This window comes from Bacillus sp. Medicinal_06, from assembly GCF_056711665.1.
The window spans coordinates 230686-346028 of record NZ_JBWYHD010000002.1 but is presented as its reverse complement, the minus strand read 5'-3'; the positions used below and the strand labels follow the sequence as shown (position 1 = coordinate 346028).

Genomic DNA, 115343 nt, shown 5'->3' with positions numbered 1-115343 from the left:
ACTTTATATGTTTATCACTTAATCCAATGAGCTCATGAATCCCATCTTTTTGCTCTGTACGTTTTTCTATTTTTTCATATTGTGGAATAAATCCATCATAATTTTCTATTGTTTGTATTTCTCCATGCGGTCCAATGTGAAACACATAGTCTTTCGGTACATATACAAGATGATATGTATCATCACTGTTTGCAAATGTTTCTTTATCAGCCTTTGAGATCATTAATTCAAACTCCAAGTTTTCCATATACTTCGCTTTCGCATCTTCTTTTGAAATTGGATTTTCCGGATAATAAATTTGATATTCATCTACCTGACAAAGAAGCTGATACATACGACCATCTTTTGTCATATCAATCGTTATACCAGAATTCGGTAAAAACAACCCAAGTTTCTCATCTTTCTTTTCATAAACAATGTGATACATCATATCAAATTCAATTATATATGCAAAAAGAACGGACTGTATGAGATGCGGGGTAAACATATTTATAAAAGATTGTACTTTTTCATATATTTCAACATGGGATAATTGGTTATCTTCTACTTCCTCTAACTCTATATACGATTGAAAATAATCTATTTCTCTATTTTCATTCAATCCATAACACGCTATTATCTGCTCTGTATTTTTCTCACCAATCTCAAATATATTCTCTTCATTTTCTAAAGCAACTGTGCATAATTCTACATGTTCGTTCACTTTTAAATATGGCTTTAATTGTTCAGCTATTTTCTTCATAAATCCCCTCCGTCAAACTAAATATTTATTCCTAATTATAGACAATACACGATGAAAAGATATTTCTTTTTCTTCTATATAAAAATAATTCGTTTTTAAATATACTGCTAGATTCCTGTTACAAACATATCCCTTTTAAAGAATCAGCTGCTCTCTCAATCTTGTGCATAACAAAATATCGTAGTCAAAAACAAATAAAAAAAGCAGCCAAACGGCTGCTTTTTTTATATTACTTACGTAACTCCGCACCAAATTTCTCTTCCACCGCTGTTAATACACGGTTATGTGCTTCTGTTACTTCTTCGTCTGTTAATGTACGTTCTGGATCGAAGTAATTCATAGAGAATGCAAGTGATTTCTTGCCTTCTTCCATTTTTTCACCTTCGTATAAATCGAATAGTGTTACTTCTTTTAGAAGTTCTCCACCAGCTTCCGCAATTACTTGCTTCATTTCGCCAGCTTTTACTTCTTTAGCCACTACAACCGCCATATCACGTGTCATAGATGGGAAACGTGGAATTGCTGAGTAGTAAGTTTCCTCTACGTCTGCACCGAATACTTTTACAAGAGATAGTTCAAATACAAATGTATCTTTCACATCTAATTGTTTTTGTGCTTCTGGATGCAACTGACCGATGAAACCAATTACTTCTCCGTCTAATAAGATATCAGCTGTACGTCCTGGATGCATACCTTCACGTTTTGCTGGAGCATACGTGATGCTATTCGCAACGCCAAGTACATCAAATAATCCTTCTAACACACCTTTAACAACGAAGAAGTCTACAACTTTCTTCTCACCTTGCCATGCATGGTGAAGTGCAAGACCTGTCATAACACCAGCAAGATGTTGTTCTTCTTTCGGAAGTTCTCCTTCTGCTGTTGGTAAGAAGATAGAACCTACTTCGTATAATGCAACACTGTCGTTTTTACGAGCGTTGTTATATGAAACTGCTTCTAGTAATTGTGGTACTAAGCTTAAACGAAGTTGGCTGCGCTCTTCACTCATTGGAAGTGCAAGGTTAACAGGCGCTTTTTGGTTTGGCTCAACCATATATTGTTTCGCTTTGTCCGCGCTTGTTAATGAATACGTAATCGCTTCATATAAACCAGCACCTTCTAATACGCGACGTACTTTACGACGTTTTGTTTGTGCCGCTGTTAATTTACCACGCGTCATTGTACCAGTTGGTAATGTAACCGGAATATGATCGTATCCGTATAGACGACCTACTTCTTCTACTAAGTCTTCTGCAATTGTAATATCAGGGCGACGTGCTGGGACATTCACATTGAATGTTCCTTCTACTTCTGTGAATGGGAACTTCAAGTTTGTGAAGATTGTACCCATTTCACTAGCAGAGATTTCTGTACCTAATACACGGTTTACTTTTTCAGCTGTAACGGATACCGTACGCTCTTGTACTTGTAAGTTATCAACTTCTACTACACCTTCAAGTGCTTCGCCACCAGCGTATTTCGCCATTAAAGCAGCTGCATGTTGAATCGCTTCGAATGTACGTGTTGGATCAATTCCTTTTTCGAAACGTGCACTTGATTCACTGCGAAGACCTAAGTCTTTTGATGTGCGGCGCACTGTTTGACCTTCAAAGTATGCAGATTCGATTAGAACGTTTACTGTATCGTTATCAACTTCTGATTCAGCTCCGCCCATTACACCAGCAACAGCTAATGCTTTTGTTCCGTTTGTAATAGCTAGGTGATGCGCTTGTAATGTACGCTCTTGATCATCTAATGTTTGAATCTTCTCGCCTTCTTTTGCAAGACGAACAACGATTTCTTTTGAACCTAATTTATCATAGTCAAACGCGTGTAATGGTTGACCATATTCAATTAAAATGTAGTTTGTAATATCAACTACGTTGCTAATTGGGCGAATGCCAGCTGCCATAAGGCGCGTTTGCATCCACATTGGTGATGGGCCGACTTTTACGTTTTTCACCATTTTCGCAATGTATAATGGGTTTTGCCCAGTTGCTTCTACACTTACAGAAATATAATCAGAAGTTTTTTCTGCTGATTCTTGTAAATCTACAGCTGGAAGCTTCACTTCACGGCCATAAATAGCAGCTACTTCATATGCAACACCTAACATGTTTAAGCAATCCGCACGGTTTGGAGTTAAACCAAGTTCTAGTACTTCATCATGTAAGTTTAAGATTTCAAGCGCATCTGCACCAACTTCAGCGTCACTTGGGAAGATAAAGATACCGTCTGCATATTCTTTCGCAACTAGTTTTCCGTCAATGCCAAGCTCTTGCAGGGCACAAACCATACCGTGAGAAGCTTCCCCGCGTAATTTTGCTTTTTTAATTTTGAAGTTACCAGGAAGAACAGCGCCAACTTTTGCAACTGGTACTTTTAATCCTTTTGCAATGTTAGGAGCACCGCAAATAATTTGTACTGGTTCTTCTTCACCGATGTCGATCAGACATTTACTTAATTTATCAGCTTCTGGGTGTTTTTCACATTCCAATACGTGACCAACAACAACACCTTTTACACCTTTGTTTAATACTTCAACGCCTTCTACTTCAATACCACTTTTCGTGATTTTATCTGCTAGTTCTTGTGCCGTTACATCTTTAATATCTACATACTCTTGTAACCAACGATATGATACGAACATATTTATCCTCTCCTTCCCTTACGCTCGTTTGAATTGTTGTAAGAAACGTACATCATTTGTATAGAAATGACGAATGTCATCAACGCCGTATTTCAACATTGCAATACGCTCTGCACCCATACCGAATGCGAAACCTTGATATTCTTTTGAATCATAGCCAGCCATTTCAAGTACGTTCGGATGAACCATACCCGCTCCTAAAATTTCAATCCAGCCAGTTCCTTTACATGTGCCGCAACCTTTTCCGTGACACATCATACAAGAAATATCCATCTCAACAGATGGCTCTGTGAATGGGAAGAAACTTGGACGAAGACGAATTTCACGATCTTCACCGAACATCTTTTTCACGAATACTTGCAGTGTACCTTTTAAGTCACTCATGCGAATGTTTTTGTCGATGACAAGACCTTCAATTTGCATGAACTGGTGTGAATGCGTTGCATCGTCATCATCACGGCGATACACTTTACCTGGGCAAATAATTTTAATTGGACCTTTTTCTTTATTATTTTCCATTGTTCTTGCTTGCACAGAAGATGTATGTGTGCGTAGTAATGTTTCTTCTGTAATGTAGAAAGTATCTTGCATATCACGCGCTGGGTGATCTTTTGGTAAGTTTAATGCTTCAAAGTTGTAATAGTCTTTCTCTACTTCTGTTCCTTCAGCTACTTCATACCCCATCCCGATAAATACATCTTCAATTTGTTCAACAACAGCTGTTAACGGATGGTGGCAACCTGTTTCTACAGGACGACCTGGTAATGTAACATCAATTGTTTCAGAAGCTAATTTTGCTTCGATTACTGCTTTTTCGATATTGTTAATTTTTTCTTCTAAACGCGTTTGAATTGCTTCACGCACTTCATTTACTAAAGCTCCCATACGTGGACGCTCTTCTGGAGATAATTTTCCCATGCCGCGTAATACTTCTGTAATCGGACCTTTTTTTCCTAAATACGCTACGCGTACATCGTTTAAGCCCTTTAGCTCTTTCGCTTCTTCAATCAGCTCTAACGCTTTTTGCTTTAGCTCTTTTAAACGTGCTTCCATTTGGAACCCTCCTAATTTTAAAAATAAAAAAACCTCGCTCCCTAAAAAGGGACGAGGTAAATTCGCGGTACCACCCTAAATTGACAGAACAAGTCTGCCCACTCAATTCATTATAACGGTCAGCTTTGACCGGAACGCCTTTACATATCAATGGTCCTGGCGTCAACTCCAGAGGTGAATTCACTTCCGTCTACCATAAGAATGCTTTCAGTCTACGGCACTCTCTCCCTATATGGCGATTTTGCAAGCTACTCTTCTCTATCAACGTTTTTCATTATTTTACTTTTATTATCTGTTCATTATGAACATGTACTTCAACTTATTATAAGAAGTTTTTTACCTGTTCGCAACTGGGCTTTGTAAATAATACGTTAAAATCCCTGCAGCAACCGCAACATTTAACGATTCTGCCCCGCCGTAAATCGGAATATACAAGTTTTGATCACATTTTGTAAGAATTTCTTGGCGCACACCATTTCCTTCGTTTCCTACAATTAATGCAAAACTTCCTTTCGGCGTTACTTCACCATATGGAACTCCGTTTTCAAGAGCTGTTCCGTATACAGGAACATTCTTTTCTTGTAACTTATCTACCCATTCTTCTAAGTTCCCTTTTACAATCGGTAAATGGAAGATAGAACCTTGTGTAGAACGAAGTACTTTACTATTATAAGCATCGACGCACCCTTCTCCAAGCACAACGGCATGAATACCAGCTGCATCAGCTGTACGAATAATTGTCCCTAAATTACCTGGGTCTTGTAGGCCATCTAATAATAAAAATTTCCCATCTGTAAGAGCGATTTCTTTCTCATGCTTCTCACAAACAGCAAATACACCTTGCGTCGTTTCTGTTTCACGAAGTACTTTTACAATTGCTTCCGGCACAATATACATTTCAACATCCGTAACCGCCCAATCTTTTGGAAGATCTGTCTGATCTGAGACAATAAGTTCTGTGACAACCCCTGCCTTTAAAGCTTCCTCGACTAAGTGGAATCCTTCTACAAAGAATAGGCCTTTTTTATCGCGCTCTTTTTTCGTCTGCAGCTTTTTCCACTGCTTTACGCGCGGATTTTGTACTGAATCAATGTTTTTCATAATATGTATTCCCTCTCTTCTTGTCTTCTCATTATAGCCTATTTTTCATACATATTTACATAAAAAAAAACAAAAACTAATGTCAGTTTCAATTCAGAAGAAGAGGTGAAAGTAATGAACTTTAATCTACGCGGCGCCGTATTAGCAAACGTTGCAGGAAATACACAAGGCGAATTACAAGAGACAATTGTAGAAGCAATTCAAAGCGGTGAAGAAAAAATGCTTCCAGGGCTTGGTGTTTTATTTGAAGTCATTTGGCAAAATGCCGACGAAAATGGAAAACATGAAATGTTAGAAACACTTGAGCAAGGGCTAAAAAAGTAAAGAATTAAAAATCACCTTGGCATGAGCTAGGGTGATTTTTATGTGCATAAAAAATTCTCTCCTCCTAAACATTTCTACTTTACTAACACAGCGTGATGGAGTACAATGTTCAAAATACATTTAAACCTATCGATTTTCTTTATATATATCAATAGATAAAAGGAGTGAATGTTTTATGCACCGTATTACGCTTGAACAAATTTTTCAACATCATATCACACAAAAATATGTCAACCGTTCTGGAATGGTCCATGCGATCGCCGTCGCTTACCATGCGTTTCACTTAGCTAAAAAACATCACGCCTCAGTTGATGCGGCAACAAAGGCTGGTTTTCTTCATGACATAGGACATCATACATGGTACACAGGCGGTGAATGGGACTATGATTTGTATAAAAAGAATGATATACATGCAATTAAAGGGGCAGAACGAGCTCACAAATTGCTTATTAGATTAGGTGAACATCCTAAGCTTGCAAAAGAAATTTCTATCGCCATTCTTCTTCATACGGATTCTTTCTTAGTAAAACAAGAAATTGAAAGAACACCTCTACAAAATATTATTAAATGGGCGGACGAAGCAGACGAAGAACCGAGCGGAGCACATCACTACCGAACAATTTCTTATGAAAAAGCATTGAAAGCCATTCAGCAATTAGATCGAATGGTAGAGCGTGAATTACAAGTGCAGCAAGCAAAATCTAACAAAAAAGCAGAACAAGTCTACCAATGAAAAAGAGGCATCGCTACAAAGTGATACCTCTTTTATTATTTTACAATGACTTCAAAAGCTTGCTCTTTTAGCACTTTCCGATAATCTGTTTTCTTTTCTCCTTCTTTACCTGATGTGACTGTCGGAGTAAACATAATTGTTGTAACACTATCGTCTAATTTTTTCAATATGATTCCAAATTGCTAGTAATATATCATCCATACATTCTTCATGTACGCTTTCTAAAGAAGATAAATGTTTTCGAATAACACTTTGCTTTTCATTTGTCGCTATACCTTTTGTTTTCTGGGAAATGGGGATTGATGGTGAGAAGGTCTTACCCATTCCAACTGTCCTGTATTGGGTTCTTTTCGCGTTAGCTGGTTTGTTCGCAGGTATAAGTGGAATACGTAACAAAACGATTAGTATTCGCAATATGGGAATGATTATTTTTACTGTAGGGATACTGGGAGCCATTTTCTATCAATTAATGTCTATACCTGATTCATTCTCCATTCCAGGATAATGTAATTTTCTCATTTTAATATCAAAACAAAAAAGCAGAGAAATTAATTCTCTGCTTTTCGATTTGGCTTATTACCTGATTGTAAGAAAAATGATAACACCCAAGCAATACCTGCTAATATTGTTGCAACTAAGAACGCATCATTAATACCGTTGATTGCAGATAGCTTCGAAATTTGTCCAAATAATAGCTGTGAGCTCATCGCATCTCCAGCTTGTGCTGATCCAGCCACGGATGCTAAACTTTGTCCCATTCCATGTACTTGATCAACTAAAATTGGGTTTGTTTTTGTTATCATATTTCCATAATCTGCAACGTGATTCGTTGTTTGTTGCGTCATAATTGTAATTAAGATCGCTGTACCAATTGAACCCGCTACTTGTCTTGATGTATTTTGCGTTGCTGTACCGTGAGAAATTAATTTCATCGGCAGCGCGTTCATACCAGCTGTCATAATTGGCATCATAATAAATGACATCCCAAATGAACGGATAATATAGTCCGTCATAATGACGCTATATGGTGTATCCATCGATAACTGCGTAAATTCATATGTTGCATATGTTGTAATCGCTAATCCAACGATTGCTAACGGGCGAATACCGTATTTATCAAATAACTTTCCTGCAATCGGTCCCATAATTCCCATAATTAATGATCCAGGAAGAAGTAGAAGACCTGATTCAATCGGCGTAAACCCGCGAATATTTTGAAGATATACAGGAAGTAATAACATACCACCGAATAATGCCATTGTTACAATCGCGTTAATTAATAAGGTAAAAGTAAACGTTGGGTATTTAAATACATGTAAATCTAGCATTTTGTTATCTGTCGTCATTTCTCTCCAAATAAATAACGCTATGCCAATTACACCAATGATAAGCGAAATCACAACTTCAGCACTGCTCCAGCTGTTATTTCCAGCTTCACTGAATCCATACAGTAAGCTACCAAGTCCAATACTCGAACTAATAACCCCAAACATATCTAGCTTTGTTTTTGAAACTGGCTGAGCCAGTGTAAAGAATTTTAAAGATAATAATGTAATAACTAAACCGATGGCAAACATCGCATAGAACATTAAGTTCCAGCTGTAATTTTCAATAACCCAACCTGTTACAGTTGGTCCGATTGCTGGCGCTAAAATCATCGCCACTCCAAGTAATCCCATCGCAGCTCCGCGCTTATGCGGCGGGAACAAAGTCATGAAAATATTCATACCAACTGGCATTAAAATCCCTGCGCCAACTGCTTGAATGACGCGTCCTATCATCATCATTGTGAAGTTTCCAGATATAGCACAAATAATAGAACCTACTGTGAAGAACAGCATCGCTGCTACAAATAACTTACGGTACGTAAACCTGGAAACTAAGAACGCACTAATTGGCACTAAAATCCCGTTCACAAGCATAAAGCCTGTAATTAACCATTGCGCTGTTGAAGTTGATACATTGAACTCGTTCATTAATGGAGGCAAGGCAACATTAATAATTGTTTGGTTTAAAATCGACACGAACATACCGAGAATTAATACCGCTACAACGGCTTTTACATTGACATTCTCTACCGGCATTTGCCGTTTCGATCTTTCTTGCTTTTTCGTTTCTTGTTTTGATGCTTCTAATTCAACTACATTTGAAGTTTCTTGCTCTGGTGGCTTTATTTCTATCTTACTTACGGCTGGGACTTGTTCTTCTCCCGCGTTCGTTTTTTTCTTTCTTAAAAGACGATTTACAAGGAAGAAGACGATGATACAAAATAATGCATATCCTGCAATTAAACCTGAGGACATTTTATCTTCCCCCCTTACTTATGAATACGAACTGTCACATTCATTCCAGGAACAATATTTACTGATTTACTATGATCTAGTGAAACTTTAACTGGTACAACTTGTGTTACTTTCGTATAGTTCGCTGTTGCGTTACTTGATGGCAGCATAGAGAATGTATTTGCCGTTGTTAATCCAACTTGTTCTACTTTTCCTGTTAAAGTTGTATCAGGATATGCATCTACATACACATCAACTTCTTGACCTTTTTGCACATCATCAACATCTGTTTCTTCAATATTTGCTGTTACCCATAAATCACTCATATCGTATGCATACGCAATTGGACTACCTGCCGCCACGAAAGCATTTGTTGTAGCATTTGATTGAACAACTGTTGCACTATGTGGAATTGTTACATCCATCGTTTGCTCACCATTTTGACTTGGTACAGAAACAGAACCTAATTTATCATTTTCATTGTAACTCTTACCTATTTCTGCATTCCATTCTGTTAATTTCCCTGCTACAGGTGATGCGATTGGGATTACTTTCCCATCGATTTTCGCATTATCTGTTTTCAAGTAATTTTCAGCTTGGTTATAGTAGTAATAACCGCCGATACCACCGCCAACTAATACAATTAATGTGATAATATTGATAATCACCATTCTTCGAAACTGATTCATTGCATTCCTCTCCTTATATCGCATATAATTTTTTTCTAAACTATTTCTACCCCTTTTATTTATACTGTTTAATTGTTAATTATATTAACAATTAAACTAAAAAAGCACACCTTGCGCATAGCAAACCAATCCTTTGCTTGTATGCTACCGGTGCTGTTTTCTAAAGGAATATCGTATATAATTATAAATAATTATTTTGAATCTACAACCGACAATTTGAGCTTATATGTTGGTTATCCAACACTACACTATAAATTTGTTGTTTAAGTAATCAAAATTCAGCAAGGAGAAGCAAAATGTCTATTAAAAATACAAACGATCCGCGTGTAAAACGAACGAGACAATTGATACAGGATGCTTTTGTCGCTTTAGTAGGCGAAAAAGGGTTTGAAAATGTAACAGTACAGCATATCGCTGAACGTGCTCCTGTCAATCGCGCTACCTTTTATAGCCATTATCATGATAAATACGATTTATTAGATAAGTGTATCGAGGAAATGCTAGCATCTTTATCAGAAGTGATTAAGCCCAAAAAGCAAACAAAAGAAGATTTGCAACTTACCTTTAATTCACCACATCCAATTTTTCTAGCCCTATTTGAACACATCGCTGATAATGCTACCTTTTACAACGTAATGCTCGGTGATAAAGCAGCTGGAAACTATTCTTATAAAATGATGAAGACCATTCAAACACATTTAACATTAAGCTTATCTATTTCTCAGCCAGATGATGAAGAACTTATGGTTCCTCGTGACATTCTCATTAGCTACGTAACAGGTGCACATATCGGGATGATTATGTCATGGTTAAAAAGAGGGATGATTTATACGCCACACTTTATGGCGATGCAGCTCACCCGCTTAATTATTTTAGGGGCTCATACTGCCGCTGGGTTAGAGAGACCTTTTTAAAAAGCCTTATTTATAATGGATCAACAACCTTTCATATATTCTTTGATAACATTTACAAAATCAACGGGGGGAGAGTATTGCTTTATGAAAAGAGGAATAAGTTTTCAACTACCTAATACTAATAACTATGACTCTTGTCTTGGAGATGTATTAAAACCAATAGACCTTTCCACTTTCGATTGGAGAGTTAGCCCCGTAGAGTCTTATTTAGTGGTTAATGATGAGTTAGATCTAGATCAAGATCTTTTGAAACAGATAATGAAATAATGGAAGGTACGGATCTTAAAAATCTATTAGAAAATAATGTCTATCGGATTATTTTTGCTGATTTACAAGCATATCCGAAAGGCAAAGTTTCAGAAATTGACACTTATGAAGAATTCGTTAAAAGTGAATGTGAACTTGTTCTTTTCGTAGTAGATAGCTACTATACCGTCATTTATTGCAAAGATAAAGAAAAACTCGAATTGCTTTATAAGAACGCAAAAGACTTCGGATTTGAAAATATACAATTTATTACTGATGAAAATGATACAAGAACAATAATAAGAGCGTAATAAAAATAGAAAAAGCGAAGGAACTCCCTTCGCTTTTTCTTATTAATTAAATGTGATATTATGTACAGCCTCTTTATCAAGACGTTTGATCACTTCTACAATTAACTTCACTGCATTTTCATAGTCATCACGGTGTAACATTGCCGCATGAGAGTGAATGTAACGAGTTGCAATCGTAATCGCCATAGACGGAATACCATTTACAGAAATATGAATTGCACCTGCGTCAGTGCCGCCACCAGCTACAGAATCATATTGATAAGGGATGTTTAATTCATCTGCCACATCAACTACGAAATTGCGAAGTCCAGTATGCCCAATGACAGATGCATCATATAAAATGATTTGTGGTCCATCACCCATTTTACTTTGCGCTTCTTTTTCGGTTACTCCTGGTGTATCACCAGCAATACCAACATCTACTGCAAACGCGATATCAGGTTTAATATAATGTGCAGATGTTTTCGCACCGCGCAGACCTACTTCTTCTTGCACAGTTCCAACGCCGTATACAACGTTTGGATGCTTTTCATCTTTTAATTGTTTTAACACATCAATTGCAATTGCACAGCCAATGCGATTATCCCACGCTTTTGCAAGTAACATCTTTTCATTTTTCATCACTTGGAATTCAAAGTATGGTACAACTTGATCTCCTGGTCGTACGCCCCATTCCATTGCTTCTTCTTTGCTAGAAGCACCGATATCAATGAACATATCCTTAATTTCAACCGGTTTTTTACGAGCTTCTGCTGGTAAAATATGAGGTGGTTTTGAACCAATTACACCAGTTACATCCCCCTTACGCGTTACGATTGTTACGCGCTGCGCAAGCATAACTTGTGACCACCAGCCACCAACTGTTTGGAAACGAAGGAAACCTTTGTCATCAATTTGCGTAATCATAAAACCAACTTCATCTAAGTGACCAGCTACCATAATTTTCGGACCGTTTTCTTCCCCTACTTTTTTCGCAACTAAACTCCCTAAATTATCTGTAGAAAGTTCATCTGCAAACGGCTCGATATACTTTTTCATTACTTCACGTGGTTCGCGCTCATTACCTGCAATACCACGTGCATCTGTTAATTCTTTTAGCATTGTCAATGTCGCATCTAATTTTGTCATTGTCAATACCTCCTTTTTCTTCAGTCACTTCATTATACAAAATCGCGTCAAAATATTCAAAAAACAACTCAATATCCTTGTGTTTGGCGCTGATGGTTCACTTCATTTTTATCTAAATATGCTTTTTCAATTTCTTCTTGTCCAAAATCAAGGGCTTGCCCAAGGCGAAGGTAGCTTGTAAATAGTTCAATATAATTTGTAATAGATGGCTGATCAGTAAAACGAATCACTTTCGCATACGTGTCTAAGAAAATTTCAACTTGTGTTTTGTTCGTTTGAGCACATTTATAAAACAAGAAGTTTTTATCAATTCCTAAGTCAATTCCAATCGATAAAATAAAGTGCAAACCATCTACATATTCTTCAAGAATAACTTCACGCTCAGCTGCTGGTTTTTTGCTCCAATATTTAAAACAACGTGTTTCATTTGCAAGTTCCCCAATTTCAACAAGCAGTGCTAACATTTTTTCTTTTAATAACTTCTTTGGTTGTAAGTCATGTTCCTTTACAATCCGATCATCTAATTCTTTTTGTAATTTAAATAGTTGTAGTAAGTCCATTCTATTCCTCCTCCAACATTGCCTAAATACAATGTTGTTTCATCTCATATTTATTGTAAGCTTAAAAACCCTACCCTTTATGATTCGCTTTTTATCCCCTTATAAGATAGCTTGTCCCTAAATCATCAGTACGTTTCAAACATTATCTACATATGATGAAACTTCCATATCATCTTTCCATTATAGCAGTGTCGTTTCTACTAGGAAAGATGCCTTTAAATGACAGTAAAAAAAGCCAAAGGAAGCTCCTCCGACTTTTTCACTGTATATTCTTCTATATTGTTATAGCCTTTATGCTTATTTTGTCATATCAAGTACAACACGTCCCTTAATCTTTCCTTCTTCCATTTCACTAAATATCTCATTAATTTCATCAAGCTGACGTGTTTCTATAATCGCTTTCACTTTTCCTTCTGCAGCAAATTGGAGTGCTTCCTGTAAATCTTTACGCGTTCCAACAATAGAGCCAACTATTTTCACTGCATTTAATACTGTATCAAAGATTGGTACTTCCATCATTTCTGGCGATAATCCTACTGCTACACATGCACCACCGCGTCTTCCATGTAAATGTTTCTAAGAATAAATAATATTATAAGTTGATTTAACGACACCATTTACATAGTGTTTCGCATCAACTAATTTTAATTTTAAACGCGGTTTCACGTTACCAAATAAAGGTGTTCCTTCACCAATTATGACTGGATTTATTTTCAATACTACTTGGTCAATTAGTTTTTGCTGAACTAACGAGCCAGCCAGTTCTCCGCCCCCGCAGAGCCACAGATTACCAGCTTCTTTCATTTTTAAGTTTGTGATAAACTCGACTGCATCTTCCCTAACAAGTTCTACTTTATCACTCGATTCAAATTGCATAGTATTTGAAAAGATATAATGCTTTAATTCTTTAAAATAACCTGGCTCTCCTGGCTTCGCACCAAATTGAAATCCAAACTCATATGTTTTTCTCCCCATTAATACCGCATTATATTCCTCGACATCGGCAATAAAATCTGATACATGTTCACCTTCATATAAAAAAGTCGAATCAGTAGCATCACCATCTAAGTCAGCAATAAAGCTATCCGCCGTAACTGCAATATGATAAATTAGCTTTGCCATGTAGTCCCCCCTCGTATCTTTTTCCATGCTCATTTCTATTTCTAATCCTTTTCTTTGTTTCCTGCTAGAGTTGTATCATTCAAATAAATAAAAAAAACCTTAGAAGAAAATCTTCTAAGGTTTTTAGACAATTATTTTAAGTTGCTTTTTGCAACTGTTGCTAATTCAGCGAAAGCTTTTTCGTCATGAACAGCTAAGTCAGCAAGCATCTTGCGGTTAACTTCGATACCAGCAAGTTTTAAACCGTGCATTAAACGGCTGTAAGAAAGACCATTCATGCGAGCAGCTGCGTTAATACGAGTGATCCATAATTTACGGAAGTCACGTTTCTTTTGACGACGGTCACGGAACGCATATAATAAAGACTTCATTACTTGTTGGTTAGCAACTTTGAATAAAGTATTTTTAGAACCGTAGTAACCTTTCGCTAGTTTAATCATTTTTTTACGACGTTTACGAGTAACTGTACCACCTTTTACTCTTGGCATAATATTACCTCCTAGATTGTTCTATATATAACCCGAACTTATTTTAAGTTGTCAAGCATTTGACGAATACGTTTGAAGTCACCAGCGCTTACTACACCAGCTTTACGTAGTTTACGTTTAGCTTTTGTAGATTTGTTAGCGAATAAGTGGCTTGTGTAAGCGTGAGAACGCTTAAGTTTACCAGATCCAGTCTTTTTGAAACGCTTTGCAGCGCCGCGATGAGTTTTTTGTTTAGGCATAGGTATTTCCTCCTCTATCTATTACTTATCGTTTTTCGGTGCTAAAACTAAGAACATACTGCGTCCTTCCATTTTAGGCTTAGATTCGATTGTACTAACTTCAGCACAAGCTTCAGCGAAACGATCTAAGACACGTTGACCGATTTCTTTATGAGTAATGGCACGTCCTTTAAAGCGAATTGATGCTTTAACCTTGTCGCCTTTCTCTAAAAACTTGATAGCATTACGAAGTTTTGTGTTAAAGTCGTGTTCATCAATTGTTGGACTTAAACGAACTTCTTTCATGCTAATTACTTTTTGATTTTTACGCTGTTCTTTTTCTTTCTTTTGTTGCTCAAAGCGGAATTTACCGTAGTCCATAATGCGGCATACTGGCGGTTTCGCATTTGGAGCAACCAATACTAAATCAAGATTAAGATTTGCAGCTAAGTCTAAAGCGTCATTACGAGACTTGATGCCAAGTTGATCACCATTCGCACCAACTAAACGTACTTCACGTGCACGAATTTGCTCGTTAATCATCATATCCTTGCTAATAGTAAGCCACCTCCAAGGTTTTCTTAGAATACGTTTGTAGTCGTAGAACCCAAACAAAAAAGTGTGGGCATACGAACACCCACACTTGTACAATCTAAAGTAAGAAAGACATTTACCTGCTAACTGCATATGCGTCAATCAGGTGAGAAGCGGGTGCTTCTACTTGTTCTACAAAACCATATTCTATTATCCTTGATGAGTTTACCACAGGATATAACGTCTGTCAAGAAGACGCGCTTTACTAACAACAAGAAATATTGTAACAAACAACACGAATACATGCAATACTTTTTTATGATAAGTATTGTTTGGTTATTATTTCTAATTCCTATTACTTGTATTATGCAAAAAAGTCGCGGCATGCCGCGACTTTTCATTAGCGTTTTCCTTCAACTTTAATCATATCGACAAACGCATCTAATGCGATTGTTTCTGATTTTTGCTCACCGTATTTACGTACGTTTACGCCGTTTTCAGCAACTTCATTGTCACCTACTACAAGCATGTACGGAATTTTTTGCATTTGTGCTTCACGAATTTTGTAACCAATTTTCTCTTCGCGAGTATCCACTTCAACACGGATACCAGCACGTTGCAAGTCTTCCTGTACTTTCTTCGCGTAGTCTAAATGTACTTGCGGAGAAACTGGAATTACTTGTACTTGAACTGGAGCTAACCAAGTTGGGAATGCACCTTTGTATTCTTCGATTAAGAAAGCAACGAAACGTTCCATAGTTGATACAACACCGCGGTGAATTACAACTGGACGATGTTGTTTACCATCTTCACCAACGTAAGTTAATTCAAAGCGTTCTGGAAGTAAGAAGTCTAATTGTACAGTTGAAAGTGTTTCGTCTTTTCCAAGTGCAGTACGAACTTGAACATCAAGTTTTGGACCATAGAATGCAGCTTCACCTTCAGCCTCATAGTACTCAAGACCCATTTCATCCATAGCTTCTTTTAGCATACCTTGTGCTTTTTCCCACATCTCATCGTCAGCATAATACTTTTTAGTATCTTCTGGATCACGATAAGATAGACGGAATGAATAATTCTCTAAACCAAAATCTTTGTATACTTCTAAAGTTAAGTTTACAACGCGTTTCAATTCTTCTTTAATTTGATCTGGACGAACGAAAATATGCGCATCATTTAAAGTCATTCCGCGTACACGTTGCAATCCAGATAGTGCACCAGACATTTCATAGCGGTGCATTGTTCCAAGCTCCGCAATACGGATTGGTAATTCACGATAGCTGTGAATATCGTTTTTATAAACCATCATATGGTGAGGACAGTTCATTGGACGAAGTACTAATTCTTCGTTATCCATTTCCATTGATGGGAACATGCCATCACGGTAGTGATTCCAGTGACCGGAAGTTTCATAAAGCTCTCTGCTTCCTAGTACTGGAGTGTATACATGGTCATATCCTAGGCTTGCTTCTTTATCGACGATATAACGCTCAATAATACGACGGATTGTTGCACCTTTTGGTAACCAAAGGGGTAAACCTTGTCCTACTTTTTGGCTATTTGTAAATAGTTTTAACTCTTTACCTAATTTACGGTGGTCACGCTCTTTCGCTTCTTCAAGCATACGCAAGTGCTCATCTAATTCTGCTTTTTTCACGAATGCAGTACCGTAAATACGTTGTAGCATTTTATTGTTGCTATCGCCGCGCCAGTAAGCACCTGCCACGCTTAATAATTTAAATACTTTAATCTTTCCTGTAGATGGAAGGTGAACACCACGACAAAGGTCGAAGAATTCGCCTTGTTCGTAAATTGAAATAACTGCATCTTCTGGAAGATCGTTAATTAAATCTAATTTTAACTCATCGCCAATTTCTTCATAACGACGAAGTGCTTCTGCACGTGGTACTTCGTGACGAACGATTTCTAAGTTCTCGTTCACAATTTTTTGCATTTCTTTTTCGATTTTTTTGAAGTCTTCAACTGTAATTGCTTCTTCCATATCGATATCGTAGTAGAAGCCATTTTCAATTACTGGACCGATACCAAGTTTCACATCTTTATATAAACGTTTTAACGCTTGTGCTAAAAGATGGGCTGTTGAGTGGCGTAAAATATATAAGCCCTCTTCAGAATCTAATGTAATGATAGAAACTGCACCATCTTCTTCGATTGGTGTAGAAAGATCGATCATCTCATCATTTAATTTTCCAGCCACAGCTTTTTTCTTTAAGCCTGGGCTAATAGAAGCTGCGATTTCTTCAGTTGTTGTTCCTTTAGGAAACTCCTTCACAGCTCCATCAGGGAAAGTAATTTTAACTACATCTGCCATCACTGGTCACTCCTTTTTTCTCAAAATAAAAAACACTCGTCCCATAAAAAGGGACGAGTGTTGAATTCGTGGTTCCACCCTTGTTCCAATTAACAAAACTGTTAATTGCTCAAGTACAACATAACGGTGTTGGCCGTTAGCAATTACTAGAAAAACGTTCACTGCTAAAGTTTAGAGGTGGTAAGTAATAAACCCGTACTAGGAAGCTCACACCCTAAGGCTTCCCTCTCTGAAAATCGTAGTAAATTACTCATGTCCTCATCGTGACATTTCAATATATTTCATTTATGTAGGTAATTATATGCTCAAAAACTTAGAAAATCAAGGGCGTTCCCTTTATTTTTTAAATTTTTAACGTTGTGTTCAAATTCATGCAGGGCACATAATTGAACTCGTTCTTGAAATACATTTTGAAGGGTAACAATCATATTGTGATCTTGTTCTTTCGTATACAAATAAATCATTTTCGGCGAAATAGAAAGAAGCGGTGCAATTACCTTCGTATCAATGTACACACCTTGCTTAGTTAGTAACTCCTCGTCTATATATTGAACCAATTTTTCTTGTTTTAAACGTATTCCTTTTTCATCATAAAAAATAAAACTTTCATCAAATACAAGATGTAAGCAGGATAACCGTGATTTTCGGCTACTCACTTGTTGCCGTAGCATTTCTACAAACATTTGATATTCTTGCTCCATTTTATATTCATCAATCGCTACTTCCGCAAGCCTGTGCACCATTTCCCTATATGTACGCAGGCGAAAACGAATATAAGACGAAAACGAAAATGAAAGCGGGTCACAGAGCCACCCTTTTAAAGAAGCCATAACATGAGTCTCGATTTGATTACGTGTTAAATCCCGGGTAATTCCTTTTCTTTTTCCATTTAAAATAGCTTGTGCCATATGTAAAATTTGATGGCATTCTTCTTCCTCTTCATAAAAAAACTTTTCTTTTAAAATAGCACGAAGCCATTCATTTTGTTTTATAGTAACAATAAAATAAAGGAGTACCGGTATCAAAACTTTCTCCATATAATTCGATTCGCATATTGGAATATGAATTGTTACCTTTTGTTCATATAAATAAACACTCGTTTCTTTATATATCTTTTCCGTTCTCTTTATCAGTTGTTGATATACGTGCACAGCATCATTTTTTTCTTCGAAGCAGATTTCAATCACTCTTGTCCCCCCTTTTATCCCGCTCTAAAGGACCGTTAACCTCTCAGCTCAAAACGAAGTGAGGCAAACATCCATAAGAGTCCGATCTGTGAAGCCTCACTCTAAGTAGAAATAAATCCCTTATCGCTGAAAGTCTTCACTCGATATTTCTTGCTAATTTTATATATATTAACGGTGGGAGAAAAAAATGATACAAGCTCGCATGAATTTTTAGATTATCAATATATTCCCATTGCTTAACCAAGCATAAAAAAAGAGTCTGTTTTCATACAAAACAGACTCTTTTTTAAGTACACATTAAAAATAACTTTCTCCTATTTCTTTCCTGCTTTAAGCATGACGACGATTCTTCCCGCCAATCGCAACCGGTTTTGCTAAATATTTAATACGCTCCATAATACGGGCTGCTTTCATTTCTTCTGCTTCTCCGCGCTGCGTATACGTTAAATGATGTTCTAACTGTTTAAAATCAAAATTAGACGTAAAGAACGTCGGTAAATTTTCTAGCATACGGAACTGCAGTATAGCTCCTAAGACATCATCACGCACGAAACTGGACATCGCTTCTGCCCCGATATCATCGAGCATTAAGACTGGTACATACTTTACTGCATCAATTTTCTCGCCAATCGTATTATTTTGTAGTGAACTTTTAATTTCACGCAAAAATTCCGGTAAGTACACAATCATTGAACTCACTTTCCGCTGCGCTAATTCATTTGCAATTGCTCCTAAAACGAATGTTTTTCCAACGCCAAACGGTCCATGGAAGTACAATGCTTGTACTTTTTTCCCCGGCTCATACTCACTTAAAAATTCATTCGCAGCACGGATTGCTTCGAAACGATTTCCATCAGACAGATCAAGAGAAGACATAGACGCCTGCAATATATCCTTAGGCATGTATACACTTTGAATAAGCTTCTCTTGTTTTTTTCTTTCATCATAAGCCACTTTTCTTACGCAACGATCATATTGAATATCAATCATCTTACCTTGAATAATCAATTTCGGCTCATATCCTTGAATCATATTTTTACATGATTCTAAGTTCGGACAATCTGCGCATCCAACACTTTGCCCAATGTATTCATATAGCTTCACAAGACTTCGTTCTATCATAGAAGTCGTTACTTCACCTTTATGTTCTTCGATAAACTCTTTCACACGCGGATGTGCCATCACTTCCGCTTTTAACACTTCATATCTATTTTTAAAATTCTCATTTTGCATCAACTTTGCAAATGAATTTTGAATATGCTCCATTTTCTCACCTCAAAGAGCGTTCATTCTCCTCTATTAATCACGCTTATATTTTTTCAACTCTTCTTCCAATCTCTTTCGTTCTTCTTCTAGCTTGCTCGGATTTTCTTTTGAACTTGCACCTTTTGGTAATTGTTCTTTCGGTTTTTCTTTCGTTTCTTCCTTAAGCCAATCTGGCACCATCTCTGTCCGTACTGCTTTCTTCGTTGTACGACCTTTCTTTTTCGTCTCAGCCCACTCTTGATATTGACGATTCTCTTCTTTTGCTAAAGTCATTGCTTCTGATACGGTACCAACCTTTTTTCGCGCCCAATGCCCCGCAATTTTCTCGACATATGATTTAGCCAGTTTCATATCAGAACGGAGCATAACATAATAAATGAGTACGTTGACAACACCAGGCGCTAGTTTTTGACTCAACATCACTTCTTCTACAATTTGCAAATCTGCTTTTGTCGGTTCTGCCCCGCCTGATATTTCTTTTAATAATTGTTTCGGTGAAATTTCCTCAAGCTGTTTGATAAGCATCTCTTCTTGCGTAGTTGGCTCTTTCTCTTTCATCGTACGCGCAGAATGAGGTTGCACCCGTTCACTTAACACCGGAAGTGCTTGGCCGTTTTCAAATTGATACCAATCACGCGCTCCTTTACGAAGCCTTTCCATATCAATTGTTTGCACTTCTGTCATTGCACCAAGAACTATATTTTGCATCGATAATACATCAACGTCATACACGTAGGCTAGCGTAATGACACATTCCCGTATTTGATCCGTAATTGCTTTTCTTGGGACAAGCGTTGATAACCCTTCTACAAATAAAGAAAAATCAAAGAAATCATTCCAAACCTTAGGGGCAGCCCCTTGTTCATTTCCAGGCATGACCGTTGTCTTTGGAATACGAACTTCCTCTTGCGCATGCTCAAATTGACCTGGATTAAATGAACCAAATACTTCATTAAAAGAACGTGTAACATTTTCATATGAAGTAAAATCGAACTCTTCTTCTAAGAAGTATTGCTTAACTTGATTATATTTCGCCCGACTTAATCTGTTGTACAAGAAAATGCTCAAAACAATATCATCAAAAAATTGTTTTGGAGTTAGCGGTGGCTGCAATTCGTATATAAACATTCGAATATCTTTCTCTTTTTTAATGTATACGTTTAAAAGCCCAATTGCTTCTAATTTTATCCGTTCTTCATATACTTCAGGAAGCTGCATTTGCATTGTCACCATAAGAGAGTGATGTGTATTCTCTTTTCCAAATACACGATCCTGCTCTAGTTCTCCCCACAGCGTCATGTATAGGCTAAAAGCCTTGCTACCCACTAATGGTTGATATAACATCGTTAATACCTTCCGATCGTAATTATGCAATAGCCCTTTTGCACTTACTTTATAACGATCGATTGGCAATAGCTCCATCCATGACTGTTTTTCCATTCTGGCAATTCCTTTCTTTTGTCCATTTTACGTATTTTATTAGTAAAAAAGAGCTAACAGCTTACGCTTATAGCTCTTTTTCACGTAATTTGCGGGTTCAATTCTTCCATCATCCCCAAAAGAAATGAAACGAAGAGACAGCCACCGCGAATCAGAGTTTTACCTTATTCTCTTTCTTTTTGCAGTATATCTTTTAATTCCTCGATGAATACATTTAAATCTTTAAATTGACGGTATACAGACGCAAATCGTACATAAGCAACATCGTCAATATCTCGAAGTGCTTCCATTACGATTTCACCGATCATATCGCTTTTCACTTCTGATATTCCTAAATTACGAAGTTCACGCTCTACATTTTGCGTTACTTCTTCTAATTGTTTTAACGATACAGGTCTTTTTTCACACGCTTTAATTAGTCCACGCAAAATCTTTTCTTTATTAAACTCTTCTCGTGTTCCCTCTTTTTTTACAACAATAAGAGGTGGTTCTTCTACTCGCTCAAATGTCGTAAATCGATTTAAACAACTTTCACACTCTCTTCTTCTTCGAATGGAGCGCCCCTCATCTACTGGACGTGAATCCAATACTCTTGTACCATTATGAAAACAGGTTGGACAACGCAACTCATTCACTCCCTTGCAATTTAATCTTCATTCTTCTCATTTCATCTACATGTGAAAATATATATACAATATTATATAACCTATTTGTCTACGCTTACTACTTCCATTTATATAAACTAAAAAAGAGGTGCATTATACACCTCTTTACATTTTAAATCAATTATGTTCTTTTTTAAAGAGCTTTTGTTTCTCTATGCTTAATTTCGAAGCTACCTGTGCCTCGAGGAAGCTCGATGCTCTCTCGCGTTTTCGCATTTAAACCTTCTGCAATGTATTCTGCAGCAACATTTGGATCAATACGATCCCCGCAAGTATAAACATCAATACTTGCATAGCCGTGTTCTGGAAAGCTATGAATTGTTAAATGTGATTCCGAAATGATTACAACTCCACTTACACCCTGCGGCGCAAATTTATGAAAAGCAACCTCACGTACTTCAGCACCAGCTCTTAGTGCTGCATCCACAAATAATTGTTCAATAAACGGCATATCATTAAGCTTGTCGAAATCGCAATCCCAAAGTTCAGCGATTACGTGACGACCCATCGTGTCCATAGTATCCATTCTACAGTTCCCCCTCATAAAAATTTAATCTAACTGTTCGAATTGAAAACTAATTTGCAATTTGGCTTGCTCCACTACCACGGGGGAAAGTTAGTCCAGAGAGGTCCTAACCCTTTAAGTAGTGACTACGTACCTCAGCTCTTAAGTTTACGAGTGTTAGTATACTTTGTTTATTTTCATTTTGCAACAACAGTTTTTTCGATTTTTTGTCATATTCTCTTCTTTACTTTTCACAAAATAAATTAATTGATTCACAAATGCAGTAATCACAATGGTTTTTCCTATGTACCATTCGCAAAAATATGCTTGTATAATTTTTTTCTTTTCAGAAGAAAACATAAAAAAGAAGACAAGCAATCGCTTGCCTTCCTTGTATCATTAAATGTGTTGTACACTTTCTTGTTTCGCTAATTCAGTAACAACTAGCTTCACAAGATCTACAACACGGCGAGAGTAACCCCACTCGTTATCATACCAAGCTAGTACTTTCACTTTGCGTTCACCCATTACCATTGTAGATAAACCATCAATGATAGCTGAATGTGTATTTGTATTAAAGTCAATTGAAACTAAAGGTTCCTCACTGAACTCAATAATCCCTTTCAATGCACCGTTCGCAACAGTTTTAAACGCTTCATTAATTTCCTCAACTGTTACATCACGTTTCACATCTACTACTAAGTCAACAAGAGACACGTTTGGTGTCGGAACGCGAAGTGCCATCCCATGAAGCTTTCCATTTAAATGCGGAAGAACTTTCGCTAAGGCTTTCGCAGCACCTGTTGTTGTAGGAATAATAGACTGTCCACAAGCACGTGCTCTTCGTAAATCTTTATGTGGGTTATCAATATTTTTTTGGTCATTTGTATAAGCATGAACAGTTGTCATTAAACCGTTTTCAATTCCGAACTGCTCATCTAACACCTTAACAACAGGCGCTAAACAGTTTGTTGTACAAGATGCATTTGAAATCACAGTATGTTTTGTAATATCTAATTGTTCTTCGTTTACACCAACTACAACTGTTACATCTTCATTTTTACCAGGTGCTGTTAAAATAACTTTTTTCGCCCCAGCTTCCACATGAAGAATTGCTTTTTCTTTCGCATTAAATTTACCAGTTGCTTCGATTACAACTTCAACCCCTAGTTCTTTCCAAGGCAATTCTTTTGGATCGCGGTTATTTAGAAGGCGAATCATTTTCCCATCCACTAATAAATGATCTTCAAATGCTTCCACTGTTCCGTCAAACTTGCCATGAACTGTATCATACTTGATTAAATGTGCTAATGTTTCTGATGGATAGCTTGCGTTGATTGCTACAATTTCGAATGCGCTTTCTTTTATTGCTTGACGAAATACCATTCTTCCAATACGTCCAAATCCATTAATTGCCACACGAATCATAATATGTTATCCCCCTTGAATGCGTTATACTATTTATCTCCAATCCCAATAATAGTATAACACAAAAAGAAGATATGTCACTAAGCATTTTCACTAATTTCATATTTTTTTAATTAATGATGTTCCACTCTTTTAAAATGAGTTGTAATTGTGCTTTTGTCTCAGTAATTGTGCCATCATTATAAATAACTTTATTAGCTAATGTTACTTTCTCTGCTAAAGACATTTGCGAACCAATGCGCGCTTTTGCTTCCTCTTCTGTAAAGCCATTCCGCTTCATTAAGCGTTCTAACTGTGTACTAGGCGATACAGCTACAACTAAAATTTGATCCACAATTTCTGTTAACTTACTTTCAAATAACAGCGGAATGTCTAGCACAACCGCTTGCACACCTTCCTTTATGTACATATTCTTCTGAGCATTCATTTCTTTGCGGACAGCTGGATGAACGATTTTGTTTAAATGCAATCGTTTTTCTTCATTATGAAATACAATACTCCCAAGCTTCAGACGATCAAGTTCACCATCTGCTTGTAATATTTCTTCACCAAATACCTCTACAATTTCTTTATACGCTTCTTTACCTTGTTCTACAACTTCTCTTGCAATAATATCCGCATCAATAACAGGTATACTCAGCTCACGAAACATTTGTGAAACCGTACTTTTTCCGCTTGCAATACCTCCCGTTAAACCAATAACGATTGTCATTATGCTCCCTCCTTATGAATAAGAGCGTGAAACTTATGTTTCACGCTCCCACTTACATCTTCCAAATACCAATAATAATGAGTAAAATCCCAGGTAGGAACGTAAATTTTTGTAACCATCGCATATTTGATAAAACAGTTCCTAGCCTCATTCCGATAAATAAAAACAAAGAACTCATAACGGCAACTAACACTGCCATCATGGCTGGTGTATATCCCAGTAAGGATGCACCAATCCCTGCTCCAAACGAGTCTACAGAAAGAGCGATACCTAGCAGCAATGCTTCTCCACTAGAAATTGTGCCTGATTTATCAAAATCGGCAACAGTCGGTTTCCGCAAAATTTGAATGACTAATCCAAGTGAAGCAATTTCTAATTTCCAAACTTTCTCTTCGTGCTGCGGCTCATCTTTTTTCTCACTCCGAAAAAATTGATATACAACCCACGCTCCAATAGCTATTAGAACGATTCCGCCAATACGCGTTGCAATCACTGGGGAAAACACTTTGGCAATCATATGTCCAATTCCCATCGACACAAGCATAACAGCCGCTGAACACATTCCAATGATGAGTATCGATTTTAACGGAATCCGTACGCTCCGCAGACCATAAGTAAGCCCTACACTACAGCTATCCAAACTTAATGTAAAAGCTAATAAAATAAGAGAGAAATATTGATACATCGGTAAGCTCCTTCCCTATACATAGCTTTGCTGTATGTATATGACAAATGCCTATCCGATGTTATTAGAAAAAATATCTTTCTTAGCTTTTTGGCTGGCATATAGGACAATAGTGTGTCCCTCGTCCACCAACAACTGTCTTTTCAATCACGTTCCCACAAGTTACGCACGGTTCACCTTTTCTTCCGTACACATTTAAAAGCTCCTGAAACGAGCCGATTTGTCCTTGTGAATTGATATACGTTCTAATTGTACTTCCACCACGCTTAACCGCTTCTCCTAACGTCTCAACGGTTGCCGCATGAATCTTTTCTATTTCAGCTTTCGTTAAAGACGAAGCTTCTCGTTCCGGATGAATCCCGGAACGGAATAAAACTTCATCTACATAGATATTACCAAGCCCAACTAAAAGACGTTGGTCTAGCAATACAACTTTTATTTTGCGGTTTGTTTTTTGCAGTCTTTCTTGTAAATACACTGGTGACAATTTTGCATCAAACGGCTCAGGCCCTAAATCTGCAAGTGGCATTTGGTCGAATTCTTCTCCTTTTCTAAAGAGATGCATCGTACCAAACTTTCTTACATCTTTATAGTGCAATTCCGTCCCATCTGTAAACTGAAAACGCACATGCGTATGTTTATCAATTGGTTCATCGCCTTCATGAAGCAAATACTTGCCTTCCATACGCAAATGTGAAACAATCACATATTTTGTTACATATAGAAGTAAAAACTTACCTCTTCGCTCAATTCGTTCAATCTTTTCACCGCGTAACATTTCTTTAAAAAGCTCAGCGTCATCAGGTCGCTTTACTAATTTCGGATATGTTACAATTACATCTTTAATTATCTTTCCCGTTACAAGGTTTTCAAGAGTCCTTCTAACGTTTTCAACCTCTGGTAGTTCAGGCATTCAATCACTTCCTTATTTTGCGTCATACCAAGTTGGACCAGAAGAATAATCCACTTTTAGCGGAACAGCAAGTTCAATCGCATGTTCCATTACTTCAGGTACAATCTTCTCTAGTTTTTCTACCTCTTCTTTCGGCACTTCAAAGATTAATTCATCGTGCACTTGCAGGAGAAGACGAGCTTGTAATCCTTCTTCGTTTAAGCGATCCGCCATAATAATCATTGCTTTTTTAATAATATCTGCCGCACTACCTTGAATTGGCGTATTCATTGCAGTACGCTCCGCAAAGCTGCGCAAATTAAAATTACGACTCGTAATTTCTGGGATATAACGACGACGATTTAATAATGTAGACACATACCCTTTTTGCTTCGCTTCTTGTACAATCTCATCCATATATTCTTTTACACCAGGGAAGCTTGCGAAATACTTTTCAATAAATTCCCCTGCTGCTTTTCGTGTAATTCCTAAGTTTTGCGAAAGGCCATAATCACTAATACCATACACAATTCCGAAGTTAACCGCTTTTGCCTGACGTCTCATATTCGATGTTACGTCATCTTTTCCAACGCCAAACACGTCCATTGCTGTTTTCGTATGAATGTCCATATCATGTTGGAACGCTTCTACTAGCCCTTTGTCTTTTGCAATGTGTGCTAGTACGCGCAACTCAATTTGTGAATAATCGGCAGCATACATAACCCACCCTTCTTTTGAAGGAATAAACGCTTGACGAATCTTCCTTCCTTCCTCTAAACGAATCGGGATATTTTGTAAGTTTGGATCTGTAGAACTTAATCGACCTGTTTGTGTTAACACTTGATTAAAGCGCGTATGAATTTTAGCAGAATCTTCATGAACAACTTTTAATAATCCTTCAATATATGTTGAATTTAATTTCCCTAATTGACGATAGTGTAAAATTTTCGGGATAATTTCATGATGATCCATTAACTTATCCAGTACATCAGCTGATGTAGAATATCCTGTTTTCGTCTTTTTAATAACTGGTAAGTTTAAGTTTTCAAATAGAACAACACCAAGCTGCTTTGGTGAGTTAATGTTAAACTCTGTCCCAGCAAGCTCATAAATCTCTCGTTCCATTTCTTTCAGTCTACCAGCAAGCTCATCTCCCATATTACGTAAGCGCTCTGTATCAACCTTAACACCTTTTACTTCCATTTCAGCTAACACGCGCGCAAGTGGCATTTCAAGATCTGTAAACAGTTCATACTGTTCATTGTTTTGCAACTCTTCTACAAATGTTGGTTGAACATCATATAATACATGTACTTTGCGCGCTACATGCTCCGCAACTACACCTTGTTCTGGAACTGCACGTTTCGCACCTTTTCCATATACCTCTTCATCAGATTTAACAGCGTGCGTCTCTTTCATTTTTGCTACGGCACGGAAATCTTTATCTGTATCAGCTGGGTCAAGTAAATAAGCGGCAATTAGTAAGTCAAAGTCAATCCCTCTGATTTCTACACCTTTCCACTTAAGTGCAACAATTGCACGCTTCGCATCAAACGTATATTTTCTCATTTCATCATCTGCAAGCCACTTCGTAAAAGCGTTAGAGTTGAGCGCAACATCAGATGGAATGAAATAACAACCATTTTCATTTTGAATACCAAATCCTTGAATATCAGCTTTATGGTAGTTATCTTCCTGTACTTCAACGATAATTGCACTATCTTGCTGCAGCATTTCATCTGTCACTTCTTCTACAATATCAAATGAAATCTCATCTAATTCAGCTGACGCTGTTTCCTCAGGAGTAGCACCTAGCTTATTTAATAACGAAGTAAACCCTAAATTCTCGAACATTGGAATGACGTCGCTTGCTTCGTATCCTTTATATTCGATATCATCTACATGTACCGTTATCGGAGCATCCGTAATAATCGTTGCAAGCTCTTTACTCATAAGCGCTTGCTCTTTATTCGCTTCTAGCTTTTCTTTTAGTTTCTTTCCGCTCACTTGGTCTAAATTCTCATATACTGCTTCTACTGTTTCAAATTGCGTTAACAGTTTAATCGCAGTCTTCTCACCAACTCCTGGTACACCTGGGATATTATCAGATTGGTCTCCCATTAAACCTTTCATATCGATAATTTGCTTTGGTGATAAACTATATTTTTCAAATAGAGCTTCTTTCGTATATTCATCTACTTCTGTAATTCCTTTACGCGGAATACATACAAGTGTGTTGTCAGAAACAAGTTGCAATAAATCTTTATCTCCAGAAATCACTTTAACGTGAGCACCTTGTTCACTCGCTTCTTTCGCGAGTGTTCCCATAATGTCATCTGCTTCATAGTTCTCTAATTCATAGCGTGGTACGTGAAACGCGTCTAACAGTTCACGAATAAATGGGAATTGCTCTGACAATTCAGGTGGCGTTTTTTGACGTCCTCCTTTATATTCGCTAAATGTTTTGTGACGAAATGTTGTTTTACCCGCATCAAACGCAACAAGCATATGCGTTGGTTTTTCCTCTTCTAATATTCTCATTAACATCATCGTAAAACCGTAAATTGCGTTCGTATGTATCCCCTTGTCGTTATTTAAAAGCGGCAGTGCAAAGAAAGCACGATATGCGATATTGTTTCCATCGACTAATACGACCTTTTTTTCCAAATCAGAAACCTCCCCATACAAATTTAAAACGATTCTTTTATATAGAAAAAACCGCCTTTTCCTTCTCTCTATATTAACACGACTACGAGAGAGAAGAAAAATAACGGTTCTTTCTATTACATACATTTAGGCATTTGAACTACTCCCACTTAGCTAACGCTTGAAGCGTGGGATTCCTACGAAAATCGTATGGTATTTCAGTGTTGGCTTTTGATTTGACACTTGGTTTTCGTGTCACAGATTTACGGTTTATTCTCTTTGCGACTTTCGAATGGTATAGGTGAACGACAACCACCAGACAAGCTCTATTTTCACAACAAGCAACCACGCTTGAATTCGTTCTATCTCTATCTTAACAAAAAACATGTTTTGCTACGCAAAAAGGGAAGTGACGAGAATAGAGCACTATCCTCGTCCAAAACTACTCCTTGGATGAAGGGGTTTTCATGTATTATATTAACAGGACTTTATTAATATTTAATGAAGCTATTGTTAATATAATGTAAATATATTCCGTCCAAGGCTCTTCATATATAAACCCAAATTTTAAAAAACAACATAAACCCTTTCTTTTTAGGAGAAAGAGCATCCGGTCATGCATAAAAGCAGTCAGATCCTCTTCCTGCCCCATGGCGACTTAAATATTGGAAAATTAAAATGAATTTATATAACCCTCATCTAATAAAAGTTTCACACTATCATTACTTCTCCAAATCCGCTTTTGGCAAAGCTACTGTAAATGTCGTACCTTCTCCTACTGTACTCTCCACAGTAATCGTCCCTTGATGCGCTTCTACTAAATGTTTTACAATCGATAATCCTAGACCTGTACCGCCTGTATTTCGACTTCTTGCTTTATCCACGCGATAGAAACGTTCAAAAATACGCGGGATTTCTTCGCTACTAATCCCAATTCCCGTATCAGATACTTTTATATAAGCATTATGCTCATCTTCTAACAACTCTACAGAAACTGTCCCACCGGCTGGCGTATATACAATTGCATTATTAACTAAATTGATAAAGATTTGCTTTAATCGGCTTGGATCTCCTATCACAGATACATGTCTCAGTACATCAACTTGCAAGGAGATTTCTTTATCTTGTGATTTATTCTCCAGTACCATTTTGATTTCTCCAAGTAATTCCTTCATATCAACAGTACCTATATTTAACTTAAAGCCTTGTTGTTCAATTTTTGATAAATCTAATAAGTCTTCGATTAACCCTTGCATACGCTCGCTTTCCTTTAAAATAATATGCAAGAAATGCTCACAAAATTGCTGATTTTCCATCGCACCATCAAGTAATGTTTCAGAAAAGCCCTTAATAGAAGTAATTGGCGTTTTTAGTTCGTGTGAAACGTTTGCTAAAAAGTCTTTTCGCATTTGCTCTAGTTTCTTTAGTTCTGTTATATCGTGGAATACAAGAACAATTCCTTTCCACTCATGATTCGTCCCAATAATTGGCGCGCCATATACTTCAAAGTGTTTTCTTTCAATTCCAAGTGGCAATAGCATTTGCTTCCGCACTTTTACTTCCGTCATAAAAATTTCTTCCACAAGTTCAATGATTTCTGCATGAAGAAACGCTTCATAATATAAGCGATCTAAATATTCTTCATCTGTTACATGAAAGATTTCTTTATATGAACGATTTACAAGGCTTATATAACCACGACTATCAATTAAAATCATACCGCTTCCCATATTTTCAATCAGTGTATGTAAACGATCTTGTTGCATTTCTTGCTCTAATGTCATTTCTTGTAAATTACGTGCTAAAATATTGATTGCCTTGCTTAACATCCCTGTTTCATCTGAATGATTTTCATAAGCACGCGCCTTATAGTTCCCCTTCGCCAATTCAATCGCTACTTTCGTAACAGACTCTATCGGACGAATATATTGCCCTGTAATTTTCACACCAAGAAAGACAACGACAAGACAAGCAATTACAAATCCTATAATTAATAATCCCCACGTTTTTTGGTGAACATCTTTCAAAGGAGCTATCATACTTTTTATAAGAATATACCCTTGCTTACCATGGGCATCTTGGACAAATATTGCATGGTGAAATACATTCTTATCATTTGTTTCCTTCGTAATTACTCTATTCTTTTGTTTTGCTGTTTCAGAGGAAAGTTCCTCGATTGACGCTTGATTGAATATAGGCTCTTTCCCTTTACTATATTGGACTTTCTTCTCTTCATCAGCAAATACAATCGAAACAGGAACTTGCTCTTCTAATTTTTCAAATATGCTTGGCACTTTTAAAACATGATCAACGCCCTCTGCCTCTACTAATGAAGCAACATAACGTGTCTCTTTTATTGTCCGCTCTTTCGCATGATCAATATAATAATTCTCAAACACCGTTTCCAAGAGTACTCCTAGTCCAACTAAAATAAGAATAATAAGAGACACAAATGTAAAGAGAAGCCTCGAACGAAATTTATTCATCCCCCTTTGGCTCCTCTAATTTATAACCTAATCCACGAATTGTTTTAATGTATGCTGGTTTTTTCGTATTCTTTTCAATTTTATCTCTTAAATGGCTAATATGAACATCGACGATCCTTGTATCGCCAGCAAAGTCATAATTCCATACCGCACTTAATAACTGATCACGTGTTAACACACGCCCCTTATTTCTTGCTAAATATACAAGTAACTCAAATTCTTTTGGCGTCAGCTCTAACTTTTCCCCTTGGAAATACGCCTCATAAAATTCAGGTAAAATTTTCAAATCAACAATATTGATACTATTTTCGTCCTGCACTTCTGGAGCTTGTTCTTCTTGTAATTTCGTACGACGTAAAATTGCCTTCACACGTGCGACAACTTCCCTTGGGCTAAATGGCTTTGTCATATAATCATCAGCCCCAAGCTCAAGACCTAACACTTTATCGAACTCATCATCTTTCGCTGTTAGCATTAAAATAGGTGTCATAATACGTTGCAAACGTAATTCTTTACACACTTCCATACCATCCATTTTTGGAAGCATTAAATCTAATATAATTAGATCTGGACGTTCCGTTGTCGCTTTATGAAGCGCTACTTCACCATCCATCGCTGTTATAACTTCAAACCCTGCTTGCTGCAAATTAAATTCAATTAAAGTTAAAATAAACTCCTCATCATCAACAACTAAAATTCGATTGCTCATTCTCTTCCTCCAAGTAATAGACTTGAAACCTTCTTCATCCTAGTATTTCCCCACTATTCCCATCATACTAAAAAACAATCCCCCTCTCAATAGAATTGTCCATTCACTAAGTTTGATTGTAATATAGTTAAACAGGAAAATATATTTAATAGAAAGAGATGGTACCTATTCATGTTTAAAGCAGCTGTTATTTTCATTCTTGCCGGACTGGCTGAAATTGGTGGCGGTTATCTCATTTGGAAATGGCTACGAGAAGGTGGCTCCATTTGGTTCGGTCTAATTGGAGGAATCGTTTTATGTTTATACGGCGTAATCGCTACATTTCAAGTATTTTCTAGCTTCGGACGTGTATATGCAGCTTATGGCGGCGTTTTTATTGTGATGAGTTTATTATGGGGATGGATGATTGATAAGAAAACACCAGATATCTTTGACTGGGCTGGTGCAGCCATTTGCCTTGTCGGTGTATTTATCATTCTTTGGCCACGTGGCTAAAAACAGATACACATTTGACTTATATGTCCTTAAAATATAATAATCAATATAATAAAATTATTATATAGAGATTAAAACATTAAGGAGCAACTTCAAAATGAATCGTAAAAATTGGGTACTATCTTGCCTTGCTTTATTATTTGTAGTTGGTTTTACTGCCGGCTTTTCAAACTGGGAAGCATTACAAACTGGCATCTCTGATTTCTCAGAAGGGTTTGTAAAAGGTTTTTTCAGTTAAGTTATACTTACATTCAATCTAAAAAAATAGTGCTAACCTAGCATATAACAGTAGGATAGCACTATTTTTCATTACACTCTTACTAACTCATTATTAAAAATTATCCAACGCTTTTTCTAAAATAGAAGCTGATTTGTAAGGCGGCGCTACTGTTAATACCCCTTTTACAACCACTGCTTCTTTTTCATCATAAGCGAATACACGCATATCAATTGTATGCTCCTCGTGAGAAACAGCTACAACTTCAAAATGAATTTGCAAAGTTTCATAATGATGCACAGGCTTCACAAAAGTAAGATCCTTCCTAACAACATGACTGCCTGGACCTGGCAAATATTTCGTTACCGCTGTTGTAACCATGCCCGTTAACATAATGCTTGGTACAATCGGTTTTTCATACGGAGTTTGGGATGCATAATCATGCTGGATATATAGTGGGTTTGAATCATTTGTTAACCCTAAATACAATAATAGATCTTTATCCTCAATTTTTTCAGTGATAGATAACTTTTCCCCTACTGTAATTTCATCCATTCGACGACCAATTTGAACTTTTTTCTTTAACATGTTACAATCCCCCTCCAAGTTTTATTTTATTATCCTACCAAAAGCAAGATATTATCCGAAATGCTACTATAATGAGGGCAATGTATATTATAAGTCTATGTTTCCCATTGTAGGATACACAAATGATAACGCTTTCATATTATTTCAAAAAAACAATCCAATAAATAGTAGAAAAAGATTCGGGATTCCGAATCTTTTTCCTAACATATATTTTGTATTAAGAAAGAACTTTCATAACGTTACGTACAGATTCTACTGAACGATTTAACGCTTCTTTTTCTTCTTCACGAAGTTCTAATTCAATAATTTTTTCAATTCCGTTACCACCTAGAATTACTGGTACACCTAGGTAAAGGTCGCTATAGCCATATTCACCTTCAAGGTATGCGATAGCTGGCAATACGCGGCGTTGATCTTTTAAGATCGCTTCAGTCATTTCAACTAAGGAAGCAGCTGGCGCGTAGTATGCACTACCGTTTCCTAGTAAGCTTACAATTTCACCGCCGCCTTTACGCGTACGTTCTACGATTGCTTCCAAGCGATCTTTCGGAATTAAGGTTTCTAACGGAATACCACCTGCATAAGAGTAACGTACAAGAGGTACCATATCATCACCATGACCACCAAGAACGAATCCTGTAATGTCTTTTACAGAAAGATTCAATTCTTGCGCGATAAATGTACGGAAACGAGCTGTATCTAATACACCAGATTGGCCGATAACGCGCTCTTTCGGGAATCCAGCTTCTTTAAATACAGAATATGTCATTGCGTCAACTGGATTTGTTAACACAACAATAATTGCGTTTGGTGAATGTTTTGCAATATCTTGCGTGATACTTTTCATAATTTTAGAGTTGGTTGCTACTAAATCATCACGACTCATTCCTGGTTTACGTGCAATACCTGCTGTAATAACGACAACGTCAGAATCAGCAGTATCTGCGTAATCAGATGTGCCGATAATGTTAGCATCAAAACCTTGTACAGGGCTTGCTTCTAACATATCTAACGCTTTCCCTTTTGTTGGATTTTCCAGTTGTGGAATGTCCACTAATACAACATCTGCAAGCTCTTTTTGAGCTAATAAAAACGCTGTTGTCGCTCCTGTAAATCCTGCACCGATGACTGAAACTTTTTTGCGTTTGATTGTCATAATTTCTCCCCCACTCTGAATTATGCGTTTTTGATTACCGCTAAGTCCATATTGTTGATAAGGGCATCAGCAAATTCGGAACATTTCACTTCAGTTGCACCATCCATAAGACGTGCGAAGTCATATGTTACCACTTTTGAAGCAATTGTTTTTTCTACTGAAGCAGTTACTAATTTCGCAGCTTCATTCCATCCTAAATGCTCTAATAATAATACTCCTGAAAGAAGAACAGAAGATGGGTTTACTTTATCTAAACCTGCATATTTTGGAGCTGTACCATGTGTCGCTTCAAAAATAGCATGTCCAGTAACATAGTTAATGTTTGCACCAGGTGCAATACCAATGCCACCTACTTGTGCTGCAAGCGCATCAGAAATATAATCTCCATTTAAGTTCATTGTTGCAACAACATCGAACTCACGTGGACGTGTTAAAATTTGTTGTAAGAAGATATCTGCAATAGAATCTTTCACAATGATTTTACCAGCTGCTTCAGCTTCTGTCATTGCTTTATTCGCTGCATCTTTACCATCTTTTTCAACAATGCGGTCATATTCAGCCCAAGTAAATACTTTATCACCAAATTCTTGTTCCGCAACTTCATAACCCCAGTTTTTGAAAGCTCCTTCTGTAAATTTCATAATATTTCCTTTATGAACTAATGTAACAGAAGAACGCTTTTCATTAATTGCATATTGAATCGCAGCACGAACAAGACGCTTTGTCCCTTCTTCTGAAATTGGTTTAATACCAATTCCCGATGTTTCTGGGAAGCGAATTTTGTTTACACCCATTGCCTCTTTTAAGAACTCAAGAACTTTTTTTGCTTCTGGAGATCCTTGTGCATATTCAATACCTGCATAAATGTCTTCTGTATTTTCACGGAAAATTACCATATCAGTATCTTCCGGACGTTTTACAGGTGAAGGAACACCTTCAAAATAACGAACTGGACGTAAACATACGTATAAGTCTAACTCTTGACGAAGTGCTACGTTTAGAGAGCGGATACCGCCACCAACAGGAGTTGTAAGCGGGCCTTTAATTGCGATTAAATATTCACGAATCACATTTAGCGTCTCTTCTGGTAACCATTCGCCTGTTTGGTTAAATGCTTTTTCCCCTGCAAGCACTTCTTTCCAAACGATTTTCTTCTCACCATCATAAGCTTTTTCAACAGCTGCTTCTAATACACGAGATGCTGCAGCCCAAATATCTGGTCCAATTCCATCTCCTTCAATAAAAGGAATAATTGGATTGTTTGGTACATTCATAACACCATTCGTTACAGTAATTTTTTGTCCTGTCATCACTGTGATAACCCCCATGTTTGAAATTTCATATGTATGAAACTGAGGGAATAAAACCCTCAGTTCAAACCGTTAGTCAAATTAAAATATTCCAATCATTACATCTTTCCCAAAAAATCTGACTTTTGAAAGCGTATTTACACTATCCAAATAGTGTTTTTAGCCTATCGTTGTGCCAGTGGTACATAACGTTGATGCGTTGGTCCATTGTAATCAGCACGCGGACGGATTAAGCGATTATTTTCATATTGTTCTAGAATATGAGCTAACCATCCTGACATACGGCTAATTGCAAAGATTGGTGTAAATAAGTCATGATCAATTCCTAAACAATGGTAAACAGAAGCAGAATAGAAATCGACATTTGGTGGAAGACCTTTTTCTTTTGTGACAATGTCTTCGATTTTGATAGACATATTATACCATTTCTTTTCCCCTAAAAGCACGCATAATTTCTTAGACATTTCACGCAAATGTTTCGCACGAGGATCACCGTGCTCATATACGCGATGGCCAAATCCCATAATTTTCACTTTATTTTGAAGTGCATTATGAATATAGGATTCTACATTTTCTTCTTCGCCAATTTCTTTTAACATCTTCATTACATTTTCATTTGCCCCGCCGTGAAGAGGACCTTTTAACGCGCCAATTGCTGCAGTAATACCAGAATATACATCTGAAAGTGTCGCAACGCAGACACGCGCTGTAAATGTAGAAGCATTTAACTCATGATCCGCATGAAGCACAAGCGCTTTATCAAAAGCTTCAATTTCCACTTCATTTGGTTCGCGATCATTTAACATATAGATAAAGTTTGCAGCTAATGATAAATCTTTTCGTGGCTCAACAACTTCTAAACCTTTACGAATTCTTGCATACGCTGCAACAAGAGTACCTACTTGAGCTTGTAATTTAACCGCTTTCAAATAATTGGACTTTTCATCCATTAATTCAGCACTCTCATCGTATAATGATAACATGGAAATCGCTGTTCGTAAAACAGACATCGGATGAGCAATCTTTAAATCTACTTGTTTTAAGTATGTTAAAATCTCACTTGGAACTTTAGAATATTCAGATAGAGTTTCTTTTAACTCATTTAATTCCTCTTCGTTAGGAAGCTTGCGGTGCCATAATAAGTATACCACTTCTTCAAACGTAGCATTTTCCGCTAAATCATCAATATTATACCCAACATACGTTAATGTATCATCAATAATTGAACTCACGGATGACGTTGTTGCTACTACCCCTTCTAATCCTCGAATAACAGTCATTACACTCTCTCCTTTTCCTGAAAATTCTCCCAACCTTGCTCCCTTGTATCCGTTTGCTTTCCTTCTAGATTATGAACACCCGTTCACTCTTTAGGCAAGCAAAATGCACGATCATGCAAATTTGTTGTGATGTTCCCATCTCGTTGTTCCATTGCTTTATCCGAGCATGAGCGTGAGTTTCTCCCCGAATCCTCACGCTTAGAACAACAGATGGTGAGGAAAACTAGTTTCGAAGAGTTTATGATAAAAACAACATAAAACAATATCAGCAGATAAATTATTTTATGTTGTTTTTATTTTATCTGGTGTAAGTCTTCGTTGCTATGTAGCTTTTACATGTCTTCTAATCCTATTATAAACAATTATCTGACTTTTGTGAATGGAAAGAATTCAAAAAATTTATATTACTATAAAATTTCTCATTTAAACATCTGTATAATGTTCATCACAGCATAGGCAATTCCCGCTCCAATTAACGGTCCTACAGCGACTCCATTAAATAACGCAACTGCTATAATCGTGCCAAATACGAGCGCAGTTGTAATATGAGGATCACTCGTTAATAACTGTACTCCCCCTTTTGCCAAGAGAGCAACCGCTATTCCTGAAGCTAAAGCAATCCACGCATAATAAGATTTAGTCGCTTCACCTAGCTGCTTAAATCCAATTTCACCCGTAGCGATCGGAACAAGGACCGCAATCGTAATAACCGTTACACCAAGATTAATTCCTTTTGTTTGTAGATATGGAAGAATTTTATCTCCTAAAAACGTCCATTTTAATAAAAATAAAACACCAACCGCTACAGTAAGTGATTGATTTTTAGCAATAAGTCCAATAATAAGTAGTATGAATAAAAATAACGTTGATTGACTAATCATGATTACACTTCCTTTCTGAAAATAATGAACCTGTTTACAAAATAAATTGCTGTTAAACATATCATTATACATGCTATAGATGAAAGTGTTCATCTATCAATATAGATGATACACACAAACTTCCAAAACCTTGAATGAGATGTTTATACTTACCAAGAAAGAAAAGCACACTTCTTTCTTTTCTTATAAGAAACAGGTAAAATAAAAGATAGATAAAATGAGACTCTTGCCAATCAATACAAAGAAAATTCCCACCCCTGATTAGCAATTCCCATCAGGGGTTTACGAACAGATTGTTTCATGCCTTGAGACTTGCAAACGGCAGGATAAATCCATCATTCCACTATAACATAAAGTGAAACTTTAATCAGCGCGGAGCTCTATCTCTACTGGTTATTAGCATTCACCAATCGAGCTTTTACAGACAGTTCATCTCCCATCTAACTTTTCTGTTCCCGCTGAACTTTAATGCGAGATTGTTACTGTCCGCAAATAGCAGGATAAATACCATTTGGAATGGGAGGTAAGCACCTTTGAATCGAAATTCATTGTATATCATATTACGACTTATATTTGTCATTTTTGCAACAATAATTGGGTTTTATGCACTTTTATATGTCTCAGGCCTTATATACCCTTTTATCATCGCATTAGCTTTTGCTTATTTGATCAATCCAGTCGTAAATTTTCTCAACCAAAAACTACAATTCCCTCGTGCCTTAGCGGTACTCGTCAGCTTAATTCTGGTGTTCGGCGCCATCGTCGGACTTGTTACATACCTTGTGACAGAAGCAATTTCCGCCACAACTTACTTACTGCAAATTGTCACAGAAAAGTTCCCAGCAATTGTACAGTATGCACAGCAGTTTGCACTCAATAATATTATGCCTTTATATGATGATTTAATTTCTAAATTTAATCATCTTGGTGAATCACAGCAATTTACAATTACACAAAATATTCAAAATCTAGGAACGGAAGCAACAAAGCAGATGAAAGAATTGTTGACCGCTATTATAAGTGGCTTAACAAACTTCATCAGTGCACTTCCAACGACTTTAACAGTCCTCGTCTTCATCTTATTAGCAACTTTCTTTATTAGTTTTGATTGGCATACGCTTGCTAATAAAGTAAAACGATTGCTTCCAAATCGCGTACACGGATACGGAAAGACTATTTTTGTCGATTTACGAAAAGCTTTATTCGGATTTGTAAAAGCGCAGCTCACCCTTGTATCTATGACAACCATCATCGTACTAATTGGACTATTAATTTTGCGCGTACCATATGCCATTACAATCGCAATCATTACAGGAATTGTAGACTTACTTCCTTATTTAGGAACCGGAGCAGTTTTTGTCCCCTGGGTTATATATGTATTTTTCACAGGAGACACAGCATTCGCAATTGGTCTGCTTATTTTATACATTGTTGTCATTGTTCAAAGGCAAATCATGGAACCAAAAGTGTTATCATCCAATATAGGACTTGATCCATTACCAACACTTATCGCATTATTCGTCGGGTTTAAGCTGTATGGTTTTTTAGGATTAATCATCGGCCCAGTTACATTGGTACTATTAAACACATTGCACAAAGCCCATGTATTTCATGATTTATGGAAATTTATTAAAGGTCCACCATTAAAATAAAATTTTCACTCTCATCCAAGTCTTGCATTCAAATTTTCTTCAAAAAATAAAACAAGGGAATTACCCATAACAAATGGATAATTCCCTTGTTTTTTGCGCAAAATGACACTTTTAAGGTTCGTTTTACATTTTTATTCTATTTTCCACATTTTTATTATTCCCTTTTCTTCCTTTTTCTACAAATGAATAAATATTCACTTTACAATTCGACAAAAAATAACACTTAGAACGATTCGTGTTCTAAGTGTTATTTTTGTACTATAACGGTTGTATTCCTTCTTAATTTCCGCTCTAACCATTTCATTATTACAGGTTTACATAACTTTCTTGTTGCCGGAAATATAAAAATAACTCCTATTACATCCGTTACGTATCCAGGCACCAACAGAAGCATTCCGCCCACAAGGACAAAAATACCATCTAATACAGCCTCACCTGGCATCTCACCTCTATTCAGCCTTAATTGAATCTCCCTCAATACCATAAACCCTTGTCGTTTTGCTAAATAGACACCTAAGGCACCCGTAAATACAATCATAGCGAACGTTGGCCACATACCAATCAAATGACTAGAGCCAATTAGCACCGTAACTTCAAGTCCTGGAATTAAAATAAAAAGAAACAACATCCACTTCATTCTCCCACTCCTTTCACCAAAAGAACTCTCTTCACATCTCCTACACCCTCAAAATAACGTTTCATTTCCCTTCTTATATAAGAAAACCTTATCCAGCAAACAACCCTCTAAGAGCCTCCTAGACGTTAATAACGGGATCCCTATCGCTATGAACCTGATATCTTCACTATATTTTTTGTTCTAGAGGTAAAAAAAGAGAAGGACTCCCATCCCTCTCTTCACATTACTTCTTATAGCACTTCCGCATGTCCATTATAAACAATTCCGCGCGCCGCATCAACTGTTACTTCTTGGCCATTTTTTAAAGTGGCTGTTACACCATTCACACCAACGATAACCGGAATACCGATTGATACACCTACAACAGCTGCATGACTTGTTAAGCCACCTTCTTCTACAACTAGGGCTGCAGCTTTTTCAATTGCAGGAATCATATCTTTATCAGTGCTTGTTGTAACAAGAATATCACCTTCTGTTACGTTCGCTACAGCTTCCTCAGCTGTTTTCGCTACAACTACTTTACCTTTTGCAGCTTTACGACCAATCCCTTGCCCTTTAGCGATTTCTTCACCAACAACATGGATTTTCATTAAGTTTGTTGTACCAGTTTCAGCAACTGGAACACCCGCAGTAATTACAACAGTATCTCCAAGTCCAATTAGACCTGCATCCATACCTGTTTGAATTGCAGTATCTAACATTTCATCAGTAGATGCTGCACGTTTTCCAGCCATAAATGCCTGTACACCCCAAACAAGTGCAAGACGACGACCCACTTGCTCGTCAGATGTTACAGCAACGATTGGAGATTTCGGACGATATTTAGAGATCATCTTCGCAGTGTAGCCACTTTCTGTTGGAGCTACGATTGCAGCTACATCAAGAGCAAGTGCTGTATGTGCAACAGATTGGCTAATCGCATCTGTAATTGTTGGCGTGAACTCTTTAATACGTTTTTTGAACATATCTTCATATTGTAATGATTTTTCAACACGCACTGCAATGTTTGCCATCATTGTTACTGCTTCTACTGGGTATTGTCCTGCTGCAGTTTCACCTGAAAGCATGATTGCATCTGTACCATCGAAGATCGCGTTCGCTACGTCACTTGCTTCCGCACGAGTTGGACGTGGGTTACGTTGCATAGAATCTAACATTTGTGTTGCAGTAATAACCGGTTTGCCTAATACGTTACATTTTTTGATTAGACGCTTTTGCACTAATGGTACTTCTTCTGGTGGAATTTCTACACCCATGTCACCACGAGCTACCATTAAACCGTCAGAAACTTCTAAGATAGAATCGATGTTATCGATACCTTCTTGGTTTTCAATTTTTGGCACGATTTGAATGTATTGTGCACCATGCTCTTCTAATAATTCACGAATTTCTAATACGTCAGCTGCTTTACGCACGAAAGATGCTGCGATGAAATCAACTTTTTGCTCGATACCGAAGATGATATCTTTTACGTCTTTTTCAGTGATACCAGGAAGCTTAATGCTTACATTTGGTACGTTAACACCTTTTTTATTTTTGACAGTTCCGCTGTTTAATACTTTTGTACGGATGTTTCCGTCAGCTTTCTCGATTACTTCTAGTTCGATAAGACCGTCATCGATTAGAATGCGAGAACCTGGGTCTACATCATCATAAAGACCAGCATAAGATACAGAGAATTTCTCTGCAGTTCCTAATACTTGCTCTGTAGAAATAACTACCTCTGCACCTGTTACTAGTTCAGCTTGTCCGTCTACAAAGTCATGTGTACGGATTTCTGGACCTTTTGTATCAAGTAAGATTGCAACTGTTTTACCAGTTTTCTTTGAAGCTTCACGAATGTTTTTAATACGTGCTCCGTGCTCTTCATGGCTACCATGAGAGAAGTTTAAACGAGCAACGTTCATACCCGCTTCGATTAACTGCTCTAATTTCTCAATACTTTCACTAGCAGGACCTATAGTACATACAATTTTTGTTTTACGCATATTGCACCTCCGAAAATTATGAAACCGTTCCCAAATATTCGACATTAAGCCGATTAGATGGATAATTCTTTAGATAATTGATACATGTCTTTATCAATCGTATGTTTTTGAGCTAACGCTTCGATAATATCATGATCAACAAGTTGGTTGTTTTGGATACCAACGCAACGTCCACCTTTACCTTCAATCAACAGTTCAACTGCTCTTGCGCCAAGGCGACTTGCTAATACACGGTCTTGTGCACTTGGTGATCCACCACGTTGTACGTGACCTAATACAGTTACGCGAGTATCAAAGTTTGTTGCTTCTTCGATATGCTTACCGATGTCAATTGCACTTCCAACACCTTCAGCTACAACGATGATACTATGCTTTTTACCACGCTCACTACCGCGTTTTAAACGAGCAATAACATCTTCCATATCATGCTCTTCTTCTGGAATTAAGATTGTTTCTGCACCATCAGCCAAACCAGCCCATAATGCGATATCTCCAGCATGACGTCCCATTACTTCGATCACATATGTACGTTCATGAGATGTAGCAGTATCACGAATTTTATCAATCGCATCAATAACAGTATTTAACGCTGTATCGAACCCGATTGTGAAGTCTGTTCCAGGAATATCATTATCGATTGTACCTGGTACACCGACACATGGGAATCCTTGCTCTGTTAATTTTTTAGCACCTTGGTAAGAACCATCGCCACCAATAACAACAAGTCCTTCAATACCAAGTTTCTTTAATTGCTGGATTCCTTTTTCCCTTACTTCTGGGTCTTTAAACTCAGGACATCTTGCTGTATATAATTTTGTACCACCGCGATGGATAATATCACCAACAGAACCAAGTTCTAATTTTTCAATGTGACCAGAAATTAATCCAGCGTATCCATGGTAAATACCATATACTTCTATATCATGAAAGATCGCTTTACGAACAACTGCACGAATGGCAGCATTCATACCAGGCGAATCTCCACCACTTGTTAATACACCAATACGTTTCATTTGTACTCACCTCATAAAGATTATTTGCCTTATAATAAAATAACACGAAAAAATACAAAAAAACAATGGAGAAGATGTGTCTTTTCACAATAAAAACGTGCATTCGCGAAATGGAACGCACGCTTTTCTTATTTTATCCAAATGGAAGCGTTTGAAAACGAAACTTGCCCAATTTTCATATATTTTTCATAACGTTTTTCGATTAATTCCTCTTTCGAAATACCGTTTAATTGTTGGAAAGTTTTTCCGATCATTAGATCGATATTTTCAGACTGTTTTAAAATATTACGATGTGCACCGCCGCGCGCTTCTGGAATAATTTCGTCAATTACACCTAATTCTTTCAAATCCGCTGCTGTAATTTTTAAAGCTTCAGCGGCATCTTTTGCTTTCGTAGCATCTTTCCAAAGAATTGTCGCCGCACCTTCTGGACTAATAACAGAATAAGTGGAATTTTCTAGCATGTAAATGTAATCGCCTACCCCTAAACCTAGCGCACCACCGCTACCACCTTCACCGATAACAATACAAATAACAGGTACAGTAAGCCCTGCCATTTCAAATAAATTACGTGCAATCGCTTCACTTTGGCCACGTTCTTCAGCTGCTTTACCAGGATAAGCGCCTTTCGTATCAATGAAACAAATAATGGGACGATTAAATTTCTCCGCTTGTTTCATTAAACGTAGCGCCTTTCGATATCCTTCTGGATGAGGCATTCCAAAATTACGATGAATATTTTCTTTCGTATCTTTCCCGCGCTGGTGCCCAATTACTGTTACAGGCATTCCTTTATACTTCGCAATGCCGCCGACAATCGCTGCATCATCGCCGAATAGACGATCTCCATGACATTCAAAAAAATCAGTAAATAAGTGCTCAATATAATCGAGCGTTGTCGGTCTCTCTGCATGACGAGCAATTTGAACGCGGTCCCATACTTTCATATTGCCGTATATTTCTTCCTCTAGATTTTCTAGCTTATCTTCCAAAATACGAATCTCCTCACTGAAGTCCATCTGGCTGTTTTTCGTATAGTCTTTCAGTTCTCGAATCTTATTTCTTAGCTCCACAACTGGTTTCTCAAATTCTAACTCTGCCATATCGCCGTTTCCCCTCCTTGATGAACTTCTAAAATCTTACGGAGTGAATCTTTCATATTATCGCGATGCAGAACCGCATCTAATTGACCGTGCTCTAGTAAAAATTCTGCCGTTTGAAAGTCTTCTGGCAGCTTCTCACGCACTGTTTGTTCAATTACACGTCTACCAGCAAATCCGATAAGTGCACCTGGCTCTGCAAGATTATAGTCACCAAGTGAAGCAAAACTCGCTGAAACACCGCCTGTCGTCGGATGAGTCATAACAGAAATAAATAATCCTCCAGCATTGCTATGCTTTTTCAAAGCTACGCTCGTTTTTGCCATTTGCATTAAACTTAAAATACCTTCTTGCATACGCGCACCGCCCGATGCAGTAAAGATAATAAATGGAACTTGTAATTCGTATGCTTTTTCAACTGCACGTGCAATTTTTTCTCCTACAACAGAGCCCATGCTGCCCATTCGAAAGCGAGAATCCATTACTGCAACTACAACTAGCATGTCATCAATTGTTCCTTCACCTGTCACAACAGCTTCATTTAATTCTGTTTTTTTTCGATCACTCTCTAATTTTTCTTCATAATTTGGGAACTGGAGTGGATTTAACGAAACCATCTCTTTGTCATACTCATGAAATGATCCTTCGTCCAATACACTATCAAGGCGTTCCCACGCATTCATAGGGTGATGATAACCACAGTTTACACATACTTTTAAATTTTTAAGAAGCTCTTTTGTATACATGATTTTCTTACATTTCGGACATTTTGTCATAACACCGTCCGGTACATCTTTTCGTACTTGTTCCGAAGGAATTGCAGCGTACTTTTTCTTTTTTACGAATAAATCTCTTAGCACAATTTGACCCCCTTTGTTGAGAGCTAAGGTTAGGTTAGGAAGAAAATGGGGCTAACATCAAAGATCGATGTTAGCCTTCTTTTCCTAATCTGTCTAATAGAGGATGTTCAAAAATTCCGGTAAAGATAGCTTTCGCATTTCTTCGTTACTTCGCCAGTCCGGCACTTATGTAGTTCCATCTACACTCCGTGTCCTCCTGGCTTCCGTGCCTCGAACTGCTCGGCTCTCTTTATCCTCCTTTTTGAACCCTGTCTAATAACCTCTCTCTTTACGTTTAACTTTAACCGCTATGCGATAGATTGTTTGTCATAACGTGTCATGGTCATTTCGACAAATTTTATACATTACGAATGAAACTGTACATTTCCATCAATTCATCATAAATTTTTAGCGCCTCTTCTTCTTTTTTTGCGTATAGCGCTTCATAAAGTTTTCTATAAATTTCTACAGACTCTAGTGAAATTTCAGAAGAAAGAGTCGCAACATAATCATTTACAATTCTCCAAATTCGATATAATAAATAATTGTCCACTTGTTCAATAAGTGTTTTAAAAAACGTTTGATGAAACTCCTGAATAGAACTCTTGTCCTTTTTAAGAACCTGTTGCAACATACTTAATACACTAGAGAACGTTTCTTTCGGTAAATCACATACGATTCGAAGAATATCTTTTTCGAGCAATCGTTTCGTCTGTAATAAATCACGAATTGTTTTCTCATCTTGTAATAGAAATGGTGCGATTAACTGAACAAGGCCATTGTCATAGAAGTTTCGAATAAACGTCCCTTCACCGCGCCTTGTTTCAATTAATCCTACGAGTTCTAAAGCTCGTAATGCTTCCCGTACAGATGAACGCCCAACGTTTAAACGCGCACTTAACTCACGCTCAGATGGTAAGCGGTCACCTGCCACTAAACCATCCTCTTCCATAATGGAACGGATTTTCTTTACAATTTCGAGATATACTTTTGTATTTGATGATGTCAATAGAAATTCCTCGCTTATTCTTTACCAATCAATGCTAATTGTTTTGTTTTCTCAGCAACTTCATTGGGATCTACTTGACGGCGAGCTACTCCTGTTTCCATCGCAGCTTTCGCAACGTAAGCGGCCACCTGAGGCGCTACACGCGGGTCAAACGGCGCTGGAATGATATAGTCTGCATTTAGCTTATCTGCCGCTACAAGCTCTGCAATGGCCTCTACAGCTGCCATTTTCATTTCTTCATTAATTTGCGTAGCATGTACATCAAGTGCACCACGGAAAATACCAGGGAACGCTAGTACATTATTTACTTGGTTCGGGAAGTCAGAGCGACCAGTTCCAACAACAGCTGCGCCTGCTGCTTTCGCAATTTCTGGCATAATTTCTGGAACCGGATTCGCCATCGCAAAGATAATCGCATCGTCATTCATTGTACGAACCATTTCTTCAGTTAATGCACCCTCTACAGATACACCGATAAATACATCCGCATCTTTTACAACATCTGCTAATGAACCTGCTACACGATTTTTATTCGTATATTTTGCAACTTCATCTTTTACAGGATTCATACCAACCGGACGACCTTCATAAATCGCGCCTTTTCGGTCACACATAATAATGTCGCGTACACCGTAGCGATATAAAAGTTTAATGATTGCAATACCCGCTGCACCTGCACCATTTGCTACAACTTTAATGTCAGACATTTTCTTTCCAACTAGCTTAAGCGCGTTTACAAGACCCGCTACTGTTACGATAGCTGTTCCGTGTTGATCATCATGGAATACAGGAATATTTGTTTCTTTTTTCAAACGTTCTTCAATGATAAAGCAGTTTGGTGCTGCGATATCTTCTAAGTTTACACCGCCAAATGTTGGCTCCATTAATTTTACAGTTTCAACAATCTTATCTACATCGTTTGTATTTAAGGCAATTGGGAATGCATCTACGCCAGCAAAGCTCTTGAATAATACAGCTTTACCTTCCATTACTGGAAGAGATGCTTCTGGTCCAATGTTACCAAGACCAAGTACAGCTGTTCCATCCGTCACAACTGCTACCATGTTTCCCTTCATTGTATATTCATATACCTTACTTTTATCGTCATAAATTTCTTTACAAGGTTCTGCAACCCCTGGAGAATACGCAAGACTTAAATCTTTAGCATTTTCTACTTTTACTTTTGACACAGTTTCTAATTTTCCTTGATGCACTTTATGCATGTGAAGTGCTTCTTCACGAAGTGTTGACAAACTATCCACTCTCCTCAAATTATTCTTGCTGCTATCATTCTCTCCAAGTGGTCTGACCACGAACACTATTACTATAATAATCGAACTATAGGGAAATTGTCCATTATATTTTCACTACGACATTTTCCTTACCGACTATTTCACGAAGTGCGCCTAAACATTCTTCACTTGGATGAATTGACAAACTACGAGATAATTGTACCATTTTATGTTCCTTTTCATAATAAATTAGTACTTTCGCAAAACCTGAATAGTGAAACAATATTTTTGTAACCTGATTTAACAACTTCTTTTCATACTGCGATGGTAGTTTTATATAGATTGTCGCTTCTTTCATTTCATTGTAAACATCCATTTTTTCTAATGGATAAAGACCGTTTACAATCCATTGCAATTTATGATTTCGCTGTTCAATCGTCCCTTCCACTAAAACAATTTCACCTTCTTGTAACCTCTCCGAAAAATGAATATATGTCTCCGGAAAGACAACCGCTTCCATTTCATCATTTTGATCACAAAACGTTACGAACGCCATTTTTTGTAATTTTTTCGTTCGAATGACTTTTACACCTGTTATATAAACGATGGCACGTTGTACTTTTCGCTTTTGCCTCATCGCTTGCGCAAGCGATGGAATTTCTAGTTCTTTTACAAGCTTTGCATACTGCGCCGTTGGGTAACTGGATAAATAAAAGCCAAGTGCTTCTTTCTCATTATTTAATTGTTCAATAAAAGATAGCTCTTCTCCTTGTACATATACGGATTTTGGGACACTATCTTCCCCTAATTCACGCGCAAGGCTTGCATACTCTAAAGCACCCTTTATACTATTAAACAAAGTTGTTCGTGAAACTTGAAAATCATCGAAACAGCCAGCCCAAACAAACGCCTCTAAGTTGCGCTCTGTAACAAACTTTGCTGGCATGCGAAGACAAAACTCAAATAAATCTTGGAATGGACTTTTTCCCCTTTCCTCAATCACCGCATTCACTGTAGCCATCCCGATATTCCGAATCGAAAGCAAACTATAACGAATTGCATTTCCTTCTATTCGGAAATTATAACTACTCCTATGAAGAGATGGGGGTAAAACACGAAAACCTTTGCGCTTCGTTTCGCGTATATATTGCACAATCTTATCTTCATTCCCTATCGCACTGGATAATAGGGCAGTCATAAACTCTAAAGGATAGTTCGCTTTTAAATAAGCAAGCTGATATCCAATCATACTGTACGCTACAGCATGACTGCGGTTAAAACCGTAATTCGCAAATCTAACAATTAAATCATAAATTTGCTCTGCAGATATTTCATCGTATCCATTTCGTAAACACCCTTGTACAAAATGCTTGCGTTCCTGATCTAAAATCTCACGTTTTTTCTTACTTACTGCACGGCGAAGTAAGTCAGCTTCTCCAAGTGAAAAACCGGCTAACTTCGAGGCAATCTGCATAATTTGTTCTTGGTAAACAATTACGCCATATGTGTTCTCTAAAATCGGTTTCAAATCATGATGTAAATATTGAATTTGGTGCTTTCCATGTTTCGATTCAATAAAAGTTGGAATTTGTTCCATTGGTCCTGGACGATATAAAGAGTTAACCGCAACAATATCTTCAAACTCATTTGGTTTTAAACTACGTAATACATTCCGCATTCCCCCGGATTCAAGTTGGAATACACCTGTTGTATCCCCTCTTCCAAGTAGCTGGAATGTCTTTTCATCCTGAAGAGGTAAATTTCGTATATCAATTTGTTTCCCAGTTTTCCCTACAATAAACGTAAGGATATTTTCAAGTAACGTTAAATTACGTAAACCTAAAAAGTCCATTTTCAACAAACCAAGTTCTTCTAACACTTCTGCTGGATATTGCGTTACATATACATCATTATGCCCTTCTTGAATCGCAACACTTCCTGTTAACGGCTCCTGACTCATAATAACTCCTGCTGCATGAATAGATGTATGACGCGGCATACCTTCAACACGCTTCGCAATTTCAAAAACGCGCTCATGCAAGAGATTTCCTTGTACAAATTCACGAAGAGGCCTGGACTCTTCGTACGCTTCTTTTAGTGTGATCCCTAACTTTGAGGGAATCAGCTTCGAAAATATATCAATATCCCTTGGTGGAAGCCCCATTACGCGGGCGATATCCCGAATCGCTGCTTTTGCAGCAAGCGTTCCGAACGTAACAATTTGCGCAACACGAAGCTGACCATATTTATCTTTTACATAACGAATCATCTCATCACGTCTAATATCGGGAAAATCAATATCAATATCTGGGAGCGTAACACGTTCAGGATTTAGAAATCGTTCAAACAGCAAATCATACTCAATTGGGTCGATATCTGTAATTTCTAACACATAAGAAACAAGTGAACCCGCTGCCGAACCACGGCCCGGTCCTGTTAAAATGTCATGTTCATGTGCGTATTTCATAAAATCCCAAACAATGAGGAAATAATCGCTAAATCCCATGCGAGAAATAACTTCAAGTTCATGATTTAAACGTTTCCGATGTATATCTTGAACCGTTCCATATCGCTTATTTAGACCCTCATCACAAATGCGGCGCAAATAAACATCTGACGTTTCGTTAGATGGAACAGGAAACTTTGGCAGTTGATTGACGCGGAACGGAATTTCTACGTGGCAACGTTCAGCTATACGAACTGTGTTCTGAAGCGCTTCTTCTTCATGAGAAAATAAAGCCTCCATTTCAGCAGATGATTTCAAATAATACTGATCTGTTTTAAGCCTTGGTCTATCTGGATCTGTCATCTTCGTTCCGCTCTGAATAGATAATAAACACTCCTGCACAAGCGCATCGCTTTGGTTCACATAACGGACATCGTTTGTCGCAACGACTGGAATGTTCATCTCCCTTACAAATTGCGGTATTTTCTCTTGCAAGAATAGTTCATCTTGAATCGCATGATGCTGCAAACTCATATAAAAGCTTCCAAACATATTTTGATACGCCCTAGCTACATCTTCAGCAATCTCATCTCTTCCTTGCAACAATAACTGTTCAATTTCCCCATCTTTTCCTGGTGAAATTGCAATCAGACCTTTTGCATAATGAGCAAGCCACTTTTTCGGAATTCCGTCTTTCGACTTAGTCATGATGGCGCTAGAAATTTTCAATAAGTTTTGGTAACCTATTTCATTTTCTGCAAGTAATACAAGCGGATAAGTCCCCTCTTCTTCACTAAAAACAGATGCCGTTAATCCAATAATTGGCTGTATGCCATTTTTCTTACATGCTTTATAAAATGGAATTACTCCGTACATCACATTTTCATCTGTAATCGCAAGCGATGAAAAACCAAGCTCTTTCGCTCGAACGACGAGTTCATCGATTTTACAAGCACTTTTTAACAAACTATAAACGGTTTGACATTGTAAATGCACAAACTTCACTGTTGTACCCTCTCTTTACCTATTTGACTACTTTCATTATAGGTGATGAAGAAAGCGGAAATCAAAACATACTTCTTATACTTTGTCCATATATATGAAGAAGAAAGGGGAATGACGATGGATGTAGATCAAAGATTTTTCTCTCTACTTATTACAACTTACTTTATTGCCTTTGGAGTCATGCTTGGCGGTTCTATAATTGGCGGCATTGGTGCATTTTTAGTTGGTAAACCTGCTCTCACCGCAATTAATCAATTTTCTCAAAACTTAAGAATCTGGGCACTCGTCGCAGCAATTGGCGGTACCTTTGATACATTTTATAGCTTCGAACGAACTTTCTTTGAAGGCGCTACGAAAGATATCGTAAAACAAATTTTACTTATTTTTTTCGCAACAGGCGGCATGCAAACCGGTCTTATTATTATTAAATGGCTTACACAGGAGCATGTATGAGGGTCCCTAACGCTTCTACTGCTAAACGATGGTATTTATTTTTAGCAGGCGCTGCGGTTGGTGGTGTTTTAAGCTGGTTTATTTTTTTGTACATATATGGTGTTTTTCAACAAGAACAAGCAAGTACAATTGCAGAACAAAAACAAATTATTAAACAGCAGGAAGAAAAACTCCATGTTCTCCTTGAAGACCACGATAAATTAAATAAAGAAAACAAACAACTTTTAACAATCCAAGAAATTAAAATTAAAATTGCAAACGGGGATAAATACGATTTAGACAACCTAACTTTAGAAAACATTACAACTTCTATTCATAATGATTTACAACATCTCTTAACAAAAAACATACAAAGCATTGCGCAAAATAAAGAGCTACTAAAAAAAGCAATTGAGAATAAAGTATACAAGCATTACGACCGAATATACCACTTTAAAGTTGATACCATTTCCTTTGATACCGTACTCGAAATTAGCATCAATATAAAACAAGAAAAGTAGAGCTTTCACGCTCTACTTTTTCCTTTTAACGCCTATATATTTACTTACAAATCTCACGTAAGTCTGCGAAAAGACGATCCGCTTCTTCCCAAGAAGATGCTTTCGCACCAGAAGCCATCGGATGTCCTCCGCCGTTATACTTCATCGCTAATTTATTAATAATAGGTCCTTTTGAACGAAGGCGAACACGAATTACATCTTCCTCTTCTAAAAACAGAACCCAAGCTTTTAATCCATCAATATTACCAAGTGCTCCTACAACGCCAGATGCCTCTGAAGGAAGTACATCAAACTCTTCTAATACTTCTTTTGTCAGCTTAATATACGCTGCACCTTCTTCTGTCATCGTAAATTTTTGTAAAATAAATCCATTTAAACGAGCGATTTTTTCTTTGGTTTTATACATTTCGTTATATAGATTTGGAAACTCAACGCCCATCTCAACAAGCTCTGCTGCAAAGCGTAATGTTCTTGCAGATGTATTTGGGAATAAGAAACGCCCTGTATCTCCAACAATTCCAGCCAAAATCAGGCGCGCAGATTCAGTTGTAAGCTTCAATCCTTTATCTTTTCCATAAGTATAAAACTCATAAATGAGTTCACTTGTAGAACTTGATGTCGTATCTACCCACGTAATATCTCCGTATGGATCTTCATTCGGATGATGATCGATTTTAATCAGCATCTTCCCTTTCGTGTAACGCTGATCACAAACTCTCTCTTGATTCGCTGTATCACAAACGATAACAAGCGCATTTTCGTAAGTCTCATCATCAATTTCATCCATTACTCGTAAATACGATAACGAAGGTTCATTGTATCCAACCATATAAATCCTTTTCTCTGGAAACGATTCTTGGAGAATTGTTCCAAGGCCACACTGAGAGCCTAATGCATCTGGGTCCGGACGCACATGGCGGTGAATAATAATCGTATCGAACTCTTTAATCGCTGCTAAAATTTGTTCATGCATATGTATAGTCTCCTTTTTACTGTTTCTACCTCTGTCATCAATTTTCTTACTTTATCATTCATTATAACTGAAAACAATTTATCCATGTGGACAATTGCTTTATAATAATAGTTAGAAAGTTTCGATAATGTCTTTTACTTTCTTTTGGCATGAATATGAAATGGGCACTAATCGCTTCTATGCTTGAGCGAATCCTCTCTTCCACCTAAAAGAAAGGATTTTATTTCAGGGTGTTTATTTAGATTTATCCAGATTTTTATCACCATATCAATCACGGCTTTGTAAACAAAAAGGATTCTCTACTCATTTCCTACCTGTGTTTTCTCTCGGCACGGGGCTAAAATAGGCACTGACCGCTTCTACGCTTGGGCGGATCCTCTCTTCCACCTAAAAAAAGAGGGATTTTATATTTCAGGTTTTTAATTTATCTACATACAAAATAATGGAGGATTACATTATGCCAGTATTAGTCTTTTGTATTATCATCTCATTTATGTTGTATCTCTTCTATAAAACAAAATATTTTCGTACAAATCGTCCGATGGAAAAAGGATGGCTTGCTGGAAAATCCGGGATGGCGCTTGGCGTATTCGTTGCGTTATTTGGCGCAAATCAGTTTTTCTTAGAACTCTCTACCGCGCGTATCATCGTCGGTATCTTATTTGTCTTATTTGGTGGGGCAAGTATTTTTAATGGATTCCGCCAATATAAACACTTCTCACCTCTTGCAATAGAGGAAGCAGAGGCCTATGAAACAATGTAATCATGCAAAAAGCATCAGCCATTCATGCTGATGCTTTTTTACGATTTTTTATTTTTAAAATCAAATAGGCAACAAGCGCAGGTGGTATATTAAAAGGGTTTCCTTGCACATGAAAATGTAATTGTTCTTCTTCAAAAGACATATTTTTATATAGTTCTTGTTGTGAACGTCTCGTTCTTTGTCTCTGTTCATTTAACCCTTCAATGTAAAGATACTGAATCGGTATCATCGCAAGAAAATAAAATAATGCAACACCGCCAAAAAAGAGTAACTCTGATGACATATGGAACACCATCCTTTTTTTCTTTTAATATACTAATTATCTGATAATTCAATTATACTACATTTCAATTACCTAATAAAGGAAATTCGTATCCATTTTTATACATATCAGTAACGGCTATGAAACAAAAAAGAGCTCCCACTCACTTTCTCCTTCTGTCCTCACTCGGCACGGGGCTAAAACAGGCACTGATGACCGCTTCTACACTTCGGCGGTTCCTCTCTTCCAACCTAAAAAGAGTGGTTTTATATCTTTCAATTTTTATGTATACATAAAAAAGCTGAATGAATCTCCCTCTAAAAAGAATTCTTCACTCAGCTCTTTTCTATACTTATCGATCAATCAGCTGCACCATTAATAGCGCTTTCCCAACAACTTCTCCTCCGTGACGCACTTCCACATCTACCTTTCCAAATTTACGACCGATTTCTAACACTTTAGGATGTACAGAAACAACGTTGTCGATTTGAACTGGCTTTACAAAGTAGATTGTTAAATTCTCAACAATCGAATCGCTTTTTTTCTGCGCACGAATGGCACGATTCGTCGCTTCTGTAACAACGGTTGTAAATACACCATATGATAATGTCCCAAATGAGCTTGTCATTTGTGGCGTCACAGAAAATTGATAACTATGTTCGTGCTTTGCTTCTTTCGGCGTCACAAATTGATTTGTGACGATATCTTCAATCGTCTCCCCAACTTGCGGTTGACGTTGAATCATTTGCAGCGCTTGAAGTACGTCTTGACGGCTAATAATTCCTTGCAGATGGTTGCTTTCATCGACAACAGGAAGAAGTTCAATCCCTTCCCATACCATCATACGTGCTGCCGCTGCAACAGACATTTTCCCGTTTACTGTAATCGGCTGCTTTGTCATTACTTTTTCAATTGGCGTTTCTTTTGCGATGCCAATCATATCTTTTGAAGTAACAATCCCTAATACCTTTTTATTTTCATCTATAATTGGATAACGCCCATGCATCGTTTCTTCATTATACGCATGCCATTGCTCTACTTTATCGGTAGGTTTTAAATATAACGTTTCTTCAATTGGTGTTAAAATATCTTCAACGAGTACAATTTCCTTTTTGATAAGCTGATCATAAATAGCGCGGTTAATAAGCGTTGCCACAGTGAATGTATCATAGCTACTTGAAATAATCGGCAACTTTAATTCATCTGCTAATTTTTTCACATGATCTTCTGTATCGAATCCACCTGTAATTAATACTGCAGCGCCCGCTTCTAGCGCTAATTGATGTGCATTCGTACGGTTACCGATAATCAGCAAGTTCCCCGCTTCAGTATAACGCATCATCGCCTCTAATTTCATGGCCCCAATCACGAATTTATTTAATGTTTTATGTAACCCTTCTCTTCCGCCAAGCACTTGGCCATCGACGATATTGACTACTTCGGCATATGTTAGTTTTTCAATATTTTCCTTTTTCTTTTGTTCAATTCGGATTGTTCCGACACGTTCAATTGTACTAACATATCCTTTATTCTCTGCATCTTTAATCGCACGATAAGCTGTTCCTTCACTTACACTCAAATCTTTTGCAATTTGACGTACAGAAATTTTATGCCCTATAGGCAGGCTATTAATATGTTCTAAAATTTGATTATGTTTGGTAGCCAAATGGTTTCACCATACTTTCTTTTCCCTAAATTCTTCATGTGTTGTATTTTTAGTATACTATATTTCCGAAACTGTTACACTGTACTTTTACGTACCTGTACTATTTTTTTTATAACAAAAATGACCCTTACACTTTACCAGTCAAATTCTTACAACTGTGTAATGCTATTGTCACCCTATTCGATAGTTTGTCCCTGATTTCAGATGTAAAATAAAAGCAAGAAATCAAACAAAGGAGCGAATGAAAATGAAAAAATTTTTAGAAGTTGTAAGTGCTGTATTTTTAGCTTTCGTCGATGGAAAAAAAGTTGCGATGGAATTAAATGAGGCACCAGAACAAACACTACCAGAAACAAAAGAAACACCTAAACAAGCACAGACTTTCAAACCGATTTTACACACATAAAAAACCCTTCACTTATCTTTTCAAATGAAGGGTTTCTTTCTTATAGTGTAATACTTTCTCCAGCTTCTAATACCTTTCCTGTACTACTCGTTAGTTTTTGTACAAAAAGATGCGGATCTTGTTCAATCACTGGGAATGTATTGTAATGCATAGGTACAACCGTTTTTGCTCCAATCCATTCCGCAGCTAACACTGCATCCTCTGGTCCCATTGTAAAATTATCACCAATTGGTAAGAATGCTACATCGATATTGTTAAGAGCACCGATTAATTTCATATCAGAAAATAAAGCAGTATCTCCTGCATGATAAATTGTTTTCTCTTCTGCCGTAAATAAAATTCCAGCTGGCATTCCTGTATATGTAATCGTCTGATTTTCCTCATCGATATAGCTAGACCCATGGAATGCTTGTGTGAATTTTACTTTTCCAAAATCAAATACATGTGAACCACCGATATGCATTGGGTGCGCGCTCACACCTTGCCATCCTAAAAATGTTGCGAGTTCAAACGGTGCCACAACCACTGCATTATTTTTCTTCGCGAGCGCTACTGTATCACCGACATGATCACCATGACCGTGCGATAAAATAATTGCGTCTACCTTGACGTCTTCAGCCTTTAAATCTGTTTTCGGATTACCTGTTAAAAACGGATCAATTAAGATAACTTTTCCATTCGTTTCAATCTTTACAACTGAATGCCCGTGATAAGATACTTTCATCGCTAGATTCCTCCCTTATTTACATTCACACCTTCTATTCTATATATATCCAACTTGATTTTCCAACATATATACCCATTTCGATTTTCAAGCACCTAAGTCGCGGCTATGAAAACAAAAGAAGATCTCCACTCGCTTTCTCCTTTTGTTCTCACTTGGCATGGGGCTAAAAAAGCACTGACAGCTTCTATGCATGGACGGATGCTCTCTCCCATCTAAAAAGAATGGTTTAATGTTCGTTTTTTCATTTGGATTTATATACATAATTTCACAACTTCCTGTCTTTTCAAACAGCGATTTGCTTGTCATAACGCTTTCATCCGATGTAAAGTAATACATGTAACTGAAACCCTGGAGGTGCCAATCTATGAATACTAGATTAGAAAACTTAATGCAATGGCTACAAGAACAAAACGTGGAAGCTTCATTTTTAACTTCTACACCAAACGTCTTCTATATGACAAACTTCCATTGCGAGCCGCACGAAAGACTACTCGGTCTATTTGTCTTCCAAGAAAAAGAACCAATTTTAATCTGTCCTAAGATGGAAGAAGGCCAAGCTCGAAATGCTGGCTGGGCGCACGAAATTATCGGATTTACTGATACAGACAAGCCATGGGATATGATTGCAAAAGCGATTCAACATCGCGGCATCGATGCGAGTAGCGTGGCAATTGAAAAAGAACATTTAAATGTAGAACGCTATGAAGAATTAACAAAATTATTCCCAAAAGCTGCTTTCAAATCTGCGGAAGAAAAAGTACGCGAACTTCGTTTAATTAAAGACGAAAAAGAACTTTCTATTTTACGCCAAGCAGCTTACATGGCAGACTACGCTGTTGGAATTGGTGTAGAAGCAATTAAAGAAGATCGCAGTGAATTAGAAGTGTTAGCAATTATCGAACATGAATTAAAGAAAAAAGGCATCCATAAAATGTCCTTTGACACAATGGTACTAGCTGGCGCAAACTCTGCCCTGCCACACGGTATTCCAGGAGCAAACAAAATGAAACGCGGTGACTTCGTACTATTTGACTTAGGCGTAATCATTGATGGTTACTGCTCTGACATTACACGTACAGTCGCATTTGGCGATATTTCAGAAGAACAAACACGCATTTACAACACTGTACTAGCTGGCCAATTACAAGCAGTTGAATCTTGTAAACCAGGCGTTACACTTGGCGAAATTGACAATGCTGCTCGCTCTGTTATCGCAGATGCAGGTTACGGGGAATTCTTCCCACACCGCTTAGGTCACGGGCTTGGCATTAGCGTACACGAATATCCAGATGTAAAAGCAGGCAACGAATCACCATTAAAAGAAGGCATGGTCTTCACAATCGAGCCAGGTATTTACGTACCAAACGTAGGCGGCGTTCGCATTGAAGATGATATTTACATCACAAAAGACGGATCAGAAATTTTAACGAAATTCCCGAAAGAATTGCAATTTGTGAAATAAAGAAAAGGTAGCGCAGTCGCTACCTTTTTTAAATATTATTTTTCTCTACGATTTCAAACTTATTCACAGTCATTTTTGCTGGATAACTTTCAAGTATCTCAGAAGACCATACTTTTATTTTATATCCTGATTTCAACTTTTTATATGCACTTTCATCGTTTAAGTGTAGAATCGTATCCGCTGGAATAGGTGAATATTTTTTTTGATCCAAATACTCCTGCAACTCTTTTGTCGTTTCAAACTTTTTATTCATGATGAAATATACCTTCTTATTTTTCACCATAACGTATCCTTCTATAACACCTTTTTCTGCTGATTGTTGCACATTCGCTGGTTCATCCTCAGTTTGCTCATTACGTGTACATGCCGTTAATATCACGAAAGAAACGGTAAGTAAAATATACACATACAGCCTTAATGTATTTTTCTTCATCTCATGCTCCCCCTTATAAAAATCTCACTAACTAATCCCATTTTTAACATTTTTATTCGTCCCTAATCACTTTTGAAATCCTCAATACAAGGTATTACTTGTATATTCTCTGTTTCTATCATAACATTTAAATACATAATTTTCTGAAAAAAGGAGAGATTGCATGCAACAACTTCAAAAACAATTAGAAGAAATAAAAGCTAATCATTACGTCATAGATTCCACTATAGATATTGATAATTTAAGTTCAACAATGCTCCAACATATCGGTGTAACAGATAGCTACTTACGGGATAAATTAATCTACACAACCTTTTTCCATCTCATTAAGAATGACCATATCCCAAACACACGATTACAACAATTATTGTCGCAAAGTATAAGTGAGCAATATTTATTTTATAAAATAAATATTGATGATAAGGACGCTGTATTTACTCGGGCGTTTACAACATTATTAATTGCTTTAATTTTAAGTGCCGATACAAAACATAACTTCTTATCAGAGTCTTATATATTAAAAGTAAAAGATAAATTAATTTTATACATGAAGCAAGAACATGATTTTCGCGGGTATGTAAACGGTCAAGGCTGGGCTCATAGTATCGCTCATGTTTCCGATACATTCGATGAACTCATTAAAAACCCGAAGCTTGAAACTGAACATTATCCAGAAATACTGCAAACCTTATTAGAAAAAGTAAATGTACATACACTGTATTATAAGTACGAGGAAGATGAACGAATTGTCTATCCTATTGTCGCTATGGTGCAAAATGGTTTAAATGAAAAGGAACTCATCGTATCCTTACATTCTTTAGTGAAGCAAATGCAGGCTCAAAAAACAGAATTATCTATCGTCTCTTATGAAACGTTATATGGAAATGTAAAATCATTTTTTCGAAGCTTATTCTTTAGATTAAGGGCCTTATCTATATGCAAAGAAGCAGAGAAGCAAATTGAAATATTATTAAAAGAGTTAAACAGATACTACTAAAAAAGAAGGCAACTCAAAAAGTGCCTTCTTCCATTTCACTAATATTCAATTGAAATTTTACAATCCAAACGGAGAAAAGGTGTACACAAATCGCAATGGCCATACATGTACCGCTCAAAAAAGTTAAAATTGGGTGCGAGTATAAATGCCCTAAGCCATAAGACGCTCCAATGAAAAACATTGTTATGTAGATGTAGATTGCTCCATGTATTTGCTTCATAACAGCCCCCTTTTCCCATATTATAACATAAATTTTCTAACTATTCTAATTAATCTGTATTAACCATTATTTCTCAACTGTTACACCTCTTACAGTTGCTTTTATATATGATGCCCCTTGTAACTGTTGTAATTCCTCTGTTTTTTCTGTTAAAACTACGCCATAAATCTTTAGGTTTATTGTTCTTTATTTCTTTATAGTTCCCCTCAAAGTACTCCTGCATTCTCCCGCTATTTTCACAAATAAAAAAGCCCATCTATTTCGATGCGCTTTTCTTATTACATACAAAGAATACTATTGTATTACTTCATTGCTTCTTTAACAACATCTTGAATCATGACAACTTCCGTTTTCATATCAACTGCTGGTGCTTCTTCATCAATGCATTCATACCAAAACTCTAAATGCTTTTTATCAATTTCATGCTGAGAAGCTTCCACTTCTGTCCCGCCTTCTCCTTGCACAGAATACCAATACAAATATTCTTCTCCGCCTCTTATTTCCCGGAAAATTGTCTCTACATACATTTTCTCGTCGTTTAATGTCAAAAGCACTTCTTTCATATGATCATTGAGAAGTTTCATCCATTCATCAACGCGATGACTTTTTCCTGGTTTCACTTTGAATCTTGTTAATTCAACGTTCATGTTTTATCCCTCTACCTTCTTACGTACATATAAAACATATTCCACCGGATAATCAAAACCTAGTTTACTAGCCAATCTTTGTGAAGGAATATTATCTACATTACAATCCCAGCACGGCGTAATTCCATTTTGTATACAATGTTCTATAAAATAAGTTGCGACTAACCGGGCAAGCCCTTTTCCTTGATACTCTGGATCTGTTGCAATATCAATTTCAGCACAGCCATTCCCTCTAAAAATTGAAACACATTCAGCTACTACTTTTTGACTTTGAATCATACAAAATCCAAAACCATGCTTTAAAAACGCTTCTTTTGATCCCCAATATTCTTTATAGTATCGCTCCGTAAATTCGGTACTTTTTTCTATTATGTTTTGATCAATCCGCATAACCGTGTATGTAAAATCGTTTAATTCTCTTTTTGTATCTTCAAAGACATCTCTTTGAAATAAAAATTTTTTTCGAGGGATTTTCCTAAAAGAATCATTAAAATAATTTTCAATAATCCTTTCCCACTCTACGCTAGACACAAACAATGTAAATCGTTTATCAGTTGTTAAAACATCATTTTCAATATAAGAAAACAAAGCGCGTTGAAATTTCTGATCATGAGTATCTCCAAACAGATAGTAAATACCATTAGCAGTCGCAATCATTCCCGCTGTTAATCTCTCATTTACAAAGATTTCACCCTCTATCATCCCATCACATACTGCATAAGCAAAAGTAGCTGTCCGTTTGTTCTCTTCTAAAACCGAAAGGATTGTATGATAGTCTGCTAACGCTAACTTTTTCATACATTCTCCACAATAACGGTGTCCGCATCTAAGTTTTCAAAACAGAGATTAACAGTGCGCTTAAGTGCCCTTGTTCGATGAACGGTACCTGCTGGAATCAAGATTGAATCATTTGGTTTTAATATGACTGTGTTCTTATCTTGAAAATCAATTAATAATTCTCCCTCTAACACGATAAATAGCTCATCAGAGTTTGAGTGAAAGTGCCAAGCATAGTCCCCCGTAAACACCGCAATTCGTAAACAATGACTATTCACATTCGATACAACAAAATTTTTGTGCTGCTCTGTAATATCTTTGGTGAGTTCTAAAAGATTCACTTTCTCCATCGTTCTCCCCATCCCCTAAGTTATTTATTATTTCCCCCAAAACCCTTCAAGTGCAATAACAATCATACAAATCCAAAAGCCAATCATTCCAAAATCAATATCTTTTTTCTGTTTCCTTCGCTAAATTTATTGCTATGCACCCTTTTCGCGACGCTCTGTTTCATTCTATTATTTTTATCTTTTTTATTAATGACATCCTATGTATTTAAAAGTAAATCCCGTTTAGTCTCCACCACCTCCGCAATCTCCACCCCCACTATCGCTTGCACTACTACAATTATTATCACTGTAGTTTATAAATCCACTTGATGAATTGGAAGAATTGGAAAAGCGTTTCTTTTTCTGCTTTCTTTTCTTATCTTTTTTACTTTCACGACTTGGCCATACTGTATCAAACACTACAAAAAACAGAACGAATGGTGCCAAAAAAGCCCCCCACTGAAAGATATCTTCCAAAAATTCAGGTCTTATCTCTATTTGATAACATACACCGAACAAATACATACTTAAAATTACATATAAAACCATACTAATATACCTAGCAATTCCCTCTATACGAATAGCCAACTTCTTTTGAAATGGTATATTCTGCTCCTGCTTTTTCTTTATATATTTCTGTCTTCTTATTTGTTTTTTCTTACTACTTTTTCTCCCCATGACATCCCCTCTTTTATTTTCCTTACGCATACAATTCCAAACTATCATATAGAGAGCCCTATCAACAAGAAAAATATACCAATCGAAAGACTTTCAACATATAAATACTCTCTAATTTCATCTATGTAGTAGTAATACTTCCTTTACATTTTGTAATGTTTTATATACTTTTAGTAAAGTTATATTTACATTTTACCTAAAAATGGTTATTGTAAAAGTAATAATTTTACATAAAGGAGAAAGAGGAGATTTGATTGTAAATAAAGTTAAACAATTCCGCGTTGTTAGAGACATCACTCAAGAGCAACTTGCTTCCGCTGTTAACATCACCAGACAATCCCTCATCGCCATCGAGAAAAACAAATATAACCCCAGCTTAGAATTAGCTTTAAAATTATGTGAGTTTTTTGATTGTAAAGTAGAAGATTTATTTCAATTAGATAAAACTGGGGAGGGAAAGTAATGAAAAATAATTTTATACAAGAAATTGTATCGCATATTACTATCCTTATATTAGGGACGACATTTCTTTATTTTAATGAGGAAGGATTTCGCTCTGCTCTTATATTTGCTAGTGGCTATATAATCTTGGGATTACTCATAACAGTGGTTAGGGGAAGATTGTTTAAGAAAAAGAAGAAAGAACAAGAACAGTACCCATTACCAGAAATGGACGAAAGAATCGAAAAGCTGAGTTTGAAATTTATGACTCAAATATTCGGGCTTTCTCATCTAGTCGGTGCTGCAATACTTTTTGTTTTATTTATTACTAACAAAAATTCAATGATACGGGTAGAGTATGTTCTGTATTATGTCATGGGAGTTCTTTTCTTTACAATGATGTTTGGCTTAAGAATTGTAAAGAGATTTGATCAATAATTGAAGAAAAAAGAAAGCAATTGAAGAATTACTAAAAAAGAATAGAAGTAAATTCTGTTCTTTTTGGTATGTGGACAATTTCTTTTATTTTTCTTTTTCATAAAAAGATAATCCCGGACTAATAGAAAGTATTATGTTTATATTCCATTGCCAAATACAAAAAAGCCCCTCCTTATACAAGGAGGGGCTCACAATCATTTCTATTATGATAAAGCAGGAGCTTTTTCAAGAAGCTCTTTCGCATCAGCATATTGTAAACCGTGAGCTTCTGCAACTGCTTCGAATGTTACATAGCCATCTAATGTGTTAATACCTTTTAATAATGCAGTATTGCTTAGGCAAGCTTGTTTGTAGCCTTTGTTTGCAATTTGTACTGCATATGGCACTGTTACGTTTGTTAATGCAAGAGTTGATGTACGTGGAACCGCACCTGGCATGTTTGCAACTGCATAATGAACAACACCGTGTTTTTCGTAAGTTGGGTTGTCATGAGTTGTAATGCGGTCAGTTGTTTCGAAAATACCACCTTGGTCGATTGCGATATCTACGACAACAGAACCTGGTTCCATTGATTTAATCATTTCTTCTGTTACAAGTTTTGGCGCTTTTGCACCTGGAATTAATACTGCGCCGATTACAAGATCAGATTCTTTTACAGCTTCTGCGATGTTGTAAGGATTAGACATTAAAGTTTTCACTTGGTTACCAAAAATGTCATCTAATTGACGAAGACGTTCTGCACTTAAGTCAATAATTGTTACGTCAGCACCTAAACCAACTGCGATTTTCGCTGCGTTTGTACCAGCTTGACCACCGCCGATAATTGTTACTTTACCGCGTTTTACCCCTGGAACGCCTGCTAGTAAAATACCTTTGCCGCCTTTTGTTTTTTCAAGGAATTGCGCACCAATTTGTGCAGACATACGGCCAGCTACTTCACTCATAGGTGCTAAGAGTGGTAAAGAACGATTGTCTAATTGTACTGTTTCATAAGCAATTGATGCTACTTTGTTATCAATTAAAGCTTTTGTTAATTCTGGTTCTGGAGCTAAGTGTAAGTATGTGAATAAAATTAAACCTTCACGGAAGTAACCATATTCGCTTGCAATTGGCTCTTTTACCTTCATAACCATATCTTGATTCCATGCTTCTTCAGCAGTTTCAACAAGTTTTGCTCCAGCTTGTACATATTCTTCATCTGTAAAGCCAGATCCTAAACCTGCGCCTTTTTGAACAAAAACTTCATGACCATTGTGTACTAAATGTACGGCACCAGCTGGCGTCATTGCCACGCGGTTTTCATTGTTTTTAATTTCTGTTGGAATACCGATACGCATTATTAATTCCCCCTTGAGTTATGAAATGACCCCTGAATCATTTTTTAAAGCGCTTTCTACGCTCTTATATTTTAACATAATATCTCAATATTTGACAAAAAATAATGCGAGTTTTCCGATAGATTTTATCTATTTTTGTCGATATCTATGAATGACGTCAACTGCACCTGTTACTTCTATAATTGTGCCCGTAATCATATCGGAATCTTCCTCGCATAAAAATGCAATGGTCCGAGCGATATCTTCACCTGTTCCTGATCTACCAATTGGCGTCCTACTGTCTTTCATTATACGCGCTTCCTGAATCGTCGCTTCTTTCATTTCACCAATGATATCGCCTGGACAAACCATATTTGATGTAATGCCATACTCTGCTTCTTCATAAGCAATTGTCTTTGTTAACGAAACAAGTCCTACCTTTGCAGCTGCGAATGCGGAACGATACATCCAACCAGGTGCACTATCTGCTCCTTGAAATCCATAATTAATAATTCGGCCAAAATGGTGTTTTCTCATAATCGGAACGACAAGCTTTACTAAACGAAACACTGCTGTTAGGTTTCCTTGTATCATTTCATTCCATTCATCTTCTTCGTAATCAATTAAATTTTTACGTTCAAATACGTAAGGACCCGCATTATTAATTAAAAAATCGATTTTGCCAAAGCGGCCGATTGCTTCTTCTACTATTTTATGTAAATCTTCTTTATTAGTGACATCCGCTTGCACAAACTGCAAACGTTCTTCTAGATGTTTATATTTTTCCTTCATTGTTTCTACAGCACGCATATCACTATGATATGTTACGGTTACTGAATATCCTTCAGCCAATAATTTTTCTGTTACTTTCTTTCCTAAACCTTTCGTACCGGCTGTAATGAGCGCGTGTCTCACAAAGGTAGCCTCCTTTTTATTCCTATAATCAATATGTAACAAGTTCTCCCTACAATTACAACTAAAACGAATTGAAATAGATTTTTCAAAATTCTGTAACGTTTCCAGCAAGCACGTTACCATATTTTGCTTTATAATTAAGTTGTAAAAGGTTATAAAAACGAATTGGGAGGAATCTACTATGAATAATACATATACAAATATTTTAATTGCAGTGGACGGTTCCAAAGAAGCAGAAAAAGCCTTTAAAAAAGCAATTCAAGTCGCAAAACGTAACAATGCAACATTAACAATCGCTCATATCGTTGATGTAAAAGCATACTCTGCAGTAGAAGCATATAGCCGTGCAATTGCCGAGCGCGCAAATCTCTTTGCAGAAGATTTATTAGAAGACTACAAAAAGACTGCAACTGAAGCTGGTCTTGAAAAAGTAGAACTTGTATTAGAATTTGGTAACCCAAAATCTAAAATTTCAAAAGAAATTGCTCCAAAACATAGAGTAGATTTAATTATGTGTGGTGCAACTGGTTTAAACGCTGTAGAACGCTTCTTAATCGGTAGCGTCTCTGAACATATTATTCGCTATGCGAAATGCGATGTCCTTGTTGTTCGTGGCGAAGAAGAACAAGGTGACATTTAATAAATAACGAAAACACCAAGTCTTATACGGACTTGGTGTTTTTTATCTTATGTATTTTCCTATGAAAACAAGACAAGCTATGATGAGAATCACAACGGCATATAAATGTGGTGGGAGGAACTTGATTGCCCATAATCCCATCGTAATGGTTGCAAGTGTCAAATAACTCATTTTCGCATAGTATGTCATTTTTTTTCGTAAAAGTAATACATACACATAACCAATTGGTGGTGTAACTAAACAAAGAATGAAGATAAGTGTTGAATTGAAATACCATTTTTGTTTAGCTAATTGCTCCATTTCTTCTTCTATCATTTTATCTTCTTGTTCTTGTATATCTTTTTCAAAAGGATCCTCATCTTCCCCAGTCTTTTCACTCATATACGGAATAAAGTGAAAAAAGAAATAATAGAAAAACATGGTTGCCCCAAGCTTTAAATCGAATCCCTTTTCCGCGATGCGTTCACTTACAAAACTCAGAACTATCGGAAAAACAAAAACGTATGTCATCATCCAAAATGATTTTTCCCGCTTTTCCTTCTTTCTCTCCTTTTTATTTTGTTCCTGTTTTCTCCTATATATCCATAGCGAGATGCAGCAATCCATTACAAATATACAAAAAATAAAAAACGCGATATACATAGGTTTTATATATTGTAAAGTAAAGATGTTAGGAAATGCATATGTGACTATAATGACCGTATATAAAATAATGACAAACCTATAAAGCAACTCTATCTCCCCTTATTTTTAATATCCTAATAAAAAAACATTAACATATAAAATACAACTATTGTTATACAATCAGGAACTTTCGGTTACGCTAAGAAAAAACGAAATGAGGAATACTATATGGGAGATCACGAACGAATTATTTTAGATGTAAATGATGAAGAGATTGAAATGCTCGATACAATCTGTTCTCATTTTAAAGAAAAGCATGGCGTTGAGCTAAGCCACGGTGCATTACTACGTGATTTAATGGATATTGAATATATTCGTATTACAGAAAACAGACATAAATATGAATAAGAAAAAAGAACATAACATTACACTTATTAGAGGTTATACGATTGTATACCCTCTTTTTTCATCATAAAAAGACGTTCATTCCGTGGCAAAACCACTTTACTGAACGTCTTTTCAATCACTTTTATATAACTATCTTATGCCTTTTTAACAAATTCAGATTTTAATTTCATAGCTCCAAAACCGTCAATTTTGCAATCGATATCATGATCTCCATCAACTAAACGGATACTCTTTACTTTCGTGCCTATTTTAATAACGGATGAAGTTCCTTTTACTTTAAGGTCTTTGATTACTGTTACAGCATCCCCATCGTTTAAGATATTTCCATTTGCATCTTTCACAACTTTTGTGTCTTCACTATTTTCAGCTTCTGACTCTAAAGCCCACTCATGAGCACACTCTGGGCAAACAAAAAGACTTCCATCTTCATACGTATATTCTGAATTACATTTCGGGCAGTTTGGTAAGTTTTGCATATTTTTTTATTTCCTCCATTATAAAAATCACTTTTAATTCCCTTTTTATAGCTTCATAACCATAACAATTACGAACTTAAAATTCACGAAAAGTAGGGATAGTCCTTATATACTGCCATAGTATTTTCAGATTGACAAGCCAACTTTATGTGAACACTTTTTCTAAAAAAAAGAGAATGCATCATATAATGTGCTCTCCTTTTTTACATTGATAGCGATGCAGTAAACTTAGATTTTCAAACATACTATTCCAGATGAAGAGTTGTTTTAGCATAGATTACCCTCCCAAAATACAAAACAATCATAACGATGGTATAATTAGGAAAATGAAACGGAGGGTTCTGGTACATGAAATCTGAAAGTATATCAAAACATTTTCACACATTACATCAAAAGAGGATACTTAACTCCTGGACGGAACTTAGTATCCTCCCATGTTCATAAGAAATCATTCTATTTATATCGATTTTATACTTCAAAGTTCAAGTATCTACTCAACACTTTCTTTACTATTTAAGCTCTTGATGTTTTCCATCCATACCACCTGATACATTTGTTTGTTGATTAACAGAGGGTTTATTTGTCTTAGGATCTCGCCAAACTTTATAAGTATATGATTCATTGGGTTCATCTTTAAACATTACATTCATGCCGTAAGAACCTTCTTTACTATAAAAGGCAGGTTTTATTGATAAAATATCACTTTCTTTATATCCGTTTTCTTGCAAGTGCCACATTGTTAGCATAATTGCTCCTTCTCGTTTTTCACGTTCTCCTATATACATATATTTATCTATCAGAAAAACCTTCGCGTTAACAATTAAACTAATTAGTAATATAAGAATAAAAATTATCTTTTTCATACATCCTCCTATCAAATACAAGTATCGTTCATGACCCGCAGCAAAAATTTGAACTTTTTACTCCTTATTATAAAACGATACTATACATATTTTGTAAAATCTAGAAAACTCAATATTAGGTTAAGTATCTGTATGAAAATATGTTATGTACAAAAAAAAGAGAGTAATATGCTCCTATACAGAACATATTCCCCTCTTCGCATCCTTATAAACTTACTGTCTCTCCCACTAACACTTTCGCTTTTTCCAGTGCTTGTTCTATTTGAACAAACCCTGTTCCACCTGCACTATTACGACGTTTTACAGCTGCATACGGTGAAAGAACTTCATATAAGTCCTCTTCAAATAACGGACTCATTTCTTGATACGTTTCTAACGGTACATCTAATAGATAGATACCTTTTTGCGTGCAATGAAGAACAAGCTTTCCGACAATTTCATGCGCCTGACGGAATGGAAGTCCTTTACTTGCTAAGTAATCAGCAATTTCTGTTGCATTAGAGAAGTCCTGTGTTACGGCTTGCCCCATTTTTTCTTTGTTTACAGTCAGCGTTTCTAGCATGCCAGCCATAATATGAAGGCAGCCTTCTACTGTTTTCACTGTATCAAACATTCCTTCTTTGTCTTCTTGTAAGTCTTTATTATAAGCAAGCGGTAAACCTTTCATTACCGTTAATAAACTAAATAAGTTGCCATATACTCTCCCTGTTTTACCACGAATAAGTTCAGCCATATCAGGGTTTTTCTTTTGCGGCATAATGCTGCTTCCTGTTGCATACTGATCGCTCATTTCAATAAATTGAAACTCCTGACTGCTCCATAAAATGAGTTCTTCACAAAAACGTGATAAATGCATCATTAATATGGATGAATTGCTAAGAAACTCTAGTATGAAATCACGGTCACTTACCGCATCTAAGCTATTTTCATAGATTCCTTTAAAACCGAGAAGCTCTGCGCTATACGCACGATCAATCGGAAATGTCGTTCCCGCAAGTGCGCCTGCACCAAGCGGAGAAATATTAATACGCTCCAGTGAATCTTCATAACGATTTACATCGCGCTCTAACATCCAAAAATATGCAAGTACATGATGAGCGAACGAGATTGGCTGTGCACGCTGCAAATGGGTATACCCTGGCATAATGGTTTCAATGTTTTTCTCTGCTTGATGAACAAGAACCGTTTGCAGTTGTTTCGTTGCCTTTATAATATCTTTCACTTTATTACGTAAATATAAATGCATATCTGTCGCAACTTGATCATTACGGCTTCTTCCTGTATGAAGTTTCCCACCAACGTCCCCAATTTGCTCAATTAACATTTTTTCAATGTTTAAATGAATATCCTCAGCATCTACAGAAAAAGTTAACTCATTTGCTTTCGCTTTTTCTAGTAAATGTTGTAAGCCTTCTTTAATTTTCTCTGCTTCTTCTTTTGTCACAATCCCCTGCTTCGCAAGCATTGTAACGTGGGCAATACTTCCTTCTATATCTTCTACCACTAATTGTTGGTCAAAGGAGATGGAAGCTCCAAACTCCTCGACCCATTCTTCTGCTTCTGCTGTAAAACGGCCACCCCAAAGTTTGCTCACGCTTCCACCTTCTTCTGATTCACTTGGCTGTATACTTTTGTTGGAAGACCAAATAAAGAAATAAAGCCAACTGCTGCATCATGGTTAAATTCATCATCCACTGTATACGTTGCTAGTTTTTCATCATATAGAGAGTACTCTGATTTACGTCCTTCTACAATTGCATGACCTTTAAATAATTTCACACGCACTGTACCTGTTACTGATTTTTGTGTTTCTTGTAAGAAAGCAGCAAGTGCTTGTTTTAAAGGCGAGAACCATAACCCGTTATAAATAAGTTCTGTTAATTTTTGCTCAATCATCGGTTTAAAATGAGCTACTTCTTTTACAAGCGTTAAATCTTCTAACTCTTTATGTGCTGTAAGTAATGTCATTGCAGCTGGACATTCATATACTTCACGTGATTTAATCCCAACAAGGCGGTTTTCCACATGATCAATACGTCCAACACCATGTTTTCCAGCAAGGTTGTTTAACGTTTTGATTAGTTCCGAAAGTGAATAAGAAGTGCCGTTTAATGTTGTTGGTACACCTGCTTCAAATCCAATTTCCACAAATTCTGGTTTATTCGGTGTATCTTCAAGTGCTAATGTCATTTCATATGCATCTTCTGGAGGTGCTGCCCATGGATCTTCTAAAATTCCACATTCATTACTACGCCCCCATAAGTTTTGGTCAATGGAAAACGGACTATCTAAATTGATTGGGATTGGCACATTGTTTTCTTTTGCGTATGCAATTTCTTCTTCACGTGACCATTTCCATTCACGAACCGGTGCGATAACTTCTAAATATGGGTTTAATGCTTGAATGGAAACTTCAAAACGAACTTGGTCGTTCCCTTTTCCTGTACATCCATGAGCTACTGCACTTGCTCCTTCCTGCTCCGCAATTTCTACTAGCTTTTTCGCAATTAACGGACGAGATAACGCCGAAACAAGTGGGTATTTTCCTTCGTATAAAGTATGGCCTTGCAGGGCCATCAATGCATATTCATTCGCAAATTCTTCTTGAACATCGATCATATATGATTTAATCGCACCTACTGAAATTGCTTTTTCTTTTACAAATGCTAAATCTTTACCTTCCCCTAAATCTAAACAAAGTGCAATAACATCATAATTTTTCTCTTGTAACCATTTAATTGCAACGGAAGTATCAAGACCTCCGGAATATGCTAACACAACTTTTTTCTTCTCCATTTTATATCCCCCTAAAGAATAAATATTCATTACAATTTATATTAATTCAAACTTTAACACCTTTTACAAAATGAATCAAGGGATATTAGCAAAAATTTTTCAAACAATTTCGTCGAACTTCTTTCTTTTTTTCGGTACAATGGAAACAGAAAATGGGGGTGTCTATATGGAACAATATTTTATATACGATGAACACCTAGGAATAGAAGTACCTGAGTTACAAGAAGAATGGGAAGATATCCCTGAAAAAGTGCAGCATGCTATTTTATTAAAGTGGGAACAAATTCGCGGGAAAATTCCTGATCGTATAAAAGAACTTGAATATCATATTAATCAAAAACAACATCGTTTAAATAACGAGGAAAACTTCGAAATTTCCTGTAGACTCAATTCTGAAATTGCCGATCTTGCCTCTATCATTAATGATTTATGGCTTTGGTATCGCCTTACACAAAATGTATCTGAGGGGAAAGCGCATCAGTAAGAAACAAAATAAAAAAGCATCTATAAATAGATGCCTTTTTATTTGTAATTCAATTCTTCTCCCTATAAATCCGCTCCCTTATTTCCATTGAATTTTCAAATACAAGTCTTACCTTCCTCAAATAGCGAAATAAAAAATCCATCTCATAAACTACTTCTTCTTTTCTCTCATAAAAACTTCTCGCAATCAAAAGTTTTTTATTGTATCATGATGCAGGTGCAGAGGAATAGGAAAACCATTCCAAATCAGCTGTATATTAAAAACTAATAATTTAACGAATCTAGCTATCTATTTATCAAATACATAAAGAAAGGATTGTAAATAAAAAAAAAGCTTCCAGTTATTATTTTATCTAGTGCTTTATTGTTATCTCCTATACATAGTTATGCGAACACAGAAACAGTGAAAGATTCTCTTCATACAGAAGAGCCTTCCAAAGCTACTGAACAAACAAAAACGTTAAAAAAAGAGGAATCCTTAAACGATACTCCGAAGAGAAACGATAGCTCAACTGACCAAAAAGAACAAACGCAAGAAAATGATGTAACCATTGATAAAAAAGAGCAAATTCAAGAAAATAACATAACTACCGATAAAAAAGAGCACACGCAAGAAAACAATCTAGCTCCTGCTATAAAAGCACAAACGCAAGAAAATAAAGCGGAATTGGAGACAAACAAGGAAAAGAATAAGCAAAAAGAAGGCTGGATTAAAGAAGACAATAATTGGTACTACTACTCAAATAATGCGAAAGTAACAGGATGGAAAAATGATCAAGGTAACTGGTATTACCTTCATACCAATGGTGCTATGGCTACCGGATGGACGAAAGTAAACGGAAAATGGTATCTCCTTGCTCACGATGGTGTCATGCGTACAGGTTGGTATTTTGACGGCGTTAACTGGTACTATCTTCATAATGGCGGCGATATGGCTACCGGATGGACGAAAGTGAACGGAAAATGGTATCTTCTTGCTCACGATGGTGTCATGCGTACGGGATGGCATTTTGACGGCGCTAACTGGTACTATCTTCATAATGGCGGCGATATGGCTACCGAATGGACAAAGGTGAACGGAAAATGGTATCTCCTTGCTCACGATGGTGTCATGCGTACAGGTTGGTATTTTGACGGCGCTAACTGGTACTATCTTCATAATGGCGGCGATATGGCTACTGGATGGACAAAGGTGAACGGAAAATGGTATCTCCTTGAGCACGATGGCGTCATGCGTACAGGTTGGTATTTTGACGGCGCTAACTGGTACTATCTTCATAGTGGCGGCGATATGGCTACTGGATGGATTCAAGATAATGGAAAATGGTATTACTTATATGAAGATGGAGTCATGAAAAAAGAGTCTGTGTATTTAGATGCTCCGATGATTTTCCAACTACCTGAGCTACGTAATGGATGTGAAGTTGTTTCCATGACAATGATGCTAAAATATCACGGACATAATGTAGACAAGCTAACATTAGCTAAACAATTACCTGTTGATTCTACACCTATGATAAGAGGCGCTGGATCTATTTTAACGTGGGGAGACCCTTCAGTTGGATTTGTTGGAGATGTAACAGGCGCATCTCCTGGTTATTCAATTGATCCAGCCCCATTAAAAAAAGTATTAGACCGTTATACAAACAGCGGTATCAATTTAACAGGCTCTGATTTTTCTAAAATTGAGCGTTTAGTAGGACAGGGCAAACCGGTTGTAACTTGGATTACAGCATCTTTTTCACATCCTGTATCTCCAAAAAGTTGGAAAACTTTATCAGGGAAAGTGATACAAGCGGATTTTGATATGCACGCCGTGTTAGTCACTGGGTATGATAATGATTATGTATATATTAATGACCCTCTTCGACGTGGCAAAGGGGCTAAAATTCCAAAAAGCAAATTTATTAGCAGTTACAATTACATGGAGAAAAAAGCATTAAGTATGTAGTAAACACAAACAAAAAAGAGATAAAATGAATTTCATTTTATCTCTTTTATTTTGTAAATTTACTCATTTATACCATATAATAAATAAAAATAGATTTTGAAAGGAGCATAAAAGTCATGAGAGCTTTTGTCATTATTGTCCTCACTTTTCTTAGTGTCATTAGTTGGGAGGCTTTCTTTAAAGACAAAACAGATACAAACAATACAAAGCAGCAAAATGAATAATTTTGTCTTGCCATGATTCAAAATCCCGCCTTATTTCCACCCTCTATTCCTTATGTATAACTTATCGTTACTATCATGAGCACTACCCACTTATTACTTATAAATCCTGAACAAACAAGACTATTCTACAAAAATATATAAGAATCCTAATTCAATCGCAATGAAACTGCAAATTATGTAGTTTTTTCTTCTGTTATTGTCGGTTTCCATCCACATACATTTTTAGAAAGTATGATATAATAATATAAAATCTTTTACAGAAAGGATTTAGATATCATGATCGCTCGAAGGAGCATGTGGCATCGAATTGATGAATCTTACACGTAGCGTATTTTTCAGCTCAGATCTTTTAGTCTAGCGAAAAAAATACGAGAGTGGGGAAATTATGATTGCCCGAAGGATAATTTGGCAACGAAAAGACTCTTCTTACACATAGCGTTTTGTTTAAGCCTTTATTGTTACTCGCTAAACAAAACGAAGAAGAGAGCAGGATTGCTAAATAACAAATCCTACTCAAAGTTTTGTTTAGTCGTTTTTAGACTTAAACCAAAACGAAGGTAGGGAGAATTGATGGACGAGAGGATTATTCGTTATTTCTTCAGCGACATATAGCGTAGTTAGTTTTACGTAAACTAACTGAAGGCTACATGGGCTCGTAGTTAGTTTACAACACAAAAAGGACTACTAACTACGGAAAGAAGGAATAACGATGAGGAACATCCAAAGTCGACAAATTATTAAAGAAATTTTTATGGTTTTAATCGGTTCATTTATTTTATCAGCAGCACTGTATCACATTCATTTCCAAAACCACTTAACTGAAGGTGGCTTTGTAGGAATTGCACTATTTATCCAAAACTTTTTTGATATTTCACCGTCAATTTCAACTGTATTAATGGATATCCCTGTCATTTTATTATGCGCTACATTTTTAGGTAAAAAAATGGTTGGTTATTCATTTATGGGCTCGATTTCATTCGGAGTATTCTATTCTTTAATGGAAAACTATTCTCCGTTTACAGTAGATTTATCAAATCATTTATGGATAGCTGCAGTAGTAGGCGGCGCGCTAGCTGGTATTGGACTCGGTTTTATATTGCGATTTGGCGGTGCAACCGGTGGAGACGATATTTTAACAATTGTACTAAGCAAAAAAACTCGCTTTACAATTGGGCAAATTTTCTTCGTCTTTGACGCGATTGTTCTAGCGCTTTCATTATATTATTTAACATGGACAGAAATTGCTTTTACTATCCTTTCAATTGCCGTTCAGGCAAAAACATTGGATTTAATTTACTATCCAAAAACAGAAAAGAAAGCAGTATCTATTCCAATGTCAAAAAAACATGCAACAAACTAAAAAGCGAAAGGCCTTTGCCTCTCGCTTTTTTATGCTCTTTTTTCTTTTTCTAATATGTAACGCACTTGATAGAACCTGTTTGCAAACTCTGTTACATTCCGCGTTAAGCGATAATTCACCGTGGAACCAATCGCGATCCCTAACACAGGAATACCCTGGAATAGTTTGCGACGAAGCGCATAGATGGAAAAAGTCTTCAAAATTTGTTTTAACACAACTTCTGTAGAAGCCGGTTTTAATACTTCTTCTTCCCCTTCATAAAAGAACGAATCTTCTTGTTCTAACTCCTGAAGCAAGTTATACCAAGCATATTGCTGGAGTCTTGCTGGCAGTAGGGCCGCATGGAATACTTTTAAAGCGAGCATCATTTCATAAGGCTTGTTCACATCATGACCAAACGACGTTGCAATCAGCTGAACAGCTTTTACATTCAGCGCAATCATGACAGGAAAATCAGCAGTCAGTAATAACAAACCACCTACTCCCGTCGCTCCTCCCTGTACGAAAGAATACAAACGATGACGCGCCGTTTGTTGTTCTGCTATATATGTTAACTGATCAATAGATAATTCTTTCAATTCTTCCAGTTGTTCAATCGATTCATCAAACAGCCGCGCTGTTCCTAAAATACGATTTCGCGCATCAAGCTGTGATTGTGAGCTTTGAATCAATGCATGAAGGTGGAATAACCATCCGTCTGCTTTCGCAAAAAACTCTTTTCGCTTTTTCTCTGGAACTTTTGCAATTGAAGTATGCAACCACTTATCAAAAACCTTTTGAAAATCGGTAGACTCCTGTTCTAACAATTGTCCTTCCCAGTTTTTAACCTCTTGTAAAATGGCTTGTTCTCGCTTTGATCGCATCGTAGCAACCACCTCGCTCAATTTTTTTCTATTGTAACATATTTCCGGTTTTTCTTTGTAAATCTGATAAGTTAAACATATATTTATCCAGCACACAGGAGGGATATTTATGTATCCACGCGCAAAGGTATTTGGAATTGTACTTCATAACGAACGAATTCTCGTTCAAGAGTATGTTACGGAAGGTGAAACATATTATAGGCCACTCGGCGGTTCTATTGAATTTGGAGAGAAATCAGCTGAAACAGTGATTCGTGAATATAAAGAAGAACTGGGGACACAGATAGAAGTGATTGATTACTTAGGATGCCTTGAAAACATGTTTCATGGGGGGCATGAAATCATTCAGTTGTACTCTCTTCGTTTTTTAGATCCATCGCTACATGAAAACGAAATGATTCCTGTGCGAGATGGCGAACGTAATGCATATGCAAAATGGATTCCTATGATAGCATTTCTTGAGCAAGAAAAAGTTTTGTATCCAAATGAACTCATGCATTTTCTCACAGCAAAAATAAAAGACAGGATCCTATAGGATCCTGTCTTTTTTACATATATTAACCAATGTTTCCAAGACGTAATACGTCACGAGCAATCATAACTTCTTCGTCAGTTGGAATTATGATAATTTTTACTGGAGAGTGAGGGAAGCTGATAAATGCTTCTTCACCGAATACGTTGTTGCGTTTTGCATCAAAGTATACGCCCATAAATTCAAGGCCTTCTAATACGCGCTCACGTACGATTGCACTGTTTTCACCAATACCAGCTGTAAAGATGATTGCATCAACGCCTTTCATACGAGCTGCGTAAGAACCAATGTATTTATGAATACGGCTTACGAATACATCTAATGCTACTTTCGCACGCTCGTCGCCTTCTTCTTCTTTCGCGATGATGTCACGTAAGTCACTAGAGTAACCAGTAAGACCTAACATACCACTTTTCTTGTTTAATACGTTAACTACTTCTTCTACATTTTGACCTGTTTTTTCCATGATGAATGGAATTAACGCAGGGTCAATATTACCAGAACGTGTACCCATTGTTACACCAGCAAGTGGAGTAAAGCCCATAGAAGTATCGATAGATTTTCCGCCTTCTACAGCAGCAATACTTGCACCATTACCTAAGTGGCAAGAAAGTAAACGTAAGCTTTCAAGTGGACGACCTAATAATTCAGCCGCACGCTCTGTTACATATTTATGAGAAGTTCCGTGGAAACCGTATTTACGGATGCCGTATTTCTCATAGTATTCATATGGTAAGCTGTAAAGATACGCAGATTCCGGCATTGTTTGGTGGAATGCTGTATCAAATACTGCTACTGCTGGTACGTTTGGAAGTACTTCTTGGAATGCTTTAATACCTACAATGTTTGCTGGGTTATGAAGTGGTGCTAAGTCGCTTAAATCTTCGATATCTGCTAATACTTGGTCAGTAATTAAAACAGAATCAGCAAACTTTTCGCCGCCGTGTACAACGCGGTGGCCAATACCACTAATCTCATCAAGAGATTTCACGATTCCGTTTTCAGTTAATTTGTTAAGGAGCATATTAACTGCTACTGCATGATCTGGAATGTTTGTAATTTCCTTTTGTTTTTCGCCGTTCACAGTAATTGTGAAGATACTATCTTCTAAACCGATACGTTCTACTAAACCTTTTGTTAATACTGTTTCACTTGGCATTTCAAATAATTGGAATTTTAAGGAAGAGCTTCCTGCATTAATCGCGATGATTTTTGACATCTAGTCTTTCGCCCCTTTTTCTCTTGGTAGTTGTGTGGATGAAACCACAAACCGCTCGATTTTATCTGATTAAATTTACCAAAGATGAAAACGTTTCATTCCCAGTAAATTTTATACTCACGAGTTTAATTTAAACATCGTACGACATATATTTCAAGTGAAAAAATTGTAACACCAAGAAAAAATATATATTACAGATTTCAAAAAAATTCAGTTTACTCTTGTATATATTAAAAGTAAACACACATGATATAAAAACTGTACTATATCACCAGATACACCTGTTACATATTTTACGCCTTATGAGTTGCAAACCAATTATTTAATTGGTCCATGATGTCCTCCATCGCTTTCATATTGGAAAACTTAGGTAATTCCACTAGTAACGCCTGCTTTGGCATCGTTACATTTGGACCTTTCTTTTGAAGAACAAATATACTTTTTGCATTTTTCTCGTTTTTAAACATGGAAACAGGGAGCTGTAATAGCCCTTGAATAAAGCTTGTTTCTTTAATAAATGCATGTAATTTTGGAGCTTGATCACTTTCAAAGATGAAGTTAGGTACTAAGAAGAATAAATAGCCACCTTCTTTAGTATGCTTTACACTTTGCTCAATAAATAAGTGATGTGCGTAAGACATTCCTTCATCTGCTTTTAAAGTATATTCACTTGCACCAATTTCGTTTGGATAAAACCCAACTGGTAAATCACAAACAACTGCATCTACTGGGTCAATATAAAGCGGGGCTAGTCCATCTTGATTGAAGAACTCGATTGCTTGCTTTTGTAAATTCGCATTCACTAAAGCAAGTCTAACAAGTACATCATCCACTTCTACACCAAATCCGCTTATCGTTGTACCTTCTTGCGCACCATTAAAGATTGTCGTCATTAAGTTACCTGTCCCAATAGCAGGGTCTAAAACAACGATTTCTTTTTGATCTTTCATAAATTTATGGAATAAATAGCTCATAAACATTCCAACTGCATCAGGTGTCATTTCATGATTGGCTTGTACACCCTCTTTCATCCCTTTTAGGATGGCAAGCTGAAACGCTTTGCGAATTTCTTCGCTTTTATATGTTTCTTCATTAAATTTACTATATTCACGATTCAACCGTTCAATTGTTGATTCAGATAATTCCTCTTGCAGAATCGCTCCTTCAAACAAGTTATCTCCTGTTTCTACAAGCGCTTCTAAATATGTTACATCCAATTCTTTACGTAAAATTACGGTAGAAGAATCAAAAATAGAAAATAATGTTTCTACTGCCTGACTCACATATATTCCTCCTTCAGTCAATTACACATAACCTATATCATACCATAAAGTGAAACTTTAATCAGTGGGGAGGTTTCTTCATCCTCCACTGATTATTAGCCGTGACCAATCGGGCATTTACGGGCAGTTTATCTCCCAACTAGATTCTTTGTGTTACTACATCTTGAGGTAGGAGCTTTACTGCCCGTTAATGCGGGGTAATCTAATTTTTTCCCAAAAGAAAAAGCGACCTCTTTTTTAGAGCCCCCTTTTCAAAATGAAGATTATATCAGCAATTTTTTCAATATAACGGTTCGACAATACGTAAGAAAAAACGACCTCTTAGAAAGAGGTCGCCTTCCTTAGCATTACTTCGCCGCTTTTGCTGCTTCTAATGCCGCTTCGTAGTTTGGATGGCTTGTGCCTTCGCTTACGTATTCTACGTAAACTACTTTGTCGTTACTGTCTACTACGAATACCGCACGAGCAAGTAAACGAAGCTCTTTCATTACTACGCCGTAAGCTTCACCAAATGAAAGGTCACGGTGATCAGAAAGTGTTGCTACGTTTTCTAAGCCGTTTGCTGCACACCAGCGTTTTTGAGCAAATGGTAGGTCCACACTAATTGTTAATACTTTCGTGTTTTCAATACCTGCTGCATCTTGGTTAAAACGACGAGTTTGTGCATCACACACACCTGTGTCGATAGATGGCACAACACTAATTAATTTCACTTCACCTTTGTATGTTTCTAAACTTACTGGAGATAAGTCATTTGCTAACACTTGGAAATTTGGCGCTTGATCACCAACTTTAACTTCTGTTCCAACTAAAGTAATTGGGTTACCTTTAAAAGTTACGTTTGCCACTTAAAAATCCTCCCTTATTTAAACAAAATATGTACAATGTAAATGATAGTTTGTCCCCATGCAGAATGCAAATAAAATCGCTTTATTTACAAAAAAATAAAGAAGCTAACCAATCGATTAGCTTCTTTTCGGTGTTAGATTTCAAATTCTGGTTCATCACCTTTTCGCTTCTCCATCATTTCCTTCACTTTATCGACGGCTTGTGGTGCTAGTTCAATCATTTTATCGATGATATGTGCTTGATTATCTAAAGGTAGGACTTTTACACCTTTTCCATTTATAACAAGAAAAGCAACCGGATTAATGGAAACTCCACCACCGCTACCTCCTCCAAACGGATGACGGCCAGTATTTTCTATTCTTCCAAATTCACTACCGCCAGCAGCAAATCCAAAGCTCACTTTAGAAACCGTTAAAATGACGCTTCCATCCGCTGCTTTAATTGGATCGCCGATAATTGTATTTACATCTGTCATTTGCTTTAAATGCTGCATTGCAGTTGTCATTAAACCTTGAATTGGATGATCCATTTTATCCCCCTATGCTTGTGCAGATTTTTCAACTGCACTAGATCTTTGTTTTCTCATAAACCACAGTATTTTTACTCCTGCCACTGTAGCACGATATATGCGAAAGGATGCTGTTAATTCGCCTTTCGATGCAAATCCTTTCCCTTGAAACACAGGTGTAATTTCAAACTCGGGTATATCAATAACATGCGTATATTGCCCCAAGACTCCAGCGACCATTCCTTTTGTCCCCCATGCATATCCAGTGACAATTCCGGTGCTAGCTGCATCCCCAGTTCCAATTTGTGAATGCCATTTCCACCTATTGATTTTCACTTTTTTAAGAAAATCTTTAATGATAGTATGGATCTCTTGTAGCTTTTTTATCAGTTCCCCGATACTATCAAGCTGCGCCATAATTTTATTCTCAATTCCTCCATCTTCTTCTGCTTTTTCAATTTTTTGTCCGATTTTTTTTTGCTGTTTTTCAATTCTTTCTAAAATATCAAACGTATAGTGAATCATCCATATTTTCACTTGAAATAAACATTGTTTCTCCATTTCTGAATATAAAAACGTCACTTTAAGCGATAGTCTCGACAATAGTATAAGTAAAACGAGCAGGAGAAGAATCCCAATTCCAATTACAAGCCACTTCATTCGTACCATCCTTTCACTCCACATCCATTATCGACAGGTTCAAGCAGGATTAAACAAGAAGTGATAAAATTGAATATAAAAATTTTTCTAAAAATAAAGAGGGATTTTGACATTTTATATCGAAATATACTATTTGAGCATACCATCAGTTTTTCTAATGGAGCACAACGCTAAATTTGACTGCAATGGAGGGATACAGAATGGCAGATCGTCGCAATTTATTTTTCTTTTATGGTGATGACAAAGCAACGCTTGTTGAAAAAATGAAGCCAATATATCGTATTTTAGAGGAAAATGGATTTACCATATTAGATCATCCAAAAAATGCAAACGCTATCGTCAGTGTTGGAGATGATGGAACCTTCCTACAAGCTGTTCGCAAAACAGGCTTTAGAGAAGATTGCTTATATGCAGGTGTTTCTACGAAAGATGAAATTTCTTTCTACTGTGATTTCCATATTGACCATGTCGATACAGCCCTTCAAGAAATTACACAAAATGAAATTGAAGTGCGTAAATACCCAACAATTCAAATAGATGTTGATCATGACACATCTTTCCATTGTTTAAATGAATTTTCTTTACGCTCTAGCATCATTAAAACATTTGTAGTAGATGTGCATGTTGATGATTTATATTTTGAAACATTTAGAGGGGACGGCTTAGTTATTTCTACTCCGACAGGAAGTACAGCTTATAATAAATCATTGCATGGCGCGGTTGTCGACCCACTCATCCCATGCTTCCAAATAAGTGAACTCGCTTCTTTAAACAACAACACATATCGTACACTTGGATCACCGTTTATTTTAAACCATGAACGTACTTTAACGTTAAAACTTATTCCAGACGGTAATGATTATCCTGTTATTGGCATGGATAACGAAGCACTTAGCATTAAACAAGTTGAAAAAGCAGTCGTACGTTTAAGCGATAAACAAATTAAAACAGTAAAACTAAAAAATAATTCGTTCTGGGAAAAAGTACAGAGAACGTTTTTATAAACAGCAAAAAACGAGTGCCAGAAGATTTACTGGCACTCATTTTATTGTGATTCACACGTCGTGTATTAGCGAACCGCTGCTATTATTTTTGGTATACAATTTGACCATCTATTACAGTTGCGATAGCTTGTATATTTTTTATTTCCTCTGCTTCAACTTCAAATATGTCACGATCTATAATTGTAAAATCCGCTTCATATCCTTTTACAATTTTACCGCGTTTGTTTTCTTTTCCAATCGTATAGGAGCTTCCAGTTGTAAATAAAGAGACAGCTTCAAATATAGATAACTTCTCTTCAGGTATGTAACATGCTCCATCAATAAAGCTTCTCCGCGTTACCGCACTATAGATTCCTAAAAACGGATTTACTTGTTCAATTGGTGCATCTGATCCACCTGCGCAATGTAATCCGGCACCGAGTAACGTTTTCCAAGCATACGCATACCGAAGACGATGCTCTCCTAACTTTTCAATCACTGATGGAAAATCAGATGAGACGAAAACAGGCTGAATATCAATGATGGCCGGCAAGGACTTCATCCGCTCAATTAATTCTTCGCGCGCAAGCTGACAATGAATAATACGATCGCGTAGCCCTTCTGCCGGTGGGTATAGTTCTAGCGCATCAATCACATACTCAAGCGATAAATCACCAATTGTATGAATCGCAACCGGCATATGTAAATTACGCGCTTTTCTCACTAGTTCGGCCAGTTCTTCCCGAGAAAAGATTGCCACGCCATTCGTTTCCTTGGCATCTTCATATGGCTCACTGAGTAGTGCTGTTCTTCCACCAAACGAACCATCTGAAAAGATTTTCATTGCACCAAATTCAATATAATGCTCATTCTTATACTCTTTTCGTTCATGTGCGACTTCATGGTGCACCAATAAATGCGCTTTAAATGGCATTTCCTTTATGACGTATGAAAATGCGTTATACGTTTTTTGAAAACCGCCGTAATAATTTAAGTCTTCCGTATGCCCTCCTACTAGGCCGTATTTCCAGCAATCTTGAATCGCAGTTTGCAGTGCCCTTTGTAAATACGCTTCATTAATTTCCGGCTGAACGTGCTTGATTAAATCTTGCGCCTGTTCATACAACAGCCCTGTTAGTTCACCTTTTGTTCCACGACCAATTTTTCCACCTTTTGTATCTGATGTTTCTGCTGTTATACTTGCTCTTTCCAATATGTAAGAATTCACCCATGTAACGTGGCGACAAACACGTTTTAATAAAATCGGATGTTCTTTCGAAATTGCATCTAAATCAAGGACATGAACCTTTTTAATATCTGTGAAATTATTTTCGTTCCATCCTTCTCCAATAATCCATGAACCTACTGGTACCTCTTCTATCCTTTCCTTAACAAGATTGAGTACTTCCTTATAAGATGTACAACTTGATAAATCTAATCGAAGCAACCTCTCTCCATGCCCAATAAGGTGCATATGACTATCCACAAGACCTGGGATCATCGTTCTTCCTTTTAGATCGTGTAACTTTTCAAATGGATATCGACTTTCTAAGTCCTTTTTATTTCCTAAATCGACGATCTTTCCATTTTCAATATAAACCGCCTCGACTGTTTCATTTTCTTTGTTCATCGTATAGATATTTCCGCCGTACCATATCTCTCCCATCATCTCATCCCCCTTTTTCTTTCTAGTCTACGAAATCAAAACGTAGAAAAAAAGCACCATTTGTATCACATGGTGCTTTTCCAAAAACTAATCCTGATTAGCAGGGATTGTTGACACTTGCCATTCTACGTTAAATTTATCTTTCACCTGTCCATATGCCGGGCTCCAGAAAGTTTCTTGAATTGGCATAATGACTTCACCGCCATCTTGCAATTTTCCAAATACTTCTTTTGCCTTCTCTGCATCACTCAATCTAATGGCCACCGTTACTTGTGATCCAATTTCGTATGGTTTACCTGGGAATGTATCTGAAATCATCAGGTCTGTATTCCCAACTTTTAAATGCGCATGTAAAACGCGATCTTTCACCTCATCTGGAACAGTAAATCCTGGAGTTTCAGGCATTTCTCCAAACGTTTGCATGATTTCAACCTTTGCATCTAATGCATGTTCATAAAACTTCACCGCTTCTTGTCCATTACCATCCAAAACTAAATACGGGTTAATACCTAAAATCATAAAAGGCACCTCTTTTTAATTTTTTGGTCAAGCATTACATAGTCATATTCAAACATATATAGAACATACGTTCTTGATAAGAATATCACATATTTCATGTGTACGCAACAACTCAGTTGAAATATTCTGTCTCTTTTACCAAGTAAACGCTGTTGCAAAATCTATAATCGAAAATGGAGATGCTCTTTCCTCATCAAGATTTAGATATTTTTCTATATTCGCAATATCTGTCTTACTTTGATGCAAGCCCCATTTCTTGTTTTCTAAGTTCAACGCGTCTAATTTTTCCGGAAATTGTTTTTGGTAGTTCTTCTACAAATTCAATTTTACGAGGGTATTTATATGGTGCTGTTAATTCTTTAACATGTTCTTGGAGTATAGGTATTAATGATTCTTCTTTTTCTTGCACATTGTCCCTTAAGACGATAAATGCCTTTACGACACTTCCACGAATTTCATCTGGACTTGCCACAACAGCACATTCTCTTACATACGGATGTTTCACAAGCGCATCTTCGACTTCAAATGGGCCAATTGTGTAACCAGAGCTAATGATAATATCATCACCGCGACCCTCAAACCAAAAATACCCTTCTTCATCTTTTTTCGCTTTATCACCTGTAATATAATAATCACCACGGAATTGCATCGCTGTTCGCTCATCATCTTTATAATATTGTTTAAAGAGTGCTGGTGTTTCAATATGAACAGCAATATCTCCTACTTCTCCAACAGATACAGGTTGTCCTTCTTCATTTACAATGTCGACATGATTACCTGGCGTCGGTTTCCCCATCGATCCTGGCTTAATTTCCATCCCTTTCATAACGCCAACGAGTAAAGTATTTTCTGTTTGTCCATAACCATCCCGGACTGTAACATTAAAATGATTTTGGAATGTTTCTATTACCTCTCGGTTCAGCGGCTCTCCTGCTGATACCGCACTATGTAACGCTTCTAAATTATACTGCTGCAAGTTCTCTACTTTTGCCATTAAACGATATTCTGTCGGTGTACAACAAAGCACATTCACTTTATTATCATCTAATAACTGTAAATATGTTTTCGGTTCGAATTTACCATGATATACAAACCCTGTCGCCCCTGAACCGAGCGTCGCTAAAAAAGGACTCCAAATCCATTTTTGCCAACCTGGACTAGCCGTTGCCCATACAACATCATTCTCTTCTATTCCAAGCCAATTCGGAGCGCTTGTACGCAAATGTGCGTAGCCCCAAGCATGTGTATGAACAACGCCCTTTGGATTTCCAGTCGTCCCGGATGTATAAGATAAAAAGACCATATCTTCTCGGTCTGTCTTTGCGATTGCTAATTCATCACTTTCTGTTTCTAATGCGTCTTTTAAATTGATCCAACCATCTACCGACTGCTCGCTCAATACGAATTTTTGAAGAGACTCTACCATCTCTACACCTTCAAATTGCTGAATATACGGTTCATGACTGACAATTGCTTTTACTTCTCCATGCTGAATACGATATTCAATATCTTTTTTGCGAAGCATTTCTGAACTTGGAATGACTACAAACCCCGCTTTAATTGCGGCAATATACGTCATATATGCTTCAATTAAGCGTGGCATCATAATGAGAAGCTTGTCTCCTTTTTGCAACCCACTCTTTATAAAAGCGTTTCCAATTTTATTCGCTCCTTTTATCAATTCACAGTATGTAACCTCACGTCTATTTCCTTCATCATCCTGCCAAATTAAAGCAAGTTTCTGCTCGTCATTTGTATATTTCTCTATCTCTGCAACTAAGTTATAAGATGGTGGTGCTAATAATTCTTCCCTCTTCATAATAATCATCCTCCTTTTTCTCTATGCCTCCCTTCTATAATAAAGAATTTTCAGTAAATTTTAAACCTACTTCTTTTGACAAATTTTTTAATTACTTGTCGACAAAAAGAAGGAGCGGGAAAACCCGCTCCTTCTAAGCCATCGTATATGGGATTATTTGTGGAAACCGCCTAATTGTTGTTCAGCTAGTGAAACTAGACGTTTTGTAATTTCGCCACCAACAGATCCGTTAGCGCGAGATGTTGAATCAGCTCCAAGTTGAACACCGAACTCTTGAGCGATTTCGTATTTCATTTGGTCTAATGCTGATTCAGCACCAGGAACCGCTAATTTATTTGTGCTTCGTGCCATATAGTATCACCTCCTTGTGAGTATAGAGTGTGATAAACCATATGACTTCATACATTTTTAGATATGGTAATTTATGGTTTTAGAAAAGATCTTCAAATTGCTCTTCTTCAGCCACTTCTACTGTTTGTAATACCATTTTTTCTGTATTAGCAACAGCGGCTTCAATAAGTGGTGTGAAGTCATATTTTGATTCGAAGCGATTTGCTTTTTCACGCTTCGGTTTTGTCGCTGGACTTGCTGGTGTGAATACTGTACAGCAGTCTTCATATGGACGAATTGAAATATCATATGTTCCAATTTCATTTGCAATTTTAATAATTTCTAGTTTGTCCATCGTAATAAGCGGACGAATGACTGGATAGTTTGTAACTTCATTAATCGTGTGCATACTATCCAACGTTTGGCTCGCTACTTGTCCAAGACTTTCACCCGTTGTAATTGCAAGTGCATTACGCTCTTCTGCAATACGTTCAGTAATACGCATCATCATACGGCGCATAACTGTCATAGAGTAGCTAGATGGAATTTCTTTATTAATTGTTTTTTGTACTTCAGTAAATGGAACAAGATGAAGCGTCAAACGTTTGCAATACTTCGTTAACTCTTGTGCTAAATCAATTACTTTTTGCTTCGCACGCTCACTTGTGAATGGTGGACTATGGAAGTGAACTGCCTCCACTGATACACCGCGCTTCATTGTTAAGAAAGCAGCTACTGGACTATCGATTCCGCCAGAAAGAAGTACCATTACTTTTCCACCAACACCAACTGGTAATCCGCCTGCTCCCATACGCTCATCACACATAATATAGCTATAACCACTACGAATTTCTACGCGAACATTCACATCTGGATTATGAACATCCACTGTGATGTCTTCTGTATTGTCTAAAATGTAACCGCCAATCTCCGGAAGTAACTCCATCGTTTGCATCGGGAAATGTTTATAAGAACGGTGTACTGTAATTTTAAATGTTTTTACATCGCCTTTTACTTGTAAGAAAGCAGCAAGCGCACCTTTTTTAATTTCTTCTAATTCTGATGGCACTTTCATTGCTAAGTTAAACTTGTGAATACCAAACACATTTTGTAATCTCTCTGCAATCGCCTCGTGATCTTCACCATTTAACTGAATGTACATGCGGTCATGTGTCGCATCAATTTTGATGTTTGGGAATTTCTTTAATTTAAATTTCACGTTATCTTTTAACGTGTTTACAAACTTGGAACGATTTTTTCCTTTTGTCGTCATTTCACCATAACGAACTAAAATATATTCATATTTCATCATGTTTCTTTACCTCATCACTTCGTATAATTTTGGCAATGTTTCTTTTATAATGCCTTCAAATTGTGTTACTTCTTCCATCGTATTTTCAGGTGCTAAACTAATGCGAATCGCACTTGCTGCGGCAGCATGCGGCACACCCATTGATACTAACACACGACTTACTTCATTTGCTTTTGAAGAACAAGCTGATTTTGTTGATACATATACGTCACGTTCTTCTAGAGCATGAACCACTACTTCTGGTTTTAAACCAACGAATGACACATTTAAAATGTGCGGTGCCGAATATGCAAGCGATGTATTAATTGTTACATCTTCCATTCCTTCGAAAAAACGTACGAGTTCTGCTTGTAACTTTTGTAAGTGGTCATACTTTTCACTCATATGTTCCATTGTCATACGTAACGCCTTGACCATCGCAACAATACCAGGTAAGTTCTCTGTACCTGAACGATAACGAAGTTCCTGCTGACCACCTGATAAAATCGGATCTAATCTTACACCATCGCGCACATATAAAAGTCCTGTTCCCTTTACGCTATGAAATTTATGTCCAGATATCGAACAAAGATCAATATGAGAAGCATATAGATCAAGTGGCACTTTTCCGATACCTTGCACGTGGTCTACATGGAATCTTATTTTCGGATAGTTCGCTAACAATTTCCCTACTTCAGAAACAGGTTGAATCGCCCCTGTTTCATTATTCACATGGATCATAGAAACAAGGATTGTATCCTCACGAAGTGCTCGTTTTACATTTTCTACTGATACAATGCCATGTTCGTTTACAGGTAAATAAGTAACATCAAAGCCGAGGCCTTCTAATTGTTTATATGCTTCAAACACAGACGCGTGTTCAATATTTGTTGTAATAATATGCTTGCCACGAGAGCGATTCCTCATCGCTATTCCTTTAATCGCAAGGTTATTTCCTTCCGTCCCACCTGATGTAAAAATAATTTCAGAAGGCTTAACATGAAGGAGCTGCGCTGCAATCGTCCTCGATTGTGTTAATAAACGCTCTGCTTCTCCCCCGAGCGAATGAATAGAAGAAGGGTTCCCAAAATATTTCCCCGCAACCGTTACATAAGATTGAAGGACTTCTGGATATGGTTTCGTCGTCGCACTATTATCAAAATAGATCATCGTTCTTCCCCTTTCAGCGCTGTCACATCATATAATCATATCACAAATACATGCAATTACGCTAAACATACTCAAAGGTTCCATTTTAAAATATAAAAGTATACTTTTATATTTTAAAACGAAAAACACTGCTGTATTCCGCTATTCATTATAGCAATATCATCCGAGAATTTACACAAATCCAGCGCAAAAAACAAACCCCTTTTTCATCAAGGGGTTTGTTCATTATCAACAAATTCAGCAATTTTTTGGACCACACCAGGCTCAAGTTGTTCTAAAACAGAAGCTGCTTGTTCTAAAGCTGCATCATATTCATATTCACGGAATAATCTCTCTGCATTTTCTAAGCTTTGCGCCAAATCAGTATCATGACTGCGATAGCGATTACCATATTGGATTAGCTTTTCTACTAAATGCGCCTGTCCAATTAACTCCTGCGTCTTTTCAAATACACCGTTTACGATTGTATATGCTTCTTCTAACATGCTATTTACAGCATGCATATTTAGCGGTTTTAATTCTAACTGTCCATAAACACTTTGCATTGCCTCTTGTCCTCTTTGTAAATCTTCCATAATGATTTGTGGAAGACCTGGTAAATTAGACTTTTGCATAAAGCGTTTTGCTTCTACAATCATATGGCGCATTTCTTGTAATTTTTCACGTGCTTCAAACTCTTCCTTACGCATCGTTTGGAGCATCTCTTTATATTCTACATGAAGTACCTTCAATGTTTCACATTGCTCATAAATCTCTTCCAGTTCTTCACGAATAACAGAGAAGGCGATGTCTTGCTCCGCAATGCGTAGCTGTAATACTTCAAAGCGTTTCATTAAAATATGCATTTGTTTTTCAATCAACTTTTGTGACTCAATGTCTTTATCTTGCAATTGATAACTTTGTTTCACAAATTGCGTTTCAGATTTTGTCTCAATTGCTTTTTCATGAATTCCCTCTAAATCTTCATAAACAGTAACTGACTTTTTCTCTACATAATGCTTCGCATGTACTTCTTGTTCTAATTGATCATACAACGTATCCAGACGCTTTTTTAATCCTTCTATTTTCTCATTTGCTTCTGTTATATGAAGCTCTTCCAGATCAATCAGACATGTTTGTAGTTGTTTGTTCATTTCTCGTACTTCTTTAGGGATTTCTAAATGATTCAATACATATCCTTGTCTTTTCATATCATCATGACCTTGTAATAAATCATCTAATTGCACTGGTAATGTCGCTTGACACTCCACTAATAAATCCGGAACTTCATGGATGATCATTTCTAAGTTCGCTAATCCATCTTCTAAGCTTTTTACAATGTCACGCGCCTTTAAATAATCACCGTTCGCTGTTGCCTCGTCAAATTCTTGAAATTTTGCCTGTTCTATATCAAGTAACTCTTCAATTTTCTGTTCAGATTGTCCAAACATATGACGATGAGCGAGTACGCTCTTTTTCATACTACGATATGTATCACGTAAATCTTCAATTTCCGAACTATTTTTCTCATAGCTCTCTAGCAATTGTTGCAATTCATTTAACATCTCCGTAATGCGGTTATCTGCTTCATCTAAATCACGAATGGATTCACTCATCAAACGCTTTGCTTTTCGGAAGGAAAATTGTGAGGCTGATTTTTGGGCGCTTTCTAATGTTTTATCAGCTTTTGGCAGAAGGTTTGTAACAATTTCATCCCATTCTTCACGCCACTTTCCAAACAGTTCTTCTGTTTGTCCAGTCATATTTAAATCCTTTACCCGTTTCAATTCATCTGCAACAGGTTTATCTTTTATTTCTTGTTTCCACTGCTCAACTGCTTCAATATCTTTATATAAACGATTTCTTATCACGAGCTCTATCATGAGCAGCACTAAAATAGAGCTTACTACAATGATAACGATCGTTAGAATAGAATCCATGCAAAATAGCCTCCTACTTATATCTCTTTTTTTGTCCGTTCCGTTTATGAAATGGAAGGCATTATGTATAAAAGGGGAATCCCCTATATTTAACAACTGACAATGTACTAATCATACCATGTAATGACGTGTTTTTGACCTAGTTTTTTTTAAAATTTCATGTTTCTTTTGTTGTATCGGTAATATCGCTCCCAAAAAATTTATGGATTTTCTTTCATACATTTACAAATATTCACTGTAACACCTGTAATAAAGACATCTCTTCTCTATGCGATATAAAATAAATCGCTCTCGTTAACGCTGGTTCCACTTGTATAACGCTAATCCCATCTTTCACTGCCTGATTTACCGCAATTTCTGGCAATAACGTAACGCCAAGACCAGCTCGAACCATGGCAAGCATTGGTTCAGCGTATGATGTTTCTACTGCGATAGTGGGCTGAATTCCCATTCCTTTAAACGTTGTCATAATCATGTTTCTAATATCACAAATTTCCGGATAAATAATGAGTTTTTCATACTGTAAATCCTGTATTTGAATTGTACGTTCATCTTTATAAGCATGTTCATTCGAAACAACACACACAATATTCTCTCTGTTTATTTCTTTAACAAATTTAGCCTCTTCCACTTCCGAATCAATTAACATTGCATCAATTTTTCGCTCCCGAAATAATTCCATTAATACTTTCGTATGTTCAATTTTCCAATCTACTTCATATGTTTCTAATACACTCTTACATTTTGATATGTAATGAGCAGCCAAACTGGGCAATACCCCAATTGAAATCTTTTTCTTTTCTTGATACTCTTTCAGCTCTCTCTTCATACTATTTATTTGTTCTATAATCGGCTCAATCCGTTTTATAAATAGTTTACCAGCCTCTGTTAGTTCCACTCCTTGCGTGGACCGTTTTAATAACTTTACTTCTAAGCCTGCCTCTAATCTTTGAATTTGTTTACTGAGAGCTGGCTGTGAAATATGCAGACGTTTACTTGCTTTTGATAAACTTCTCGTATGTTTCACCTCAATAAACGATTGTACCGCTTCTAAATCCATCTCATATACACCTCTAACCAAAAGTTATAACCCCTATAACAAATCAATATTTCCTGTCTGCAAAAAATGAACGTTATACTCATCTCGTGCTTATTTTTATGAACTTACTATATCGAAAGAAGAAGGAGAAAGATACTCTTGGATAAAAAACAAATACTATTTGGTTCTCTTTTATGCTTACTTGCTGTAACAGCTTGGGGCTTTATGTTTCCGGTTATGGCCAGCGCTCTGGAATTTATAGACCCATTCTTTTTCACTACTTTTCGTTACGGATCGGCAGCTATCGTTTTTACCGTTCTTCTCTTCATAATTGAAGGGAAACGTGCTTTCCATTTAGAAAAACAAGCTTTATATTTGTTATTTTATGGTACAGTCGGTTTTGCCGGATACGGATTTCTTGTTTTTTATGGACAACAATTAGCAGGACCTTCAGGTGCAATTCACGCAGCCATGATTCAGTCTCTTATGCCTTTACTTGCCTTACTATTACAATGGGGCTTACAAAATAAAAAACCACAAAACTATACATTCCTTTGTATGTTTTGTGCGCTTATAGGCGTGCTACTTGTTATTTCAAAAGGCAATATTCATATGTTATTTGGAGCAGCAAGCCATATCTCAACAAACATATTTATGCTCTCTGGCGTTTTTTGCTGGGTTGTTTACACAAACGGCGGCTCTCATTTTCCAACTTGGTCGCCACTTCGTTATACAACACTCACCTGTTTATTTGGATCTATTTCGTTAGTTCTTACTGTTACTGTACTAACATATTTGAAAGTGATTTCTATACCTACATTCCATACGATCGCTACAGTGCGATTTGAACTATTGTATATGTCTATTATTGCTGGTGTGGTTGCAGTCTTTTGCTGGAACATGGGCAATCGCCTTATTTCATCTATTAACGGCATCTTATTTATGAATTTAGTCCCTGTGCTCGCACTAATAGGATCCATTTTTCGTGGCTATCAAGTTGAAAGAATTGAAGTAATAGGAGCGATCATTACAATTATCGCTTTACTATGCAACAACTTATGGCAACGAAAACGAGAGCGTATACAAGAAGAAATCACTTCTTGAAAAATACGCCATAAAATATCCCCACCTACAATATGGCGGGGGTATTTTACATATGAACCGCTCGCGGCAGAGGATAATACATATGTGTTACACATAATTTTTGTTCCATCCATTGCTCTACTTCTTTCGTATACATCTCCAAAAAGAATGTTTCTGATGGAAACGAATGTAGCACCTCTGATATATACTGCGGATATAAATACGGCATATTCATCATGCCCTTTAATTGCGTCATAAACATTGTAAAAGAAACCTTCTGAAACTCCTGCTGCATTTGTCCCTGCTTAATAATTTGCTCTATATAATATCTTTCTTTAGAAAAATAAACCGTCATCACTTCTCGAATTAACGTTGTATCAAGGGAGAGCTCTCTATAAAAGAATCGCGTAAGTTCCCTATGTTCAAACTGATAACGCAAAATCCCTCGTACAATTTGATTTATCACTTCTTTAGCTGGCAAGTACTCTCTTTGTTCAAACGACCTCTCAATTACCTCGATATATCCTTCTAAAAAATCCGTTATAAGCTGTTCTAATAAACCTTGCTTTCCAGCAAAATAATATGAAATATTAGCCACATTCACATCCGCCCGCTTTGCAATATCTCGCACCGATGTTCCATCGTACCCTTTCGTATTAAACAATGAAATTGCCGCATCAATTACCTTTTGTTTCGTCTGCTTCATGCGCTCACTTCCTCTCACTCTGAACAACTATAGTCTAAATTTCTTGACTTTTAAGACAAATTCCTTTAATTTTCTATCGACAAAGTCATATGAAATACAGCGTATTTTGCTATGATTTTACATTTCTCGATAGAAAGGATGACGTTTCCATGTTTACAAAAGAAAGTTATGCAGGATCACGTGAGCAGCAGTACGAAACAGTAATCAAACAACTCGATGCATTGTTAACGGGCGAATCAAATGTAGTCGCAAATTTAGCAAATGCCTCCGCACTACTTAATCAATTTTTAGAGCGCATTAACTGGGTTGGTTTTTATGTAACAGAAGGAAATCAACTTGTACTTGGGCCTTTTCAAGGAATGCCTGCGTGCGTGCGCATCCCATTTGGACGCGGCGTTTGCGGCGCAGCAGCGGAAACAAAAACAACGCAGCTTGTTGCTGATGTTCATCAATTCCCAGGACATATCGCTTGTGATAGCGCATCTAACTCTGAAATCGTTGTACCGATTATCAAAGAAGACAACGTCATTGGTGTATTAGATATCGATAGTCCTGAAAAAAATCGCTTCGACGAAGTAGATCAACACTACTTAGAAAAATTTGTGGAAACGCTCTTAAAACATATGTAAAAGATGAGAGCCATCAATCTCATAGATCGATGGCTCATTTTTTTATCCCGCTACTTTAGGGCAGTAATACTCCCACCTCAAAATTCGGCGGGAGCAAAGAAGTTAGGTGGAAGAAAAACTGCCCGTAAAGACCCGATTGGTGAGAGCTGATAATCAGTGGGGGGATGAAAAAAAAACCACTGATTAAAGTTTCACTTTATTCTCCGTTCACATGAGAAAATGTATTCGATAGCTTTTGCAGTGCATGCGCTAAATCTAGGGCAATATCCTCCCACGCTTCCAATCCAACAGACAGGCGTATTAAATTATCAGAAATACCCATTTCATGGCGAACCTCTGCCGGAATAACAGCATGTGTCATCGTTGCTGGATGCTGCACTAACGTCTCTGTATCTCCAAGGCTCACCGCAATTGTAATAAAATTCAACTCATTCATAAATGCCTGCGCTTCTTCTTTTCCACCTTTAATCGTAAATGAAATCACGCCACCCCCGCGCTTCATTTGGGAAGATGCGATTTCTCCTTCTGGATACCATACCGATTCAATACTTTCGTGATGTTTCAAAAACTCTACCACTTTTTCTGCATTATCACAGTGCCGATCCATTCTTACAGCTAACGTCTTTAAACCACGAAGCAAGAGCCATGCATCAAAAGGCGCCATAATTCCGCCAATATCTTTTCGAATCGGACGAATTTGTTCAGCTAGCTCCTTCGTTTTACAAATCGTCACACCCGCAACAACGTCTCCATGCCCACCAATATATTTTGTCGCACTATGGAGAACAACATCACACCCGAGTGTAAGAGGCGTTTGTAAATAAGGTGAGCAAAATGTATTATCGACAATGACAAGCAGTTCATTTTGTTTTGCCACTTTGATAACCTTTTCTAAATCGATGAGCTTCATTGTCGGATTAATTGGCGTTTCAACAAATATCAATTTTGTATTCGGACGAATTTTTTCCTGAATCTCTTCTTCTGTTTCCATATCACATAATGAATGTGTAATCATAAATTTCTCTTCTAGTACTTCTAAAAAACCGTACGTACATCCATACAAACCATTCGAGCAAATAATATGATCTCCAGCACGTAAAAATGCGAGAAGTGTCGCCGAGATCGCTGCCATTCCAGAACCGAACGCTAGCGCCGATTCTCCTCCTTCTAAAACAGCCATACGCTCCTCAAACAATTCCACAGTCGGATTTCCAAGTCTTGAATAAATGTAAGATGGATCCTGCCCAGCGAAACTTGCTTCGCCTTGCTGCGCTGTTTCAAATGTATACGTTGAAGTTTGAAATAGCGGTGGTGTTAAACTCCCTTTGTGCATTTTAGAATCATACCCGTGATGAATAAGTGCTGTTTCTATCTGTTTCTTTTTCATACAAACATCCCCCTTATACTTCTATAATATGTAAGCGTTTTCTCTCTGTTGCTATCCTTTCTTTCATACTGTTTCGAATTCCTTCTTGCAATTTCCAAACTTTACATGTATAAAACAAAATGGAAACTCGCTTGACGAAATTCCAGCAAAAAGATATAATAGCGTTTGTGTAAAATAAAAAGGCAGCCTTGTAATGTGAGTTTATTGTTTGTATTTTGTTCCTCCATTTTGAGGTGTATCTCGTAACTCCCTGCTGCTGGAGCGAAGGTACATGAAAACAAAATGCGCATAAATGTCGATTACGTCTGTTTTTATTTTACGAAAATAAAAACACTAAAGGAGGAGTCAACTATGGCTCGTTATACAGGTCCAGCTTGGAAACTGTCTCGTCGTCTTGGAATCTCTCTAAGCGGCACAGGTAAAGAATTAGAAAAACGCCCTTACGCACCAGGTCCTCACGGTCCGAACCAACGTAAGAAACTTTCAGAATACGGTTTACAATTACAAGAGAAACAAAAACTTCGTCACATGTACGGCATGACTGAGCGTCAATTCCGTCGCACATTTGACCAAGCAGGTAAAATGCCAGGTAAACACGGCGAAAACTTCATGATCCTTCTTGAAGCTCGTCTTGACAACCTAGTTTACCGCATGGGCTTAGCTCGCACTCGTCGTGCAGCTCGCCAATTAGTAAACCACGGCCACATCATGGTAGATGGCGCTCGCGTAGACATCCCATCTTACCGCGTAAAACCTGGTCAAACTATCAGCGTTCGCGAAAAATCTAACAACCTTGTTGTTGTTAAAGAAGCGATCGAAGTTAACAACTTCGTACCAGAATACTTAACTTTCGATGCTGATAAATTAGAAGCTACTTTCACTCGCTTACCAGAGCGCGCTGAATTAGCTGCTGAAATCAACGAAGCATTAATCGTAGAGTTCTACTCTCGTTAATGACGAAAAGCCAATCCTTTTGGATTGGCTTTTTTCGTTCTTATAGTACTAAAAAAAGGATGATAAAGAAAGCCAGCAGCTATCCTTATCATCCTTTTTAACCTTCTCTTATATATAAAAAAATTATTTATCTTCTTGTTTTTCCACATATACATAAGCATCTTTTGGATTTGTATGTATATCACCTTTCGTATTCTCTGCAAGCTGACTCGCATTTAGCAAAGAAAAGATGATGAGCGCTTCTAGTGACATTTTGTTTTACCACTCCTTTCGTCCAATGTATTATATACATTCATTATAACGCTTACATGTGATTTCCGTATGAACATGAAAAGAAGATTAAAACAAAAAAGCTTTGAGATTGTTGAAAAAGAAGAATTAATGATGATGTAGGTTGATGGGAAAATAGTAAATGAAATTTTATCGGCGGAAGTTGGAATATATCGACTATTTCTTGAAATATATCGGCGATTTTTTGAATATATCAACGTTTCGACAAAGGATATCGGCACTCCGACAAATAATGACAAAAACAGCAGTCTGCTAGGTCCTGTTTCTCAGCACGCTAAAAAAAGCTTTGAGGAGTCCTTCTCCTCAAAGCTTTTTTTAATTAGTAACGAATTAAGAAATATTTCTTCTTACCACGGCGAATAATTGTAAATTTACCTTCAATGCGGTCATTTTCTGTTACAACATAGTCTAGTGCTTGTGTACGCTCACCATTTACATAAATCGCACCATTTGTTACATCCTCACGAGCTTGACGTTTTGATGGTGAAATTTTGCTTTCCACAAGTAAGTCGATTAATCCTGTATCTTCTGCACTGCGTTCTACAGATGGTACGTCTTTGAAACCTTGTTCAATTTCACTTGCAGTTAGATCAGCTACAGAACCGCTAAATAATGCTGCAGAAATTTTAATTGCTTGCTCTAATGCCTCTTCGCCGTGGACAAGTTTTGTCATTTCAGAAGCTAATGCTTTTTGCGCTGCACGTTTTTCTGGTGCTTCAGCTACTTGTTTTTCTAGCTCAAGAATTTCTTCATGAGATAAGAATGTGAAGTATTTTAAGTATTTTACAACATCGCGGTCATCTGTGTTGATCCAGAACTGGTAGAACTCGTAAGGCGTTGTTTTTTCTGGGTCTAACCAAATTGCACCGCCTTCTGTTTTACCAAACTTCGTACCATCAGATTTTGTAACAAGTGGAATTGTTAAACCGAATGCTTTCGCATCTTCTTCTGATTTACGAATTAATTCAAGACCTGCTGTAATGTTACCCCATTGGTCACTACCACCAATTTGCAAGCGGCAACCATGTTGTTGGTATAAGTTTAAGAAATCGTATGATTGTAAAATCATGTAACTAAATTCAGTAAATGAAATACCCGTCTCTAAACGAGATGCTACTGTATCTTTTGCTAACATATAGTTTAAACCGAAGTTTTTACCGATGTCGCGTAAGAATGTAATCACATCTAAGTTTCCAAGCCAGTCATAGTTATTTGCCATCGTTGCTGGGTTTTCTACATTTTCAAACTCTAAGAAGTTTGAAAGCTGATTTTTAATACTTTCTGTGTAGTAAGCAACTGTATCTTTTGTATTTAATGTACGCTCTGCTTTTTTACCACTTGGGTCGCCAATCATTCCTGTACCACCACCAACAAGTGCAATCGGTTGATGACCAGCTAATTGGAAGCGACGTAACATTAATACTGGTAGCATATGACCGATGTGTAAGCTGTCTGCTGTTGGGTCAAAACCACAGTATAGTTTTACACTTTCTTTTTCTAATAATTGTTCTAAACCTTCAGCATCTGTTTGCTGATTAATTAGTCCGCGAAATTCAAGATCTTGTAAAATACCCATATCCTACATACTCTCCTTTAAATTTATCGTGCGTGAAATGTGAAAACATAAAAAAATCGTCCCTCAAATAAGGGACGATTTTGATCATCGCGTTACCACCCTAGTTGCAAGCAAAAGCCTGCCACCTCATTCACATAACGGCTCAGCACCGTCTTTTCCCTTTTGAATACAATTCAATCGAAAAAAGATGCTCTAGGGGCGTAATTCGCGATCATCTATGTGCTGATTTCCACCGACCATCAGCTCTCTAAAACAGGGAAATGATCACTACTTCTCCCTTTCCACGCTCAATTATTTATATACTTTTCTTTATATCATTATTTGTATGGGCGTGTCAAATAGAGGTGGAATTTCTCTCCCTACCAATCCTTTACAACGTCGCAATGAATATCGTAATAAGAGAGAAAATTGGTATACCAACTAATAACGAAATATGAAAAACAATTGATAAATCATTTCCGATTGTTGCTTCTACAGGATCTTTCGCTGGAGAGGCAAGGAATCCAAGTAATCGATCAAAGCGACTTATCGTTTGTGGAAAATCCGGTACTTCTACATGATCACTATCTAAATGTTGCTTTAATTTATATTCATTCTTAAAGGGATTTTCACTCAATTTCATCCACCTCCAGCAATTGTTTCAATTTCTTTATACCATTGTGAAGTCTCGATTTCACTGTCCCTACAGGAATATCTAAAACCTCTGCAATTTCTTTTTGCGGCATATCATGATAATAAGAAAGAATAAGGACAGCTCGCTGCTCTTCAGGAACTTTCAAAATTGCTTCTCTTACCGTGAGCCGGTCTTCTTGTGAAAACTCCTTTTCCTGAATCGGCACTAAAAATGGTAAAAGAGAACTCCACTTCTTTCTTCTATTCAATTTATTAATCATAAGACGGTAGCCAATTTGAAATAAATACATTTTAATTTTTCCTTTTTCGATTTCATACATATGCTTCTTACGTTCCAACGTCAAAAACGTATCTTGCACGAGGTCTATACTTAATTGTTCATCTCGGTTAAAGCGATACAAAAATGTATATAGCGCTGGTTTCATTAAAACATATAGTTTTTCTCCCGCTTGCCTATCTCCATTTTGATACGCAAGCATGAGCTCCTCCTCAATCCCAATCTGCGCCATGTTTTTTGATCTCCTTTATTCCTTTTAACGTTAATGAAATGCGGGAAATTAAATATCCACTTGCTACAATAATCCATACTTGTGATTGATTCGTAAAAAATTGAACATAAGGGTTTTGAATTGTAGATCCACTTGAAACTAAAATGTTTAATACTTGTACACATATGCATGCATACACTGCAAGACAGACAGAAATTGTATCAAATACATTCCATCGAAAATACACTTTTGTTTTTGTAAAATCGATTTTGTTTCCCTTTTTCCGTACAATATATTTTCTATCAAATGGAATAATAATTGAAAACATAACAATCATTATAACTCCAGCTGTAATCATTGAAACTTTAAATCCAATTGCCATAGGCAATAACATACCACAAGAAAATACAACTATAATTCCAAGTGAAGCAAACATAAGAATCCATTTATTAGACATATAAAACGCCTCCTCCATCTATTTTTTCATAAATGTATACAGACGGGGAAGGCGCTTCGTTCAAATATTATTTTATTTTTTTAATTATCTTCGCAGGATTTCCACCAACTACTACATTATCAGGCACATCTTTCGTTACAACTGCCCCAGAAGCAACAACTGCATTATCTCCAATTGTAACACCGGGATTAATAATTGCTCTCCCACCTATCCAAACGTTATTCCCAATTGTTACTGGCTTCCCAAATTCTTTGCCACTGATACGTTCCATTGGATCAAGCGGGTGTGTTGCCGTATAAATGTGAACCCCTGGAGCTAGCATACAGTTCTTACCGATTGTTACAGGACATACATCTAAAATCACGCAATCAAAATTTGCGTAAAAGTTTTCTCCGACATGAATGTTATAGCCGTAATCACATTTGAAAGAAGATTCAATATGAATATTATCTCCTGTCGTTCCAAATAGTTCTTTTACGACTCTGCTACGTTCTTCATATTTTGTTTCTGGCGTTTCATTTAACTTTCTTGTTAATATGCGAGCCTGCTCCCTCCCTTGTACTAATACTGGATCAGCAGGTATGTACATTTCTCCCTGAATCATCTTTTCTTTTTCTGTTTTCATTTTATTCTCCCCTTCAAACTCATATATATATAAGTTAGCTATTCCCTATGATAACACAAAAAAGAAAGGTCTGAACGTATACTTAGTTCAGACCTTTCTTTTTTAATCTTCCATTGTTGATAAATCGCCTGTCGGTAAGTTTAGCTCCCATGCTTTTAACACGCGGCGCATAATTTTACCACTTCTCGTTTTCGGTAATTTATCTCGGAATTCAATTTGTCTTGGCGCCGCATGAGCTGCAAGGCCCTTTTTCACAAATTGACGGATATCTTCTTTTAATTCATCAGATGCTTCATATCCCGCGCGCAGTGCAATAAACGCTTTAATAATTTCACCGCGTACTGGGTCTGGAATACCAATTACACCCGCTTCTGCTACTGCAGCGTGTTCAATTAATTTACTTTCTACTTCAAATGGTCCAACGCGCTCACCAGACGTCATGATTACATCATCAATACGCCCTTGGAACCAGAAGTATCCATCTTCATCCATATATGCAGAGTCACCTGATACATACCAATCGCCTGGCATGAAGTAAGACTCATATTTTTGTGGGTTATTCCAAACTGCACGCATCATCGCTGGCCATCCCTTAGCAATCGCTAAATTACCCATTGTATATGGCGGCACTTCATTTCCTTCATTATCAACAATTGCCGCCTTCACACCTGGAATTGGTTTTCCCATTGATCCTGGGCGAATTTCCATACAAGGATAGTTACAGATCACTTGTCCTCCTGTTTCTGTCATCCACCATGTATCATGAATGCGAAGACCGAATGCATTCATTCCCCAGCGAATGACTTCTGGGTTTAACGGTTCCCCAACACTTAGTACGTGACGGAGTGCTGATAAGTCGTACTTCTTAATCGCTCCTTCGCCCGCTCCCATCAGCATACGAAATGCTGTTGGTGCACTATACCAAACTGTTACACCGTAATCTTGCAATGCTTCGTACCATGCCTCTGGACTAAAACGTCCTCCTAAAACGACATTTGATCCACCTACTAACCACGGTGCAAAAATACCGTAAGCTGTTCCTGTTACCCAGCCTGGATCAGCTGTGCACCAATATACATCGTCTTCTTTTAAATCAAGCACCCATTTTGCCGTTTGATAGTGTTGCACCATCGCATTTTGTGCATGAAGGACACCTTTTGGTTTCCCAGTAGAGCCTGACGTATAATGAAGGATTAATCCATCTTCACGATCTAACCATTCAATTTGCAGCTTATTAGAAGCTTGTTCAAATAATGGATTAAATGCGACAAGCTTTCCGCCCTCTTCTACATTCTCTCCAACAAGAAAGACTGTTTTTAATGCTGGTAAATCATTTAATGGTACACGCTCTAGCAATTCAGGTGTTGTAATTAACACCTTTGCTTCGCTATCTTCTAAGCGATCGCGTACCGCGCCTTCCATAAATGCTTCAAATAGAGGACCCACAATCGCACCTAATTTCACCGCACCAAGGAGTGCGAAATATAATTCTGGTGAACGCGGCATGAAAATAAAAACGCGATCTCCTTTTTCGACATCACCATAGTTTTTTAGGACATTTCCCGCTTTATTGGAGAATTCCTTCATTTCTTTAAATGTATATTTCTCTTTACGCGATCCATCTTGATAATAAAGCGCTACTTTATTCTTCCGATCAGATTTCGCATGTTTATCAATTGCTTCATATGCCATATTTACTCGACCAGTTTCATACCAAGAAAAGTTTTTATTCACCTCTTCCCAGTTAAAACCCGCATATGTTTCTTCATAGTTCAACAAATTATTTTCTCCTTTAATGACAGGAAGCGTTTCCACTTTCATACTTTACATCCCCCTCCTATGTATTCTATTATCTATTATAATAATATTATTTAAAATTTTCAGTATATTTGTTGATTTTTAGACAAATTTTTACTGACAAAATTCGATTCACATCGCATATATTATAAAGTACGATAGTTTGTAGATTCACAAACCCTCAAGGTGGTGAGCAAAACATTGATTCATAAAAAAATATATAATGCACGAAATTTAAAAACGGCAAGAAGTACTTTAATCATTGAAGGCCCAGTATCTACACATAATCTCGAAATGTATGAATTTCACCCAGACTTAGTTGCATTTCGCCCTGCTGATCAACAATATAAAGCAATTGTCGAAATTTCTAAGTTACCCGAAGCTCGTCTCATTATTGCGAGACAAGACCAAACAATTGTAGGATATGTTACATACTTATATCCCGATCCGCTAGAAAGATGGTCAGAAGGAAAGATGGAGAATTTAATTGAACTCGGGGCAATTGAAGTTATCCCAGCGTTCCGTGGATGCTCAGTTGGAAAAAATCTATTAGAAGTTTCTATGATGGATGACCATATGGAAGATTATATTATATTAACGACTGAATATTATTGGCACTGGGATTTAAAACAAACTGGTTTGAATGTTTGGGAATACCGCAAAGTGATGGAAAAGATGATGAATGCTGGTGGATTAGAATGGATGGCAACAGATGATCCAGAAATTTGTTCTCATCCCGCTAACTGCTTAATGGTTCGCATTGGTAAACGCGTTGATACAAACTCCATCCAAGCATTTGACCGTTTACGCTTTCAAAATCGTTTTATGTATTAAGAAGGGGGGCATATAAAGTGATTGTAGAAGAAATTATGAATCATGACGTGATTACGCTGCGTCCAGATGACACAATTGAAACCGCAATCCGTACAATACGTACAAAAGGCATTCGTCACATTCCAATTGTTGGTCATAACAACAACGTAGTCGGTATTATTTCTGACCGTGACGTACGTGATGCAAGTCCATCTATTCTCGATGAAGAAGTGTCACTGGATATGCTTAAGCAGCCAATTCAATTAATTATGAAACAACCTGTAATGACATGCCATCCGCTTGATTTTGTTGAGGAAATTGCAACACTATTTTTTGAAAATAAAATTGGTTGTCTTCCTGTTACAAAAGGCGGGAAACTTGTTGGAATTATATCGGAATCCACAGTATTGCATACACTCGTGAAACTAACAGGTGCCCATCAGCCAAGTTCACAAATTGAAATTCAAGTAAAAAATGAACCTGGTATTCTAGGAAAAGTAGTTGCTATTTTTAGTGAATTACACATTAATATTGTAAGCGTTCTTGTCTATCCAGCAAAAGATGAGAATGAGAAAGTACTCGTTTTCCGTATTCAAACGATGAATCCACTAAGAGTGATTGAAGCGTTAGAGAAAAAAGGCTATCATGTTTTATGGCCAAATATTATGGGGATGCAGGCATGAAGAGCGCCTTCATCTATTCAGATGATTTTCAGGGCTATTCCTTTAGCCCTGAACACCCTTTTAATCAGCTTCGCGTAACACTCACCTATGATTTATTAGTAAAGAGTGGATTCATTCATCCATCTCAAGTCATTCCACCGCGAATGGCGACGGATGAGGAAATTGCTTTCATTCATACGGAGGAATACATAAATGCGGTAAAACGTGCTGGAGAAGGAAAATTAGAACAATCAATCGCTATGTCATACGGCCTTGGAACAGAAGATACACCGATGTTTCCAAATATGCATGAAGCGAGTGCGTTGCTTGTTGGTGGTACATTAACAGCTGTAGATGCTGTCCTGTCAGGTAAAGTAAAGCACGCATTAAATTTAGGCGGTGGACTGCACCACGGATTCCGGGGCAAAGCATCTGGCTTTTGCATTTATAACGATAGCTCGATTGCTATAAAATATATGCAGAAAAAATATGGACTGCGCGTTTTATATATCGATACAGATGCTCATCACGGCGATGGTGTACAATGGTCTTTTTATGATGACCCTAACGTCTGCACGATCTCCCTACATGAAACTGGGCGCTATTTATTCCCTGGAACCGGTGCTGTAAATGAGCGTGGTCAAGGCGGTGGCTATAGTTATTCTTTTAACGTGCCACTCGATGCGTTTACAGAAGATGGATCTTTTTTACAATCGTATCGCACAGTTGTAAAAGAAGTAGCAGCTTACTTTAAACCGGATATCATTTTAACGCAAAACGGTGCCGATGCACATTATTACGACCCTCTTACTCACCTTTGTGCAACGATGCAAATTTATCGTGAAATTCCAAAACTTGCACATGAAATCGCTAATGAATACTGCGATGGACGCTGGATTGCCGTTGGCGGTGGCGGCTACGACATATGGCGCGTCGTACCAAGAGCATGGGCACTCATTTGGCTTGAAATGAACGACATCCAAAACATCTCAGGTTATCTCCCTCCAGAATGGATTGAAGCTTGGAAAGGACAAGCACCTATCGATCTCCCTCTTACATGGGAAGATCCTAACAACATGTATAACCCCATCCCTAGAAAACCAGAAATTGAAGAAAAAAATGCGTTAACAGTGGCAAAATGCCTTGAAATTATTCGGAATAATACAAAAAAAGCTTTATATTAAATGATAAGAATAGGGGGTTTTCTCCTATTCTTATTTTATGGAGGTGAATAATCATGTGGAAACAACAGCTCTTACATACAAAACGCGGTATTTTTGAAATTTTTATAAAAGGCAGTGGTGAACCACTATGCGTTACACATCATTACTCCGAATTTAACAAATCCGGTGATTATTTTGCTGAAAGCTTTACTTCTACTCATCAAGTATTTCTTATTAATTTAAGAGACGCTGGTCATTCTGCAAAAGCTACAAAAGAAAATGAATTAAGCATGAGCGAAACAGTTGAAGATTTAGAAGCAATCAAAGAATCACTACACCTTTCAACCTGGCATTTCGCCGGACATTCTACAGGTGGTATGCTTGGAATTCTATACGCTATTACCTATCCTGATTCCTTGCAATCCTTAGTTGTTGTCGGTACTGCTGCTAGTAACTATACAGAAACACCCAATTCTATTTACCACCCTGACCATCCACAATTTCAATATATGCAAGACATCATCGAAGAATTAAAACTCCCACATCTTACAACTGAAGAGCGAAGTGTATTATCAACCAAACGAACAAAATTATCTTTATATGAGCCCGAACACTATGAAATATATTTTTCAAAACCTATTTATAAAACAATGGCAGCAAGTCGGATGAATGCTTTTGCTAAAGAGTACCCACAATTTGATTTAAGACACCAACTTTCATCTATCGCAGTAAAAACATTAATTATTTGCGGGAAACACGACGTTCAGTGCCCATTGGAATATTCAATAGAGATACACAAAGGTATACCTAACTCTATCTTTATTCCATTTGAGTACAGCAACCATTATCCTTTTTTAGAAGAAAGCAGTCGTTTTGCGTCTATCCTTGAAACTTTCTATAAATCATTACAAAATAAAAGCAGCAAGTACTAAATCACTTGCTGCTTTTGTAAATCTCTTCTTTATTTCGCTACAAACGTAACCTGATTTGCAGTTGCCCAGCCGTTCATCGGTACAACCGTATATTTCTTACCTGACTCCAATGTAGCACCATTTTGTAAATCAAAGATTCCTACTGCTCCTTTTCGAGAAGTAAAACGATATTGTGCTTCTAGTTTCTTTCCATCTTCACCTTGTAATTCTACTTTTCGTCCAGCAAATAGTTCCATATTTGGATCGTTCTCTAACGTGATTTGAATTGATTTATTATCTATCGCTTCTGCACTTTGAAGTACAAGTGGAGCAATTGTTTCTGCAGTAAAAGTTGGATTTTTAACTGTTGCCCAATCAGAAGTTATTGTATACGTCATACCTGGTTGTAATGTTTGACCAGCAGGTAGTCGAAACTTCGGTGCTTGTCTGCCATCTGCCGCTTGTGTAAATGGAACATACCCTGCTACAATTTGTTCCCCTCCACTTGATGTAATCGTTAGCTTTCGATCACGTAAGGAAGAAATAATTTGATATTGTTTTCCCTCTTTATCTTTATTTTCTTCATCTAATTGAAACGCTTGATTTCCTCGCCCTGCTTTATACGCTTCAATAATATTTGCATAATCTGTCACACCATCTTCTAAAAAGGATTCAATTTGAAACGTATCATTCGTCACTTGTTTTGCTTGACGAACATTAATTTTTTCCGTACTTGCCTCAAATTTTTCTTTTTTTCCACCTTTATAACTTACTTTATATTTTGTTCCTGGTTTTTGAACTGTAACAGGTACAATATATGTACTTGTAGCTCCCGTTTTCAATCGTGGTACATTCACAATTTCTAAGCCATTATCAAATACAAAATTTTTCTTAATCGCCTCTAAATTTTCTGGCTTTACCTCTTCTTCTGATAAAGTTTTAGAAAATGTTAGTTGTAATGTCATTGCGTTTAATGACTGTAATTTTGTAATCTGTGCTTTTTGCTGCTTCTTTTCTTTTTTCGCTTCTTGTTTTGTCTCCTGCTTTGCTTCTGCTTTTGTTTCCCCTTGCACACAACCTGTTACCATTACTGTAAATCCAATCATCGCTGGTACTAAAAATTTTATTTTTTTCATCCTCATCAAACCTCCAAATAATTATTTTTCTTTCAGATTCAATCATCTAATACATAACAGATAACAGTTTCCTCAAATCACTTTATCTGTTCATTTTCTTTCTGTGATACCTATAGTAAATGGCAAGTATAAATTGCCAATAAATAAATTCTTAAATAAAGATAAAATAAAGGTAATATATTTTTTAATTTTGTGGATTTTACTACTCTTAAACATAAAAAAACCTGTCAACACTTTGACAGGTTCGCTACACATTAAAACGATATCCAGCTCCCCACACCGTTTCAATATATTGCGGATGGGCAGGGTCTCTTTCAATTTTCTCACGTAGCTTTCGCACATGAACAACAACTGTAGCTAAATCTCCAGCTGAATCTAATCCCCAAATACGTTCAAATAATTGTTCCTTGCTTAACACTTGATTCGGATTCATCACAAAAAATGTTAACAGATCAAATTCTTTTGTTGTAAAAGCAATTTCTTCATTGTTTATGAATACTTTTCTAGCACGTTGATCAATAGAAATCCCATGGATATATAACGTATCTCGCTGCTTAATTATATTTCCAGATAATCGTTCATAACGAGCGATATGTGCTTTTACCCTTGCGACTAATTCACTTGGACTGAACGGCTTCGTAATATAATCATCAGCCCCGAGTCCAAGTCCACGAATTTTATCGATATCTTCTTTTTTGGCTGAGACAAGTAAAATCGGAATATCTTTCACTGCACGTATTTGTTTACAAATTTCAAATCCATTTATTTTTGGAAGCATGATATCTAAAATAATTAAATCGTATTGTTTCTGTAAAGCGCAGTGCAGTCCTGTTTCTCCTGAATGTTGTACATCAACTTGAAAATCATGAATCTCTAAATAATCCCGCTGTAATTCTGCAATACTTACTTCATCTTCAATTAATAACACTCGCTTCAATTTACTCACCACATTCCTGTACTTTTTTCAATGAAAAGAAAATACTTGTGCTTTCCCCTAATTCACTTTCCGCCCAAATCTTTCCGCCGTGCTCTTCAACAATCTGCTTTGCGATAGCTAAGCCAAGACCACTTCCACCTGTACTAGAATTACGTGATTGTTCAGCACGGTAAAAACGTTCAAAAATATAAGGAAGTGTATCAGACGCTATACCAGATCCATTATCTGTCACTCTCACGATTACCATATCCGCTTCCTCTAGTAATGTAACTGTAATTTCTTTCTGTGGTTTATCCATGTACTTCACACTATTATGAATTAAATTCGATATAACTCTCTTAACTTTCTCACGATCAGCAGTTACATATAATGGCGATTTACGAAGTGATTGCAAGGATAAATGGATTCCATCTTTACTTAAATCCATCTGTATTTCTTCTACTATATCTTCCATAAACGTATACAATTCTATCGTTTCAAATCGAAACGGCACCCGATTCAAATCTAATTTCGAAAATAAAAATAGCTCATCAATGAGTGTATCCATATGTCTTGCCTTTGTATAAATTGTTGTTAAATATCTATCCATTTTCTCCGGTGTATTTGCAACTCCATCTTTTATCCCTTCTACATAACCAATAATAGATGTAATTGGTGTTTTTAAATCATGAGAGATATTCGAAATGAGTTCTTTTCGATTTTCTTCATATTGCGCCTGCACTTCAATTGATTCTTTTAATTTCTGCCTCATCTCTTCAAAAGCTTGATTTAACTGCCCAATTTCATCATGAGACGTAACCGGAATTTGAAATTGCAAATCTCCGTCTTTAATTCTCCCAGTCGCATCTTTCAAGATTAGAATAGGTTTTATCACACTTCTTGAAACAAAGTAACTTAATAATCCAATGATAAAAACGGCTAAAAGCAATAACGATATAAATAAAATAGGAAATAACTTTTGCGTTAAATCTACATATGAGCTTTGCTTATTTAATACGAATATACTTCCTTCCTCATGATGAGGAAAATAAAAATCAAACTTTACATAGCGATAAAATGTATCATTTAGTTCCGTCGTACCGCGGCTATTAATATTCGTTGATTCAAATTTAGGGAGAGCTCCTTTCAAATTTGAACTTTCAATTGCTTTTGATGCATATGAAATTGCATCTCCTTTTCTTACAACTATTTTCACACCTTTTTTCTCTAAGAGCGGCATCATTGCTTCATCCAATAGTTGCGATTGGTTCTGCTTAGCTGCTACCTTCAATTCAAGAAAAGCATTTTCCTCCTCTGGTGTCAGTGGCTTTTGAATATAAGAACTCTTATAAAAATTTTTCACTGATTCTAAATTCCCTGTTATAGAAAAAACAATTAAAAAACCCGTAACCAATAACAGAGTAATTGAAACAAAAATCACAGCAATATAAGATAATAAAAACCTTGTTTTAATAGACATAACTCCATTCCTCACTTTACGAACCTTCCTTATTATTCATAAGCATAAGAAGATATTTCCGAATACTCAAGCGATTTTATATTTATTTTAGACACAGTTTATAAAAAATTAATATTTATACTTTACAGTATAAAGGGAAGCACCTGTATTCTAAGACGATTCTTACATTTCCTGAGAAGAAGGTGGTGAAATTCAATGCTAAAAAGAACATTAAATATGATATGTTGTTTATTCTTTTTGCAAGGTTGCACACAAAATCAAGAACCTAAAAAGGAGATAAAAAACATGGAGAAACAACTACTTACGGCTGTAGAACAAAGAGAGACAGCTACCGTTCTATCATTGGTTCAGCAAGGAGTAAATACAAATGTAACAGATAGTAAGGGCCGCACTCCTGTTATGATTGCTACCTATGGAAATGATGTAAAAACCGCAAAAATACTGATTGATGCCGGGGCTGATGTCAACATCCGAGACGGGATGAAGAATAACCCATTCTTATATGCTGGCGCTGAAGGTTATTTGGAAATTCTAAAACTAACAATTGATACCGGGGCCGATCCAACACTTACAAATCGTTATGGAGGAACGGCTCTCATTCCGGCAGCAGAGCATGGGTATATCGAAGTGATAAAAGAACTTTTGACTCGAACAAATATTGATGTAAATCATGTTAATAATCTTGGCTGGACAGCTTTAATGGAAGCGATCGTATTGAGTGATGGTAGTAAAGAACAGCAACAAGTAATACGCTTATTAATTGAACATGGCGCAGATGTAAATATTTCAGATCATGATGGAGTTACTCCACTGCAACACGCACGTGCTCACAAGTTTAAAGAAATTGAAGAAATTTTATTACAAGCTGGTGCACAAGAATCGAACGTTTATAAGTAAGAATGTACTTCGGGTATATTTAAATCTTAATTTTTGCCTTTCTCCTCACACTATGCTACAGTTATTCCGTCAAACATAGCTATACAGCTAGACAACCTAGATATTTATAACAGGGGGGGAAAATACATGAACAAACCTCGAATTGGTATGATAGGACTAGGAGGCATCGCACAAAAGGCGTATCTCCCAACACTTACAAAAGAAACAGATTGGACATTTGTGGGAGCGTTTACACCGAATGCTGCAAAACGCAAGCAAATTTGTGAGCAATATCGTATTCCAGACTTCACCAGCTTACAAAATCTCTCTTCAGAATGCGACGCAATGTTTGTCCATAGTTCCACTGCAACTCATTACGAAATTGTTTCTGAGCTTCTTCAAAAAGGAATCGATGTTTATGTAGATAAACCGTTAGCTGCTACAATTGAACAAGCTGAAAAATTAGTAGAGCTGAGTGAAAAGTATAACCGAAAACTTATGGTTGGCTTCAATCGCCGCTTCGTTCCAATGTATGTTGCTGCAAAAGAACAAGCTAATGATATTTCATGGATTCGTATTGAAAAACACCGAACAAACAAAGTTGGTCCATACACATATGATTTTACAATGCTTGATGATTATTTACACATCGTCGATACAGCACGCTGGTTAGCAGATGGTGATCTTCATGTTGTTCATAATATGATACAAACTAACGAAAAAAATGAACTCCTTTATGGCCATCATACATATACAAGTTCAAATAACACATTACTCTCTACAGCTATGCATCGCCATGCTGGCACAAATCTAGAACAAATCGAACTTGTGACAACAGGGAAAATTATTCGTGTGAAAAATATGAATACATTAGAGATTGAACAAGATAACCAAGTTACACAAAGTGGTTCGCCATCATGGGAAACAACATTAAAACAGCGCGGGTTTGAAGATGCTGTGCATCATTTCATACATTGTGTACAAGGGGATACAAAGCCTCTTATTGATGGAGTAGAAGGACTAAAATCACAGCAACTATTACAATCATTGCTATACCCCATTAAAAGAAAATAAATAGCAGAATTTAGATTTCACGTAATAAAACGGATACATTTTTCAGAATTTACTTTCATTCCCATTTTCCCTTTATTTCTGTCCCGAACTTATATAGAATATGTTGATAGGAATTATAAATTTTATACTGAATCGTGGAAAGGATGGGAATCATAAATGTGGAATGAGTTTAAAAAGTTCGCCCTAAAAGGAAATGTTATTGATTTAGCTATCGGGGTTGTAATCGGAGCTGCTTTCGGAAAAATCGTAAGTTCTTTAGTAAAAGATATTATCACACCATTAATCGGTATGTTAATGGGTGGTATCGATTTTACAGGCTTAAAAATTACGTTTGGTAAAACAGCTATTATGTATGGTAACTTCATTCAAACTATCTTTGACTTCTTAATCATCGCAGGTGCTATCTTTGCATTTATTAAAGTCTTCAACAAGCTAACATTCAAAAAAGAAGAAGAAAAGAAAGAAGAAATTCAAGAACCAACAAAAGAAGAAGTACTTCTTGGTGAAATTCGCGACCTATTGAAGCAACAAAATACTTCAAAAGACAACGCATAATTGAACGGACAAAAGGCATGCCCCTCATGGGACATGCCTTTCTTTCTATCTTATAATGTTTCCGAATTCATATGAATGAACAAAATAATACCGGCAACCATTAACACCATAATAGAACCTGCAAATAATGTAATCGCAACAAATACGAAGCTTGTGCTTACATCTACTGAAATACTTTCAATAAAAATAGAAGCTATATACGTGATAAGGGCAATTCCTGCAAGAATACTTCCTGGAACAAAGCGCTTTAAGCCATTTTGTTTTAACGTCATATATGCAAAAAAAGCAGTCATACAAAGCGTAATTATCCAAAGAATGATCATCTCTTCCCCCCTCACAAGCCTTTTCTTTCTATTATACATGACATTGTGTAGTTATAGGGAAATTTACATTCAAACAAAAGATGGTAGAGAAAAGTTATGAACAAGGAGTACCGAAATAAGTATCGAATTTTCATATATCATGACCCCATTGTAAATACGAATTGATCTGAAATATATGGAGGGATTACTATTGAAAGATGACTACACTAGTTATGCCGTATTAGAACAAGTAGAAAAGTTTGATTATATTACAATCGATTTAGAAAACAAATTCTTTTATATTGAAGTGATTGATATAAAAACGAATAAAGTATTATTAAGTGTATCACTTGATTTAAAGAGAGACAAAACAACAGTAAACGGTGATATAGAAAAGTATCACACTTTACAAATTGATGATTTGTTAACAGGATTCAAAATAACGGCGCAAATGTGTATAGATAATAATCTGCGTAATACAGAGGAACTATGGGCGTTTATCGAAAATAATTAAGAGCATACATTTACACAGCAAAACGAATCCGTTACTTAGAGAAATAGAAAACGTCATTGAAAATAACAAAATCATTGGAACAAAATAAAAAACTCACAGGATCCCCTGTGAGTTTTTTCTATTCTTACTTCGTTGAATCTCTAAATTGGATACGGTGAGGTAAGATAACTGTATGATCTTCTACTTTTTCTTTGTTCATATATTTTGTTAATAGGCGCATTGCTACTGCACCGATGTCATACATTGGTTGTACAACTGTGGAAAGCTGTGGACGTACCATTAATGCAAGGCGCGTGTTGTCAAATCCAAGTACTTCTACGTCTTCTGGTACATTTAATCCAGCATCTTGTGCCGCGTGGATAACGCCTAGTGCCATTTCATCTGAAGAAACAAAGATTGCTGTTGGTTTTTCATCAAGTTCCCAAAGCTTCTCAAATGCTTCTAAACCTGAATCGTATGTGTAATCTCCGTCAATTACAAGATTTTCATCATAAGCGATACCAGCTTCTTCTAAAGCTTTTTTATAACCTTGTAATTTCTTTGCACTTCCCGCTTTGTCAATGTAAGGACCTGATACGAAGCCAATACGCTTATGTTCTTGTTCTAAGAAATATTTCATTGCATCATAAGCTGCTTGTGTATAATCAATATTTACTGATGATGTTTCATTCTCCTCATCAAATGATGCTGCTAACACGATTGGTACTGGAGACTTTTTAAACTCTTCTACATGCGTATCTGTAATATCTTCACCCATGAATACAATACCGTCCACTTGTTTACCAAGCATTGTATTTAATAAGTGGAACTCTTTTTCTCTATTTTGGTCAGAGTTACTTAAAATGATGTTATATTTGTACATTGTTGCGATATCTTCGATTCCACGTGCAAGTTCTGCATAAAATGTATTAGAGATATCTGGAATAATAACACCTACTGTTGTTGTCTTTTTACTTGCTAGTCCACGTGCTACCGCATTCGGGCGGTACCCTAATCGATCAATTGCTTCTAATACTTTCTTTCTTGTTGTAGGCTTTACATTTGGATTACCGTTTACAACACGTGATACGGTTGCCATTGAAACGTTCGCTTCGCGCGCTACATCATAGATTGTTACGTTCATCTCTTCGCACACTCCTTCTATATTATGTTATCTATCTTTATGTATCGGTTCACTTAAATGAAAAAAAGACATCAACTCTACTTGAAGATGTCACTCCCGAGTCCTTTTACTAATGATACGATAAAAATGCAGGCTCATACAATATTTTCCCGCAAAAGTTTCGAAAAAATTCGCTTCTTTTCTCCTATTTTCGTATTTTTTATGTAAAAAAGGACAATTTCCGCGAAAAAGTCTATGCAACAAGTGTCGCATAGACTTTAAAATCCATTCTATATACATCCAAATTAAAAAACGAACATCAAACCATTCTTTTTAAATGGGAGAGAGCATCCGGCCATGCATAGAAGCGGTCAGTGCCTTTTTTAGCCCCATGCCAAGTGAGAACAAAAGGAGAAAGCGAGTGGAGATCTTCTTTTGTCTTCATAACCACGACTTAGGTGCTTGAAAATCAAAATGGATTTATATGTTGGAAAATCAAGTTGGATATATAACTATCTACCGCGAAATGTTTTTAGTTCTTTCATAAACTCATTGAATTCTGGAATATCCATCTGTTGTGCTGAATCTGATAACGCAACAGCCGGATCTGGATGTACTTCAGCCATAACCGCGTCAGCGCCGATTGCCATCGCTGCTTTTGCAGCCGGTAATAAGAGGTCACGTCGTCCTGTAGAGTGCGTTACATCGACTACAACAGGTAAATGTGTCTCTTTCTTCAAGATCGGCACAGCGGAAATATCTAGCGTATTACGCGTTGCCTTTTCATAAGTCCGGATGCCACGCTCACATAAAATAATATCCCCGTTACCTTGTGCAATAATATATTCCGCTGCATAGATAAACTCTTCAATCGTTGCTGATAAACCACGTTTTAATAATACTGGTTTTTTCACCGATCCAGCCGCTTTCAAGAGTTCGAAGTTTTGCATATTACGAGCGCCAATTTGAATCACATCAACATAATCTAATGCCATTTCAATATCATTCGGATTTAAAATTTCACTAATAACCGCTAAATCATACTCATCTGCCACTTGGCGTAATATCTTCAAGCCTTCTAAGCCAAGACCTTGGAAATCATAAGGTGATGTACGAGGTTTAAACGCACCGCCGCGCATCAGTTTTAAACCTTGTTCTTTCATCGCTTCTGCCACTTGGCGCACTTGCTCATAACTTTCTACCGCACATGGTCCCATAATAAAGTGAGGATTGCCATCACCAATTTTTTCACCTTTTATATCAACAATTGTATCCTCTGGTTTCTTCTTACGAGAAACAAGAAGTGCCTTACGATGATCATCTTCTTGTAACTCTAGGCTTGTTTGGAAAATTTGTTTAAAAATATGTTGAAGAGTCGATGTTTCAAACGGTCCATCATTCTTCTCAGCAATTAAATCAAGCATACTTCTTTCACGTAC

General features: G+C 36.8%; 116 protein-coding genes, 5 pseudogenes and 4 other annotated features (2 of these 125 only partly in view). Of the genes and pseudogenes, 34 read left to right on the top strand and 87 right to left on the bottom strand.

The window, feature by feature from the left end:
* The 4 genes from AC1M36_RS05410 to AC1M36_RS05395 form a co-directional block, all read right to left on the bottom strand.
* A protein-coding gene (locus tag AC1M36_RS05410; RefSeq protein ID WP_479845631.1) for a YcdB/YcdC domain-containing protein crosses the window boundary here: on the bottom strand, window positions 1-742 show its 5' portion. It extends 683 nt beyond the left edge of the window; 742 of the gene's 1425 nt are visible here — the first part of the coding sequence; it begins with the start codon at window positions 740-742; the stop codon falls past the left edge of the window.
* A 229-nt stretch (window positions 743-971) separates the two neighbouring features.
* Complete coding sequence (gene pheT / locus AC1M36_RS05405) at window positions 972-3392, bottom strand: phenylalanine--tRNA ligase subunit beta (RefSeq protein ID WP_479845630.1); 2421 nt, start codon at window positions 3390-3392, stop codon at window positions 972-974.
* Between the two features lie 18 nt (window positions 3393-3410).
* Complete coding sequence (gene pheS, locus AC1M36_RS05400; protein ID WP_174098778.1) at window positions 3411-4445, bottom strand: phenylalanine--tRNA ligase subunit alpha; 1035 nt, start codon at window positions 4443-4445, stop codon at window positions 3411-3413.
* Window positions 4446-4489: 44 nt separating this feature from the next.
* Window positions 4490-4719, bottom strand: a binding site (T-box leader).
* 62 nt (window positions 4720-4781) lie between these two features.
* Window positions 4782-5546, bottom strand: a complete 765-nt coding sequence (locus tag AC1M36_RS05395) for a TrmH family RNA methyltransferase (protein WP_336450320.1) — start codon at window positions 5544-5546, stop codon at window positions 4782-4784.
* Between the two features lie 114 nt (window positions 5547-5660).
* Between AC1M36_RS05395 and sspI the strand changes: the two genes are divergently transcribed.
* Both sspI and AC1M36_RS05385 read left to right on the top strand, forming a co-directional pair.
* A complete protein-coding gene (gene sspI / locus AC1M36_RS05390) occupies window positions 5661-5870 on the top strand; it encodes a small acid-soluble spore protein SspI (RefSeq protein ID WP_017153966.1) in 210 nt (69 codons plus the stop codon).
* Window positions 5871-6045: 175 nt separating this feature from the next.
* Window positions 6046-6603, top strand: a complete 558-nt coding sequence (locus AC1M36_RS05385) for an HD domain-containing protein (RefSeq protein ID WP_336450321.1) — start codon at window positions 6046-6048, stop codon at window positions 6601-6603.
* A gap of 35 nt (window positions 6604-6638) precedes the next feature.
* On the opposite strand, the pseudogene AC1M36_RS05380 reads toward AC1M36_RS05385, so the two are convergent.
* A pseudogene (locus AC1M36_RS05380) lies at window positions 6639-6767 on the bottom strand (DUF4179 domain-containing protein); the annotation flags it as partial.
* Between the two features lie 26 nt (window positions 6768-6793).
* Between AC1M36_RS05380 and AC1M36_RS05375 the strand changes: the two are divergent.
* Window positions 6794-7108 carry a DNA-binding protein gene (locus AC1M36_RS05375; RefSeq protein WP_336450628.1) on the top strand — a complete coding sequence of 105 codons (315 nt, stop codon included), beginning with the start codon at window positions 6794-6796 and terminating at the stop codon, window positions 7106-7108.
* 43 nt (window positions 7109-7151) lie between these two features.
* Here AC1M36_RS05375 and AC1M36_RS05370 read toward each other — a convergent pair whose 3' ends face one another.
* Both AC1M36_RS05370 and AC1M36_RS05365 read right to left on the bottom strand, forming a co-directional pair.
* Complete coding sequence (locus AC1M36_RS05370; protein WP_336450322.1) at window positions 7152-8906, bottom strand: DHA2 family efflux MFS transporter permease subunit; 1755 nt, start codon at window positions 8904-8906, stop codon at window positions 7152-7154.
* A gap of 14 nt (window positions 8907-8920) precedes the next feature.
* Window positions 8921-9574 carry an HlyD family secretion protein gene (locus AC1M36_RS05365; protein ID WP_336450323.1) on the bottom strand — a complete coding sequence of 218 codons (654 nt, stop codon included), beginning with the start codon at window positions 9572-9574 and terminating at the stop codon, window positions 8921-8923.
* A gap of 296 nt (window positions 9575-9870) precedes the next feature.
* On the opposite strand from AC1M36_RS05365, the gene AC1M36_RS05360 reads away from it, so the two are divergent.
* Together AC1M36_RS05360 and AC1M36_RS05355 are read left to right on the top strand one after the other, a co-directional pair.
* Window positions 9871-10488: a TetR/AcrR family transcriptional regulator gene (locus tag AC1M36_RS05360; RefSeq protein WP_336450324.1), complete on the top strand. Its 618-nt coding sequence runs from the start codon at window positions 9871-9873 to the stop codon at window positions 10486-10488.
* Between the two features lie 84 nt (window positions 10489-10572).
* Window positions 10573-11045: pseudogene (locus AC1M36_RS05355) on the top strand (DUF2691 family protein).
* Between the two features lie 42 nt (window positions 11046-11087).
* Here AC1M36_RS05355 and AC1M36_RS05350 read toward each other — a convergent pair.
* The 20 genes and pseudogenes from AC1M36_RS05350 to AC1M36_RS05255 form a co-directional block, all read right to left on the bottom strand.
* A complete protein-coding gene (locus AC1M36_RS05350; RefSeq protein WP_336450325.1) occupies window positions 11088-12173 on the bottom strand; it encodes a M42 family metallopeptidase in 1086 nt (361 codons plus the stop codon).
* Between the two features lie 68 nt (window positions 12174-12241).
* Entirely contained in the window at window positions 12242-12733 is a 492-nt protein-coding gene (locus AC1M36_RS05345) for a dUTP diphosphatase (protein ID WP_000365055.1), read from the bottom strand.
* A gap of 297 nt (window positions 12734-13030) precedes the next feature.
* Window positions 13031-13294 (bottom strand): annotated as a pseudogene (locus AC1M36_RS05340) (zinc-dependent alcohol dehydrogenase); the annotation flags it as partial.
* A gap of 15 nt (window positions 13295-13309) precedes the next feature.
* The gene (locus AC1M36_RS05335; protein WP_336450326.1) at window positions 13310-13855 is read right to left on the bottom strand and encodes a dihydrofolate reductase family protein; all 546 of its coding nucleotides are present in this window, start codon (window positions 13853-13855) and stop codon (window positions 13310-13312) included.
* Window positions 13856-13986: 131 nt separating this feature from the next.
* Window positions 13987-14343, bottom strand: coding sequence for a 50S ribosomal protein L20 (gene rplT / locus AC1M36_RS05330; RefSeq protein WP_017153952.1), 357 nt, complete (start codon window positions 14341-14343; stop codon window positions 13987-13989).
* Window positions 14344-14381: 38 nt separating this feature from the next.
* Window positions 14382-14582 carry a 50S ribosomal protein L35 gene (rpmI, locus tag AC1M36_RS05325; RefSeq protein WP_001125945.1) on the bottom strand — a complete coding sequence of 67 codons (201 nt, stop codon included), beginning with the start codon at window positions 14580-14582 and terminating at the stop codon, window positions 14382-14384.
* Between the two features lie 21 nt (window positions 14583-14603).
* On the bottom strand, window positions 14604-15107 hold the full coding sequence (infC, locus tag AC1M36_RS05320) for a translation initiation factor IF-3 (RefSeq protein ID WP_174101776.1): 504 nt from the start codon (window positions 15105-15107) through the stop codon (window positions 14604-14606).
* A gap of 61 nt (window positions 15108-15168) precedes the next feature.
* Window positions 15169-15290 (bottom strand) — a sequence feature (ribosomal protein L20 leader region).
* Window positions 15291-15495: 205 nt separating this feature from the next.
* The gene (thrS, locus tag AC1M36_RS05315; RefSeq protein ID WP_336450327.1) at window positions 15496-17427 is read right to left on the bottom strand and encodes a threonine--tRNA ligase; all 1932 of its coding nucleotides are present in this window, start codon (window positions 17425-17427) and stop codon (window positions 15496-15498) included.
* 46 nt (window positions 17428-17473) lie between these two features.
* Window positions 17474-17701: a binding site (T-box leader), on the bottom strand.
* Window positions 17702-17732: 31 nt separating this feature from the next.
* Complete coding sequence (ytxC, locus tag AC1M36_RS05310) at window positions 17733-18614, bottom strand: putative sporulation protein YtxC (RefSeq protein ID WP_336450328.1); 882 nt, start codon at window positions 18612-18614, stop codon at window positions 17733-17735.
* 330 nt (window positions 18615-18944) lie between these two features.
* Window positions 18945-19880 carry a primosomal protein DnaI gene (dnaI, locus tag AC1M36_RS05305; protein ID WP_336450329.1) on the bottom strand — a complete coding sequence of 312 codons (936 nt, stop codon included), beginning with the start codon at window positions 19878-19880 and terminating at the stop codon, window positions 18945-18947.
* Between the two features lie 33 nt (window positions 19881-19913).
* Window positions 19914-21320, bottom strand: a complete 1407-nt coding sequence (locus tag AC1M36_RS05300) for a replication initiation and membrane attachment family protein (protein WP_336450330.1) — start codon at window positions 21318-21320, stop codon at window positions 19914-19916.
* A gap of 164 nt (window positions 21321-21484) precedes the next feature.
* Entirely contained in the window at window positions 21485-21946 is a 462-nt protein-coding gene (gene nrdR, locus AC1M36_RS05295) for a transcriptional regulator NrdR (RefSeq protein ID WP_001203688.1), read from the bottom strand.
* Between the two features lie 172 nt (window positions 21947-22118).
* Window positions 22119-22502: an adenosylmethionine decarboxylase gene (gene speD / locus AC1M36_RS05290; RefSeq protein ID WP_006096185.1), complete on the bottom strand. Its 384-nt coding sequence runs from the start codon at window positions 22500-22502 to the stop codon at window positions 22119-22121.
* A 387-nt stretch (window positions 22503-22889) separates the two neighbouring features.
* Window positions 22890-23918, bottom strand: coding sequence for a glyceraldehyde-3-phosphate dehydrogenase (locus AC1M36_RS05285; protein WP_336450331.1), 1029 nt, complete (start codon window positions 23916-23918; stop codon window positions 22890-22892).
* Window positions 23919-24027: 109 nt separating this feature from the next.
* Complete coding sequence (coaE, locus tag AC1M36_RS05280; RefSeq protein ID WP_336450332.1) at window positions 24028-24630, bottom strand: dephospho-CoA kinase; 603 nt, start codon at window positions 24628-24630, stop codon at window positions 24028-24030.
* Window positions 24631-24682: 52 nt separating this feature from the next.
* On the bottom strand, window positions 24683-25315 hold the full coding sequence (gene ytaF, locus AC1M36_RS05275) for a sporulation membrane protein YtaF (RefSeq protein ID WP_336450333.1): 633 nt from the start codon (window positions 25313-25315) through the stop codon (window positions 24683-24685).
* 82 nt (window positions 25316-25397) lie between these two features.
* On the bottom strand, window positions 25398-26228 hold the full coding sequence (mutM, locus tag AC1M36_RS05270) for a DNA-formamidopyrimidine glycosylase (RefSeq protein WP_336450334.1): 831 nt from the start codon (window positions 26226-26228) through the stop codon (window positions 25398-25400).
* A gap of 12 nt (window positions 26229-26240) precedes the next feature.
* Entirely contained in the window at window positions 26241-28874 is a 2634-nt protein-coding gene (gene polA, locus AC1M36_RS05265) for a DNA polymerase I (RefSeq protein WP_336450335.1), read from the bottom strand.
* 701 nt (window positions 28875-29575) lie between these two features.
* Window positions 29576-31339, bottom strand: coding sequence for a two-component system histidine kinase PnpS (gene pnpS / locus AC1M36_RS05260; protein ID WP_336450336.1), 1764 nt, complete (start codon window positions 31337-31339; stop codon window positions 29576-29578).
* A complete protein-coding gene (locus tag AC1M36_RS05255) occupies window positions 31332-32048 on the bottom strand; it encodes a response regulator transcription factor (protein WP_336450337.1) in 717 nt (238 codons plus the stop codon). The genes pnpS and AC1M36_RS05255 overlap by 8 nt, the downstream gene beginning before the upstream one ends.
* Window positions 32049-32219: 171 nt before the next feature.
* Between AC1M36_RS05255 and AC1M36_RS05250 the strand changes: the two genes are divergently transcribed.
* Complete coding sequence (locus AC1M36_RS05250) at window positions 32220-32543, top strand: YnfA family protein (protein ID WP_479845629.1); 324 nt, start codon at window positions 32220-32222, stop codon at window positions 32541-32543.
* A 97-nt stretch (window positions 32544-32640) separates the two neighbouring features.
* Window positions 32641-32781, top strand: coding sequence for a hypothetical protein (locus tag AC1M36_RS05245; RefSeq protein WP_241815248.1), 141 nt, complete (start codon window positions 32641-32643; stop codon window positions 32779-32781).
* Window positions 32782-32874: 93 nt separating this feature from the next.
* Here the strand turns inward: AC1M36_RS05245 and AC1M36_RS05240 are convergent, their stop codons facing one another.
* The 5 genes from AC1M36_RS05240 to AC1M36_RS05220 form a co-directional block, all read right to left on the bottom strand.
* Window positions 32875-33348: a MaoC/PaaZ C-terminal domain-containing protein gene (locus AC1M36_RS05240; RefSeq protein WP_336450338.1), complete on the bottom strand. Its 474-nt coding sequence runs from the start codon at window positions 33346-33348 to the stop codon at window positions 32875-32877.
* A 217-nt stretch (window positions 33349-33565) separates the two neighbouring features.
* Window positions 33566-34504, bottom strand: a complete 939-nt coding sequence (gene mdh, locus AC1M36_RS05235) for a malate dehydrogenase (RefSeq protein WP_336450339.1) — start codon at window positions 34502-34504, stop codon at window positions 33566-33568.
* A gap of 20 nt (window positions 34505-34524) precedes the next feature.
* A complete protein-coding gene (gene icd / locus AC1M36_RS05230) occupies window positions 34525-35817 on the bottom strand; it encodes an NADP-dependent isocitrate dehydrogenase (RefSeq protein WP_336450340.1) in 1293 nt (430 codons plus the stop codon).
* Window positions 35818-35978: 161 nt separating this feature from the next.
* Window positions 35979-37127, bottom strand: a complete 1149-nt coding sequence (gene citZ / locus AC1M36_RS05225) for a citrate synthase (RefSeq protein WP_336450341.1) — start codon at window positions 37125-37127, stop codon at window positions 35979-35981.
* Window positions 37128-37513: 386 nt separating this feature from the next.
* The gene (locus tag AC1M36_RS05220) at window positions 37514-37975 is read right to left on the bottom strand and encodes a DUF441 domain-containing protein (RefSeq protein WP_098338029.1); all 462 of its coding nucleotides are present in this window, start codon (window positions 37973-37975) and stop codon (window positions 37514-37516) included.
* 533 nt (window positions 37976-38508) lie between these two features.
* Between AC1M36_RS05220 and ytvI the strand changes: the two genes are divergently transcribed.
* The gene (gene ytvI / locus AC1M36_RS05215; protein WP_336450342.1) at window positions 38509-39627 is read left to right on the top strand and encodes a sporulation integral membrane protein YtvI; all 1119 of its coding nucleotides are present in this window, start codon (window positions 38509-38511) and stop codon (window positions 39625-39627) included.
* A 247-nt stretch (window positions 39628-39874) separates the two neighbouring features.
* Here the strand turns inward: ytvI and AC1M36_RS05210 are convergent, their stop codons facing one another.
* The 8 genes and pseudogenes from AC1M36_RS05210 to dnaE form a co-directional block, all read right to left on the bottom strand.
* Window positions 39875-40264 carry an FxsA family protein gene (locus AC1M36_RS05210; protein WP_336450343.1) on the bottom strand — a complete coding sequence of 130 codons (390 nt, stop codon included), beginning with the start codon at window positions 40262-40264 and terminating at the stop codon, window positions 39875-39877.
* A 230-nt stretch (window positions 40265-40494) separates the two neighbouring features.
* Window positions 40495-42252: a pyruvate kinase gene (gene pyk, locus AC1M36_RS05205; RefSeq protein WP_336450344.1), complete on the bottom strand. Its 1758-nt coding sequence runs from the start codon at window positions 42250-42252 to the stop codon at window positions 40495-40497.
* A 53-nt stretch (window positions 42253-42305) separates the two neighbouring features.
* Entirely contained in the window at window positions 42306-43265 is a 960-nt protein-coding gene (gene pfkA, locus AC1M36_RS05200; RefSeq protein ID WP_336450345.1) for a 6-phosphofructokinase, read from the bottom strand.
* A 128-nt stretch (window positions 43266-43393) separates the two neighbouring features.
* Entirely contained in the window at window positions 43394-44368 is a 975-nt protein-coding gene (gene accA, locus AC1M36_RS05195) for an acetyl-CoA carboxylase carboxyl transferase subunit alpha (RefSeq protein ID WP_336450346.1), read from the bottom strand.
* A complete protein-coding gene (gene accD / locus AC1M36_RS05190) occupies window positions 44356-45225 on the bottom strand; it encodes an acetyl-CoA carboxylase, carboxyltransferase subunit beta (protein WP_336450347.1) in 870 nt (289 codons plus the stop codon). The genes accA and accD overlap by 13 nt, the downstream gene beginning before the upstream one ends.
* A 344-nt stretch (window positions 45226-45569) precedes the next feature.
* Window positions 45570-46213 (bottom strand): annotated as a pseudogene (locus AC1M36_RS05185) (FadR/GntR family transcriptional regulator).
* Between the two features lie 14 nt (window positions 46214-46227).
* The gene (gene ystJ / locus AC1M36_RS05180) at window positions 46228-47436 is read right to left on the bottom strand and encodes an NADP-dependent malic enzyme (RefSeq protein WP_336450629.1); all 1209 of its coding nucleotides are present in this window, start codon (window positions 47434-47436) and stop codon (window positions 46228-46230) included.
* 133 nt (window positions 47437-47569) lie between these two features.
* Window positions 47570-50896 (bottom strand): DNA polymerase III subunit alpha, encoded by a 3327-nt coding sequence (gene dnaE / locus AC1M36_RS05175; RefSeq protein WP_479845628.1) that lies wholly within the window; start codon window positions 50894-50896, stop codon window positions 47570-47572.
* A 117-nt stretch (window positions 50897-51013) separates the two neighbouring features.
* Between dnaE and ytrH the strand changes: the two genes are divergently transcribed.
* Window positions 51014-51349, top strand: a complete 336-nt coding sequence (gene ytrH / locus AC1M36_RS05170; RefSeq protein ID WP_174101674.1) for a sporulation membrane protein YtrH — start codon at window positions 51014-51016, stop codon at window positions 51347-51349.
* Entirely contained in the window at window positions 51346-51849 is a 504-nt protein-coding gene (ytrI, locus tag AC1M36_RS05165) for a sporulation membrane protein YtrI (RefSeq protein ID WP_336450350.1), read from the top strand. The genes ytrH and ytrI overlap by 4 nt, the downstream gene beginning before the upstream one ends.
* A gap of 40 nt (window positions 51850-51889) precedes the next feature.
* Here the strand turns inward: ytrI and AC1M36_RS05160 are convergent, their stop codons facing one another.
* Window positions 51890-52822, bottom strand: coding sequence for a DHH family phosphoesterase (locus AC1M36_RS05160; RefSeq protein WP_336450351.1), 933 nt, complete (start codon window positions 52820-52822; stop codon window positions 51890-51892).
* 457 nt (window positions 52823-53279) lie between these two features.
* On the opposite strand from AC1M36_RS05160, the gene AC1M36_RS05155 reads away from it, so the two are divergent.
* Complete coding sequence (locus AC1M36_RS05155; protein ID WP_336450352.1) at window positions 53280-53585, top strand: YtpI family protein; 306 nt, start codon at window positions 53280-53282, stop codon at window positions 53583-53585.
* A gap of 22 nt (window positions 53586-53607) precedes the next feature.
* Here the strand turns inward: AC1M36_RS05155 and AC1M36_RS05150 are convergent, their stop codons facing one another.
* Both AC1M36_RS05150 and AC1M36_RS05145 read right to left on the bottom strand, forming a co-directional pair.
* Complete coding sequence (locus tag AC1M36_RS05150; RefSeq protein ID WP_174101681.1) at window positions 53608-53868, bottom strand: DUF3949 domain-containing protein; 261 nt, start codon at window positions 53866-53868, stop codon at window positions 53608-53610.
* A gap of 331 nt (window positions 53869-54199) precedes the next feature.
* A complete protein-coding gene (locus AC1M36_RS05145) occupies window positions 54200-55513 on the bottom strand; it encodes a DRTGG domain-containing protein (protein WP_336450353.1) in 1314 nt (437 codons plus the stop codon).
* Window positions 55514-55760: 247 nt separating this feature from the next.
* On the opposite strand from AC1M36_RS05145, the gene AC1M36_RS05140 reads away from it, so the two are divergent.
* Window positions 55761-55919, top strand: coding sequence for a hypothetical protein (locus AC1M36_RS05140; RefSeq protein WP_336450354.1), 159 nt, complete (start codon window positions 55761-55763; stop codon window positions 55917-55919).
* A gap of 40 nt (window positions 55920-55959) precedes the next feature.
* Here the strand turns inward: AC1M36_RS05140 and AC1M36_RS05135 are convergent, their stop codons facing one another.
* Complete coding sequence (locus tag AC1M36_RS05135) at window positions 55960-56643, bottom strand: metal-dependent hydrolase (RefSeq protein WP_479845627.1); 684 nt, start codon at window positions 56641-56643, stop codon at window positions 55960-55962.
* 367 nt (window positions 56644-57010) lie between these two features.
* On the opposite strand from AC1M36_RS05135, the gene pepQ reads away from it, so the two are divergent.
* Complete coding sequence (pepQ, locus tag AC1M36_RS05130) at window positions 57011-58108, top strand: Xaa-Pro dipeptidase (protein WP_336450356.1); 1098 nt, start codon at window positions 57011-57013, stop codon at window positions 58106-58108.
* Window positions 58109-58136: 28 nt separating this feature from the next.
* Here pepQ and AC1M36_RS05125 read toward each other — a convergent pair whose 3' ends face one another.
* Window positions 58137-58541 (bottom strand): DUF3221 domain-containing protein, encoded by a 405-nt coding sequence (locus AC1M36_RS05125; RefSeq protein WP_336450357.1) that lies wholly within the window; start codon window positions 58539-58541, stop codon window positions 58137-58139.
* Window positions 58542-58704: 163 nt separating this feature from the next.
* Between AC1M36_RS05125 and AC1M36_RS05120 the strand changes: the two genes are divergently transcribed.
* Window positions 58705-59538, top strand: a complete 834-nt coding sequence (locus AC1M36_RS05120; RefSeq protein ID WP_336450358.1) for a DUF2785 domain-containing protein — start codon at window positions 58705-58707, stop codon at window positions 59536-59538.
* Between the two features lie 13 nt (window positions 59539-59551).
* Here AC1M36_RS05120 and AC1M36_RS05115 read toward each other — a convergent pair whose 3' ends face one another.
* The 6 genes and pseudogenes from AC1M36_RS05115 to AC1M36_RS05090 all read right to left on the bottom strand — a co-directional run bounded on the left by AC1M36_RS05115 (window position 59552) and on the right by AC1M36_RS05090 (window position 62189).
* A complete protein-coding gene (locus AC1M36_RS05115) occupies window positions 59552-59758 on the bottom strand; it encodes a hypothetical protein (RefSeq protein ID WP_098359250.1) in 207 nt (68 codons plus the stop codon).
* A 66-nt stretch (window positions 59759-59824) separates the two neighbouring features.
* Window positions 59825-59978: pseudogene (locus AC1M36_RS05110) on the bottom strand (anti sigma factor C-terminal domain-containing protein); the annotation flags it as partial.
* An 82-nt stretch (window positions 59979-60060) separates the two neighbouring features.
* Window positions 60061-60405, bottom strand: a complete 345-nt coding sequence (locus AC1M36_RS05105) for a DUF6176 family protein (protein WP_336450359.1) — start codon at window positions 60403-60405, stop codon at window positions 60061-60063.
* 3 nt (window positions 60406-60408) lie between these two features.
* Window positions 60409-61203 carry a GNAT family N-acetyltransferase gene (locus tag AC1M36_RS05100; protein ID WP_336450360.1) on the bottom strand — a complete coding sequence of 265 codons (795 nt, stop codon included), beginning with the start codon at window positions 61201-61203 and terminating at the stop codon, window positions 60409-60411.
* Window positions 61200-61532 carry a cupin domain-containing protein gene (locus AC1M36_RS05095; RefSeq protein ID WP_336450361.1) on the bottom strand — a complete coding sequence of 111 codons (333 nt, stop codon included), beginning with the start codon at window positions 61530-61532 and terminating at the stop codon, window positions 61200-61202. Before AC1M36_RS05095 ends, AC1M36_RS05100 begins: the two co-directional genes overlap by 4 nt.
* 222 nt (window positions 61533-61754) lie before the next feature.
* Complete coding sequence (locus tag AC1M36_RS05090) at window positions 61755-62189, bottom strand: hypothetical protein (protein ID WP_336450362.1); 435 nt, start codon at window positions 62187-62189, stop codon at window positions 61755-61757.
* Between the two features lie 202 nt (window positions 62190-62391).
* On the opposite strand from AC1M36_RS05090, the gene AC1M36_RS05085 reads away from it, so the two are divergent.
* Both AC1M36_RS05085 and AC1M36_RS05080 read left to right on the top strand, forming a co-directional pair.
* The gene (locus AC1M36_RS05085; protein WP_420792322.1) at window positions 62392-62652 is read left to right on the top strand and encodes a helix-turn-helix transcriptional regulator; all 261 of its coding nucleotides are present in this window, start codon (window positions 62392-62394) and stop codon (window positions 62650-62652) included.
* A complete protein-coding gene (locus AC1M36_RS05080; protein ID WP_336450364.1) occupies window positions 62652-63068 on the top strand; it encodes a hypothetical protein in 417 nt (138 codons plus the stop codon). The genes AC1M36_RS05085 and AC1M36_RS05080 overlap by 1 nt, the downstream gene beginning before the upstream one ends.
* A gap of 203 nt (window positions 63069-63271) precedes the next feature.
* Here AC1M36_RS05080 and ald read toward each other — a convergent pair whose 3' ends face one another.
* Together ald and AC1M36_RS05070 are read right to left on the bottom strand one after the other, a co-directional pair.
* Window positions 63272-64405, bottom strand: coding sequence for an alanine dehydrogenase (gene ald / locus AC1M36_RS05075; protein ID WP_479845626.1), 1134 nt, complete (start codon window positions 64403-64405; stop codon window positions 63272-63274).
* 129 nt (window positions 64406-64534) lie between these two features.
* On the bottom strand, window positions 64535-65422 hold the full coding sequence (locus AC1M36_RS05070; protein WP_336450366.1) for an SDR family oxidoreductase: 888 nt from the start codon (window positions 65420-65422) through the stop codon (window positions 64535-64537).
* A gap of 58 nt (window positions 65423-65480) precedes the next feature.
* Between AC1M36_RS05070 and AC1M36_RS05065 the strand changes: the two genes are divergently transcribed.
* Window positions 65481-65939 carry a universal stress protein gene (locus tag AC1M36_RS05065; protein WP_336450367.1) on the top strand — a complete coding sequence of 153 codons (459 nt, stop codon included), beginning with the start codon at window positions 65481-65483 and terminating at the stop codon, window positions 65937-65939.
* Window positions 65940-65981: 42 nt separating this feature from the next.
* Here AC1M36_RS05065 and AC1M36_RS05060 read toward each other — a convergent pair whose 3' ends face one another.
* Entirely contained in the window at window positions 65982-66677 is a 696-nt protein-coding gene (locus tag AC1M36_RS05060; RefSeq protein ID WP_479845678.1) for a hypothetical protein, read from the bottom strand.
* Between the two features lie 114 nt (window positions 66678-66791).
* On the opposite strand from AC1M36_RS05060, the gene AC1M36_RS05055 reads away from it, so the two are divergent.
* Complete coding sequence (locus tag AC1M36_RS05055) at window positions 66792-66971, top strand: ProA domain protein (protein ID WP_241815219.1); 180 nt, start codon at window positions 66792-66794, stop codon at window positions 66969-66971.
* A gap of 134 nt (window positions 66972-67105) precedes the next feature.
* Here the strand turns inward: AC1M36_RS05055 and AC1M36_RS05050 are convergent, their stop codons facing one another.
* The 4 genes from AC1M36_RS05050 to AC1M36_RS05035 all read right to left on the bottom strand — a co-directional run bounded on the left by AC1M36_RS05050 (window position 67106) and on the right by AC1M36_RS05035 (window position 71106).
* A complete protein-coding gene (locus tag AC1M36_RS05050; protein WP_336450368.1) occupies window positions 67106-67447 on the bottom strand; it encodes a zinc ribbon domain-containing protein YjdM in 342 nt (113 codons plus the stop codon).
* Between the two features lie 509 nt (window positions 67448-67956).
* Entirely contained in the window at window positions 67957-68310 is a 354-nt protein-coding gene (locus AC1M36_RS05045) for a DUF3139 domain-containing protein (RefSeq protein ID WP_336450369.1), read from the bottom strand.
* A 205-nt stretch (window positions 68311-68515) separates the two neighbouring features.
* Window positions 68516-69904: an argininosuccinate lyase gene (gene argH, locus AC1M36_RS05040; protein WP_336450370.1), complete on the bottom strand. Its 1389-nt coding sequence runs from the start codon at window positions 69902-69904 to the stop codon at window positions 68516-68518.
* Window positions 69901-71106, bottom strand: a complete 1206-nt coding sequence (locus AC1M36_RS05035; protein WP_336450371.1) for an argininosuccinate synthase — start codon at window positions 71104-71106, stop codon at window positions 69901-69903. Before AC1M36_RS05035 ends, argH begins: the two co-directional genes overlap by 4 nt.
* 166 nt (window positions 71107-71272) lie before the next feature.
* Between AC1M36_RS05035 and AC1M36_RS05030 the strand changes: the two genes are divergently transcribed.
* The 3 genes from AC1M36_RS05030 to AC1M36_RS05020 all read left to right on the top strand — a co-directional run bounded on the left by AC1M36_RS05030 (window position 71273) and on the right by AC1M36_RS05020 (window position 75124).
* The gene (locus AC1M36_RS05030) at window positions 71273-71590 is read left to right on the top strand and encodes a radical SAM protein (protein WP_207994740.1); all 318 of its coding nucleotides are present in this window, start codon (window positions 71273-71275) and stop codon (window positions 71588-71590) included.
* 402 nt (window positions 71591-71992) lie between these two features.
* Window positions 71993-73540, top strand: coding sequence for a C39 family peptidase (locus tag AC1M36_RS05025; protein ID WP_479845625.1), 1548 nt, complete (start codon window positions 71993-71995; stop codon window positions 73538-73540).
* Between the two features lie 933 nt (window positions 73541-74473).
* Entirely contained in the window at window positions 74474-75124 is a 651-nt protein-coding gene (locus tag AC1M36_RS05020) for a YitT family protein (RefSeq protein WP_017153894.1), read from the top strand.
* A gap of 29 nt (window positions 75125-75153) precedes the next feature.
* Here AC1M36_RS05020 and AC1M36_RS05015 read toward each other — a convergent pair whose 3' ends face one another.
* On the bottom strand, window positions 75154-75987 hold the full coding sequence (locus AC1M36_RS05015; protein ID WP_336450373.1) for an EcsC family protein: 834 nt from the start codon (window positions 75985-75987) through the stop codon (window positions 75154-75156).
* A 109-nt stretch (window positions 75988-76096) separates the two neighbouring features.
* On the opposite strand from AC1M36_RS05015, the gene AC1M36_RS05010 reads away from it, so the two are divergent.
* On the top strand, window positions 76097-76522 hold the full coding sequence (locus tag AC1M36_RS05010) for an NUDIX hydrolase (protein ID WP_336450374.1): 426 nt from the start codon (window positions 76097-76099) through the stop codon (window positions 76520-76522).
* Between the two features lie 22 nt (window positions 76523-76544).
* Here the strand turns inward: AC1M36_RS05010 and ackA are convergent, their stop codons facing one another.
* From ackA to AC1M36_RS04985, 5 genes are all read right to left on the bottom strand, one after another.
* A complete protein-coding gene (ackA, locus tag AC1M36_RS05005; protein WP_336450375.1) occupies window positions 76545-77738 on the bottom strand; it encodes an acetate kinase in 1194 nt (397 codons plus the stop codon).
* Window positions 77739-78031: 293 nt separating this feature from the next.
* Window positions 78032-79021: a class I SAM-dependent methyltransferase gene (locus AC1M36_RS05000; RefSeq protein WP_336450376.1), complete on the bottom strand. Its 990-nt coding sequence runs from the start codon at window positions 79019-79021 to the stop codon at window positions 78032-78034.
* 347 nt (window positions 79022-79368) lie between these two features.
* Window positions 79369-79869 carry a thiol peroxidase gene (gene tpx, locus AC1M36_RS04995; protein ID WP_174101724.1) on the bottom strand — a complete coding sequence of 167 codons (501 nt, stop codon included), beginning with the start codon at window positions 79867-79869 and terminating at the stop codon, window positions 79369-79371.
* Between the two features lie 134 nt (window positions 79870-80003).
* A complete protein-coding gene (gene ytfJ / locus AC1M36_RS04990) occupies window positions 80004-80399 on the bottom strand; it encodes a GerW family sporulation protein (RefSeq protein WP_336450377.1) in 396 nt (131 codons plus the stop codon).
* A gap of 9 nt (window positions 80400-80408) precedes the next feature.
* Window positions 80409-81047, bottom strand: coding sequence for a DUF2953 domain-containing protein (locus AC1M36_RS04985; protein WP_336450378.1), 639 nt, complete (start codon window positions 81045-81047; stop codon window positions 80409-80411).
* Window positions 81048-81238: 191 nt separating this feature from the next.
* On the opposite strand from AC1M36_RS04985, the gene AC1M36_RS04980 reads away from it, so the two are divergent.
* Entirely contained in the window at window positions 81239-82042 is an 804-nt protein-coding gene (locus tag AC1M36_RS04980; RefSeq protein ID WP_336450379.1) for an NAD kinase, read from the top strand.
* Between the two features lie 82 nt (window positions 82043-82124).
* On the opposite strand, the gene AC1M36_RS04975 is transcribed toward AC1M36_RS04980, so the two are convergent.
* The 8 genes from AC1M36_RS04975 to AC1M36_RS04940 all read right to left on the bottom strand — a co-directional run bounded on the left by AC1M36_RS04975 (window position 82125) and on the right by AC1M36_RS04940 (window position 91795).
* The gene (locus tag AC1M36_RS04975) at window positions 82125-83687 is read right to left on the bottom strand and encodes an amidohydrolase (RefSeq protein ID WP_479845677.1); all 1563 of its coding nucleotides are present in this window, start codon (window positions 83685-83687) and stop codon (window positions 82125-82127) included.
* A gap of 87 nt (window positions 83688-83774) precedes the next feature.
* On the bottom strand, window positions 83775-84206 hold the full coding sequence (locus AC1M36_RS04970; protein ID WP_336450381.1) for a VOC family protein: 432 nt from the start codon (window positions 84204-84206) through the stop codon (window positions 83775-83777).
* Between the two features lie 232 nt (window positions 84207-84438).
* Window positions 84439-86025 carry an acyl-CoA synthetase MbcS gene (gene mbcS / locus AC1M36_RS04965; RefSeq protein ID WP_336450382.1) on the bottom strand — a complete coding sequence of 529 codons (1587 nt, stop codon included), beginning with the start codon at window positions 86023-86025 and terminating at the stop codon, window positions 84439-84441.
* Window positions 86026-86178: 153 nt separating this feature from the next.
* Window positions 86179-86376, bottom strand: a complete 198-nt coding sequence (locus AC1M36_RS04960) for an alpha/beta-type small acid-soluble spore protein (protein ID WP_017153881.1) — start codon at window positions 86374-86376, stop codon at window positions 86179-86181.
* Window positions 86377-86455: 79 nt separating this feature from the next.
* A complete protein-coding gene (gene thiI / locus AC1M36_RS04955; protein ID WP_336450383.1) occupies window positions 86456-87667 on the bottom strand; it encodes a tRNA uracil 4-sulfurtransferase ThiI in 1212 nt (403 codons plus the stop codon).
* A gap of 6 nt (window positions 87668-87673) precedes the next feature.
* Entirely contained in the window at window positions 87674-88816 is a 1143-nt protein-coding gene (locus tag AC1M36_RS04950) for a cysteine desulfurase family protein (RefSeq protein ID WP_336450384.1), read from the bottom strand.
* A 209-nt stretch (window positions 88817-89025) separates the two neighbouring features.
* Entirely contained in the window at window positions 89026-90735 is a 1710-nt protein-coding gene (gene ezrA, locus AC1M36_RS04945; protein WP_479845624.1) for a septation ring formation regulator EzrA, read from the bottom strand.
* A 232-nt stretch (window positions 90736-90967) separates the two neighbouring features.
* Window positions 90968-91795, bottom strand: coding sequence for a LysR family transcriptional regulator (locus AC1M36_RS04940; protein WP_336450631.1), 828 nt, complete (start codon window positions 91793-91795; stop codon window positions 90968-90970).
* 138 nt (window positions 91796-91933) lie between these two features.
* On the opposite strand from AC1M36_RS04940, the gene AC1M36_RS04935 reads away from it, so the two are divergent.
* Window positions 91934-92878, top strand: coding sequence for a DMT family transporter (locus AC1M36_RS04935; protein ID WP_336450386.1), 945 nt, complete (start codon window positions 91934-91936; stop codon window positions 92876-92878).
* Window positions 92879-92924: 46 nt separating this feature from the next.
* On the opposite strand, the gene refZ is transcribed toward AC1M36_RS04935, so the two are convergent.
* Complete coding sequence (gene refZ / locus AC1M36_RS04930; RefSeq protein WP_336450387.1) at window positions 92925-93563, bottom strand: forespore capture DNA-binding protein RefZ; 639 nt, start codon at window positions 93561-93563, stop codon at window positions 92925-92927.
* A gap of 149 nt (window positions 93564-93712) precedes the next feature.
* On the opposite strand from refZ, the gene AC1M36_RS04925 reads away from it, so the two are divergent.
* On the top strand, window positions 93713-94192 hold the full coding sequence (locus tag AC1M36_RS04925; RefSeq protein ID WP_479845623.1) for a GAF domain-containing protein: 480 nt from the start codon (window positions 93713-93715) through the stop codon (window positions 94190-94192).
* Between the two features lie 196 nt (window positions 94193-94388).
* Here AC1M36_RS04925 and megL read toward each other — a convergent pair whose 3' ends face one another.
* A complete protein-coding gene (gene megL / locus AC1M36_RS04920; protein ID WP_336450389.1) occupies window positions 94389-95579 on the bottom strand; it encodes a methionine gamma-lyase in 1191 nt (396 codons plus the stop codon).
* 351 nt (window positions 95580-95930) lie between these two features.
* Here megL and rpsD point away from each other — a divergent pair, with 351 nt between their 5' ends.
* On the top strand, window positions 95931-96533 hold the full coding sequence (gene rpsD, locus AC1M36_RS04915; RefSeq protein WP_003201150.1) for a 30S ribosomal protein S4: 603 nt from the start codon (window positions 95931-95933) through the stop codon (window positions 96531-96533).
* Window positions 96534-96656: 123 nt separating this feature from the next.
* On the opposite strand, the gene AC1M36_RS04910 is transcribed toward rpsD, so the two are convergent.
* From AC1M36_RS04910 to acsA, 7 genes are all read right to left on the bottom strand, one after another.
* Complete coding sequence (locus AC1M36_RS04910) at window positions 96657-96785, bottom strand: transporter (protein ID WP_336450390.1); 129 nt, start codon at window positions 96783-96785, stop codon at window positions 96657-96659.
* Between the two features lie 358 nt (window positions 96786-97143).
* A complete protein-coding gene (gene tyrS / locus AC1M36_RS04905) occupies window positions 97144-98400 on the bottom strand; it encodes a tyrosine--tRNA ligase (RefSeq protein ID WP_336450391.1) in 1257 nt (418 codons plus the stop codon).
* A 67-nt stretch (window positions 98401-98467) separates the two neighbouring features.
* Window positions 98468-98693 (bottom strand) — a binding site (T-box leader).
* 77 nt (window positions 98694-98770) lie between these two features.
* Entirely contained in the window at window positions 98771-99016 is a 246-nt protein-coding gene (locus AC1M36_RS04900; protein WP_336450392.1) for a hypothetical protein, read from the bottom strand.
* The gene (locus AC1M36_RS04895; RefSeq protein ID WP_479845622.1) at window positions 99009-99542 is read right to left on the bottom strand and encodes an RNA polymerase sigma factor; all 534 of its coding nucleotides are present in this window, start codon (window positions 99540-99542) and stop codon (window positions 99009-99011) included. The genes AC1M36_RS04900 and AC1M36_RS04895 overlap by 8 nt, the downstream gene beginning before the upstream one ends.
* Window positions 99523-99978, bottom strand: a complete 456-nt coding sequence (locus AC1M36_RS04890; RefSeq protein ID WP_336450394.1) for a hypothetical protein — start codon at window positions 99976-99978, stop codon at window positions 99523-99525. The genes AC1M36_RS04895 and AC1M36_RS04890 overlap by 20 nt, the downstream gene beginning before the upstream one ends.
* A 67-nt stretch (window positions 99979-100045) precedes the next feature.
* Window positions 100046-100603 carry a maltose acetyltransferase domain-containing protein gene (locus tag AC1M36_RS04885; RefSeq protein WP_336450395.1) on the bottom strand — a complete coding sequence of 186 codons (558 nt, stop codon included), beginning with the start codon at window positions 100601-100603 and terminating at the stop codon, window positions 100046-100048.
* Window positions 100604-100705: 102 nt separating this feature from the next.
* Window positions 100706-102424 carry an acetate--CoA ligase gene (acsA, locus tag AC1M36_RS04880; RefSeq protein ID WP_336450396.1) on the bottom strand — a complete coding sequence of 573 codons (1719 nt, stop codon included), beginning with the start codon at window positions 102422-102424 and terminating at the stop codon, window positions 100706-100708.
* Window positions 102425-102601: 177 nt separating this feature from the next.
* On the opposite strand from acsA, the gene acuA reads away from it, so the two are divergent.
* Genes acuA through AC1M36_RS04860 form a run of 4 tightly spaced genes read left to right on the top strand, consistent with a single transcriptional unit; the run spans window position 102602 to window position 105970 of the window.
* Window positions 102602-103234 carry an acetoin utilization protein acetyltransferase AcuA gene (acuA, locus tag AC1M36_RS04875; protein WP_336450397.1) on the top strand — a complete coding sequence of 211 codons (633 nt, stop codon included), beginning with the start codon at window positions 102602-102604 and terminating at the stop codon, window positions 103232-103234.
* Window positions 103235-103251: 17 nt separating this feature from the next.
* Complete coding sequence (locus tag AC1M36_RS04870) at window positions 103252-103896, top strand: acetoin utilization AcuB family protein (RefSeq protein ID WP_336450398.1); 645 nt, start codon at window positions 103252-103254, stop codon at window positions 103894-103896.
* Complete coding sequence (locus tag AC1M36_RS04865; protein WP_336450399.1) at window positions 103893-105059, top strand: acetoin utilization protein AcuC; 1167 nt, start codon at window positions 103893-103895, stop codon at window positions 105057-105059. Before AC1M36_RS04870 ends, AC1M36_RS04865 begins: the two co-directional genes overlap by 4 nt.
* Window positions 105060-105112: 53 nt before the next feature.
* Window positions 105113-105970: an alpha/beta fold hydrolase gene (locus AC1M36_RS04860; RefSeq protein WP_336450400.1), complete on the top strand. Its 858-nt coding sequence runs from the start codon at window positions 105113-105115 to the stop codon at window positions 105968-105970.
* Window positions 105971-105999: 29 nt separating this feature from the next.
* Here AC1M36_RS04860 and AC1M36_RS04855 read toward each other — a convergent pair whose 3' ends face one another.
* The 3 genes from AC1M36_RS04855 to AC1M36_RS04845 form a co-directional block, all read right to left on the bottom strand.
* Window positions 106000-107085 carry a hypothetical protein gene (locus tag AC1M36_RS04855; protein WP_336450401.1) on the bottom strand — a complete coding sequence of 362 codons (1086 nt, stop codon included), beginning with the start codon at window positions 107083-107085 and terminating at the stop codon, window positions 106000-106002.
* 247 nt (window positions 107086-107332) lie between these two features.
* Window positions 107333-108022 carry a response regulator transcription factor gene (locus AC1M36_RS04850; RefSeq protein WP_336450402.1) on the bottom strand — a complete coding sequence of 230 codons (690 nt, stop codon included), beginning with the start codon at window positions 108020-108022 and terminating at the stop codon, window positions 107333-107335.
* A 1-nt stretch (window position 108023) separates the two neighbouring features.
* The gene (locus AC1M36_RS04845; protein ID WP_336450403.1) at window positions 108024-109481 is read right to left on the bottom strand and encodes a sensor histidine kinase; all 1458 of its coding nucleotides are present in this window, start codon (window positions 109479-109481) and stop codon (window positions 108024-108026) included.
* 195 nt (window positions 109482-109676) lie between these two features.
* On the opposite strand from AC1M36_RS04845, the gene AC1M36_RS04840 reads away from it, so the two are divergent.
* The 3 genes from AC1M36_RS04840 to mscL all read left to right on the top strand — a co-directional run bounded on the left by AC1M36_RS04840 (window position 109677) and on the right by mscL (window position 111986).
* Window positions 109677-110378, top strand: coding sequence for an ankyrin repeat domain-containing protein (locus AC1M36_RS04840; protein WP_336450404.1), 702 nt, complete (start codon window positions 109677-109679; stop codon window positions 110376-110378).
* A 126-nt stretch (window positions 110379-110504) separates the two neighbouring features.
* Complete coding sequence (locus AC1M36_RS04835) at window positions 110505-111431, top strand: Gfo/Idh/MocA family protein (protein ID WP_336450405.1); 927 nt, start codon at window positions 110505-110507, stop codon at window positions 111429-111431.
* 156 nt (window positions 111432-111587) lie between these two features.
* Window positions 111588-111986, top strand: coding sequence for a large conductance mechanosensitive channel protein MscL (gene mscL / locus AC1M36_RS04830; protein ID WP_336450406.1), 399 nt, complete (start codon window positions 111588-111590; stop codon window positions 111984-111986).
* Between the two features lie 50 nt (window positions 111987-112036).
* Here the strand turns inward: mscL and AC1M36_RS04825 are convergent, their stop codons facing one another.
* Entirely contained in the window at window positions 112037-112309 is a 273-nt protein-coding gene (locus AC1M36_RS04825; protein ID WP_336450407.1) for a DUF3917 domain-containing protein, read from the bottom strand.
* A gap of 190 nt (window positions 112310-112499) precedes the next feature.
* Between AC1M36_RS04825 and dhp61 the strand changes: the two genes are divergently transcribed.
* A complete protein-coding gene (gene dhp61, locus AC1M36_RS04820; RefSeq protein WP_336450408.1) occupies window positions 112500-112802 on the top strand; it encodes a protein Dhp61 in 303 nt (100 codons plus the stop codon).
* A gap of 124 nt (window positions 112803-112926) precedes the next feature.
* Here dhp61 and ccpA read toward each other — a convergent pair whose 3' ends face one another.
* Both ccpA and AC1M36_RS04810 read right to left on the bottom strand, forming a co-directional pair.
* Window positions 112927-113925, bottom strand: a complete 999-nt coding sequence (gene ccpA / locus AC1M36_RS04815) for a catabolite control protein A (RefSeq protein ID WP_336450409.1) — start codon at window positions 113923-113925, stop codon at window positions 112927-112929.
* A gap of 491 nt (window positions 113926-114416) precedes the next feature.
* Window positions 114417-115343: the 3' portion of a bifunctional 3-deoxy-7-phosphoheptulonate synthase/chorismate mutase gene (locus AC1M36_RS04810; RefSeq protein WP_336450410.1), read on the bottom strand. The gene runs 144 nt beyond the window's last position; the window shows 927 of its 1071 coding nt (coding positions 145-1071); the start codon falls outside the window, past its right edge; it ends in the stop codon at window positions 114417-114419.

Excerpts from the sequence above, each read along its gene's own strand:
- AC1M36_RS05115 (WP_098359250.1), bottom strand. The coding sequence starts at position 59,758 with ATGAAGCAAATACATGGAGCAATCTACATCTACATAACAATGTTTTTC.
- AC1M36_RS04845 (WP_336450403.1), bottom strand. The coding sequence starts at position 109,481 with ATGTCTATTAAAACAAGGTTTTTATTATCTTATATTGCTGTGATTTTT.
- AC1M36_RS04885 (WP_336450395.1), bottom strand. The coding sequence starts at position 100,603 with ATGAAAACAGAAAAAGAAAAGATGATTCAGGGAGAAATGTACATACCT.
- AC1M36_RS04890 (WP_336450394.1), bottom strand. The coding sequence starts at position 99,978 with ATGTCTAATAAATGGATTCTTATGTTTGCTTCACTTGGAATTATAGTT.
- AC1M36_RS04855 (WP_336450401.1), bottom strand. The coding sequence starts at position 107,085 with ATGAAAAAAATAAAATTTTTAGTACCAGCGATGATTGGATTTACAGTA.
- AC1M36_RS05160 (WP_336450351.1), bottom strand. The coding sequence starts at position 52,822 with ATGCATGAACAAATTTTAGCAGCGATTAAAGAGTTCGATACGATTATT.
- AC1M36_RS04985 (WP_336450378.1), bottom strand. The coding sequence starts at position 81,047 with ATGGTACGAATGAAGTGGCTTGTAATTGGAATTGGGATTCTTCTCCTG.
- pyk (WP_336450344.1), bottom strand. The coding sequence starts at position 42,252 with ATGCGTAAAACAAAAATTGTATGTACTATAGGTCCTGCTAGTGAAAGT.
- AC1M36_RS05220 (WP_098338029.1), bottom strand. The coding sequence starts at position 37,975 with ATGATTAGTCAATCAACGTTATTTTTATTCATACTACTTATTATTGGA.
- infC (WP_174101776.1), bottom strand. The coding sequence starts at position 15,107 with ATGATGATTAACGAGCAAATTCGTGCACGTGAAGTACGTTTAGTTGGT.
- dnaI (WP_336450329.1), bottom strand. The coding sequence starts at position 19,880 with ATGGAGCATATTCAAAATTCATTTGCAAAGTTGATGCAAAATGAGAAT.
- ald (WP_479845626.1), bottom strand. The coding sequence starts at position 64,405 with ATGCGTATCGGTATTCCAACAGAAATTAAAAACAATGAAAACCGCGTG.
- AC1M36_RS04950 (WP_336450384.1), bottom strand. The coding sequence starts at position 88,816 with ATGATCTATTTTGATAATAGTGCGACGACGAAACCATATCCAGAAGTC.
- pheS (WP_174098778.1), bottom strand. The coding sequence starts at position 4,445 with ATGGAAGCACGTTTAAAAGAGCTAAAGCAAAAAGCGTTAGAGCTGATT.
- AC1M36_RS05030 (WP_207994740.1), top strand. The coding sequence starts at position 71,273 with ATGGAACAATATTTTATATACGATGAACACCTAGGAATAGAAGTACCT.
- ytaF (WP_336450333.1), bottom strand. The coding sequence starts at position 25,315 with ATGTATCAATATTTCTCTCTTATTTTATTAGCTTTTACATTAAGTTTG.
- refZ (WP_336450387.1), bottom strand. The coding sequence starts at position 93,563 with ATGAAGCAGACGAAACAAAAGGTAATTGATGCGGCAATTTCATTGTTT.
- pfkA (WP_336450345.1), bottom strand. The coding sequence starts at position 43,265 with ATGAAACGTATTGGTGTATTAACAAGTGGTGGAGATTCGCCTGGTATG.
- AC1M36_RS05065 (WP_336450367.1), top strand. The coding sequence starts at position 65,481 with ATGAATAATACATATACAAATATTTTAATTGCAGTGGACGGTTCCAAA.
- AC1M36_RS04895 (WP_479845622.1), bottom strand. The coding sequence starts at position 99,542 with ATGGCGCAGATTGGGATTGAGGAGGAGCTCATGCTTGCGTATCAAAAT.
- AC1M36_RS05300 (WP_336450330.1), bottom strand. The coding sequence starts at position 21,320 with ATGGAAAAACAGTCATGGATGGAGCTATTGCCAATCGATCGTTATAAA.
- pepQ (WP_336450356.1), top strand. The coding sequence starts at position 57,011 with ATGAATACTAGATTAGAAAACTTAATGCAATGGCTACAAGAACAAAAC.
- AC1M36_RS05150 (WP_174101681.1), bottom strand. The coding sequence starts at position 53,868 with ATGTCATCAGAGTTACTCTTTTTTGGCGGTGTTGCATTATTTTATTTT.
- AC1M36_RS05010 (WP_336450374.1), top strand. The coding sequence starts at position 76,097 with ATGTATCCACGCGCAAAGGTATTTGGAATTGTACTTCATAACGAACGA.
- thiI (WP_336450383.1), bottom strand. The coding sequence starts at position 87,667 with ATGATGAAATATGAATATATTTTAGTTCGTTATGGTGAAATGACGACA.
- speD (WP_006096185.1), bottom strand. The coding sequence starts at position 22,502 with ATGGACACGATGGGTCGTCACGTAATCGCTGAACTTTGGGATTGCGAT.
- ytrI (WP_336450350.1), top strand. The coding sequence starts at position 51,346 with ATGAGGGTCCCTAACGCTTCTACTGCTAAACGATGGTATTTATTTTTA.
- rpsD (WP_003201150.1), top strand. The coding sequence starts at position 95,931 with ATGGCTCGTTATACAGGTCCAGCTTGGAAACTGTCTCGTCGTCTTGGA.
- AC1M36_RS04835 (WP_336450405.1), top strand. The coding sequence starts at position 110,505 with ATGAACAAACCTCGAATTGGTATGATAGGACTAGGAGGCATCGCACAA.
- AC1M36_RS05345 (WP_000365055.1), bottom strand. The coding sequence starts at position 12,733 with ATGGACTTACTACAACTATTTAAATTACAAAAAGAATTAGATGATCGG.
- AC1M36_RS05365 (WP_336450323.1), bottom strand. The coding sequence starts at position 9,574 with ATGAATCAGTTTCGAAGAATGGTGATTATCAATATTATCACATTAATT.
- ccpA (WP_336450409.1), bottom strand. The coding sequence starts at position 113,925 with ATGAACGTAACAATCTATGATGTAGCGCGCGAAGCGAACGTTTCAATG.
- thrS (WP_336450327.1), bottom strand. The coding sequence starts at position 17,427 with ATGGCAGATGTAGTTAAAATTACTTTCCCTGATGGAGCTGTGAAGGAG.
- AC1M36_RS05100 (WP_336450360.1), bottom strand. The coding sequence starts at position 61,203 with ATGAAAAAGTTAGCGTTAGCAGACTATCATACAATCCTTTCGGTTTTA.
- ackA (WP_336450375.1), bottom strand. The coding sequence starts at position 77,738 with ATGTCAAAAATCATCGCGATTAATGCAGGAAGCTCTTCCTTAAAATTC.
- sspI (WP_017153966.1), top strand. The coding sequence starts at position 5,661 with ATGAACTTTAATCTACGCGGCGCCGTATTAGCAAACGTTGCAGGAAAT.
- mscL (WP_336450406.1), top strand. The coding sequence starts at position 111,588 with ATGTGGAATGAGTTTAAAAAGTTCGCCCTAAAAGGAAATGTTATTGAT.
- AC1M36_RS04910 (WP_336450390.1), bottom strand. The coding sequence starts at position 96,785 with ATGTCACTAGAAGCGCTCATCATCTTTTCTTTGCTAAATGCGAGTCAG.
- AC1M36_RS05120 (WP_336450358.1), top strand. The coding sequence starts at position 58,705 with ATGCAACAACTTCAAAAACAATTAGAAGAAATAAAAGCTAATCATTAC.
- AC1M36_RS05350 (WP_336450325.1), bottom strand. The coding sequence starts at position 12,173 with ATGACAAAATTAGATGCGACATTGACAATGCTAAAAGAATTAACAGAT.
- AC1M36_RS05245 (WP_241815248.1), top strand. The coding sequence starts at position 32,641 with ATGAATCGTAAAAATTGGGTACTATCTTGCCTTGCTTTATTATTTGTA.
- AC1M36_RS05155 (WP_336450352.1), top strand. The coding sequence starts at position 53,280 with ATGCCAGTATTAGTCTTTTGTATTATCATCTCATTTATGTTGTATCTC.
- AC1M36_RS05085 (WP_420792322.1), top strand. The coding sequence starts at position 62,392 with ATGGTTATTGTAAAAGTAATAATTTTACATAAAGGAGAAAGAGGAGAT.
- AC1M36_RS05035 (WP_336450371.1), bottom strand. The coding sequence starts at position 71,106 with ATGGAGAAGAAAAAAGTTGTGTTAGCATATTCCGGAGGTCTTGATACT.
- ytrH (WP_174101674.1), top strand. The coding sequence starts at position 51,014 with ATGGATGTAGATCAAAGATTTTTCTCTCTACTTATTACAACTTACTTT.
- AC1M36_RS05080 (WP_336450364.1), top strand. The coding sequence starts at position 62,652 with ATGAAAAATAATTTTATACAAGAAATTGTATCGCATATTACTATCCTT.
- AC1M36_RS04860 (WP_336450400.1), top strand. The coding sequence starts at position 105,113 with ATGTGGAAACAACAGCTCTTACATACAAAACGCGGTATTTTTGAAATT.
- AC1M36_RS05015 (WP_336450373.1), bottom strand. The coding sequence starts at position 75,987 with ATGCGATCAAAGCGAGAACAAGCCATTTTACAAGAGGTTAAAAACTGG.
- AC1M36_RS04960 (WP_017153881.1), bottom strand. The coding sequence starts at position 86,376 with ATGGCACGAAGCACAAATAAATTAGCGGTTCCTGGTGCTGAATCAGCA.
- pnpS (WP_336450336.1), bottom strand. The coding sequence starts at position 31,339 with ATGAATAAATTTCGTTCGAGGCTTCTCTTTACATTTGTGTCTCTTATT.
- rplT (WP_017153952.1), bottom strand. The coding sequence starts at position 14,343 with ATGCCAAGAGTAAAAGGTGGTACAGTTACTCGTAAACGTCGTAAAAAA.
- ezrA (WP_479845624.1), bottom strand. The coding sequence starts at position 90,735 with ATGGATTCTATTCTAACGATCGTTATCATTGTAGTAAGCTCTATTTTA.
- AC1M36_RS05360 (WP_336450324.1), top strand. The coding sequence starts at position 9,871 with ATGTCTATTAAAAATACAAACGATCCGCGTGTAAAACGAACGAGACAA.
- AC1M36_RS05140 (WP_336450354.1), top strand. The coding sequence starts at position 55,761 with ATGAAAAAATTTTTAGAAGTTGTAAGTGCTGTATTTTTAGCTTTCGTC.
- AC1M36_RS05105 (WP_336450359.1), bottom strand. The coding sequence starts at position 60,405 with ATGAACGTTGAATTAACAAGATTCAAAGTGAAACCAGGAAAAAGTCAT.
- pheT (WP_479845630.1), bottom strand. The coding sequence starts at position 3,392 with ATGTTCGTATCATATCGTTGGTTACAAGAGTATGTAGATATTAAAGAT.
- AC1M36_RS04825 (WP_336450407.1), bottom strand. The coding sequence starts at position 112,309 with ATGATCATTCTTTGGATAATTACGCTTTGTATGACTGCTTTTTTTGCA.
- AC1M36_RS05285 (WP_336450331.1), bottom strand. The coding sequence starts at position 23,918 with ATGATTCGTGTGGCAATTAATGGATTTGGACGTATTGGAAGAATGGTA.
- mutM (WP_336450334.1), bottom strand. The coding sequence starts at position 26,228 with ATGCCTGAACTACCAGAGGTTGAAAACGTTAGAAGGACTCTTGAAAAC.
- rpmI (WP_001125945.1), bottom strand. The coding sequence starts at position 14,582 with ATGCCTAAACAAAAAACTCATCGCGGCGCTGCAAAGCGTTTCAAAAAG.
- AC1M36_RS04840 (WP_336450404.1), top strand. The coding sequence starts at position 109,677 with ATGCTAAAAAGAACATTAAATATGATATGTTGTTTATTCTTTTTGCAA.
- AC1M36_RS05095 (WP_336450361.1), bottom strand. The coding sequence starts at position 61,532 with ATGGAGAAAGTGAATCTTTTAGAACTCACCAAAGATATTACAGAGCAG.
- AC1M36_RS04925 (WP_479845623.1), top strand. The coding sequence starts at position 93,713 with ATGTTTACAAAAGAAAGTTATGCAGGATCACGTGAGCAGCAGTACGAA.
- AC1M36_RS05050 (WP_336450368.1), bottom strand. The coding sequence starts at position 67,447 with ATGCAAAACTTACCAAACTGCCCGAAATGTAATTCAGAATATACGTAT.
- ystJ (WP_336450629.1), bottom strand. The coding sequence starts at position 47,436 with ATGCATAAAGTGCATCAAGGAAAATTAGAAACTGTGTCAAAAGTAAAA.
- AC1M36_RS05125 (WP_336450357.1), bottom strand. The coding sequence starts at position 58,541 with ATGAAGAAAAATACATTAAGGCTGTATGTGTATATTTTACTTACCGTT.
- AC1M36_RS04980 (WP_336450379.1), top strand. The coding sequence starts at position 81,239 with ATGGCAGATCGTCGCAATTTATTTTTCTTTTATGGTGATGACAAAGCA.
- AC1M36_RS04865 (WP_336450399.1), top strand. The coding sequence starts at position 103,893 with ATGAAGAGCGCCTTCATCTATTCAGATGATTTTCAGGGCTATTCCTTT.
- AC1M36_RS05090 (WP_336450362.1), bottom strand. The coding sequence starts at position 62,189 with ATGGGGAGAAAAAGTAGTAAGAAAAAACAAATAAGAAGACAGAAATAT.
- AC1M36_RS05070 (WP_336450366.1), bottom strand. The coding sequence starts at position 65,422 with ATGGTAACGTGCTTGCTGGAAACGTTACAGAATTTTGAAAAATCTATT.
- coaE (WP_336450332.1), bottom strand. The coding sequence starts at position 24,630 with ATGACAATCGTTATTGGTTTAACGGGAGGTATTGCAAGCGGAAAAAGT.
- tyrS (WP_336450391.1), bottom strand. The coding sequence starts at position 98,400 with ATGGGTATTTTACAAGATCTTGAATTTCGCGGACTAATTAATCAGCAA.
- AC1M36_RS05255 (WP_336450337.1), bottom strand. The coding sequence starts at position 32,048 with ATGAGCAATCGAATTTTAGTTGTTGATGATGAGGAGTTTATTTTAACT.
- mdh (WP_336450339.1), bottom strand. The coding sequence starts at position 34,504 with ATGACAATCAAACGCAAAAAAGTTTCAGTCATCGGTGCAGGATTTACA.
- AC1M36_RS05135 (WP_479845627.1), bottom strand. The coding sequence starts at position 56,643 with ATGAAAGTATCTTATCACGGGCATTCAGTTGTAAAGATTGAAACGAAT.
- AC1M36_RS04975 (WP_479845677.1), bottom strand. The coding sequence starts at position 83,687 with ATGGGAGAGATATGGTACGGCGGAAATATCTATACGATGAACAAAGAA.
- AC1M36_RS04970 (WP_336450381.1), bottom strand. The coding sequence starts at position 84,206 with ATGATTTTAGGTATTAACCCGTATTTAGTTTTGGATGGTAATGGACAA.
- AC1M36_RS05020 (WP_017153894.1), top strand. The coding sequence starts at position 74,474 with ATGAGGAACATCCAAAGTCGACAAATTATTAAAGAAATTTTTATGGTT.
- megL (WP_336450389.1), bottom strand. The coding sequence starts at position 95,579 with ATGAAAAAGAAACAGATAGAAACAGCACTTATTCATCACGGGTATGAT.
- ytfJ (WP_336450377.1), bottom strand. The coding sequence starts at position 80,399 with ATGGATCATCCAATTCAAGGTTTAATGACAACTGCAATGCAGCATTTA.
- AC1M36_RS05210 (WP_336450343.1), bottom strand. The coding sequence starts at position 40,264 with ATGAAGTGGATGTTGTTTCTTTTTATTTTAATTCCAGGACTTGAAGTT.
- accA (WP_336450346.1), bottom strand. The coding sequence starts at position 44,368 with ATGGCAGAGTTAGAATTTGAGAAACCAGTTGTGGAGCTAAGAAATAAG.
- AC1M36_RS05370 (WP_336450322.1), bottom strand. The coding sequence starts at position 8,906 with ATGTCCTCAGGTTTAATTGCAGGATATGCATTATTTTGTATCATCGTC.
- AC1M36_RS05395 (WP_336450320.1), bottom strand. The coding sequence starts at position 5,546 with ATGAAAAACATTGATTCAGTACAAAATCCGCGCGTAAAGCAGTGGAAA.
- AC1M36_RS05335 (WP_336450326.1), bottom strand. The coding sequence starts at position 13,855 with ATGGCAAAGCTAATTTATCATATTGCAGTTACGGCGGATAGCTTTATT.
- AC1M36_RS05045 (WP_336450369.1), bottom strand. The coding sequence starts at position 68,310 with ATGAAAAAGATAATTTTTATTCTTATATTACTAATTAGTTTAATTGTT.
- mbcS (WP_336450382.1), bottom strand. The coding sequence starts at position 86,025 with ATGAAGAGGGAAGAATTATTAGCACCACCATCTTATAACTTAGTTGCA.
- AC1M36_RS05055 (WP_241815219.1), top strand. The coding sequence starts at position 66,792 with ATGGGAGATCACGAACGAATTATTTTAGATGTAAATGATGAAGAGATT.
- AC1M36_RS05385 (WP_336450321.1), top strand. The coding sequence starts at position 6,046 with ATGCACCGTATTACGCTTGAACAAATTTTTCAACATCATATCACACAA.
- AC1M36_RS04940 (WP_336450631.1), bottom strand. The coding sequence starts at position 91,795 with ATGGATTTAGAAGCGGTACAATCGTTTATTGAGGTGAAACATACGAGA.
- AC1M36_RS05250 (WP_479845629.1), top strand. The coding sequence starts at position 32,220 with ATGTTTAAAGCAGCTGTTATTTTCATTCTTGCCGGACTGGCTGAAATT.
- AC1M36_RS05240 (WP_336450338.1), bottom strand. The coding sequence starts at position 33,348 with ATGTTAAAGAAAAAAGTTCAAATTGGTCGTCGAATGGATGAAATTACA.
- acsA (WP_336450396.1), bottom strand. The coding sequence starts at position 102,424 with ATGAAAGTGGAAACGCTTCCTGTCATTAAAGGAGAAAATAATTTGTTG.